The 114597-nt window shown below is 68.2% G+C and carries 102 protein-coding genes (1 of these 102 cut by a window edge); 59 read left to right on the top strand and 43 right to left on the bottom strand.

Annotation, left to right across the window (positions count from 1 at the left end; genetic code table 11):
• Positions 1–579, bottom strand: partial view of a TetR/AcrR family transcriptional regulator gene (locus tag ABD210_RS22170; RefSeq protein WP_344113832.1) — the 5' portion only. It extends 69 nt beyond the left edge of the window; only the first 579 of its 648 coding nucleotides appear in the window; the start codon lies at positions 577–579; its stop codon lies beyond the left edge, outside the window.
• Positions 580–652: 73 nt separating this feature from the next.
• Between ABD210_RS22170 and ABD210_RS22175 the strand changes: the two genes are divergently transcribed.
• Genes ABD210_RS22175 through ABD210_RS22195 form a run of 5 tightly spaced genes read left to right on the top strand, consistent with a single transcriptional unit; the run spans position 653 to position 4715 of the window.
• Positions 653–1537: an SDR family oxidoreductase gene (locus tag ABD210_RS22175; RefSeq protein ID WP_344113833.1), complete on the top strand. Its 885-nt coding sequence runs from the start codon at positions 653–655 to the stop codon at positions 1535–1537.
• Positions 1534–2730, top strand: coding sequence for a saccharopine dehydrogenase family protein (locus ABD210_RS22180; protein WP_344113834.1), 1197 nt, complete (start codon positions 1534–1536; stop codon positions 2728–2730). The genes ABD210_RS22175 and ABD210_RS22180 overlap by 4 nt, the downstream gene beginning before the upstream one ends.
• A 13-nt stretch (positions 2731–2743) precedes the next feature.
• Positions 2744–3598 (top strand): alpha/beta fold hydrolase, encoded by an 855-nt coding sequence (locus ABD210_RS22185; protein WP_344113835.1) that lies wholly within the window; start codon positions 2744–2746, stop codon positions 3596–3598.
• Positions 3595–3987, top strand: a complete 393-nt coding sequence (locus ABD210_RS22190) for a YccF domain-containing protein (RefSeq protein ID WP_344113836.1) — start codon at positions 3595–3597, stop codon at positions 3985–3987. The genes ABD210_RS22185 and ABD210_RS22190 overlap by 4 nt, the downstream gene beginning before the upstream one ends.
• Positions 3984–4715 (top strand): MBL fold metallo-hydrolase, encoded by a 732-nt coding sequence (locus ABD210_RS22195; protein WP_344113837.1) that lies wholly within the window; start codon positions 3984–3986, stop codon positions 4713–4715. The genes ABD210_RS22190 and ABD210_RS22195 overlap by 4 nt, the downstream gene beginning before the upstream one ends.
• A gap of 72 nt (positions 4716–4787) precedes the next feature.
• On the opposite strand, the gene ABD210_RS22200 is transcribed toward ABD210_RS22195, so the two are convergent.
• Positions 4788–6053 (bottom strand): MFS transporter, encoded by a 1266-nt coding sequence (locus ABD210_RS22200; protein WP_344113838.1) that lies wholly within the window; start codon positions 6051–6053, stop codon positions 4788–4790.
• Positions 6054–6248: 195 nt separating this feature from the next.
• Entirely contained in the window at positions 6249–6767 is a 519-nt protein-coding gene (locus ABD210_RS22205; RefSeq protein ID WP_344113839.1) for a hemerythrin domain-containing protein, read from the bottom strand.
• A gap of 1121 nt (positions 6768–7888) precedes the next feature.
• Here ABD210_RS22205 and ddaH point away from each other — a divergent pair.
• Positions 7889–8692, top strand: coding sequence for a dimethylargininase (gene ddaH / locus ABD210_RS22210; protein WP_344113840.1), 804 nt, complete (start codon positions 7889–7891; stop codon positions 8690–8692).
• 1 nt (position 8693) lies between these two features.
• Here the strand turns inward: ddaH and ABD210_RS22215 are convergent, their stop codons facing one another.
• Entirely contained in the window at positions 8694–10121 is a 1428-nt protein-coding gene (locus ABD210_RS22215) for a DNA polymerase IV (RefSeq protein WP_344113841.1), read from the bottom strand.
• Between the two features lie 95 nt (positions 10122–10216).
• Here ABD210_RS22215 and ABD210_RS22220 point away from each other — a divergent pair, with 95 nt between their 5' ends.
• The 8 genes from ABD210_RS22220 (at position 10217) to ABD210_RS22255 (ending at position 18308) form a co-directional block, all read left to right on the top strand.
• Positions 10217–10987, top strand: a complete 771-nt coding sequence (locus ABD210_RS22220; protein WP_344113843.1) for an MBL fold metallo-hydrolase — start codon at positions 10217–10219, stop codon at positions 10985–10987.
• Between the two features lie 191 nt (positions 10988–11178).
• Entirely contained in the window at positions 11179–12657 is a 1479-nt protein-coding gene (locus tag ABD210_RS22225) for a glutamate-cysteine ligase family protein (protein WP_344113844.1), read from the top strand.
• Positions 12658–13177: 520 nt separating this feature from the next.
• Positions 13178–13591 (top strand): universal stress protein, encoded by a 414-nt coding sequence (locus ABD210_RS22230; protein ID WP_344113846.1) that lies wholly within the window; start codon positions 13178–13180, stop codon positions 13589–13591.
• A 1-nt stretch (position 13592) separates the two neighbouring features.
• Entirely contained in the window at positions 13593–14210 is a 618-nt protein-coding gene (locus ABD210_RS22235; RefSeq protein WP_344113847.1) for an HhH-GPD-type base excision DNA repair protein, read from the top strand.
• Between the two features lie 282 nt (positions 14211–14492).
• On the top strand, positions 14493–15821 hold the full coding sequence (locus ABD210_RS22240; protein ID WP_344113848.1) for an RNA polymerase sigma factor: 1329 nt from the start codon (positions 14493–14495) through the stop codon (positions 15819–15821).
• Positions 15822–15850: 29 nt separating this feature from the next.
• On the top strand, positions 15851–16117 hold the full coding sequence (locus ABD210_RS22245; RefSeq protein ID WP_344113850.1) for a DUF6412 domain-containing protein: 267 nt from the start codon (positions 15851–15853) through the stop codon (positions 16115–16117).
• 61 nt (positions 16118–16178) lie between these two features.
• Entirely contained in the window at positions 16179–16853 is a 675-nt protein-coding gene (locus ABD210_RS22250) for a YidC/Oxa1 family membrane protein insertase (protein WP_344113852.1), read from the top strand.
• A 117-nt stretch (positions 16854–16970) separates the two neighbouring features.
• Positions 16971–18308: an MFS transporter gene (locus tag ABD210_RS22255; protein ID WP_344113853.1), complete on the top strand. Its 1338-nt coding sequence runs from the start codon at positions 16971–16973 to the stop codon at positions 18306–18308.
• 50 nt (positions 18309–18358) lie between these two features.
• Here ABD210_RS22255 and ABD210_RS22260 read toward each other — a convergent pair whose 3' ends face one another.
• The 4 genes from ABD210_RS22260 to ABD210_RS22275 form a co-directional block, all read right to left on the bottom strand.
• A complete protein-coding gene (locus ABD210_RS22260) occupies positions 18359–19888 on the bottom strand; it encodes a sensor histidine kinase (protein WP_344113854.1) in 1530 nt (509 codons plus the stop codon).
• Positions 19888–20589: a response regulator transcription factor gene (locus ABD210_RS22265; protein WP_344113855.1), complete on the bottom strand. Its 702-nt coding sequence runs from the start codon at positions 20587–20589 to the stop codon at positions 19888–19890. The genes ABD210_RS22260 and ABD210_RS22265 overlap by 1 nt, the downstream gene beginning before the upstream one ends.
• Positions 20590–20664: 75 nt before the next feature.
• The gene (locus ABD210_RS22270) at positions 20665–21240 is read right to left on the bottom strand and encodes a hypothetical protein (protein WP_344113856.1); all 576 of its coding nucleotides are present in this window, start codon (positions 21238–21240) and stop codon (positions 20665–20667) included.
• 153 nt (positions 21241–21393) lie between these two features.
• Positions 21394–21879, bottom strand: coding sequence for a DUF456 domain-containing protein (locus ABD210_RS22275; protein ID WP_344113857.1), 486 nt, complete (start codon positions 21877–21879; stop codon positions 21394–21396).
• A 41-nt stretch (positions 21880–21920) separates the two neighbouring features.
• Between ABD210_RS22275 and ABD210_RS22280 the strand changes: the two genes are divergently transcribed.
• Entirely contained in the window at positions 21921–24062 is a 2142-nt protein-coding gene (locus tag ABD210_RS22280; protein ID WP_344113858.1) for an amylo-alpha-1,6-glucosidase, read from the top strand.
• A gap of 159 nt (positions 24063–24221) precedes the next feature.
• On the opposite strand, the gene ABD210_RS22285 is transcribed toward ABD210_RS22280, so the two are convergent.
• On the bottom strand, positions 24222–24467 hold the full coding sequence (locus ABD210_RS22285) for a DUF7455 domain-containing protein (RefSeq protein ID WP_344113859.1): 246 nt from the start codon (positions 24465–24467) through the stop codon (positions 24222–24224).
• A gap of 440 nt (positions 24468–24907) precedes the next feature.
• On the opposite strand from ABD210_RS22285, the gene ABD210_RS22290 reads away from it, so the two are divergent.
• The 3 genes from ABD210_RS22290 (at position 24908) to ABD210_RS22300 (ending at position 28366) form a co-directional block, all read left to right on the top strand.
• Positions 24908–26992 carry a DNA gyrase/topoisomerase IV subunit B gene (locus tag ABD210_RS22290; RefSeq protein ID WP_344113860.1) on the top strand — a complete coding sequence of 695 codons (2085 nt, stop codon included), beginning with the start codon at positions 24908–24910 and terminating at the stop codon, positions 26990–26992.
• A complete protein-coding gene (locus tag ABD210_RS22295; RefSeq protein ID WP_344113861.1) occupies positions 26989–27432 on the top strand; it encodes an HAD family hydrolase in 444 nt (147 codons plus the stop codon). The genes ABD210_RS22290 and ABD210_RS22295 overlap by 4 nt, the downstream gene beginning before the upstream one ends.
• 142 nt (positions 27433–27574) lie before the next feature.
• Positions 27575–28366, top strand: a complete 792-nt coding sequence (locus ABD210_RS22300) for a carbonic anhydrase (protein ID WP_344113862.1) — start codon at positions 27575–27577, stop codon at positions 28364–28366.
• A gap of 182 nt (positions 28367–28548) precedes the next feature.
• Here the strand turns inward: ABD210_RS22300 and ABD210_RS22305 are convergent, their stop codons facing one another.
• Genes ABD210_RS22305 through ABD210_RS22325 form a run of 5 tightly spaced genes read right to left on the bottom strand, consistent with a single transcriptional unit; the run spans position 28549 to position 34903 of the window.
• Positions 28549–29067: a beta-class carbonic anhydrase gene (locus ABD210_RS22305; protein WP_344113863.1), complete on the bottom strand. Its 519-nt coding sequence runs from the start codon at positions 29065–29067 to the stop codon at positions 28549–28551.
• A complete protein-coding gene (locus ABD210_RS22310; protein ID WP_344113864.1) occupies positions 29064–30011 on the bottom strand; it encodes a ferredoxin family protein in 948 nt (315 codons plus the stop codon). The genes ABD210_RS22305 and ABD210_RS22310 overlap by 4 nt, the downstream gene beginning before the upstream one ends.
• 39 nt (positions 30012–30050) lie before the next feature.
• Complete coding sequence (locus ABD210_RS22315) at positions 30051–31730, bottom strand: MFS transporter (protein WP_344113865.1); 1680 nt, start codon at positions 31728–31730, stop codon at positions 30051–30053.
• A gap of 13 nt (positions 31731–31743) precedes the next feature.
• Positions 31744–32448 (bottom strand): LppX_LprAFG lipoprotein, encoded by a 705-nt coding sequence (locus ABD210_RS22320; RefSeq protein ID WP_344113866.1) that lies wholly within the window; start codon positions 32446–32448, stop codon positions 31744–31746.
• Positions 32449–32452: 4 nt separating this feature from the next.
• Positions 32453–34903 (bottom strand): DNA gyrase/topoisomerase IV subunit A, encoded by a 2451-nt coding sequence (locus tag ABD210_RS22325; RefSeq protein WP_344113867.1) that lies wholly within the window; start codon positions 34901–34903, stop codon positions 32453–32455.
• A 482-nt stretch (positions 34904–35385) separates the two neighbouring features.
• Here ABD210_RS22325 and ABD210_RS22330 point away from each other — a divergent pair, with 482 nt between their 5' ends.
• The 4 genes from ABD210_RS22330 (at position 35386) to ABD210_RS22345 (ending at position 37504) form a co-directional block, all read left to right on the top strand.
• Positions 35386–35799 carry a CoA-binding protein gene (locus ABD210_RS22330; protein WP_344113868.1) on the top strand — a complete coding sequence of 138 codons (414 nt, stop codon included), beginning with the start codon at positions 35386–35388 and terminating at the stop codon, positions 35797–35799.
• Positions 35800–35921: 122 nt separating this feature from the next.
• Positions 35922–36344: a TIGR03667 family PPOX class F420-dependent oxidoreductase gene (locus tag ABD210_RS22335; RefSeq protein ID WP_344113870.1), complete on the top strand. Its 423-nt coding sequence runs from the start codon at positions 35922–35924 to the stop codon at positions 36342–36344.
• A 76-nt stretch (positions 36345–36420) separates the two neighbouring features.
• The gene (locus ABD210_RS22340; RefSeq protein WP_344113871.1) at positions 36421–37137 is read left to right on the top strand and encodes a hypothetical protein; all 717 of its coding nucleotides are present in this window, start codon (positions 36421–36423) and stop codon (positions 37135–37137) included.
• Positions 37138–37231: 94 nt separating this feature from the next.
• Positions 37232–37504 carry a hypothetical protein gene (locus tag ABD210_RS22345; RefSeq protein ID WP_344113873.1) on the top strand — a complete coding sequence of 91 codons (273 nt, stop codon included), beginning with the start codon at positions 37232–37234 and terminating at the stop codon, positions 37502–37504.
• A gap of 60 nt (positions 37505–37564) precedes the next feature.
• Here the strand turns inward: ABD210_RS22345 and ABD210_RS22350 are convergent, their stop codons facing one another.
• The 4 genes from ABD210_RS22350 to ABD210_RS22365 form a co-directional block, all read right to left on the bottom strand.
• Complete coding sequence (locus ABD210_RS22350) at positions 37565–37813, bottom strand: DUF2630 family protein (RefSeq protein ID WP_344113874.1); 249 nt, start codon at positions 37811–37813, stop codon at positions 37565–37567.
• Positions 37810–38577 carry an ABC transporter permease gene (locus ABD210_RS22355; RefSeq protein WP_344113875.1) on the bottom strand — a complete coding sequence of 256 codons (768 nt, stop codon included), beginning with the start codon at positions 38575–38577 and terminating at the stop codon, positions 37810–37812. Before ABD210_RS22355 ends, ABD210_RS22350 begins: the two co-directional genes overlap by 4 nt.
• A gap of 69 nt (positions 38578–38646) precedes the next feature.
• Positions 38647–40356, bottom strand: a complete 1710-nt coding sequence (locus ABD210_RS22360; protein ID WP_344113876.1) for an AMP-binding protein — start codon at positions 40354–40356, stop codon at positions 38647–38649.
• Between the two features lie 67 nt (positions 40357–40423).
• The gene (locus ABD210_RS22365) at positions 40424–41572 is read right to left on the bottom strand and encodes an ArsB/NhaD family transporter (protein WP_344113877.1); all 1149 of its coding nucleotides are present in this window, start codon (positions 41570–41572) and stop codon (positions 40424–40426) included.
• A gap of 43 nt (positions 41573–41615) precedes the next feature.
• Here ABD210_RS22365 and ABD210_RS22370 point away from each other — a divergent pair, with 43 nt between their 5' ends.
• Positions 41616–44339 (top strand): bifunctional acetate--CoA ligase family protein/GNAT family N-acetyltransferase, encoded by a 2724-nt coding sequence (locus tag ABD210_RS22370; protein WP_344113878.1) that lies wholly within the window; start codon positions 41616–41618, stop codon positions 44337–44339.
• 120 nt (positions 44340–44459) lie between these two features.
• Here the strand turns inward: ABD210_RS22370 and ABD210_RS22375 are convergent, their stop codons facing one another.
• Positions 44460–44972, bottom strand: coding sequence for a DUF2087 domain-containing protein (locus tag ABD210_RS22375; protein WP_344113879.1), 513 nt, complete (start codon positions 44970–44972; stop codon positions 44460–44462).
• Positions 44973–45031: 59 nt separating this feature from the next.
• Between ABD210_RS22375 and ABD210_RS22380 the strand changes: the two genes are divergently transcribed.
• The 5 genes from ABD210_RS22380 (at position 45032) to ABD210_RS22400 (ending at position 50661) form a co-directional block, all read left to right on the top strand.
• Positions 45032–46075, top strand: a complete 1044-nt coding sequence (locus tag ABD210_RS22380) for a P1 family peptidase (protein WP_344113880.1) — start codon at positions 45032–45034, stop codon at positions 46073–46075.
• 113 nt (positions 46076–46188) lie between these two features.
• A complete protein-coding gene (locus ABD210_RS22385; protein ID WP_344113881.1) occupies positions 46189–46941 on the top strand; it encodes an ABC transporter ATP-binding protein in 753 nt (250 codons plus the stop codon).
• Complete coding sequence (locus tag ABD210_RS22390) at positions 46938–48848, top strand: FtsX-like permease family protein (RefSeq protein WP_344113882.1); 1911 nt, start codon at positions 46938–46940, stop codon at positions 48846–48848. The genes ABD210_RS22385 and ABD210_RS22390 overlap by 4 nt, the downstream gene beginning before the upstream one ends.
• A 75-nt stretch (positions 48849–48923) precedes the next feature.
• On the top strand, positions 48924–49535 hold the full coding sequence (locus ABD210_RS22395) for a DUF5998 family protein (RefSeq protein WP_344113884.1): 612 nt from the start codon (positions 48924–48926) through the stop codon (positions 49533–49535).
• A 4-nt stretch (positions 49536–49539) separates the two neighbouring features.
• Complete coding sequence (locus tag ABD210_RS22400) at positions 49540–50661, top strand: alkaline phosphatase family protein (RefSeq protein ID WP_344113886.1); 1122 nt, start codon at positions 49540–49542, stop codon at positions 50659–50661.
• Here the strand turns inward: ABD210_RS22400 and ABD210_RS22405 are convergent.
• The gene (locus ABD210_RS22405; protein ID WP_344113888.1) at positions 50658–52319 is read right to left on the bottom strand and encodes a S8 family serine peptidase; all 1662 of its coding nucleotides are present in this window, start codon (positions 52317–52319) and stop codon (positions 50658–50660) included. The two genes, ABD210_RS22400 and ABD210_RS22405, sit on opposite strands and share 4 nt — an antisense overlap.
• An 89-nt stretch (positions 52320–52408) precedes the next feature.
• Between ABD210_RS22405 and ABD210_RS22410 the strand changes: the two genes are divergently transcribed.
• The 3 genes from ABD210_RS22410 to ABD210_RS22420 all read left to right on the top strand — a co-directional run bounded on the left by ABD210_RS22410 (position 52409) and on the right by ABD210_RS22420 (position 55111).
• Positions 52409–53059 carry a thymidine kinase gene (locus ABD210_RS22410; RefSeq protein WP_344113889.1) on the top strand — a complete coding sequence of 217 codons (651 nt, stop codon included), beginning with the start codon at positions 52409–52411 and terminating at the stop codon, positions 53057–53059.
• Positions 53056–53877 carry a sulfurtransferase gene (locus ABD210_RS22415; RefSeq protein ID WP_344113890.1) on the top strand — a complete coding sequence of 274 codons (822 nt, stop codon included), beginning with the start codon at positions 53056–53058 and terminating at the stop codon, positions 53875–53877. The genes ABD210_RS22410 and ABD210_RS22415 overlap by 4 nt, the downstream gene beginning before the upstream one ends.
• Positions 53878–54007: 130 nt before the next feature.
• Positions 54008–55111 (top strand): glycoside hydrolase family 183 protein, encoded by a 1104-nt coding sequence (locus ABD210_RS22420; RefSeq protein ID WP_344113891.1) that lies wholly within the window; start codon positions 54008–54010, stop codon positions 55109–55111.
• On the opposite strand, the gene ABD210_RS22425 is transcribed toward ABD210_RS22420, so the two are convergent.
• The gene (locus ABD210_RS22425) at positions 55108–55479 is read right to left on the bottom strand and encodes a VOC family protein (RefSeq protein WP_344113892.1); all 372 of its coding nucleotides are present in this window, start codon (positions 55477–55479) and stop codon (positions 55108–55110) included. The two genes, ABD210_RS22420 and ABD210_RS22425, sit on opposite strands and share 4 nt — an antisense overlap.
• A 65-nt stretch (positions 55480–55544) precedes the next feature.
• Entirely contained in the window at positions 55545–56375 is an 831-nt protein-coding gene (locus tag ABD210_RS22430; protein ID WP_344113893.1) for a phytanoyl-CoA dioxygenase family protein, read from the bottom strand.
• A 408-nt stretch (positions 56376–56783) separates the two neighbouring features.
• Here ABD210_RS22430 and ABD210_RS22435 point away from each other — a divergent pair, with 408 nt between their 5' ends.
• The 8 genes from ABD210_RS22435 to ABD210_RS22470 are packed head-to-tail and all read left to right on the top strand — an operon-like array spanning position 56784 to position 64944.
• Positions 56784–58163, top strand: coding sequence for an ABC transporter substrate-binding protein (locus ABD210_RS22435; protein ID WP_344113894.1), 1380 nt, complete (start codon positions 56784–56786; stop codon positions 58161–58163).
• 6 nt (positions 58164–58169) lie between these two features.
• Positions 58170–59090: a carbohydrate ABC transporter permease gene (locus tag ABD210_RS22440; protein ID WP_344113895.1), complete on the top strand. Its 921-nt coding sequence runs from the start codon at positions 58170–58172 to the stop codon at positions 59088–59090.
• Positions 59087–60052, top strand: coding sequence for a carbohydrate ABC transporter permease (locus tag ABD210_RS22445; RefSeq protein WP_344113896.1), 966 nt, complete (start codon positions 59087–59089; stop codon positions 60050–60052). The genes ABD210_RS22440 and ABD210_RS22445 overlap by 4 nt, the downstream gene beginning before the upstream one ends.
• 23 nt (positions 60053–60075) lie before the next feature.
• Positions 60076–60927: an NAD-dependent epimerase/dehydratase family protein gene (locus tag ABD210_RS22450; protein WP_344113897.1), complete on the top strand. Its 852-nt coding sequence runs from the start codon at positions 60076–60078 to the stop codon at positions 60925–60927.
• The gene (locus ABD210_RS22455; RefSeq protein WP_344113899.1) at positions 60927–62192 is read left to right on the top strand and encodes an enolase C-terminal domain-like protein; all 1266 of its coding nucleotides are present in this window, start codon (positions 60927–60929) and stop codon (positions 62190–62192) included. Before ABD210_RS22450 ends, ABD210_RS22455 begins: the two co-directional genes overlap by 1 nt.
• Positions 62189–63055 (top strand): sugar phosphate isomerase/epimerase family protein, encoded by an 867-nt coding sequence (locus ABD210_RS22460; RefSeq protein WP_344113900.1) that lies wholly within the window; start codon positions 62189–62191, stop codon positions 63053–63055. Before ABD210_RS22455 ends, ABD210_RS22460 begins: the two co-directional genes overlap by 4 nt.
• A 60-nt stretch (positions 63056–63115) precedes the next feature.
• Positions 63116–64390 carry an ROK family transcriptional regulator gene (locus ABD210_RS22465; RefSeq protein ID WP_344113901.1) on the top strand — a complete coding sequence of 425 codons (1275 nt, stop codon included), beginning with the start codon at positions 63116–63118 and terminating at the stop codon, positions 64388–64390.
• Positions 64387–64944 (top strand): GNAT family N-acetyltransferase, encoded by a 558-nt coding sequence (locus ABD210_RS22470; RefSeq protein WP_344113903.1) that lies wholly within the window; start codon positions 64387–64389, stop codon positions 64942–64944. Before ABD210_RS22465 ends, ABD210_RS22470 begins: the two co-directional genes overlap by 4 nt.
• Positions 64945–65335: 391 nt before the next feature.
• Here the strand turns inward: ABD210_RS22470 and ABD210_RS22475 are convergent, their stop codons facing one another.
• The 5 genes from ABD210_RS22475 to pepN form a co-directional block, all read right to left on the bottom strand.
• Positions 65336–66430, bottom strand: coding sequence for a Gfo/Idh/MocA family protein (locus ABD210_RS22475; protein WP_344113904.1), 1095 nt, complete (start codon positions 66428–66430; stop codon positions 65336–65338).
• A gap of 57 nt (positions 66431–66487) precedes the next feature.
• Complete coding sequence (locus ABD210_RS22480) at positions 66488–70375, bottom strand: glycosyl hydrolase family 28-related protein (protein ID WP_344113906.1); 3888 nt, start codon at positions 70373–70375, stop codon at positions 66488–66490.
• A gap of 405 nt (positions 70376–70780) precedes the next feature.
• The gene (locus ABD210_RS22485) at positions 70781–71200 is read right to left on the bottom strand and encodes a hypothetical protein (RefSeq protein ID WP_344113907.1); all 420 of its coding nucleotides are present in this window, start codon (positions 71198–71200) and stop codon (positions 70781–70783) included.
• 757 nt (positions 71201–71957) lie between these two features.
• Complete coding sequence (gene sepH, locus ABD210_RS22490; protein WP_344113908.1) at positions 71958–73499, bottom strand: septation protein SepH; 1542 nt, start codon at positions 73497–73499, stop codon at positions 71958–71960.
• A 270-nt stretch (positions 73500–73769) separates the two neighbouring features.
• Positions 73770–76229 (bottom strand): aminopeptidase N, encoded by a 2460-nt coding sequence (pepN, locus tag ABD210_RS22495; RefSeq protein ID WP_344113910.1) that lies wholly within the window; start codon positions 76227–76229, stop codon positions 73770–73772.
• Between the two features lie 81 nt (positions 76230–76310).
• Between pepN and ABD210_RS22500 the strand changes: the two genes are divergently transcribed.
• From ABD210_RS22500 to ABD210_RS22520, 5 genes are all read left to right on the top strand, one after another.
• Positions 76311–77255 (top strand): aldo/keto reductase, encoded by a 945-nt coding sequence (locus tag ABD210_RS22500; RefSeq protein WP_344113911.1) that lies wholly within the window; start codon positions 76311–76313, stop codon positions 77253–77255.
• Complete coding sequence (locus ABD210_RS22505) at positions 77252–78019, top strand: YaaA family protein (RefSeq protein ID WP_344113913.1); 768 nt, start codon at positions 77252–77254, stop codon at positions 78017–78019. The genes ABD210_RS22500 and ABD210_RS22505 overlap by 4 nt, the downstream gene beginning before the upstream one ends.
• Before the next feature lie 68 nt (positions 78020–78087).
• Positions 78088–78378, top strand: coding sequence for a hypothetical protein (locus tag ABD210_RS22510; RefSeq protein WP_344113914.1), 291 nt, complete (start codon positions 78088–78090; stop codon positions 78376–78378).
• A 25-nt stretch (positions 78379–78403) separates the two neighbouring features.
• Positions 78404–80563: a DUF6571 family protein gene (locus ABD210_RS22515; RefSeq protein ID WP_344113915.1), complete on the top strand. Its 2160-nt coding sequence runs from the start codon at positions 78404–78406 to the stop codon at positions 80561–80563.
• Between the two features lie 5 nt (positions 80564–80568).
• Positions 80569–81174, top strand: coding sequence for a hypothetical protein (locus ABD210_RS22520; RefSeq protein ID WP_344113916.1), 606 nt, complete (start codon positions 80569–80571; stop codon positions 81172–81174).
• A gap of 10 nt (positions 81175–81184) precedes the next feature.
• On the opposite strand, the gene ABD210_RS22525 is transcribed toward ABD210_RS22520, so the two are convergent.
• Complete coding sequence (locus tag ABD210_RS22525) at positions 81185–82555, bottom strand: acetamidase/formamidase family protein (protein ID WP_344113917.1); 1371 nt, start codon at positions 82553–82555, stop codon at positions 81185–81187.
• Between the two features lie 223 nt (positions 82556–82778).
• Between ABD210_RS22525 and ABD210_RS22530 the strand changes: the two genes are divergently transcribed.
• Positions 82779–83408, top strand: a complete 630-nt coding sequence (locus tag ABD210_RS22530) for an HNH endonuclease family protein (RefSeq protein WP_344113919.1) — start codon at positions 82779–82781, stop codon at positions 83406–83408.
• A 95-nt stretch (positions 83409–83503) separates the two neighbouring features.
• On the opposite strand, the gene ABD210_RS22535 is transcribed toward ABD210_RS22530, so the two are convergent.
• Positions 83504–84451 carry a LuxR C-terminal-related transcriptional regulator gene (locus ABD210_RS22535; protein WP_344113921.1) on the bottom strand — a complete coding sequence of 316 codons (948 nt, stop codon included), beginning with the start codon at positions 84449–84451 and terminating at the stop codon, positions 83504–83506.
• A gap of 412 nt (positions 84452–84863) precedes the next feature.
• Between ABD210_RS22535 and ABD210_RS22540 the strand changes: the two genes are divergently transcribed.
• Positions 84864–86273, top strand: a complete 1410-nt coding sequence (locus tag ABD210_RS22540) for an APC family permease (protein ID WP_344113922.1) — start codon at positions 84864–84866, stop codon at positions 86271–86273.
• A gap of 10 nt (positions 86274–86283) precedes the next feature.
• Here ABD210_RS22540 and ABD210_RS22545 read toward each other — a convergent pair whose 3' ends face one another.
• The gene (locus tag ABD210_RS22545; RefSeq protein WP_344113924.1) at positions 86284–87486 is read right to left on the bottom strand and encodes a Cmx/CmrA family chloramphenicol efflux MFS transporter; all 1203 of its coding nucleotides are present in this window, start codon (positions 87484–87486) and stop codon (positions 86284–86286) included.
• A gap of 236 nt (positions 87487–87722) precedes the next feature.
• Here ABD210_RS22545 and ABD210_RS22550 point away from each other — a divergent pair, with 236 nt between their 5' ends.
• On the top strand, positions 87723–88337 hold the full coding sequence (locus ABD210_RS22550; RefSeq protein ID WP_344113926.1) for a rhomboid family intramembrane serine protease: 615 nt from the start codon (positions 87723–87725) through the stop codon (positions 88335–88337).
• Between the two features lie 261 nt (positions 88338–88598).
• On the opposite strand, the gene ABD210_RS22555 is transcribed toward ABD210_RS22550, so the two are convergent.
• From ABD210_RS22555 to ABD210_RS22570, 4 genes are all read right to left on the bottom strand, one after another.
• A complete protein-coding gene (locus tag ABD210_RS22555) occupies positions 88599–89171 on the bottom strand; it encodes a COG1361 family protein (RefSeq protein WP_344113927.1) in 573 nt (190 codons plus the stop codon).
• A 20-nt stretch (positions 89172–89191) separates the two neighbouring features.
• A complete protein-coding gene (locus ABD210_RS22560; RefSeq protein WP_344113928.1) occupies positions 89192–89569 on the bottom strand; it encodes a hypothetical protein in 378 nt (125 codons plus the stop codon).
• Positions 89570–89646: 77 nt separating this feature from the next.
• Entirely contained in the window at positions 89647–89997 is a 351-nt protein-coding gene (locus ABD210_RS22565; RefSeq protein ID WP_344113930.1) for an ABC transporter permease subunit, read from the bottom strand.
• Complete coding sequence (locus ABD210_RS22570; RefSeq protein ID WP_344113932.1) at positions 89997–90950, bottom strand: ABC transporter ATP-binding protein; 954 nt, start codon at positions 90948–90950, stop codon at positions 89997–89999. The genes ABD210_RS22565 and ABD210_RS22570 overlap by 1 nt, the downstream gene beginning before the upstream one ends.
• A 341-nt stretch (positions 90951–91291) precedes the next feature.
• Between ABD210_RS22570 and ABD210_RS22575 the strand changes: the two genes are divergently transcribed.
• From ABD210_RS22575 to ABD210_RS22590, 4 genes are all read left to right on the top strand, one after another.
• Complete coding sequence (locus tag ABD210_RS22575; protein ID WP_344113933.1) at positions 91292–92248, top strand: hypothetical protein; 957 nt, start codon at positions 91292–91294, stop codon at positions 92246–92248.
• A 195-nt stretch (positions 92249–92443) separates the two neighbouring features.
• On the top strand, positions 92444–95560 hold the full coding sequence (locus tag ABD210_RS22580) for an efflux RND transporter permease subunit (RefSeq protein ID WP_344113934.1): 3117 nt from the start codon (positions 92444–92446) through the stop codon (positions 95558–95560).
• 2 nt (positions 95561–95562) lie between these two features.
• Complete coding sequence (locus ABD210_RS22585) at positions 95563–96000, top strand: hypothetical protein (protein WP_344113935.1); 438 nt, start codon at positions 95563–95565, stop codon at positions 95998–96000.
• Between the two features lie 19 nt (positions 96001–96019).
• Positions 96020–99160, top strand: a complete 3141-nt coding sequence (locus ABD210_RS22590; protein ID WP_344113936.1) for an efflux RND transporter permease subunit — start codon at positions 96020–96022, stop codon at positions 99158–99160.
• Here ABD210_RS22590 and ABD210_RS22595 read toward each other — a convergent pair.
• On the bottom strand, positions 99153–100073 hold the full coding sequence (locus ABD210_RS22595; protein ID WP_344113938.1) for a threonine/serine dehydratase: 921 nt from the start codon (positions 100071–100073) through the stop codon (positions 99153–99155). The two genes, ABD210_RS22590 and ABD210_RS22595, sit on opposite strands and share 8 nt — an antisense overlap.
• Positions 100074–100235: 162 nt before the next feature.
• Between ABD210_RS22595 and ABD210_RS22600 the strand changes: the two genes are divergently transcribed.
• Complete coding sequence (locus ABD210_RS22600) at positions 100236–102116, top strand: propionyl-CoA synthetase (RefSeq protein WP_344113939.1); 1881 nt, start codon at positions 100236–100238, stop codon at positions 102114–102116.
• 137 nt (positions 102117–102253) lie between these two features.
• Here ABD210_RS22600 and ABD210_RS22605 read toward each other — a convergent pair whose 3' ends face one another.
• The gene (locus tag ABD210_RS22605; RefSeq protein ID WP_344113941.1) at positions 102254–103030 is read right to left on the bottom strand and encodes an alpha/beta fold hydrolase; all 777 of its coding nucleotides are present in this window, start codon (positions 103028–103030) and stop codon (positions 102254–102256) included.
• Positions 103031–103343: 313 nt separating this feature from the next.
• Entirely contained in the window at positions 103344–103478 is a 135-nt protein-coding gene (locus ABD210_RS22610) for a hypothetical protein (protein ID WP_344113942.1), read from the bottom strand.
• A gap of 262 nt (positions 103479–103740) precedes the next feature.
• Here ABD210_RS22610 and ABD210_RS22615 point away from each other — a divergent pair, with 262 nt between their 5' ends.
• Positions 103741–105972: a winged helix-turn-helix domain-containing protein gene (locus ABD210_RS22615; RefSeq protein WP_344113944.1), complete on the top strand. Its 2232-nt coding sequence runs from the start codon at positions 103741–103743 to the stop codon at positions 105970–105972.
• A gap of 132 nt (positions 105973–106104) precedes the next feature.
• Here ABD210_RS22615 and ABD210_RS22620 read toward each other — a convergent pair whose 3' ends face one another.
• From ABD210_RS22620 to ABD210_RS22635, 4 genes are read right to left on the bottom strand one after another with little or no spacing between them, the layout of a single operon-like run.
• The gene (locus ABD210_RS22620; protein ID WP_344113946.1) at positions 106105–106770 is read right to left on the bottom strand and encodes a hypothetical protein; all 666 of its coding nucleotides are present in this window, start codon (positions 106768–106770) and stop codon (positions 106105–106107) included.
• A complete protein-coding gene (locus ABD210_RS22625; protein ID WP_344113948.1) occupies positions 106767–107501 on the bottom strand; it encodes a CPBP family intramembrane glutamic endopeptidase in 735 nt (244 codons plus the stop codon). Before ABD210_RS22625 ends, ABD210_RS22620 begins: the two co-directional genes overlap by 4 nt.
• Positions 107498–108166 (bottom strand): hypothetical protein, encoded by a 669-nt coding sequence (locus ABD210_RS22630; RefSeq protein ID WP_344113949.1) that lies wholly within the window; start codon positions 108164–108166, stop codon positions 107498–107500. The genes ABD210_RS22625 and ABD210_RS22630 overlap by 4 nt, the downstream gene beginning before the upstream one ends.
• Positions 108163–109386 carry an Acg family FMN-binding oxidoreductase gene (locus tag ABD210_RS22635; protein ID WP_344113952.1) on the bottom strand — a complete coding sequence of 408 codons (1224 nt, stop codon included), beginning with the start codon at positions 109384–109386 and terminating at the stop codon, positions 108163–108165. Before ABD210_RS22635 ends, ABD210_RS22630 begins: the two co-directional genes overlap by 4 nt.
• 338 nt (positions 109387–109724) lie before the next feature.
• Here ABD210_RS22635 and ABD210_RS22640 point away from each other — a divergent pair, with 338 nt between their 5' ends.
• Positions 109725–109964 carry a hypothetical protein gene (locus ABD210_RS22640; protein ID WP_344113953.1) on the top strand — a complete coding sequence of 80 codons (240 nt, stop codon included), beginning with the start codon at positions 109725–109727 and terminating at the stop codon, positions 109962–109964.
• Between the two features lie 306 nt (positions 109965–110270).
• Here the strand turns inward: ABD210_RS22640 and ABD210_RS22645 are convergent, their stop codons facing one another.
• Positions 110271–111206 (bottom strand): helix-turn-helix transcriptional regulator, encoded by a 936-nt coding sequence (locus tag ABD210_RS22645; RefSeq protein ID WP_344113955.1) that lies wholly within the window; start codon positions 111204–111206, stop codon positions 110271–110273.
• Positions 111207–111360: 154 nt separating this feature from the next.
• On the opposite strand from ABD210_RS22645, the gene ABD210_RS22650 reads away from it, so the two are divergent.
• From ABD210_RS22650 to ABD210_RS22665, 5 genes are all read left to right on the top strand, one after another.
• Positions 111361–112206, top strand: a complete 846-nt coding sequence (locus ABD210_RS22650) for an SDR family NAD(P)-dependent oxidoreductase (protein ID WP_344113956.1) — start codon at positions 111361–111363, stop codon at positions 112204–112206.
• A 90-nt stretch (positions 112207–112296) separates the two neighbouring features.
• Positions 112297–112746 carry a cyclophilin-like fold protein gene (locus tag ABD210_RS32525; protein ID WP_425552718.1) on the top strand — a complete coding sequence of 150 codons (450 nt, stop codon included), beginning with the start codon at positions 112297–112299 and terminating at the stop codon, positions 112744–112746.
• 47 nt (positions 112747–112793) lie between these two features.
• A complete protein-coding gene (locus ABD210_RS22655) occupies positions 112794–113444 on the top strand; it encodes an SDR family oxidoreductase (protein WP_344113957.1) in 651 nt (216 codons plus the stop codon).
• 30 nt (positions 113445–113474) lie between these two features.
• Positions 113475–113915: an OsmC family protein gene (locus ABD210_RS22660; protein WP_344113958.1), complete on the top strand. Its 441-nt coding sequence runs from the start codon at positions 113475–113477 to the stop codon at positions 113913–113915.
• Positions 113912–114277, top strand: a complete 366-nt coding sequence (locus tag ABD210_RS22665) for a YciI family protein (RefSeq protein WP_344113959.1) — start codon at positions 113912–113914, stop codon at positions 114275–114277. The genes ABD210_RS22660 and ABD210_RS22665 overlap by 4 nt, the downstream gene beginning before the upstream one ends.
• A gap of 2 nt (positions 114278–114279) precedes the next feature.
• Here the strand turns inward: ABD210_RS22665 and ABD210_RS22670 are convergent, their stop codons facing one another.
• Positions 114280–114597 (bottom strand): nucleoside triphosphate pyrophosphohydrolase family protein, encoded by a 318-nt coding sequence (locus ABD210_RS22670; protein ID WP_344113960.1) that lies wholly within the window; start codon positions 114595–114597, stop codon positions 114280–114282.

A 114597-nucleotide genomic window follows, 5' to 3' on the forward strand; every position in this document is an offset into this window, starting at 1 on the left:
CGGCGAGATCGTGGGGTTGTCGATCCAGGCGAGCAGCGTCTGCTCGACGTATCCCTGCCAGCCGTGGCAGGCGAGTTCCACTGTCGGTGTCGTGGCAATTCCCTGCTGGGCGACCGCCTGGATCACCCAGCGGCTGAAGACCTGCCGCAGCTCGGAGTGGAGAGCCCGTACTGCGGGGTCACCGGCCGCCGACATCAACAGCGTGGCGCGGTAGAGCTGCGGGGCTTCCAGCACGGCCCGGACGAACGCCCTGATCCCGCTGCGGAGTTGCTCGGCCGGAGGCAGCGACAGATCCGGCGCGGTCCGCTGCATCACCTCGGCTGCCGCTTCCTCGATCACGGCGTACTGGAACTTTTTCTTCGAGCCGAAGTAGTGGAACAGGAGTGCGGGGGACACGCCGGCCTCCGCGGCGACCTGCTCCACTGTCAGCTCGCGGTGTGGATCCGCCTCGAGTACTCGCCGGGCCGCCAGCAGGATCTGCGAGCGCCGTTCCTCCGGCCGCAACCGTGGAGAGCGCTCCCCGGATCGCCGCGCGGTTCCGTCGTCCGGGCGGAGCGACGGTGACGAGGTGTGGGTCATAGCGACAGTCTATTGAGTAAATGCTCAATAGACACTTACTGTTGAGTACCCACTCAACAAGTCGGAGGTCAGGATGGCCGGCAAGGTCGTACTCATCACAGGCGCGTCCCGGGGGATCGGCGCGGCCGTCGCCCGCCGCCTGGCAAGCGAGGGCGCGACGCTGGCGTTGGTCGGCCTCGAACCGGCTGAACTGAAGAAGGTGGCCGAGGACTGCGGTCCCGATGCCGGCTGGTGGGAGGCGGACGTCACCGACCTCGAGTCGTTGCGCACCGCTGTCGAAGCGGTGGCCGAGCGCTACGGCCGGATCGACGTGGTCGTGGCGAACGCCGGCATCGCGGCGCCCGGCTTCACCCGGAGCATGGACCCGGCCGTGTGGGAGCGCGTTCTCGACGTCGACCTGTACGGCGTCTGGCGGACGGTGCGCCTGACTCTGCCGTATCTACTGGAGACCAAGGGATACCTGCTGCTGGTCTCCTCGTTGGCCGCGATCGTCCACATCCCGGGCCTGGCGGCGTACAACGTGGCCAAGGCCGGAGTAGAGGCCATGGGCAACAGCCTCCGCTCGGAGTTGAAGCACCTCGGCGTGGATGTCGGGGTCGCACACCTGACGTTCGTCGACACCGACATGGTGCGCGGGGTGGATGAGCACCCGGTGTTCGGCCGGGTCCGGACCGGGATCCCGCTGGCCGGCCGGGTGTACCCACTCGAGCTAGCGGTCGAGAAATTCACCCAGGGCATCAGGAAGCGCTCTCGTGTGATCCACGTGCCCGGCTGGATCGGCCCGCTGAAGATGTTCCGCGCGCTGATCCCGCACGTGGTCGAACTGGGCGCGCGCCTCAGCGTCCCGAAGGCGGACCGCGCCGCCCTGGCCGACATCCAAGCCCGCGGCGTCGCCGAGTCCTCCCGCGCGTCAGGCGCCGGCGGCCGCGCCGACTCCGAGAAGGCCCCCCGGCTATGACCATCAGCGACACTCCTCCTACCGGCCACGAGCGCGAGCGGGATCGGCCGTACGACGTTGTCCTGCTCGGCGCGACCGGTTTCACCGGCGCACTCACGGCCGAGTATCTGGCCAAGCACGCGCCGCCTGAGCTGAAGTGGGCTCTGGCCGGCCGCAATCGCGCGAAGCTGGAGGCAGTCCGCTCCGACCTCGGCGTCGACGTCGAACTCGTGCTGGCGGACGTGGAAGACCCGGAAACGCTGAGAGCGCTCGCCGAGTCCACCCGCATCGTAGTCACCACGGTGGGGCCATACATCCGGTACGGCGAACCGCTCGTCGCCGCCTGCGCGGAAGCCGGCACGGACTATCTGGACCTGACCGGTGAGCCAGAGTTCGTGGATCGCATGTACGTCGCGTATCACGAGCAGGCGGTGGAGACCGGCGCCCGGATCATCCACTGCTGCGGCTTCGACTCCATCCCCTACGACCTCGGTGTCCAGTACACCGTCGAGCAACTGCCCGATCGAGTCCCGATCCAGGTGGAGGGTCTGGTCCGTGCAGGCGGCAAACCGTCGGGCGGAACCTTCCACACCGCGATCACCGCCTTCTCCCGCGGCAAGCAGAACCTCGATGCCCACCGGGCCAGGCGACGGGCGCAGCCGCGTCCCGAGGGCCGGTCGGCCAAGGCCGTGACAGGCAGGATTCACCGCTCCCAGGGCTTCTGGGCTGTTCCGCTGCCGACGGTCGACCCGCAGATCGTCGCGCACTCGGCCTCGCTCCTCGAGAACTATGGTCCGGACTTCCGCTACTCGCACTACGCGGCAGTCAAGCAGTTGCCGATGGTTGCCGGAGGCATCGCAGGTGTTGGCCTGCTCGTGCTCGCCGCACAGATCCCGCCCGCCCGGACCGCCTTGCTGAGCAGGATCAAGCTCGGCGACGGTCCGACTCCGGAGCGCCGGGCCAAGTCGTGGTTCAAGGTCCGCTTCGTCGGTACGGGCGGCGGCAAGCGCGTCGTCACCGAGGTCGCCGGTGGGGATCCGGGGTACGACGAGACCGCGAAGATGCTGGGCGAGAGCGCGCTCTGTCTGGCTCTCGACGATCTCCCGAAGACCGCCGGCCAGACCACCACCGCAGCGGCGATGGGCCCAGCTCTGCGCCAGCGCCTGATCGAGGCAGGCATGACCTTCCGCGTCATCGCCACCGAGGACTACTGACACCGTGCGCCGGGTGAGATCGCCGGATGGAACCCGGATAGCGCTCTACGAGTACGGCTCGGCGGAGGCGCCCGTCCTCGTCTGCGTGCACGGCTACCCGGACAACGCCACCTTGTGGGAGCCCGTGGCGGCGAAGCTGGCAAACCACTTTCGCGTGATTACGTACGACGTACGCGGGGCTGGGAACTCGGACCACCCGCGCGGCCGAGCGGCGTACAAGCTGGAAAGGCTCGAAGAGGACTTCCTTGCAGTGCTGGACGAGGTGGCCCCGGATCAGCCCGTGCAGTTGCTGGCGCACGACTGGGGGTCGATCCAGTCCTGGCATTTCGTGACGAGTGAGCAATTGCAGGGGCGGATCGCGTCGTTCGTTTCGATCTCGGGACCTTCGCTGGATCACGCGGGCTACTTTCTCCGCAGTAGGCGTCGGCCGGGGGAGTTGGCGAAGCAGTTGCTGCACTCCTGGTACGTCTTCTACTTCCAGCTGCCGTGGCTCCCCGAACGAGGTTGGCGGAAAGGGTGGGCGCACGGCGTCTTCGGAAGGCTCGAGCGGAGTGCCGGTGGCAGCGTGCCAGATCCGGGGGAGCGCTCTCTGGCGGACTTCGTGAACGGCCTCAACCTGTACCGCGCGAACGTGGTCCCGAGGTTGTTGCGACCCGAGCCCCGGCGGACCGGCGTACCAGTGCTGGCGGTGTCGCCGGACGCCGACGCGTTCGTGACGACGCCGCTGCAGACCGACGTCGCGCGTTGGGCCCCGAACCTCAGCGTGCAAGTGATCAGGGGAGGCCACTGGTTGCCCCGGAATGATCCCGGACTGGTCGCCGGATTGACCCTCGAGCACACCCGCCGAGTGGCAGGCTGGCAGGCATGAGAACGATTCTGAACCTGATCTGGCTGGTGCTCGCCGGCTTCTGGCTCGCGCTGGGCTACATCGCCGCGGGGATCATCTGCTGCATCCTGATCATCACCATCCCGTTCGGCATCGCTGCGTTCCGGATCGCGGGATACGCTCTCTGGCCGTTCGGTCGGACCATAGTCGACCGACGCGGGGCGGGTGCCGGCTCGGTGATCGGCAATGTGGTCTGGCTGATCTTCGCGGGCTGGTGGCTGGCGCTCGGGCACCTGGTCACTGGGATCGCTCTGTGTGTGACCATCATCGGGATCCCACTCGGCCTGGCGAACTTCAAGCTGATCCCGGTCTCGCTGCTGCCGCTGGGCAAGGAGATCGTCTCCACCGACGAGGCCTTCGGCACCCGGTGAGGTCGCTGACGGTTCTCGGCTCGTGCGGTGCGTGGCCCGAGCCCGGCCGCGCGTGCGTCGGTTTCCTGCTCGAGTACGACGGGTTCAAGGTCGTGCTGGACCTCGGCTACGCAGCTCTTCCGCAACTGCTGAAGCACTGCCCGGAAGGTGCGGTCGACGCGGTTGTCGTCACGCACCAACACCCGGACCACTGCGTCGATGTGAGCGCCCTCGCGCGAGTGCGCTACTTCCTCGCGCGGGAGGCGCCACCGATCCCATTGTTGTGCCCGCCAGGCGTTGTCGACGTACTACGGGCCCTCGAGCCGCGGCCTGATCCCGCGACCGTGTTCGAGGTCCGGGATCTCGCCGCTGCCGAGGAGATCGGGCCGTTCCGGCTGGAGACCGCGCTCTTGCCGCACTACGTCACCAACCTGGGCGTGCGGCTGAGTGCCCCTGGCGTCACGATCGCCTACACCGGCGACAGCGGCCCGTCGCCCGACTTGCAGGCCTTGGCCCAGGACGCTGACCTGTACATCTCGGACGCCACTCTGCAGGGCGCGTCGCCGGCGACGACTCCGCGCTACGTGATGACCGCGACCGAGGCCGCCGTCGGCGCCGCCGGAGCGAAGCGGTTGTTGCTGACCCATTTCTGGCCCGGCTCAGATCGCGCTCTCTCGGTTTCCGAGGCTCAGCGGTTCTTCACCGGCGAGGTCATCGCAGCCGAAGAAGGCCTCGTCCTCAGCCTCTGACCTGGCCTCATCCCTTCGGCCGGCTCTCCCCAGCCTCGGCCCTAACCTCGGCTCCAGCCTCAACCCTCAACCTCAGCCCTCGACCTCGGCCGTGTTGCCAGTTGCCGGCGCCAGCCGCGCGTGCCGGAACTGCGAGCGATGCAGCAGGATCGCCTGAACCACCATCCCGGCGACACCGATCCACAACGCCCACCGATGCCCGAGATGGTCCGCGAGGAGGCCACCGATCGGCGCGCCGATTACGATCGCGGCCCGGTTCAGCGAGCGCATGGTCGCGTTCATCCGCCCGAGCAGGCGGGCCGGGGTGATCGACTGCCGGTAGCCCATCTCGATCGGGCTGTCGAGGCCGATCGAAAGACCGAACATCAGTTGCCCGATGCACAGCAACACCACACCGGCCGTACCGCTGCCGGCGAGCGGCATCAGGAGATAGCCGATCGGCGTGAGCCAGCGGCACGCGATGATCGCCGGCCCGACCCCGAGACGCCGCCCGAACCACCCGGACCCGGTTGCCCCGAACACCGAGCCAACCCCGCTGCAGGCGTAGGTGATGCCGAGCAGGAACGCGCTGAAGTGCAAGGTGTCGAGCACATAGAGCACGTAGACCGTGGTGATCATGCCCTGGAAGACGAACCACAGGTGCGAGGTTGCGGCGAGCGGTCCGAGCGTGCTGCTGCGATATACCCAGGTCAGCCCCTCGCGGATCTCCCGGCGCAGGTGCCGCGGCTGATCGTTGCTCCGGGCAACCTCGGGCGTCAGCGGCCGGACCGTCGCCAGCAGGATCCCGGAGATCAGATAGGACACAGCGTCGACGAGGATCGCGACCGGTGCACCGAGCAGCTTGATCAACGCACCCGCCAACACCGGACCGCCGGTCTGCGCGACCGCGCTGCTCTGCTCGAGCCTCGCGTACGCCGGCGTCAGCTGGTGACTCGGCACCAGTGAAGGCGGGAACGACTGGTGTGCCGCGTCATAGGCCAGCGACAAGATCCCGAAGACCAGTACGACCCCTATCAGCAGCGGTAGCGAGAGAACATCGAGAGCGGCAGAGAGCGGTATCAGGCCGAGAACGACAGCCCGGGCAAGATCCGCTCCGACCAGGAGCGGCTGCCGCCGATGCCGATCGACGTACACGCCGGCAAGCAGTCCGAACAGTAGGTAAGGCAACCATCGAGCCGCATTGAGGATCCCCACCTCCGTCCCGCTGGCGCCCAAGGTGACAACGGCAACAATCTGCAACGCCAGGCCCGTGACCGATGAACCCACCATCGAAACGGCGTCCGCAATCCAGAACCGAACATACGCGGGATACCTCAGCAACCGCGGCTGCTCGCTCATCCGCCGACCCTACCGAACCCGCCGCCTCCGCGGCTCCGTGACGGTAGTCGCTCGCGGGCGAGATGACCCCGCGGCTTTGGGCACGGACCAATCGCACTGACGCCGATACTGGCGACTGGCCCGTGCGCAAAGGCCGCGGGGGCGGTCCTGTGCGACTCACAAGCCGACGGCCTATGAGTTGGCTCTTCGGAAGGGTCAGCTCTTCGTTGCTTCGGCGACGACCTTACGGACGTAGTCGATGTTGCCGCAGTCCGCCTCGATCAACCGCTCGCGCTCGGCACCGAAGTCGGCCCCTAGTCGGGCGCGCTCCTCGTCGCTGAAGTTCGTACGGGCCGGATTGAGCACGTCCCGTTCTTCCTCGTCCAGGTGATGGGAGAGCGCCTCGGAGAGTTCGTGCTCCTTCTCGTCGAAATCCTCGGACCGGGTGTCCTCGACTTCCATCAGCGCGAGCAGCGCCGCGTTGCCCTCGTCGTGCTCATGCTCGGAGTGCTCGACCTCTTCGTCGTCGATCGCGTTCTTGTTCCGCAGCGTCGGGTAGACCTTCGACTCCTCGGCCTCCGCATGCGCGATCAGCACGGTCGCCAGATCTGCCAGCACCGCAGGGCGATCACTTCGCACATCGCGAAGCTCATGCAACGCCTCTTCGAACCACCGGTGGTCGGCAAGGATGATCTCGACGACATCGCCATCGGTGTGCTGCAGGATCTTCGGCATCCGTTTCCTCCAATATCGAGCTCCGACCTGCCAGTACCCGACCCACCCCCTCCCATGCGCCCCCTCGCCGACGGTGACCGAGCCCCGCAGCCCGCCCCGACGCCGCCGTGACCAGCATGGTGCCGCCCCTTCGTGATGGAGCCAGTCGGGATTCCCGCGGGGGACGGTGCGCAGTCGCGCGGCAGGTTCGCCTCAGCCGCAGGCGGATGCCCCATCCTTGTGAACTGCTCACCTTCGCCACGGCCCAGCTGCCTTGCACTGCTCACCCTGGCCACGGCCCAGCTGCCTTGTGGACTGCTCACCTTGGCCACGGCCCAGCTGCCTTGTGGACTGCTCACCTTGGCCACGGCCCAACAGTCTCCCGGACCGCGGACAAGGTGAACCGCGCAATTAGGCCGGGCACAAGCTGCGGGATGCGCATTTGGGCCGGCACAAGCTAAACCGCGTAATTGGGCCGGGCACAAGCTGGGCGGCGCAATTGGGCCGCGTACAAGGTGGGCCGCGTACAGGTTCGCATCCCGGGCCGATTCCGGGGTCCGGCGTGGGGATCCGGGTGTACCGACCGACAGGAAGTGGTCGCGGGGTCGGGCCACCGCCATGGCCGCGCACCGCTGGCAGCACCGGTACGCCGATCCGGCCCAGCGACCACTTCCTGTTCGTCGGTACGCCGAACGCGCGACCACGCCACCAATCGCCCGACGCGGCTGAGTCCGCCAGGTCCGATGCCGGGTTCTTCGACCGATAGCGGCTTCGAAAGGCGCCAGCCGACCAAAAGGCCGCCAGCCGACCAAGGACCCGCCAGCCGACCAGAGATCAGAGATCCGTCAGCCGACCGAAGGGCCGCCAGCCGACCAGAGATCCGCCAGCCGACCAAAAGGCCGCCAGCCGACCAAGGACCCGCCAGCCGACCAGAGATCAGAGATCCGTCAGCCGACCGAAGGGCCGCCAGCCGACCAGAGATCCGTCAGCCGACCGAAGGGCCGCCAGCCGACCAGAGATTCGCCAGGCGACCAAAGGGCCGCCAGCCAACCAAGGGCCCCCAGCCGACCAGAGATCCGTCAGCCGAAGAGATCCGCCAGCCGGTCGCTTCGAAGGGGGAGTTGGCGGGATAGCCTGCGGCGGTGGGGAATGACCGTGCGCTTGTTCGACGTCCTAGTCCGCTTCTCGCCGACGGGCTGATCACGCATATCGAGCGGGTTCCGGTGGATGTGAGGCTCGCCGAGCGGCAGTGGCAGCAGTACGTCGACGCGTTGCGGGCGGCCGGCTGGTCTGTGGTGGAGGTACCGGAGATCGACGAGTGTCCTGACGGGGTTTTCATCGAGGACACGATGGTGGTGTATCGCGATCAGCGGTCCGATTCCATCGGCGCGAACCCAGCTCCGGTTGCCGTCATCGCCCGCTCCGGCGCCGACGAACGCCGCCCGGAGGCAGCCGAGGCGGAACGAGCCGTCGCCGCGCAGGGATACCGCATCGAGCGGATCAACGAGCCGGGCACGCTCGACGGCGGCGACGTGCTGAAGATCGGATCCACGGTGTACGTCGGGCTCGGCGGCCGCACGAACCAGGCGGGGATCGACCAGTTGCGCGGACACCTGGAACCACTCGGGGCCAACGTCATCGCAGTACCGGTGAGCAAGGTCCTTCATCTGAAGTCGGCGGTGACGGCGCTGCCGGACGGGACGGTGATCGGGTACGAGCCGCTCGTCGACGACCCGGCCGCGTTCAAGTCCTATCTCGCAGTGCCGGAGGAAGCCGGTTCGCATGTCGTGTTGCTGGGGGAGGACCGCCTGCTGATGGCAGCGTCCGCGCCCAAGTCGGCCGAACTCTTCTGCGAGCTCGGCTATACACCGGTAGTCGTCGACATCAGCGAATTCGAGAAGCTCGAAGGCTGCGTCACCTGCCTGTCAGTCCGCCTCCGCACCTGACTCACCCCCGCGCGACCCCGATGCTCTCCGCGGCCCCGCTCGGGTGAGCCGCCTCTGTACTCCGGGCCGCCTGGGCGTCTTCCGCATCCTCAGTCGTTTCGGCATCCTCGGCCGGCTCGGCTTGGTGGAGGAGCTTGGTGAGGTCGGGGTCGTCGACAGCGAAGGTGCGGACTGGGCCGGGACTGGTTGAGGCGGCGGTTTCGAAGCGGACGGTGACGCGGCCACGGCCGGAGCCCCAGACCCAGCCATCGCCGTACTGCGGGTGGGTGACGTCCTGGCCCGGGTAGTACCCGACCTGGCGGTCGCGTGGGCGTTCGGGGAGCTCGACCAGGTCGATCGGGGTGTCCTCGGTCTCGCTCTCGGTGAAGAGGTCGTCCTGGATCCAGTCGGCCAGCGAGGAAACACCGACGCCGAGCAGCCGGATACCGCCGGAGATGTCGCTGTCGTCGAGCAAGCGCCGCGCGACCCGGGCGATCACTCGCGGGTCGTCGGTCGGACCGGCAAGTGTCGACGACCGGGTGTGGGTGGTGAAGTCGTGCATCCGGGTCTTGACCGTCACGGTCCGGCCGGACAGTTGCGCCTTCTGCAACCGCTCGGAGACCCGGTGAGCCATCCGGTCACCGATTGCCGAAAGCAAGGATCGGTCGATGATGTCGGTCTCGAACGTGTCCTCGACACTGACCGACTTCGTCTCGCGGTCACTGACCACCGGCCGATCGTCCGAGGCGGTCGCCAGCCTGAACAAGCTGGTGCCGTGCGCCGAGCCGACCTGCCGGACCAGCTCCTCCTCGTCGAGTTGCTGCAGGTCGGCGACCGTCCGGACACCGGCCATGCTGAGGCGCTGCGCGGTCGCGGGACCGACGCCTGGGATGACGGTGACTTGCATGGGCGCGAGGAACTCCGCCTCGGTCCCCGCCGGGACCACGACGACGCCGTTGGGCTTGTCGAGGTCGCTCGCGATCTTCGCGATCAGCTTGGACGTGCCCGCGCCCACCGAGGCGGTCAGCCCGCCGCTGGCCTCCTCGATCGCCGCTTTCAGGTCCTCCGCGATGGCGGTGACGTCCTCGACCGTCAGACCGCTCAACCCGGCGGCCGACAGATCCACGAACGCCTCGTCAAGCGAGAGTGGCTCGACCAACGGCGACAAGGCCCGCATCTGTGCCATCACCGCCTGGCTCGTCAGCCGGTAGATCTCGAACCGAGGACCCAGGTATGCCGCGTGCGGACACCGCGAGCGCGCCTCAGCCGTGGACATAGCCGAGCGCACTCCATACTTCCGGGCTTCGTACGACGCGGTGGACACGACGCCGCGCAAGCCGATCCCACCCACGACGACAGGCTTACCGCGGAGGGAGGGCTTGTCCCGCTGCTCGACCGCCGCGAAGAACGCGTCCAGGTCGACATGCAGAATCGATGGATCAGTGCGCACTGCCCCAGTCTCCCTGCTAGCACCGACAATTCCAGCACCGGCAACGGAGCCGTGACAGGCGTGACAGGCGTGACAGGCGTGACAGGATCGACGGCATGGCGAGCTTCCCGACGCGGTGGGACGACGGCACCACCCAGGACGGACCCGAGCACCAGCTCCACTGGTACGACGAGCGCACGGCGATCATCCGGCAGGCGCTCCGGACGAACTTCGAAGGACCGTTCAGCTATCTGCTGCTCGGCTCAGAACGCGCTCTCCTGCTCGACACCGGCACCGGCGACGCGGACCTCCGCAAGGTCGTCGATGAGCTGCTGGCGGGCCGCGACCTCGCCTTGATCGTCGCCCACACGCACGGCCACGGCGACCACATCGGCGGCGACTCCCAGTTCGAGCAGGTGGTCGGCACGTCGGCCGCGGAGGTTGCCGAGTACTTCGGTATCACCGCCTGGCCGGACGAGATCGTCGAGCTGGACCTCGGAGAGCGCGTTCTCGACCTGATCCCGATCCCCGGCCACGAGGGCTCCGATCTCGCGTTCTACGACCGTACGACGCGGCTGCTGCTGACGGGTGACTCGTTGTACCCAGGCCGGCTGTACGTCCCCGACTGGACCGCCTTCCGCGCCAGCATCCGGCGGCTCGCGGACTTCGTTGCCGCGGGCAATCCCGTCTCCTGGCTGCTCGGCGCGCACATCGAACTGACGAACGAGCCCGGCGTGGATTTCGCGATGGGCGCCGACGTCCACCCCGACGAACACCCTCTGCAGCTCGAGCCGGCCGTACTCGGAGAACTCCAGGAAGCGCTCTCGGAGGCCGGACCCTCGCCCCACCGGATCGTCCGGGACAAGTTCATCGTCTCCCCCCGTTGAACACCCGCACTGCGCCATCCCGCGTGTGGCCGCCTGAGCGAGGACCCGCCCGGGAGCGGTTCGGAGTACCAGTTCGTGACCTTCGGGGCGACACAGGTCACACGCGGGGCAGGGTTCAGGCAGACTGAGGCCAGGTACCGGCAGGGAGAGCGCACCACAGGACAAAACCACTGTTCGACAGGGAGGCGCAGATGGGCGAGGAAGTCGACCGGGTCGAGTTCACCCGGGCGGATCGGACCGCGTTCCGCAATCAGGTCCATCGCAACCTGGACGCGTTCGCCCGGATGCTGCGAGAGTCGCGCTTCGAGGCCGAGCGGCCGATGACCGGGATCGAGATCGAGCTGAACCTGGTCGACGAGAAGTGTGATCCGGCGTTCAAGAACGCCGAGGTGCTGAGTGCGATCGAGGACGACGCGTTCCAGACCGAGCTCGGCCGGTTCAACATCGAGATCAACGTGCCACCCGGCCAGATCGACGGCACCGGCCTGGAGAAGATGGAGCAGTCGATCCGGGCCAGCCTGAACGCGGCGGACGCGAAGGCGTCGCGAACCGGCTCGTCGATGGTGACGATCGGCATCCTGCCCACCTTGATGACAGAGCACATCTCTCGCGAGGCGATCAGCGCCAACCCGCGGTACACGCTGTTGAACGACCAGGTGTTCCAGGCTCGCGGCGAGGACGTGCAGATCGCCATCGACGGCATCGAGCGGCTGCAGGTCACCGCGGACAGCATCGTGCCGGAGGCCGCCTGTACGTCGACGCAGTTCCACCTGCAGGTGACCCCGGAGGCGTTCCCGCGGTACTGGAACGCGGCGCAGGCGATCTCCGGCGTGCAACTCGCGATCGGTGCGAACTCGCCGTTCCTGTTCGGCAAGGAGCTGATGCGGGAGACCCGGATCGCGTTGTTCGAGCAGGCCGCCGACACCCGCACCCATGAGCTGAAGACCCAGGGCGTCCGGCCCCGCGTGTGGTTCGGCGAACGCTGGATCACCTCGATCTTCGACCTGTTCGAGGAGAACTCGCGCTACTACCCGGCCTTGTTGCCGGTCACTTCCGACGAGGACCCGATCGTCGTTCTCGACCGAGGCGATACCCCAGCACTTTCGGAGCTTCGCCTGCACAACGGGACGATCTATCGCTGGAACCGCCCCGTCTACGACGTCGTCCGGGACAAGCCGCACCTGCGGGTGGAGAACCGGGTGCTGCCGGCCGGCCCGACCGTGGTCGACACGATGGCGAACGGCGCCTTCTACTTCGGCCTGGTGCGCACGCTCGCCGACGACGAGCGGCCGATCTGGTCGCAGATGTCGTTCAGCGCGGCCGAGGAGAACTTCCACGAAGCGGCCCGGCAGGGAATCGATGCCGAGGTTTTCTGGCCGGGAGTCGGGACGGCCCGCGCGACCGAGCTCGTACTCCGCCGGCTGTTGCCGATGGCATCGCGTGGTCTGGACTCGTGGGGAGTCGACGCCGAGGTGCGCGATCGGCTGCTGGGCATCATCGAACAGCGCTGCCTGACGAACCGCAACGGCGCTTCCTGGCAGGCGGATGAGTTCCACCGGCTGTATACCAAGGGATCCCACGGTCGCCGCGACGCGCTGCGCGGCATGCTGAGCCGCTACCGCGACCACATGCACGCGAACACCCCGGTGCACGAGTGGCCGGTCGATTAACCGAGTAAGCCGCCCACGTCGCAGCGCGAGACAACGTAGGACAACCCCTGAAGACGGGTCCGCCCCGGCAGAACCGGCAGCCCCTTGCCCTCGGCAACAGGACGGCAACCCCTGCGCCTGTTGGATCCACGCGTACGCCGCGCGCGCCCTCCCGTAGTACAGGTGACTCCGGCCCAGCCGGCGCAGTACTGGGGTCCGAGGCGGCCTGGTACTGGCGGTTCGGGCGGCCGGGGCAGGCGTAGTACAGGCGGTTCGAGCAGCCGAGCGTGAGACGGCGGCAGGTGAGCCTGGCGCGTCGGCCGCGAACCCTGCAAAGGTGTGACCCCAAAACGGTTAGACAGTGTTCGCCGGGGTATGGAGTCGTGAACGCGGAGCGCGTGCTCGCCCTCGTGTTTCGGACACAACTGCCTCACGGTCGCGGTCGCGACACAGGTGGTGCTTTTCCACAGATGCCGAGGCGGGTTCAGGGCAGTATCGTTCGGAACGGGTCGACAGTGACACCCGGAGGTGAGGCAAGTCGATGACGACCATCGTCGTGGGTTATGTGCCGAAGCCCGAAGGGCGCGCAGCGCTCAGGCGGGCGGCAGAGGAGGCGAAGCTTCGCGACGCCAAACTGGTGGTGGTGAACTCACACCGGGGCGGACGCAGCTTCGACAGCGACGAGGCCGCGGTGAGTGATGCCGCGTTGACGGAGGTACGGGAGCAGCTCGACTCGACCGGCGTGCCCTACGAGGTGCGGCAGCTGGTGCGTGGACTCGATCCGGCGGAGGACCTGGTGGCCGTCGCCGAGCAGGTGCATGCGGAGTTCATCGTGATCGGCCTGCGGCGCAGGTCCCCGGTCGGCAAGCTCATCCTCGGCAGCAACGCCCAACGGGTGCTGCTCGACGCTCCGTGTCCGGTGTTGGCCGTGAAGGCCGAGGAAGGGGAGGACTGAGGTGACTTCGACACGCAGCAAGAAGCTGTGCCTCGCACAGCAGCCCGACGCGGACGAGATGTTGAGCAGAGACCCTTTTGCGCTCCTGGTCGGGATGCTGCTGGATCAGCAGATCCCGATGGAGCGGGCCTTCGCCGGCCCGGTGGCGATCGCGCAACGGATGGACGGACCGTTCGATCCGTCGACGGTGGCCGCCTACGACCCGGACGGTTTCGTCGAGGTGGTCGCCGGCCCGCCGGCCGTCCACCGGTTCCCGACCGCGATGGCGGCCCGGATCCAGACGCTGGCCAAACACCTCGACGAGGAGTACGGCGGTAACGCCTCGGCGGTCTGGTCCGATGTGAAGTCTGGGGACGACCTGCTGGCCAGGCTGTCCGCGCTGCCGGGGTTCGGTGCGCAGAAGGCGAAGATCTTCGTCGCGCTGCTCGGCAAGCAACTGAAGGTACGGCCGCGTGGCTGGCGGGAGGCATCCGAACCCTACGGTGAGGACGGCGCCTACAAGTCCGTCGCGGACGTGATCGACGTGGCGTCACTGGTGAAGGTGAGGCAGTTCAAGCAGGAGCAGAAGGTCGAGAAGCGCGTGGTGGCACGACCGATGCGGCAGACCAGGAATAGTTGAGCGCTGAAGGTGGCGGGGGTGCGGGGCCGGCGTCGGATACGTCGGCCCGGGCGCCGGGTACCGTTGCCGGACAGTGGTTCGACCAGATGCTGGCACGCCGTTCCGGGGGTCGCGCGGCGATCGGCCTTGGGCCGCAGATTACAATGTAGTGTTGCCGCCGCCTGACCAGCGAGCAGCGCACAGACATCGCACCGCAATCATGGCACCACCCGCACCATCCGCAACGCAGTACAGCTGTATCAGTAACCCTGCAGACTGCAATCGTCAGACGAGAGGTAATTCGTGTCGTCCAGCTCGTCCGAGAACCTTCCCGCCGAGTCCGTCCGGGCCGTGGCCGCGACCGCCCGGAGCACGGCTCCGAGGACCAGCGCCAGAGTGTCCGAGCCTGCCGCCAAGAAGGCGGCAGTGAAGAAGGCCGCCCCGGCGGCCCAGAAGGCTGTTGCGTCCACCAAGGAGGACGGTATTCCCGCGAAGAAGGCCGCCGTGAAGAAGGCGCCGGCGAAGAAGGCCGTGTCCGAGGCGGGGATCGCCATCGACCCCAAGACCGGCAAGCCGCGCGCTCTGGACGAGGTCGACGAGTCGGACTTCTCCGCCGAGGCGGTGAAGCCGCTGGAGAAGGAGCTCACCGAGGACCAGGGCTTCATCGTCTCCGAGGCCGACGAGACCGACGAGCCCGAGCAGCAGGTGATGGTCGCCGGTGCTACCGCCGACCCGGTCAAGGACTACCTGAAGCAGATCGGCAAGGTCCCGCTGCTGAACGCCGAGCAGGAGGTCGAGCTCGCCAAGCGGATCGAGGCCGGCCTGTTCGCCGAGGAGCAGATCGGCGACGAGGCGACCAAGCTGAAGGACAAGGTCAAGGACGAGTACGAGTGGATCTCGGAGGACGGCCGCCGGGCGAAGAACCACCTGCTCGAGGCCAACCTGCGACTGGTCGTCTCGCTCGCCAAGCGCTACACCGGCCGCGGCATGCTCTTCCTGGACCTGATCCAGGAGGGCAACCTCGGTCTGATCCGTGCGGTCGAGAAGTTCGACTACACCAAGGGCTACAAGTTCTCCACCTACGCGACCTGGTGGATCCGGCAGGCGATCACCCGCGCGATGGCCGACCAGGCCCGCACCATCCGGATTCCGGTGCACATGGTCGAGGTCATCAACAAGCTCGCCCGGGTGCAGCGCCAGATGCTGCAGGACCTCGGCCGTGAACCCACTCCGGAAGAGCTCGCCAAGGAGCTCGACATGACCCCGGAGAAGGTCATCGAGGTGCAGAAGTACGGCCGTGAGCCGATCTCCCTGCACACCCCGCTCGGCGAGGACGGCGACTCGGAGTTCGGCGACCTGATCGAGGACTCCGAGGCGATCGTGCCGGCCGAGGCCGTCTCGTTCACCCTGCTGCAGGAGCAACTCCACGCCGTACTGGACACATTGTCCGAGCGTGAGGCGGGTGTCGTCTCGATGCGCTTCGGCCTGACCGACGGTCAGCCGAAGACGCTGGACGAGATCGGCAAGGTCTACGGCGTGACCCGCGAGCGGATCCGCCAGATCGAGTCGAAGACGATGTCGAAGCTGCGACACCCGTCGCGGTCCCAGGTGCTGCGGGACTACCTCGACTGATGAGCTGTTGATGGGCCGATGATGGGCCGATGATGAGCAGGGCACTCGCCGGCGTCTGGACGCTGGCGATGCCTGCCGTCAGGCCGGACTCCGGCCTGCTGGCCGTCGCCGTACTCACGGCGGCGGCCGTTGTTTTTGCCCTGCTCCTGGTCTCGCAGCTAGCGACCACCCGACCGTCCTCGCCGCTGCTCGCCCGCGCCACCGCCCTGCGTGAACTCACCCGCAAGGCCGCGTATCTCCCGCTCCGCGATCCTGACGCCGCCGGCCGGCCGCGTCCACGAGCTCCCGGAATGTAGCCGGGCTGCCCTTCTTCGGCAGCGCGCGACTCATTCCTTCTCACCTCCGTGGAGCTCTGCCATGCCTTCTTTCCTCGACGTGCCCGTCAGCGGCGCGTATCACCTGGTCAACTGGATCGCCCTGACGATCCAGCCCCTCACCGGCCCGTACGCCGCGGCTGCGGCGATCGTGCTCTGTACGGTGGCCGTCCGCCTCGTCCTCCTGCCGCTCAGCGTTGCCGCCGCCCGCGGCGAGAAATCCCGTACTGCGCTGCTGCCACAGCTGAAGGAGATCACCGAGCGGCATCGCGACGACCCCGAACGGGTACGCCGTGAGGCTGCCGCGCTGCAGGCGGAGTCCGGCTCGGTGTTTGCCGGGTGTCTGCCCATGCTTGCCCAGCTGCCGTTCTTCTGGGTGATGTACCGGTTGTTCTCCACGGCTGTGGTGGCGGGTCAGTCGAACCAGCTCCTGGCCGGCACGTTGTTCGGCGCACCGCTCGGCCTGCACTGGCCGCTTCTCACCGCGACCCCGGCGTACCTCGGCCTCGCAGTACTGCTGGCGGTGGTCGCGTACTTCTCCGCGCGTCGGCAAGCCCGCCTGGTTGAGCAACCCAGCACCGCGCTGTCGGCACGGCTCATCCGGTTGATGCCCTACGGCACGCTCATCACCGCTGCCTTCATTCCGCTCGCGGCGGGGCTCTACCTCCTCACCACGACGGCGTGGACTTTGGTGGAGCGGACGGTTCTGCTCCGCTAAGGCTCCAAGCGACCAGAGCTGGGGCAGCGAGTTTCAGCGGGTGGACGGTTTGTAGTGACAAATCTGCGGAGCTGGGTAGGGTGTCTCGACTTTCCGCCCATCGAATGGAGGCACGCAGTGACCACCGCACCAGTGGTGAAGGCACCACCAGGAGCCAGCCGGACCCGCTATCTCATCCTCGCCATCGCCTTTGTCGGACTCTCACTGAACTACCTGGACCGTGCCAATCTCAGCGTTGCGCTGCCTTTCATCCAGGACGACCTGCACCTCGACCTCAGCAATGCCGAGAAGGGCCTGATCCTCGGTGCCTTCTTCTGGGCGTACGACGGCGCGATGCTCGCGGCCGGCTGGTTCGCGGACAAGGTGGGCTCCCGCAAGGCGTTCACGTTCGCGGCGCTGTGGTGGTCCGTGATCACCGCGCTCACGCCGCTGGCCCGGGGATTCTGGTCGCTGTTCGCGTTCAGGTTCGCGCTCGGCGCGGGGGAGGCGCCGGCGTACCCGAGTGCCACCAAGGCCGCCTCGCGGTGGTTCCCGAGACACGAGAGAGCGTTCTCCACCGCCGTGATCGACTCCGGCTCGCGCGTCGGCACGGTGCTGGCGCTGCCGGTGGTGACGAGCTTGATCGCCTTGGTCAGCTGGCACTTCTCGTTCGTCGTGCTCGGTGTGGTCGGCCTGATGTGGGCAGCAGTCTGGTACTGGTACTACCGCGACCCGATGGAGCACAAGCACGCCAACGAGGCCGAGCGCGAGTACATCGCGGCGCACGGCGCGCGGCTCGAGCAGAACGACGACCAGGACGCGGTGGACGTTCGCTGGCGGGACCTGTTCCGCTACCGGACCGTCCGCGGCATGATGCTCGGCTTCTTCTGCCTGAACTTCGTCATCTACTTCTTCCTGACCTGGTTCCCGTCATATCTGAAGGACGCCCGCGGTCTCGACCTGGCCCAGCTCGGCACCCTCGGCACGTTGCCGGGCATCACCGCGATCATCGGTGGCTGGCTGGCCGGCATCATCGCAGACCGGAAGATCCGGGCCGGCGCTGACGTCACCCGGGTTCGCAAGACCGTGATGGTCGGCGGTCTGCTGGGCGGAGCGGCGATCGTCTTCGCCGCCTCGGCGGGCTCGGTCTATCTCGCTTTGTTCTTCCTGGCGATCTCGTACGCGAGCCTGGCGATCGCGGCCACCGCCATCTGGTCCCTCCCCGGCGATGTCGCGCCGAGCTCACGCCACGTGGCCTCGATCGGCGGCATCCAGAACTTCGCGTCGAACATCGCGGGTATCATCAGCCCGTTCCTCTTCGGCCTCCTGCTAGACCTGTACGGCGGCTCGTACGGGCCGTCCTTCGCGGTCGCGGCAGGCGTCGCAGTACTGGGTGCGTTCACCTACGCCTTCATCGTCGGCAAGGCCGAACCGCTCCCGCCACTGGACCGGCAGCCGGCCCGGGTCCACGACTGAGTGTTCACCTCCGGGTGGCCCGTGGTTGACCACGAGCCACCCGGCGGGGCTCAGGCGTCCGCGGGTGGGAGGGGGAGGTGGACGGTGAAGGTGGCGCCACCGCCCGGAGTGTCGGTGACGGTGACGCGGCCGCTGTGGGCGGCGACCAGGGCGGCCACGATCGAGAGGCCGAGACCTGAGCCGCCGGTGGAGCGAGTGCGGGCCGAGTCGGCGCGGTAGAACCGCTCGAAGACGCGCGCCTTCTGCTCGTCGGACAGACCGGGTCCGCTGTCCGCGACTTCCAGGATCGCTTCGCTGCCGCGGGTGCCGACCGAGAGCGCGATCGGTGCCTGCGGGGGAGTGTGGTGCAGCGCATTGCTGACGAGGTTGCCGAGCACCTGGCGCAGCCGCGCCTCATCGCCTTCGACCACCGGGGCCCCGGAGCCCGGCAGGATCCTCAGCGTGACCGCTCGACCCGGCTGGACGGCCCGCACATCGTGAACAGAGTCACCCGCCAGCGTCAGCAGATCTACCGGCCGACGCTGCAGCGGTCGCTGCTGGTCGAGTCGCGCCAGCAACAGCAGATCGTCGACAAGCAGACCCATCCGCTTCGCCTCGTCCTCGATCCGCTTCATCGTCACCGGATCCGCGGCGCTGCCCTTCTGCCTGGTGAGCTCGGCGAACCCGCGGATCGACGTCAGCGGAGTACGCAACTCGTGACTGGCGTCCGCCACGAACCGCCGCATCCGTTCCTCGGACTGCCGCGCGTTCTCCTCGGACCGCTGCGCCACCTCGGCGGATCGCCTGGCTGCGTCCTCGGACTTGCGCGCCGCGAACTCCGAGGCGGTCCGCTGGGCGAACGCCGTCTCGATCTGCCCGAGCATCTGGTTCAACGCCAGCGAGAGCCGCCCGATCTCCGTCCGCGGATCCCGCTGCGGAACACGCCGGCTGAGATCCCCGCCGGCGATCGCGACCGCGGTGTGCTCGACGTCCTCCAGCCCGCGCAGACTCCGCCGTACGACGTAGGTGCCCACGCCGGCCAGGAGCACGAGCAGGATCATGCCGACCGCGACCTGCACCGCGACCAACTGCTGGATCGTCGTGTTGATGTCGCCCAGGCTCTGCGCGATCATCACCGAGCCGTTGCCGTTGTTCAGCGGTACGGCGAGAACCCGCCAGGTGGCGTTGCCCGAGACCGCCTTGGCGTTGAAGGGCTTGCCGTCGAGATTGCGGACCTGATTCAGGTTGAGAGTCGGCAACTTGGGCAGCGGCTCGGCGTTGGCGTCGTTGAGAGGTGCCCGTCGCGGCACCTCGTTGACGCCCGACGAGTTGGCGAAGCGCACGATAAACGCGCTCGGCAGCAGCGGGCGGTCGGGGTTGGCCGGCCCGGGTCCGGGGCGGCTCGGCGGGTTCCGGTCGGAGTTCTGAAGCGGTACGGACGCCTGTCGCAACTGGTTGTCCACCCGGTCGATCAGGTAGCCGCGCAGGATCGTGGTGGCCGTGAAGCCGGAGGCGACGAGAGCCAGCGCCACCAGCATCAGGAGGACCAGGACGATGGTGATCCGAAGCGGGTAGCGATCGGCCAGCCGCCGGTGGGGCATCAGCTCGGGCCCCGCGGCGTTCTGAGCACGTAGCCGACGCCGCGGACGGTGTGCAGCAGCTTCTGGTCGCCCGTGTCGACCTTGCGACGCAGGTACGACATGTACGACTCGACCACGCCGGCGTCGCCGGCGAAGTCGTAGTTCCACACTGCGGACAGGATCTGGCCTTTCGACATCACCCGCTCGGCGTTCTCGAGCAGGCAGCGCAGCAGCTTGAACTCGGTCAGGGACAGTTGCACGGCTTCACCCGCTTTGAACACCTCGTAGCTGTCCTCGTTCAGCTCGAGATCGGCGTAGCGCAGGACCGCCGCCTCGGTCGGGGACTGCTCGCGGTGACCAGAGCGACGCAGCAGCGCGCGCACCCGGGCGACCAGTTCGTCCAGACTGAACGGCTTGGTGACATAGTCGTCGGCGCCCGTGTGCAGGCCCAGCACCTTGTCCTCGACAGCGTCGCGGGGGGTGAGGAACAGCACGGGCACGTGCCGGTCCTCACCGCGCAACCGGCGGACCACCTCGAAGCCGTCCAGGCCGGGCATCATCACGTCCAGCACGACCAGATCCGGCTCTACCTCCCGGGCCTTGCGGAGCGCCTCGGCACCATGCGTCGCCGTCGTCACGTCGTACCCGGCGAAGCGCAGGCTCGCGGACAGCAGTTCGACGATATTCGGCTCGTCGTCGACCACCAACAGATGCGGGCTCATGACCCCAGTCTCAACCCCGCACCCGTGCGAAGCCTGGAAGGTTCCTGGCAATCCCCTGTGAGTGTCGGCCCAGGCTCAGCGTGGCCCCCGCTTGAGCCCCCATTTCTGGCCGGCCGCATCGCGGGCCGTGCCGTCGCTGATGCTGGTCGCGGTGGCGGTGCTGTTGGCGACGACCGCCGTCACGGTCACGGTGTTGCCGGTCTTGATGCTGCCGATCCCGTCCCGCGCGGAGTTCACCAGGGTCTCCGCGGCGACCGTGTAGGTGCGGCTGTAGCCGTCGGCACTCTTCACTGTGATCGAGTCCTTGCTGACCGCCGTGACGTCGCCTCGCTGAGTGGCGACCGTCTCGTAGCCGCCGCCGTTCTTCTCGACCACGAACTCGCCGTGCAGCGCGCCGCCGATCCCGAACTCGCCGTGCCGACCGCCCGGTCCCTGCGGCTTGGCAGGGTCGGTCGAGTTCGGCGCCGACGGCGAGGCCGACGGGCTGGGGGACGGGCTGTCGGCGTTGGTCGCGGCCCAGGCCACTCCTCCGGCGGCAGTGGTGGCCGCTACCGCAGCCACAGTGCCGGCCACCCGCCAGCGTCTGTCGGTGAGCTTCTGGTTCGACGCCATGGTGCTTTGCCTCCCGGTACTGCGTACCAGGCCGTTCACCTGGTACTCCTCCTCCCACACTTCACCGCCGACCTGAGACGACCCTGCCGCGGGCCTGGCAAAACCCTGGCAACGCAGCCGAGCCTGTGGCGATCCGAACACAGCCCGTGGCGAGTCAGACCAGGCTCGGCGAGTCAGACCAGGCTCGGAGAGTCAGACCAGGAAGAGGACGGCGGCCAGCCAGACCGCGGCCGCCAGGGAGGTGCCGACGAACTCGATCAGGATCGACAGCCCGGTCGCACGCAGCGCGTGTTTCGTCGAGGTCCACGCCTGGTCGTGGGTGCCGAGGCGCTGCCGCTCGGACAGATAGACCCCGATCGGGAAACCGACGAACATGCCGACCACCGGGATCACGAAGAATCCGACGATGCCGAGCAGGATCCCGATCAGCATCGATCTTCGCGGTACCCCGGACTCGCGCAGCCGACGCTCCGGCACGATGTACTTCACGACCTGGCTGGCCCCGATCAGCACCACCGCCGCGGAGAGCACGATCCAGCCGGTGGCACTCTGTTCCTCCAGCGCCCAGACCAGGATGGCCGCGAGGCTCAGCATCGCGCCGGGAAGCACCGGGATCACGATGCCGATGATGCCGACGAAGATCGCCACTCCGACCAGGAACGTCGCCACGCTGTTCACGCCGCCACTCTGCCGCAAATCTGCCCGCTTAGGGTGGAGGTATGCCCTATCTGCATGATCTGGTCACCGCAGTCGCCGCACCCTGGGTGGTCCTCTCACCCCGATCGGGCCAACTGGCAGCAGCCGGCGCGGAGGGTGTCTACGCCCGCGACCGGCGGATCCTGTCGCGCATCGAGGTGACCGTCGACGGTCGGCGCCCGGTGCCGGTCCAGGTCGACGAGCCCGCCGCCTGGACCACTCGCTACGTCGCTGTGCTGGAAGGCCTGGGCGATCCCGGTCATGACCCGACGGTGACGCTGCACCGGACCCGAGACATAGACGGGGAGGGCATGACCGAGCGGATCACGCTCGCCAACAGATCGCACGACACCGTCGAGTGCGCGCTGGAAGTTGCCCTGGGCACCGACCTTGCCGGGACCGCCGCCGTCCGAAGCGAGGCAGCCGCCGACCTCTCCGACCTGACCCCGACCCACGACCACGAAGGCACCCACTGGGAGAACGAGTCGGGAACCCGAGTAAGCGCTCTCTTCGATCCGAGCCCTGATGGCGAGCCCCGGCCGGCCGAGCCTGCCGCGGACGACAGGCGCGCGGGAGCGGTGCATACCTGGCAGTTGGTGGTGGAGCCGGGTGCAGAGAGCACGGTCGTGCTCCGCGTGACTGCCGACTTCCCGAAGACGGACGGGTTCAGGATCGACCCGCCGCTCCAGCGGCAGTCCTACAGCGAACTCAGCCTGGAGTGCGACGACTCGAGACTGGCTCGCTGGGTGCGACGGTCTCTGGATGACCTCGCCGGCCTGGAACTGTCCGCTGATCACCGAGAGCGCTATCTCGGGGCCGGACCGCCCTGGTACCTGACTCTGTTCGGCCGGGACTCGCTGATCTCCTCGGGAATGCTGATCCCGGTCGACCCGGGCCTTGCCACCGGCACCCTGCGCGCGCTCGCCGCCCACCAGGGGACGAAGCTCGACCCGGACTCGGCAGAACAGCCCGGCAAGATCCCGCACGAGCTCCGCGCGGAGGTGACCGACCACGGCGCTGGTCTCGTCCTCCCTGCGGCGTACTACGGGACGCACGACGCGACACCGCTGTGGATCACCACGCTGCACAAGGCCTGGCGCTGGGGCATGCCCTCCGACGAGGTCCAGGAGTTGATGCCGGCTCTTCAGGGAGCGCTCTCCTGGATCCGGGACTACGCCGATCCGGACGGCGACGGGTTCCTGGAGTACATCGACGAGTCCGGCCACGGCCTCGCCAACCAGGGCTGGAAGGACTCCCGCGACGCGGTCCAGTGGCCAGACGGCACCCTTTCCACTGCACCGATTGCCCTCTGCGAAGTCCAGGGTTACGCCTATGCCGCAGCAGTCGCCGGAGCCGAACTCCTGACCGCCTTCGGCCTCGGAGGAGCCGACTTCTGGCTCGATTGGGCCGCCGCACTGAAGGACCGCTTCCGCGCCGCCTTCTGGGTGACCGACGCCTCCGACCAACCGGCCGGCAACCTGGCGACCGACCTGAGCCACGGGCCAGGTGCCTATCCGGCGATCGCGTTGGACAGCTCGAAGAGGCCCGTCGCCGGACCGGCGTCAAACATCGGCCACCTGCTCGGCACCGGGCTCCTCGACGAAGCCGAGGAAGCAGCGGTGGCCGCGGTCCTCGCGAGCCCCGAGCTGGACAGCGGCTTCGGACTGAGAACGTTGTCCAAGGCAATGACCGGCTTCAACCCGCTCGGCTATCACACCGGGAGCGTCTGGCCGCACGACACCGCAATGGCCGTTCAGGGACTGTACGCAGCCGGCCAGGCCGCGACTGCGACGAAGTACGTGCGAGGGCTGGTTGATGCAGCGGAGGCTTTCGACTACCGACTGCCGGAACTCTACGGCGGCAGGGGAGCGGCCGAGGAAACGCGACCGACGCCGTACCCGCTGTCCTGCCGGCCGCAGGCGTGGGCCGCAGCCTCGGCTGTCGCTGTCCTGGTCGCGGCGCTGGGTATCGAGCCGCATGTGCCGAACGGCGTCCTGACCGTCGCTCCGGCGGAGCCGTTCCTCTGGCGGCGACTGGCAATCCGCGGTCTGAAGGTCGGCAGCGACGTTCTGTCGCTCGAGGTCTCCGAAGGTCAGGTAACGGTGCTGGACGTAGAGCGCGGAACCGATCAACGGCCGGAGAACACTGAGGACGGCGAGGCCTAGGTGCTCGCGCAGGTTGCGCTGCGGCACGGTGTCGAGGTGGTGGCCGGTGATCTAGTGCACTGGTCGGCTGGGCAATGACGGATGGCGGCCACCCTGTCCGGGCGACCGCCATCGGTGAAAGCTATCGGGAAGCGCCGTCGTTGGCGCTGCGAGGCCGGGTTACCGCTCGTCCTCCGCGGCGACGGCAGTCGGAGCGTCTTCGAGCCGACCCGTCTCGTCGTGGATGGTGATCGCGATGTCGCGCAGCTTCTCCGAGTGTTCCCGGCCGTGGTGGGCGCAGAAGAGTAGCTCCCCACCGCTGGTCAGGGTCACACGGACGTAGGCCTGCGCGCCGCAGCGGTCACAACGGTCCGCAGCCGACAGGGTCGAACTCGGGGCGAGTGCTGTAGTCACTTGAGGCCTCATCTCATCTAGTTCCGTACTCACCAGATAGCAACATCCTGACATGCGGATCGCTTCCCGGTAGGTGCAGCGTGTCCGATGTGAGACGAACCACCTGTTCCCTTATGACGCATATTGACGGCCAATCGTTTCCGATTGGGGCGATTTGTTGTTTCCGGCGAGTGTCGGGCGTGTCTTCTCTCACTGTGCGCGATTAAGCCATCACTGCGTGCGCACCATCGGAGTGTCGTACACCACTTCCAATCGAGTCCGGATCGATATCTGCGAGAACACCTATCGGCGCGGAGTTGTTCGTGCCGGAGCGGTACCCAACGCGGATTGGGGATACACCAGCGCCACCAGCCGGGCCTGCCGGAATTTGGGGGTGCGGCTACGTAGGCTGTGAGAGTGCGGTGGCTCCGGCCGGCGCACGTTGTCTGCTTGTGAACCAGTGAAGGAGCCCAGTGGCCGCCCCGACGCCTCGCAGTGCCGAGCTCGACCCGACGTACAACGCCCGCAACCTGCTCGTCCTCGAGGGCCTGGAGGCGGTGCGTAAACGGCCGGGCATGTATATCGGCTCGACCGACAGCCGCGGGCTGATGCACTGCCTGTGGGAGATCATCGACAACGCCGTCGACGAGGCACTCGCCGGTCATGGCGAGCGGATCGACGTCGTGCTCCACAAGGACGGCTCGGTCGAGGTCCGCGACCGTGCCCGCGGCATCCCGGTCGACATCGAGCCGAAGACCAAGCTCAGCGGTGTCGAGGTGGTCTTCACCAAACTGCACGCCGGCGGCAAGTTCGGCGGCGGGTCGTACAACGCTTCAGGTGGTCTGCACGGTGTCGGCGCCTCCGTCGTGAACGCGCTGTCGGCGCGGCTCGACGTCGAGGTGGACCGCGGCGGCGTGGTCTGGACGACGTCCTTCCGTCGCGGCGTCGCCGGTGAGTTCGACAGCGAGGGTGCGAATGCGGGCTTCACCGCCGCGCAGGGTCTGCGGAAGGCGGGACGTGCCAAGAAGGGCATGACCGGCACGCGGATCCGCTACTGGGCGGACCGGCAGATCTTCACCCGCGACGCCGCCTTCAACTACGACGAGCTGGTCACCCGGGCACGGCAGACCTCGTTCCTGGTGCCCGGCCTCGAGCTGGTGGTGCGGGACGAGCGCGGCGACGAGGCCACCGAGGAGTCGTTCAAGCACGACGGCGGGATCAGCGAGTTCTGCGAGTTCCTGGCCACCGACCAGAAGGTCACCGATGTGGTCCGGCTGACCGGAACCGGCCACTTCACCGAGACCGTGCCGATGCTGGACGACGCCGGTCACATGACGCCGACCGACGTCGAGCGCGACCTGGACGTCGACATCGCCGTCCGCTGGGGCGACGGCTACGAGACCGAGCTGCGATCGTTCGTGAACATCGTGGCGACGCCGAAGGGCGGCACCCACGTGGCCGGCTTCGAGCGCGCACTGTCGAAGGCGTTCACCGGCGTGCTCACCGGCACCCGGCTGCTGAAGAGCGGCGAGGAGATCATCAAGGACGACGTGCTCGAGGGCATGACGTCGGTCGTCACCGTCCGGCTGGCCGAGCCGCAGTTCGATGGTCAGACCAAGGAAGTGCTTGGTACGCCGGCCGCTTCGCGGATCGTGGCGAAGGTGGTCCAGACCGAACTGGAGTCGTTCCTCACCTCGACCAAGGGCGCGCAGAAGGCACAGGCCCGCGCAGTACTGGAGAAGGTGGTCGCGGCATCGCGGACGCGGGTGGCCGCCCGGCAGCACCGCGAACTGCAGCGTCGCAAGACCGCCCTCGAGTCGTCCGCGTTGCCGGCGAAGCTGGCGGACTGCCGCAGCAACGACGTCGACCGGTCGGAGCTGTTCATCGTCGAGGGTGATTCGGCGCTCGGCACGGCGAAGCTGGCCCGGAGCTCCGAGTTCCAGGCACTGCTGCCGATCCGGGGCAAGATCCTCAACGTGCAGAAGGCGTCGGTCGGCGACATGCTGAAGAACGCCGAGTGCGCCTCGATCATCCAGGTGGTCGGCGCCGGGTCCGGGCGGACCTTCGATCTCGAGCAGGCCCGCTACGGCAAGATCATCTTCATGGCCGACGCCGACTCCGACGGCGCGCACATCCGCTGCCTGTTGGCGACGCTCTTCTTCCGGTACATGCGTCCGCTGGTCGACGCCGGCCGGGTCTACACCGCCGTGCCGCCGCTGCACCGCTTCGAGCTGACCAACCCGAAGAAGGGTCAGGAGAAGTACATCTACACCTACAGCGACGCGGAGTACCAGCGGAAGTCGGCCGAGCTAATGAAGAAGGGCGTCCGCTGGAAGGAGCCCCCGCAGCGCTACAAGGGTCTCGGTGAGATGGACGCCGACCAGCTCGCGGAAACCACGATGGACCCCCGGCACCGCACCCTGCGCCGGATCACCGTCGATGACGGCGAGGCCGCGGCAGGCGTCTTCGACCTCCTGATGGGCAACGACGTAGCCCCCCGCAAGGAATTCATCGTCCAAGGCGCCTACGAACTGGACGAAACCCGCATCGACACGTGATCGCCGCGGTGCCCCGGCTGGCTTGCTTCGACCTGGACAACACCCTGATCGACCGCGACGCGTCGTTTCTGGCGTGGGTTCGGTGGTGGGTTGAACGTGAAGGGCTCGGCGAGGACGCGGTCGAGTGGTTGCTGGCCAACGATGAGGGCGGGTTTCGGGCGCGGGCGGAGTTGTTCGCGGGGGCCAGGGAGCGGTTCGAGCTGTCGGGCTCCGTGGATCAGTTGGTCGAGGCGTATGACCGTGAGCACCCGCTCTTCACCAGGGTCGAAGAGGCGGTGCTCGACGGCCTGGCTTCGTTGCGTACTGCGGGGTGGCGGGTGGCCGTGGTCACGAATGGTGGCACGGTCCAGCAGAACATCAAGCTCGAGCACAGCGGCATACGCCTCCCCCCTCATCCTCGCCAGCTGAACCCGGCTTTCGGGCTCAATCCACGGGGGTAAGGCGGCCTCATAACGGGTGCCTATCAGCATCGGCCAGGTCGGCACAGAGATCCGAACAGCCGTGGCTATGGCAGACAGTATGCAAGGGATTACCTTCTGAGAACGGCGCCGCCCAACGCCGAGTCTCGTGAGGAGCCCCTTCGTGATCATCCCGTCCGACACATCACGCCGCCGATTCCTGGCCACCGCGCTGAGCAGCACACTCGGCGTCGGCCTCGGTGCGGCAGCCCTGACCGCCTGCGGATCCGACGACCAGCCGACCGGTGAGGCCGCCACAGGTGGGACCAAGCCGCCTGACACCCCTGCTCAGCCGGCCGGCGGCCACGGACCGGAGGTCGAGCCACCCGTTGCCAATGGCAATGACGCCCTGAAGCGGTTGATGGACGGCAACCAGCGGTTCGTCGCGAACCAGGCCGTGCATGACGACGAGGGAGCCGAGCGCAGGGTCGCCGTGAGCAAGGCGCAGCACCCCTTCGCGACGGTGCTCGGTTGCGTCGACTCGCGCGTTCCGGTGGAGCTCGTCTTCGACCGCGGGCTGGGTGATCTCGTCGTCGTCCGGAGCGCCGGCGAGGTGCTGGATCACTCGATCATCGGCAGCCTGGAATTCGGTGTCGCCGAACTCCAGACGCCGCTGCTGATGGTGCTCGGGCATCAACGCTGCGGCGCGATCGACGCCACCATCAAGGCGCTCGACTCGAAAGAGGCCGAGGAGGAGGGTGAGATCGGCTACCTGGTCGGTGCGCTCGCGCCGGCTGTTCGGCAGGTCGCAGGCAAGCCAGGCGATCGGCTGGCGAACGCCGTGCACGCGAACGTCGACCTCGTGCTCGCTCAGTTGCGAAAGTCGACCGTGCTCGGCCCGCTGGAGAAGGCCGGCAAGGTCAGACTGGTCGGTGCGTACTACGAGCTGGACACCGGCAAGGTGATCGTCAACTGACCCGGGGGAACTCCGTCACTCGCAAAGTCGTGCAGCCGTAGGGAATCAGCACGAGGTTCTCCGGCGGCTCCGACCATTCGACCGGGCTAGCTGGCGGCGCGGCGGCTGCTCGTGCTCGAGCTCCCACGCGACACGGCGACCTTTCACGTATGGCCGGAGGGAGGGGTCGGTGACCCCCGGCATCAGCTGATCTGGGTGAGGCGGCCGGTGTCCACGTCGTACATGAAGCCGCCGACGAGGACGTCCTCGCCGATCAGCGGGTGTTCGCGGACCGCGGCGACATCGCGGCGGAGGGCCTCCAATTGGTCCGGGACCACATTGAGCGGCAGATAGCCGGCGGGTTTACCGGCTGCGAGCTCCACCTTCTCGCGGAGTTCGTCCTCGGTCATCGCTGCCATCGCGCACCGGGTGTGCGGGATCACCATGATCCGGCGGACCCCGAGCAGCTGGACGCCGAGGACGAGCCCGGTCATCGTCAGCTCGGTGACCCGCCCGCCCGCGCTCCGCAGTACCTTCGCGTCGCCGGGCTTGAGGCCGAGCAACTCCAGCGGCGGGATGCGGGAGTCCATACAGGTGACGACACCGACGCCGGCGTGGGCGATGCCGTCGAAGCCGCTGTAGGCGAAGTGGTCGGCGTAGTCAGCGTTGGCCGCCAGCAGGTCCTCGAACCCCGGGATGGGCGCATTGACCTCGGCGCTCACCGTGGGCTCCCCGGGATCACGGTTGCGGCACGCAGGATCGACATGTCGAACGGGTCCTTTCCACAGGATTCCGGGCGGGGTGGGTTCGCGGGTTCGCTGGTCACCGGGACGGTCCAGGTCCGGCCGTCGACGTGTCCGACCGTGACGGTCTCCAGGTGTTCCGCGATGACGCTGAGGGAGTCCAGCATGACCTCTCCAGTGAGGTTTCGGACAGCGATCTCAGCGACTTGACCGCGCTTGGTCCAGGTGGACCGGCCGCGCAGCTTGGAGACCACTGTCTCGCCACGGTCCGCGGCGGCGAGGAGGGCGACGGTCGAGTCGAGAGCGAGGTGACCGTGCATGGTGCCGGCCGGCAGCAGGGTGGCGGTCGGCGCGAACCGGTGGCCGCCGAGGTGGTTCGACTCCCACACCCGGCCCGGGGCGAGGGCGGCCATCGCCGCCACGATGGGTCGGCCGAGGAGCGCGCAGCATTCGTCGCGCTTGCCGTTGGTGCAGACCAGCAGGACCGGCTCGGTGAGTGGACGGAGCTCCGGGAGCGACGACCTGACGGCGTCCCGATCACCCCGGGTGACGGCCCCCAGGTCGAGCGAGGCCAGCATGGCGGGGTCGGCCACGGAACCGCCGAGGAGCCAGGTGCGGCGGGGAAAAGTGCTCGCGACGTACACCTGATGAGCTCGCGGAGTCACGTCGGCGTGCGGACCGGGGGAGCGGATCAGACCGAACCGGAGATCTGCCTTCTTGCAGTCCGCATCGAGCTTGCGGCCGAGCTCGGGGTCCAGGTGACTCTGGGTCGGCGCCTTGGCTCCCCACGGGCCGGGTTGTTCGACGACGAGCCAGCCGGAGGCGACGATCGCCGTGCCTGGCAAAGGCTCGTTCAGCTCCCGACAGAAGGTCGAGCAGAGGCCTGGCCTGCCAGTGGCGTCGGTTGGTGCACTCACAGGCATCACGGTACGCGAACCACGCGGCTCAACCCATGACCGCCGTCACCTGTGGACAACCTGCGTCTCGTGCACGACTCGCTGCCGCCCGAGCAGCAGGACAGCCAGTACTGCGGCCGCGAACGCGCAGGCGGCTGCGCCGGCGAAGATCGTGTGAACTTGTGAAATCGCCGCCTCGCGGAGCGCGTCGATGAACGGCCGGCAGGAGCCCGGAGCGGAGGGGCAGAGCTCGTTCGGTGACGGCACGTCGTCGACCAGCGTGTAGTACCGGCGCAGGCCGATCGCGGTGAGCGCGGAGACCCCGACAAGCATCCCGACCATCCGGGCGACGACCACCAATGCGCTTACCAGGCCGTGGCTGTCGGCGCGGGTGGCTGCCAGCATGGCCGTGTTCACCGGCGACAGGGCGAGACCGAAGCCGAAGCCGCACAGCAGCAGGACGATCGATGCCGGAGCATGCTTCAGAGCGTCGCGCTCCCAGAACGCCATCACGGCGAACATCACCCCGGCCAACCCGAGCCCGGCCCCGGTGATCAAGCCGAGCCCGTACTTCCGGGTCAGCCAGCCGCCGACGACCGCTCCGACTGGCAGCGCGATGAGGAATCGCAGCAAGACCAGTGCGGCAGCCAACTGGCCCCCGCCCTGCGTAGTACGGGCGAAGGTGGGGACATCCACGAGCGCGGCGATCAAGGCTGCGCCGACGAGGAAGCTGACGACTAGAGCGCCCCAGGCTGGTCTGGCACGGAGCAACCCGGGCGGGACGATCGCTTGCGCAGTACGGCGTTGCCAGAAGGCGAAGGCGATTGCGAAGACTGCTGCGGCGACCAGCAGCCAAGGCCCAGCGGGTGCCATCACCTCACGCTCGGGATTCGCCGTTGCAAAGGCCAGCACGACTCCGGCTAGGGCTAGTGCGAGGAGCAGCGCGCCGACTGCATCCACCTGCTTGGTCAGAACTGCGAGACGCGTGCGGCTCTTAACGAGGACCACCGCAAGCCAGAGCAGGGCAAGAGCCAGCGTGACAACGCCGATCGGCGTTAGCAGGCGGGATTCGCCGGTGAACGGTACGAAAGGCAGACCGAGCGTCACGCCGCTGGCTAGTCGTTCTGGTGCAGTGAGGGTCAAGCCGAGCGCTATGCAGGCCAGCAGACCGACTGCGGCAGACAGGGGCGGTCGCTGGCTGCCGCGCAGCAAAAGGGCAAGCACCACGGCAACAGTGAGGTTCAGCCAGAAGATGTAGCGCCAGTCGGCGACCGCTAGGACTACAGCGCCTAGTAGCGGGCCTAGCACGGACCCGAGTTCCTGGACTGCCCCGACGATGCCTAGCGGGAGTCCCCGCTTGTCTGGCGGCCAGAGGTCAGCCACCAGGGCCAACGTGGCCGGGACGAGACCGCCTCCGCCCACGCCTTGCAGGAATCGCCCGGTGACTACCAGGGACAGGTCATAGGCGGACGCTGTGATCAGCGAGCCCACTGCGAAGAGCAGAAGCGCGCCGACCAGTACCGGCGTACGGCCGACGACATCGGCGATGCGGCCGATCAGCGGCAGGACAGCGATGTAGCCCAGCAGGAAGCCGGAGATGATCGGCGCCGCCCGCTGCAACTGGTCCGCGGACAGGCCGACGCCGGCCATCATGTCCGGCAGTGCCAGTACTACGACGTAGGTGTCCGCGGCGGCGAACGCGACAGCGATCGAGGCCAGCGTCAACCGCGCCCGGGGACTGCTCACGGCTTGTTAATGCTCACGGCTTGGTGATGGCGACCTGTTCGCCGTACTTGTCGAAGGTCACGTCGTAGCTGCTGGTCGCGCCGTCGTAGAACGGCCCGGTGATGGTTGCCGAGACCAACTGCTTGGTGTCCTTGTCGATCTTGAAGCTGCTCGGGAAGTCCTTGTCGGCGGGCACCTTCGGGAAGATGCCCTGCAGGGACCTGCCCTGGACCGCGCCGGTGACCTCGGTGAGCACCTTCGAACCGTCGCGCGTGTCGCCCTTGATCGCGGGGTCCTTCAGGGTCGGCAGTACGGCGGTGAGGCCCTTCGTCGGATTCAGCAGGATCGCCGGGTCGGGCGCGCCGAGTGCCGCCAGCTGCGACGGCGGCAGCTCGATGAACTTCGGGGTGAACGGCAGCTTGGCGTAGACCTTGCTGCCGACCGCGACCACCTGGGCGTCGATCGGCGCACCGGCCGCGCGCACGGTCAGCTTGCCCTTGAAGGCAGGGGCGTGGGTTGCCACACCGTCGCCGGCGGCCAATGCCTGTGCGCTGTCCGGCAGATCCCGCCCGGTCAGTACGAGGTGCACGCTGGCCGCCTCGTCGATCGCCTTTTTGGCGGCGGTCAGCAGCGCGACAGGATCCTCACCGGTCTTCTTGCCGTCGGCATCATCCTTGTTGCCGCTGCAACCGGTGAGGGCCAGAACCAACACCGCGCCGAGCGCGACCAGTCTCTTCATGCCCTCAGCCTGCCAGGTCGGGGGCAAAAGCAGCGATCGGCTGAGCCACCGGTACGCCGGAGCCGTCGCGGCGTGGGTCCACCGGGGGCAGGTCGACCGGGGCACCACTACTCGCGCTGGCACGGACCGGAGCGGTTCCGACGAAGGCCAGCAGCAGCCCGTCCTCACCCTTCAGCAGACGATGGCAGCGGACACCACCAGTGCCGCGGCCCTTGCCCGGGTACTCGCTGAACGGCGTCACCTTGACCGCGCCGACCTCTGTCCCCGGCAGTGCGGAGGACGAGCCGGAGACGGTGACGACCTGCGCCTCCGTGGCCGGGTCGACCGCGCCGAAGAAGGTCACCTTCGCACCCTTGACCAGCCTGACACCCGCCATACCACCGGCTGTACGACCCTGCGGCCGAACCACAGAGGCGTTGAAGTGCAGGAGTTGCGCGTCACTGGTGATAAAGCAGAGCTCCTCCTCACCGGTGGTCAGCTCGACCGCACCGACCACCTCGTCGCCGTCGTTCAGCCGGACGATCTCCCACGAGTCGCGGTTGCTCAGGTGATCCGGCACGACTCGCTTGACCACGCCGGTCGCAGTACCGAGGGCGATACCGATCGAGTCGGGATCCATCGTGGTCAGGGCCAGCGCCTTCTCACCTGGTTCGAGCGAGACGAACTCGGCGACCGGCGCTCCACCCTGCAGGTTCGGCGCGTTCGCGGTGGTCGGCACCGCGGGCAGATCGAGTGACTCGAGCCGGATCAACCGGCCGCTGCTGGTGATCAGCCCGTACTGACCGCGGGCGGTGCTCTTGATCGCGGAGACGATCGCGTCATGCTTGGCCCGGCTTTCGCCGGTGCCGAACGGCTCGACGCCGTTGGTCCGCGCCAGCAGGCCGGTGGAGCTCATCAATACCCAGCACGGGTCGTCGGTGACCTCCAGCGGAACTGCTGCCGTCTTGGTTGCCCCGGACGACTCCAACAGCACGGTCCTGCGGGGAGTGCCGTAGGTCTTGGCGACCTCGGCGAGCTCCTCGGAGACGATCTTCCTCAGCAGGGCTTCGTCATCGAGGATCGCGGTGAGCTTCTCGATCTCGCGCTCGAGCTCGGCCTTCTCCGTCTCCAGTTCCAGCTTGGAGAACTTGGTCAGCCGGCGCAGCGGCATGTCGAGGATGTAGTTCGCCTGCACCTCGGACAGGTCGTAGATGTCGATCAACCGGGCCCGGGCGGCGGCAGCGTCGTCGCTGCTGCGGATGATCTGGATCACCTCGTCGATGTCCAGGATCGCGATCAGCAGGCCGTCGACGATGTGCAGCCGGTCCTGCGCCTTCTTCCGGCGGAACTCGCTGCGCCGCCGCGTCACGTCGTAGCGGTGTTCGAGGTAGACGTCGAGCAGCTCGCGCAGACCGAGGGTGCGGGGCTGGCCGTCGACCAGGCAGACCGCGTTGATGTGGAACGAGTCCTCCAGCGGGGTCAGCTTGTACAGCTGCTCCAGGAGGGCCTCGGGCACGAAGCCGTTCTTGACCTCGATCACCAGCTGGGTGCCGTGGGTGCGGTCGGTCAGGTCCTTGACGTCGGAGATGCCCTGCAGCTTCTTGGCCTGCACCAGCGTCTTGATCTTCTCGATCACCTTCTCCGGGCCCACCGTGTACGGCAGTTCGGTGACCACGATGCCCTTACGGCGCGGGGTGACATTCTCGATCCGGGCGGTGGCGCGCATCTTGAAGCTGCCGCGGCCGGTCAGGTAGGCGTCCTTGATGCCCTCCAGACCGACGATCTTGCCACCGGTCGGCAGGTCCGGGCCCGGGATGAACCGCATCAGGTCGTCGAGGTCGGCCTTCGGCGTCTTGATCAGATGCCGCAGCGCCTGGATCACCTCGATGAGGTTGTGAGGTGCCATGTTGGTCGCCATGCCGACCGCGATGCCGGCGGCGCCGTTGACCAGCAGGTTCGGGAAGGCGGCCGGCAGCACCGACGGCTCTTCCTCCTGGCCGTCGTAGTTCGGCTTGAACTCGACGACGTTCTCGTCCAGGCCGTTCGTCATCGCCATCGCCGGCGGCGCCATCCGGCATTCCGTGTACCGCATGGCAGCCGGACCATCGTCCAGAGACCCGAAGTTCCCGTGGCCGTCGATCAGCGGGACCCGCATCGACCAGGGCTGCGCCGTCCGCACCAGCGCGTCGTAGATCGCGCCGTCGCCGTGCGGGTGGTACTTACCCATCACTTCACCGACGACGCGGGCGCTCTTCACGTGTCCGCGGTCCGGCCGGATGTTGTTCTCCGCCATCGAGAACAGGATCCGGCGCTGAACCGGCTTCAGCCCGTCGCGGGCGTCCGGCAGCGCCCGGGAGTAGATCACCGAGTAGGCGTACTCCAGGTAGCTGGTGCGCATCTCGTCGGAGACATCGATGTCGAGGATGCGCTCCTCGAAGTCCTCCGGTTCGGCGGTGGTGTTGGTACGGCGTGCCATACGGGTCTACGTGCTCCTCGGTGCCAGCAACTCTTGCGAGACGCGCCGCGGCGGTCCGGCGGCAGCGCCATTGTCCCCGCTCCCACCGACAAACCCCACCACCGACCCGCCCGGCAGCCCGATTCCCCGCCATCCGCAAGGCTGGAGTGCGTGGTGGGCGGGGTTCCGGGTGCTCGGGTGGTTGCGTCCGAAGTACTGCGGGTCGTGCCCCGCGGGTGTTCGGACGCAAGGCGGGAGTCGGGGGTGGGCGGGGCGTGCGGGGTGGTTGCGTCAGAGGTACTGCGGGTCGTGCCCGGCGGGTGTTCGGACGCAGGGCGGGAGTCGGGGGTGGGCGGGGCGTGCGGGGTGGTTGCGTCCGAAGGACTGCGGGTCTTGCCCCGCGGTTGTTCGGACGCAAGCGCATTCGGACGAGCGGTAGGGCGGGACCCCTCGCCCGTTCGGACGCGAGCGCATTAGTTGGCTGGGCGAGAGAGGATGCAGGTATGGCGTGGGCTGATGAGAGTGACATTCGCAAGGTGCTCGCGGACTGCCAGACCTGGGCGGTCGTCGGGCTGTCGAACAACGCGAGCCGTGCGGCGTACGGCGTGGCGCGGTTCCTGCAGAGCCACGGGAAACGGATCGTGCCGGTGCATCCGTCGGCCGAGACCGTGCACGGCGAGCAGGGATACGCGACGCTGGCGGACATCCCGTTCGAGGTGGACTGCGTGGACGTGTTCGTGCGGTCCGAGTTGGCCGGTGCGATCGCGGACGAGGCGGTGGGAATCAACGCGCGGGCGGTCTGGTTCCAGCTCGATGTGGTGGATCCGGACGCGTACGCGCGAACGACCGCGGCGGGACTGACCATGGTGATGAACCGCTGCCCGGCGATCGAGTGGAACCGGCTGGGTCCGAACTGACCTGCAGGCCGTACAGACGAACTGACCCGCAGGCCGTACAGGCCAGAGCCGTAGAGCCGTACAGACCAGAGGGTTCAGACCAGAGGGTTCAGACCAGAGGGGTTCAGACCAGAGGGGTTCAGATGTTCACGATCGACGAGTCCACCGCGTTCGGCGCCCGCATCGCGCGGCAGTTGCGCGACGAGGTGGTGATCTGGCTGACCACCGTCGCGAAGTCCGGTACCCCGGCCCCGGTGCCGGTGTGGTTCCTCTGGACCGGCGAGCAGGTGCTGATCTGCAGCCGGCCGGACACGGCCAAGCTAGCCAACATCGGAGCGCGTCCGCGGGTGTCGGTGAACTTCAACGCGACCCACAGCGGCGGAGACGTCGGTGTCATCACCGGCGATGCCGCGATCGACGAGAAGAGCCTCACCGACGAGGAGCGCACGGCGTACAACGAGAAGTACGCCGAGCCGATCGCGCGTCTGAACATGACGCCGGAGCAGTTCCACGACGACTACTCCGTCCTCGTCCGCATCACCCCCGACAGACTCCGGGGCTTCTGAACGGCAACTAGCTGACACCGCGAGTCGCCCCCGGGCGTGCGCCATACCGTTGGCGTCGTCGAAAGGGGTTGGCGGGATGACGCAGGTGACGCCTGGGATGTCGAAGTACGAGGTGGTCGACGTACTCGGACCGCCGCTGGACTTCCTCACCACTGAGGACTTCCTCGGCAACACGCCGCACAGCGGGTCGTTTCGTGATTCGGTCTCGTGGCTGTACCTGGACGTGCCGCCGGGCATGGAGACACAGGTAACTTTGGAGGGCGGCGTAGTCACGTCGGCCCGGGACCTGCCGTACGACGCCTCCGACGTCGGGCGCCCCGGGCACGAGTGGGCTCGGCCGCTGATGGTCGACCACCTCGCCAGGACGGAGTCCGACCCGGTCTTCGCCGGGCTCGTGCGGCTGCCGGGCTGGCGGCGGTTGGGCAGCCCCGAGGTGCTGGACTTCGTCGAGATCACCCACGCCGCTCCACCTGGGCCGTACCAGATCGGGCGGGCGGCCCGCCGGTTCGGGGAGCTGGATGTGCTGCTGAGCTTCTGTGAGCTGACCTCGGCCGATCAGCTGCGCACGACCTACCTCAACCACGGCTATGTGCCCGTGCTCAGCGACCTGGTCGCTTCGTTCGGGATCCGGCCGCGGCAGTACGACCTCGCCCATTGGATCTTCGGACGTACCTCGGACAGCGACACCGTCGCCCACCTCGCCTACGTTCCCGCGGCGGCCGGCGTGATGATCATGATGCCGTGGGATCTCCTGTCGGCTGCTGAGCAGTCGGGCCGCAGCGCCAGCTCGTGAGGTGGCAGCAACCGGACAGTCAGCACTGTCGGTGATCAGGTGGGCACATTCTGAAATGGTCAGCTACAACGTTGCAAGAGAAAGGTGTCTGACCATGCGGAAGATCATCGCTGGAGGGATCACGGCGCTCGTCGCCAGCGGCGTGCTGCTGGCCGGTGCCGGCCCGGCCTCAGCTGCACCCGCCCCGCGGCTGAGCACGACGTCGGTGGCCAAGACGGCCACGAACTACGAGTACTACACGTGGTACTGGACGCAGCCGAACTGCGAGAGCGCCGGCGCGGCCCTTCAGGTGCGTGGCGTGATCTCGAACTACTACTGCCAGCAGAGCGGCTACACGACCTGGTACCTGTACGTCGCCTACCGGTGACCAAGCAGCGCTGAAGCGGCCGAGGTTCGCCCGCGCGCAAGGCGGGCGAACCTTGATCCGTCAGTTGAGGTAGCCCTCGACCACGTCGGCGGGCCGGGCTGCGGCGGCCTCGGGGTCCTCGCCGAACTCGCGCTTGGCGCGACGTTGGCGGAGCAGATCCCAGCACTGGTCGAGCTCGACCTCCAGCTGCTGCAGCCGGGTCCGCTCGTCGCCGTCGCCGATCTCGCCGGCGGCGTGCTTGGTCCGGAGCCCATGCTCCTCGGCCACGAGCTCGTCGATACGGGTGAAGAGGCTCTTGTCTTCGCTCATGGGGAAACGGTACGCCCGTCCGGAAGTGGCGCACGGGCCAGCAACTCCGTCATCGCCAGGATCGCGATCGATCCGGCGGCCAACAGCCCGATCAGTACTACGAGCTGCAGGGCGGCCGCCGCGGTCGGAGAGGCGCCGCCGAGCACCATTCCGACGAAGGCGCCGGGTAGTGTCACGAGGCCGACCGTGCGGGTCTGGTCGAGGGCCGGCAGCAGCGCGTCACCGGCGACAGGCCCGGCCACCAGCTTGAAGGCATCCGGTGGCATGAGTCCGATGGACAGCGCGGCCTCGTATTCGCCATACCGGCCCTTGTACTCCGAGAGCAGCCGCCGCCCGGCCAGGGTGGTCGCGTTCATCGCGTTGCCGACGATGATCCCGCCCATCGGCAGGATCGAGCCCGGATTGCGCGGGACGACTCCGGGAAGCACGAGCAGCAGGAGCACTACGGCCGAACCGCCGCCGATGGCGATTGCGCAGTACGCGAGCAGGCCGGGGACTTTGAGGGTGGAGCGGATCCGCCGGGTGCTGGTGATGGTCGCGACCGTGAGCATCACCAGGATGAAGGCGAGCGTGCCCCAGATCGACTGCAGCGCGAAGCCGACCACCACACCGACCAACGCGAGCTGGAGAACCGCCCGCACGGCCGCGGTGACAATTCCCTTGTCGTGCTGGAGGGAGGCGAGCCGCGAGGCGAGGACGGCGATGGCGACGAGCAGAGGGAGTACCACCACCGCCGAGATGCCGAGGCCGGTGTCGAGAGACATCCGCCCATTCCAGCACGCCATCCCCGGGCCGCTTCGGCGGCACGACGGAGCCGCCTCGCCTCGGCTGGATCAGCCTTCGCGGAAGTCGGACTCGTCGTACGCGTGCTCGGTCCGCTCGCCGGTGTCGACCTTCGCGGCCTCGTCGGCGCGCAGTTCCACCCGGCGGATCTTGCCGGAGATCGTCTTCGGCAGTTCGGCGAACTCGATCCGCCGGATCCGCTTGTACGGCGCCAGGTGGTCGCGGCAGAACTGCAGGATCTCCTCGGCGAGCTCCCGCGACGGTTCCCGCCCGGCCGTCAGGACGACGTACGCCTTGGGCACGGCGAGTCGGACCGGATCGGGCGAGGGGACCACCGCGGCCTCAGCGACGGCCGGGTGCTCGATCAGCACCGACTCCAGCTCGAACGGCGAGATGCGGTAGTCGCTCGCCTTGAACACGTCGTCGGAGCGGCCGACATAGGTGATGTAGCCGTCCTCGTCGCGGCTGGCGACGTCGCCGGTGTGGTAATACCCGCCGCGCATGGCCTCTTCGGTGAGGTCCTTCGCGTCGCGGTAACCGCGCATCAGCGGCACCGGCGGGGGAGCGAGCTCGATGCAGATCTCCCCGTCGTCGCCGACCTCGTTCGTGGTGGGATCCACCAGGACGATCGAGTAGCCGGGCAGCGGGCGGCCCATCGAGCCGAGCTTGACCGGCTGGCCCGGCGGGTTGCCGATCTGCGCGGTGGTCTCGGTCTGGCCGTAGCCGTCGCGGATGGTGATACCCCAGGCGTTGCGGACCTGCTCGATCACCTCCGGATTGAGCGGTTCGCCGGCCGAGATGCACTCGCGGATGGCGACGTCGACCGCCGCAAGGTCGGCCTGGATCAGCATCCGCCAGACCGTCGGCGGTGCACAGAACGTGGTCACGCCATGTGTCTGCAGAACTTGGAGCATCTTCTCGGCGTCGAAGCGCGAGTAGTTGTAGAGGAAGACGGTGGCGCCCGCGTTCCAAGGCGCGAACACGTTGCTCCAGGAGTGCTTGGCCCAGCCTGGTGAGGACACGTTGAGGTGGACATCGCCCGGCTGCAGGCCGATCCAGTACATCGTCGACAGATGCCCGACCGGGTAGCTCACCTGGGTGTGCTCGACCAGCTTCGGCTGACTCGTAGTACCGGAGGTGAAGTAGAGCAGCAGCGAGTCGTCGGCCGCGGTGTCCACCTCGGGAACGTCACCGTCGTACCGGCGGGAGTCGTCGTAGTCGAGCCAGTTGTCCACAGGTTCACCGATGCCGATCCGCAGACAGTGATCGGCGATACCTTGATACCTGGCTGCATCGGCGCTGCTGGTGACGACAGCCCGTACGCCGCCACGGCTGATCCGGTCTGCCAGGTCCGCGTCCGTGAGCAGCGTGGTCGCCGGGATCATCACCGCGCCGGCCCGGATGCAGGCGAGCATGACCTCCCAGAGCGGAACCGTGTTGCCGAGCACGATCAGGACGCGATCGCCCGGCTGGAGTCCGGCCTGGGTGAGCCAGCCCGCGACCTGGCGCGAGCGTTCGGCCATCTCGGCGTAGGTCAGCGAGTTCACCTCGCCGTCTTCCTCGACGATGGTGAGCGCGAGAACGTCCGGCTGCTCGACCGCCAGCGCGTCGAACCAGTCGCGAGCCCAGTTGAACCGGTCGAAACCCGGCCAACTGAAGTCACGATAGGCGGTGTCGTAGTCCTCGCGATGGGCGATCAGGAAGTCCCGGGCGTCCCGGAACGCACGGGTGATCTCCGAGGTGCTCTGTTCCTCGCTCATGCCCGCACTATTGCCGAGGTCAGTGCCGACGGCAATCGGGGCGCGCGTCCTCAGGACCGCCTTTCCCTCAGCCGAGGTTGAGGGCCAGCACGGTCCCGGCCAGGACGAGCGGCGTGAGGATCAGGCCACGCCACAGGAAGGACCACCAGGAGATGTGAATCCCGGCGGCGACACAGCGATCCCGCCAGAGCAAGGTGGCGAGCGATCCCCAGAGGGTGAGCAGGCAGCCGCAGTTCACCCCGATCAGCAGCGCCATCATCCGGCTGCCGTCCGACGCGGCCACCGGTTCCGCCGCGAGATACGCGGGCAGGTTGTCCACCGCGTTCGCCCCGATCGCGGCGGTGGCCGTCAACCGCAGATCCGCCAGCAGGCCGTTGCCGGAAGTGCCCGCCACCTGACGGAGTAGCGCCTCGAGGCCGTGCGCGGTCAGCGCGCTGACGACCAGGAACAGCCCGACCACCGTGATCACCAGCCGCCAGGGGATGAGCGACCACCTCAGCTCAGGACGACGTCGTACGGCGAAGAGGACGACCAGGATGAGCGCGCCCACGGTCGCGGGGTAGGCGACCTCGACCCCGCTGACGAAGGCCGGACCGAGGGCGACGCAGACCCCTGCGGCTCCCCAGAAGAGCAGCTTGTCCTCGACACCGGGAGTCTCCGGTACGACGTACGTCCGGCGCAGGTCGCGGTGGAAGAGCAAGGCCAGCACGGCGACGGTGATCACCACCGCGGTGATGGCGGGTCGCCAGCTCAAGCCGACGTAATCGCGCAGCCCTAGGCCCAACTGGCCGAACCGATGCAGAGCGAGCAGGTTCGTGAGATTCGACACTGGAAGGAGCAACGACGCCGTGCCGGCCAGCCACACCGTGGTGAACGCGAACAGCTTCGGTGGGATGTCGAGCTGCCTTGCCATCGCCAGCACCACCGGCGTGAGCAGGACTGCGCAGGTGTCGAGAGACAGAACCACGGTCAGGGCGGTGGCAAGGGTCACGACGAGCAGCCAGAGGCGCCACGCCTTGCCGCGGCCCAGATGCGCCGCTTCGCGGGCAGCGACCTCGAAGACCTTGGCGGCGTCGGCCAGCCCGGCGATCACGGTGACCGCAGCCAGGAAAACCAGCACCGGGGCGATGCGATCGATCACCGCCCCGGCCTCCTGCGGACTCAGCAGGCCGGTGGCGAGTACGACCACGCCGCCGAGCGCGCTCAGCCACCACATGGAATTCCTGACCTCCGGATCCGGGTTTGAGTACGCTGGCCGCGTGACACCGCCGGAGCAGCAGCCTCAGCGACCGGCCCAGTATGGCCCGGACCAGCCCGCCGGCTATCCGCGGGAGTACGAGGCGGATGTGGTTCTCCGCGACGGCTCGACCGCGCACCTGCGGCCGATCACCCCGGCGGACGCGGACCTGCTGGTGTCCTTCTACGCGCGCGTCTCGGAGCAGTCGAAGTACTACCGGTTCTTCGCGCCGTACCCGCAGTTGTCCGACCGGGACGTGGCCCGGTTCACCCAGGTGGACTACCGCGACCGGCTCGCCCTGATCGTCACGGTCGGCGACGAGATGATCGGCGTCGGGCGGTACGAGCGGACCGGCGAGAGCACGGCCGAGGTCGCGTTCCTGATCGAGGACGCCCACCAGGGTCGCGGCCTGGGACAACTGCTGCTGGAACACCTCGCCCAGGCGGCCCGTGAGCAGGGCATCACCCGGTTCGTCGCCGAGGTGCTGCCGGACAACCGGAAGATGATCACGGTCTTCACCGAGGCCGGCTACAAGGTCGCCCGGGAGTTCGAGGACGGCGTGATCATGGTCGAGTTCGACATCGCCCCGACCGACACCTCCTTCGGCGTGATGCAGGCCCGCGAACAGCGCTCGGAGGCGCTGTCGATCGCGCGGCTGCTGACCCCGTCCAGCGTCGCGGTGATCGGGGCGAGTCGCCGCGAGGGCACGATCGGCAACGCGCTGCTCCGTAACCTGCGCGACGGCGGCTTCCCCGGTCGCCTGTACGCGGTGAACACCGACACCGACGCGGACGAGATCGAGGGCGTCCCGGCGTACTCGACGATCCGGGACGTGAACGACACGGTCGATCTCGCGGTGGTCGCGGTCCCGGCGGAAACGGTCGCGGACGTAGTACTGGACTGCGCGGCGAAGGGCGTGCGCGGACTCGTCGTCGTGTCCAGCGGGTTCGCCGAGATCGGGGACGAGGGCCGCAAGCGGCAGCGGCGGCTGGTCGGGCTGGCCAGGTCCTACGGCATGCGGGTGATCGGGCCGAACGCGCTCGGCGTGATCAACACGGCGCCCGGCGTCAGGCTCAACGCGTCCCTCTCGCCGCTGATGCCGAGCCCGGGCAGGGTTGCGTTCTTCTGCCAGTCGGGTGCGCTCGGCGTGGCGATCCTCGAGGACATGGTCGGCCGTGGTCTCGGGTTGTCGACGTTCGTGTCGGCCGGCAACCGCGCGGACGTCTCCGGTAACGACCTGATGCAGTACTGGTACTCCGACGAGGCGACCGAGGTCGTCCTGCTCTACCTGGAGTCGCTGGGCAATCCGCGCAAGTTCAGCCGGGTCGCCCGCCGGCTGGCCGGACGTAAACCCGTCATCGCGCTGAAGTCCGGTCGCGCCACCCAGGGCGTCCCGCTCGGCCACACCGTCCGGCGCAGCCAGTTGCCCTCGGCAACGGTGGACTCGATGTTCCGCCAGAGCGGGCTGATCGGCGTGGACACCATCGGTGAGCTCTTCGATGTCGCCCAGCTGATCGCGCACCAGCCGCTGCCGAAGGGCCGACGGGTCGCGGTCGTGAGCAACTCGGACGCGCTCACCCTGCTCGCGCTCGACACGATGGCAGGGTGCGGCCTGGAGGTGGCGGGGGAGCCGCGCACCCTCAGCGCGGATGCGACCGCTGCCGACTTCGGTGCGGCGCTGAGCGAGGTGTTCGCCGACGACCGGGTCCACTCGGTCGTGGTGATCTTCACCCCACCCGTCCAGTCGAACGGTGCCGAGGTCGCGCAGGTGCTCGCCGCCGCGGCGGCCGGAAGCGACAAGCCGGTGGTCTCCACCTTCCTCGCCTCCCGCAGCGTCCCCGAGCAACTCCGCGTCCCCGACGAGCACGGGGGCGCCGCCCGCGGCTCGATCCCGTCGTTCTCCTCACCCCAGTACGCCGTCGGCGCGCTCGCCAAGGTCACCCAGTACGCGGAGTGGCGGCGCCGGGCGGACAGCCGGATCCCGGACCTGCCGGATATCGACACGGCCGGCGCGGAGATATTTGTCGCGGAGTTCCTGCAGCGCCATCCGCAAGGAGCCGACCTGGACGACGCGAATCGGCAACGGCTGCTCAGCTTCTACGACATCACTGTGCTGCCGGCGTTCCCGGTGCTGTCGGCGGACGAGGCGGTCGCACGGGCCGAAGAGCTCGGCTACGAGGTGATCCTGAAGGCGACCGCCGAGCAATGGCGGATGCGCCCGGACCTCGCGGACATCTGGCGCCACATCCACGACGAGGACGACATGCGCCAGGCGTGGGAGGAGATGACCCGCACCTTCGGGGTGGCCTCGGACCCGGCCCGCGCCCAGTTCGTGGTCCAGAAGATGGCGCCGCCCGGAGTACCGGTGGTGATCTCGGCGCAGGAGGACGTGTCGTACGGGCCGGTCGTGTCGTTCGGCCTGTCCGGGGTGGCCACGGACCTGCTCGGCGACCGGTCGTACCGGATGCCGCCGCTGACCACGGCCGACGCCGCCGAGATGGTCCGTGAGGTCCGCGCGGCGCCGCTGCTCTACGGCTACCGCGGCTCCGATCCGGTGGACATCGCCGCGATCGAGAACCTCCTGCACCGCGTCTCCCGCCTCACCATGGAACTCGAGGAGGTCGTCAGGCTGGACCTGCGCTCGGTCCTCGTCTCCGTGGACTCCGCCACCGTCCTCGACACCGCGATCCGCATCGCCCCGAACGAGGAACCCCGACAGGACGCCCCCGCCCGCCGCCTCACCTGAGCCGGCGCCGCCCCGGACGCCCAGCACTCACCAACGCCCGGCTTGCTGCGCGGCGCACGCTCAAAGGAACCGCAGCTCGACCGGTTGGAGCGACTTGGTGAGTGCTGGCCGTCTGCCCGGTCAGGCGACCCGGCGGTAGATGTTGTCGGTGCGGGTCAGCAGGCGGGCGTCGACGAGGAGGCGGCGGAGGGCGGCGTGGTCGGGATGCCAGGTGTTGAGGACGGCGTTGACCTCGGACTCGGGATATTCGCGACCCGCCTCGAAGGATCCCACTAGGTACTCGAGCAGGATCAGCGTCTTGGCATAGACGGTCGGTAGTTCGGTGACGCGGCCGTCGCGGATGAATGCCCTGAGCACGTTGTCGCGGGCGGGGTCCGGGTCGAGCGGTTCACGTTCCGGACGACCGGCGCGAACCGCCTCCTTGAAGACGTTCTCGTCGGCGCGCAGGCCGTCTGCACCGGAGCTGATCAGTCCGCTCTTGCCCAGCCGCTGCACGGCCTTGAGCACCTCCGGCATTGACAGTCCGGTGGCTCCCGCGATCTCCTCCGGGCTGCGCGCGCCGAGGACGACCGCGGAGTACGTGCGGAGTCTCGACGGTTCGGCCAGTGATCCACACAGCAGGTCGGCGTTCATGCATTCCAACGTAAGGACGCCTGCAACCGGATTTCCTCGGCGGATGCTAAACAGAGCGCATGACGACTGACCAGCCGGTCCCGGGCCCCCACAACGCGATCACCGATGTTCCCGGAGTCCTCGTGGGACAGGTCCAGCGAACCGACCAGCCGTACCTGACCGGCACGACGGTCCTGCATTTCCCCGGTACCGCGGTGGCGGGCGTCGACGTGCGCGGCGGAGCCCCTGGCACCAGGGAGACCGACCTGCTCGACCCGGTGAACTCCAACCCGGGCGTGAACGCGATCGTCCTGACCGGTGGCAGCGCCTACGGCCTCGACGCTGCCGCGGGCACTATGCGGTGGCTCGAAGAACAGGGCCAGGGTGTGCGAGTCGGCCCGGGCGATCACGACGTCGTCCCGATCGTTGCGGCGGCGGTGGTCTTCGACCTCGGTCGTGGTGGTGGTTTCCAGGCCAGGCCCGAGCAGGCCTGGGGTCGCGCGGCGATCGAGGCCGCCGGCAACGGTCCGGTTGCCGAGGGCAATCATGGCGCGGGTGCCGGTGCCAGGGCGGGGCGGCTCAAGGGCGGTGTCGGCTCGGCCAGCGTCCGCCTGCCCGACGGTACGACGGTCGGCGCGCTGGTGATCGTGAACGCCGTCGGCTCCACCGTCGATGCCCAGGGCCGGCTGTACGGCGAACGCTACGGCCTGCCGGGGGAGTTCCCCGAGCTGCGGACTCCGGTCGAACCAGCCCCCGAGGTCCAGGGGTCGATCCCGGGCATGAACACGGTGATCGCAGTGGTCGCCACGGACGTCCCGCTGGACAAGGCGGCGGCGAAACGGATGGCGATGGTCGCGCACGACGGACTCGCGCGGTCCGTCGATCCGATCCACACGCTCGTCGACGGCGACTCGGTGTTCGCCGCGTCAACCGGGGGACCACCCCGGTTGAGCGTCACCGATCCGGCCGCGCTCGTGCAGTTGGAGACGGTGTTCGCCGCGGGAGCCCGGACGTTGTCCCGCGCCATCGTCCGCGCGGTACTGGCGGCTGAATCCGTCGAAACCCCGGCCGGCAAGCTCATCAGCTACCGCGACGCGTATCCGTCGGCCTTCCCCGACAGCTAGCCCGGACGTACGACCTGGGGACTACAAGCACCAGCCGGAAGACGACCAAAGACGCAATCAAGACCGGCCCCCGGACCGACGTCCCACCGCCTGGTTCGCGAAAGCCTTCCGGTATGAGCCACCCCACCCAACAGTCCCCCTCCCCGCAGCAGCCCCTCGGCATCCGACCTGTGCCGCCGCAGCAGGCCTTTCCTCAGCAACAGGCGGCAGTTCTCGCCGGTAGAGGATTGGTCAAGTACTACGGGGAGGTGGTCGGCCTCGCCGGGGTCGATGTTGCCGTCCGCGCGGGTGAAGCGCTCGCCGTGATGGGCCCGTCCGGCAACGGCAAGACGACGCTTCTCCACGTGCTGGCAGGGATTCTGAGCCCCGATCAGGGCGAGGTCTGGCTGGGCGGTGAGCGGGTCGACCAGCTGGGTGATGCGGCCCGGACCGTACTGCGGCGGCGCCGGCTCGGGTTCGTCTTCCAGGACAACCAGCTTCTGGCCGAACTCCCCGCCGACGAGAACGTGGCGCTGCCGCTCATGGTCGACGGAGTCTCCAGAAGGGACGCGATCGGCCGAGCCCGCGCGACTCTCGCCCAGGTCGGCCTGTCCGCCGAGGTAGGCCGACGCTCCGGCGAGCTCTCCGGCGGTCAGGCGCAGCGGGTCGCCATCGCCCGCGCGCTGGTCGGCGAGCCGCAGGCTGTCTTCGCGGACGAACCCACCGGCGCGCTCGACGCCGCGACGGGCGCCCAGGTGATCGACCTGCTCGTCGGCGCGGCCACCCACCGCGGCGCTGCGGTCGTGGTCGTCACCCACGACGACGCCGTCGCCGCCCGCTGTCACCGGGTGGTCCGGATCGTCGACGGCCGGGTGAGCGACCGATGAATCCGATGACCGACCTCGGGCTGCGGTTCGTCCGCCGCCCGGGCCCCGGCGGCCGTGCGGCCAACCTGGCCGCGCTCGGCGCGACCGCGGTGGTGGCACTGCTGGTCACCTTCCTGATCGCCGGCACGTTCGGCCTGACCCACCGCTCCGACCGGATCGGCTGGCGGAGCACCGACTCCCGCACTGCTCAGTCGGCCGTCGGCGTGGTCCACGAGGTCGAGGACATGGCCGCCGGCAAGCCGCTGACGCGCATCGACCTGGCCATCATCGACAACCAGCGGAACGCCGAGCTCCCGCCGCCGCCCGGCTTGCCGCACGCCCCGAAACCGGGGGAGGTCTTCGTTTCCCCCGAGGTCGCGAAGCTCTGGGCGGCCGGTGATCTCGCCAAGCGGTTCAACCTGCCGCAGCCCACTGGCCAGCTCTCGGCGGCCGGCCTCTCGTCCCCGGACGAGCTGATCGTGATCCGGGGCGTCACCCCAAACACCCAAGGCCTGCGGGCGAGCGACCATCCGAACTACCTCGAGACCTGGCGCGGCAACGCCATGGACCAGCGGATGTCGATGCTGCTGATCCTGGTGGCCTTCGGCGTCGCCCTCGTGTTGTTCCCGCTGCTCAGCCTCGTCGGTCAGGCAGCAGGTGTCGCGGCCAAGCGACGCGAACACCGACTGGCCGCCCTCAGACTGGCCGGCGCAACCAGAAGCCAGGTCCTGCTGCTCAGTGCCGTCGAACAAGCCGTGCTGGGATTCCTCGGCGCGATCGTCGGCCTGATCGGCTACACCCTGATCAGCCCGCTGATCGCCCGGATCCCCCTTGGCGGCGGTCGCTGGTACGTCCATGACCTGACCGTCAGTTGGTGGCTGGTCCTCGTCGTCCTCGTCGCCGTTCCCGCCCTGTCGGTGACCAGCGCGCTGATCGGACTCGGCCGCGTCAGCATCACCCCGCTGGGCGTCGTCCGCGGTCAGACCCGCAAGGCCACCAGCGCCCTGAGACTCGTCCTGCTCGTGATCGGCCCGGTCATGCTCGCCATCATCGGTACCCGCGGCGCAGTACTCCCGCTGGTGATCGGTATCGGCATGGCAGCCCTCGCGGTCCGCATCGTCGGTCCCTGGGCCGTCCAGCTGATCGGCAAGCTCCTCGCCCGTACTGCGAACGGCCCGGTGGTCCTGCTCGCCGGCAGGCGACTCGCCGATGATCCGAAGGCCGCGTTCCGGCCTGTGGCGGCGCTGGTCCTGAGCGGCTTCGTGACTGGCTTCCTTGCGCTCTTCATGCCGTACGGGCTCTCGCAGGACAGCAAGGACGTCGAATTCCAGCTGTACACGGCCCAGGGCCAAACGGTCGCCGTAGCTCAAGACGTCAGGAAGCGGCTCTCGGTGGCAGGCCTCAAGGGCGAGGTGACTTCGGCAGACCAGTCGGTGAACATTTCCGTCTCGACCACCGACCGCGAGAAGGTCAGAACGGTCCTGTACGACGTGGTCCCGGATCAGGTACCTCTGACAGACGCGGAGAAGGACCAGCACCAGGCCGGCATCTTCCTCGACCTGCGCCTCGGCGTCGCACTCCTGCTCGGCCTGGTCTTCGTCACCGGTGCGGCCTCCACGGCGGCAGGTGCTGTCGGAACCGCCCTGGATCAGGCAGCGCCCGCGAAGGCCCTGCGCCGATCCGGCGTTCCGCTGAAGGTGATCGAGCGATCCGCCCGGCTGACGGCCGTAGTACCGGTGGTCGGTGTCGGACTGCCGGTGGTCGGCTTCGGCGCGCTGTGCGGTTTTGCGCTGAGTCGCGGGCAGATCCTCACCCAGGGCAGTTCGGGGGTGGTCCTCCTGCTCGGCCAGGTGGTCGTCGGGCTCGCGCTGGTCGCCGTCGCCGGAGCCGCCGGTGCTCCCGTACTCCGAAGGGCCAGCGTGGGCTGAGCGTCCAGCGCATCCACCGGTGGCTGTCCACAACCACGGCTCGGGCTCGGGCCCGGCGCATGCAAGGATGAGGTCATGCGTGACCTGAATGCGCCGGTCCCGGAGCTCACGGACGCCTCGTCCGAACTGCGCGACGCGATCGACCGGTGTGGCTACTATCCAGATGTCGTGACGGACTCGCTCGCGGTGGCGATCGCCGGAGAGCCCATCCGGGCCTTCGTGCTGCAGCACGAGCCGACGTTCGACCGCGACGAGGTCCGGCGGCACATCACCATCCTGGCGCTGACCCCGAGCCGGTTGATTGTCGGACACACCGACGAGCACGCCGCGGACGACCTGATCCGCGCGCCGTACGCGTCCACCTCGACCGAGGCGATCCCGCTCAACCGGGTGAACGCGGTGGTGGTCAACCGGGTCGTCCCGAACCCGGCCGGGTATGCCTCCGGCAAGTCGGACCCGGCCGACGGTGGCGAGGTCGTGCTGACGATCGGCTGGGGCATGGTGAACCGGATCGACCTCGAGCCGGCCGTCTGCGCGGACCCGAACTGCGAGGCGGACCACGGCTATACCGGTTCGGTCGCGGCCGATGACATCTCCTTGCGGATCAGCGCGGCGGCCGACGGCCCGGCAGGGATCCAGCAGGTGCTCGACTTCGCGGCGGCGCTGTCCTTCGCGACCAGCAGGTAGGGCCGTGCCCGGCTCGACGCCGATCCTCCCTGCCTACGGCGGCGGGTCACTCGCGGACGTGCTCCCTTCCGTGGCCGCCGCCCTGTCGGTCCCGAACGAGAAGAACCTCCTAGGCCTGCCACCAGCACCCCGGTACGCCGTACTGCTGCTCGACGGCCTCGGGTGGAATCTCCTTCGGCGGAACGCCGATGTGGCTCCGTACCTGTCGTCACTGGCAGGCCGGAGTCTGACAGCCGGCGTGCCGTCGACCACCGCCGCGAGCCTCACCAGCCTCGGCACGGGTCTACCGCCAGGCGCCCACGGCATCGTCGGCTACACGTCGATCGTCCCGGAGACGGGCGCTCTCCTGAACGCCCTCCAATGGGATGCTCCGGTCGACCCGCGCAAGTGGCAACCACACGAGACCGTCTTCGAGCGGGTCGCAGCCGCCGGGATCGCCACGCGCAACGTGAGCAAGGCCCGGTTCGACAGATCCGGCCTGACCGCGGCCGCGTTCCGGGGGAGCGCGCACCGTGGCGCCGACACGGTAGAGGACCGGCTCGACGCGACCAGGTTCGCGAGCCGCGAGGGCAAGTCCTCACTGGTCTACGTCTACGACTCGCAGCTGGACTACACGGGCCACGGGCAGGGCAGCGAGTCCTGGCAATGGCGCAAGGAGCTCGCCGCCGCGGACACGTTCGCCTCGCGGGTCCGATCCGCCTTGCCCCGTGACGCAGTACTGGTCGTCGTCGCGGACCACGGCATGATCGACATCGCCCCCGGGAACAGGGTCGACCTCGACGCGGAACCGGACCTGTCCAAGGGCCTCCGCCTGATCGGCGGGGAATCCCGCTTCCGTCACCTGTACTGCGTGGACGGCGCGGTCCCCGACGTACTGGCGACGTACCGCGAGCGGCTAGGCGAGGACGCCTTCGTGCTCAGCCGGGACGAGGCCATCGCCTGCGGTTGGTTCGGTGCGGTCGAGGAGCGGGTGGTGCCGCGGCTGGGTGATGTCGTGGTGGCATCCTTCGGACCGGTCGCGCTGGTAGCCGGCCGTCGCTATCCACAAGAAGCCGGCCTGATCGGCCTACACGGCTCGCTCACCGAGGACGAGATGGTGATCCCGCTTCTGATCGACGAGGGCTAGAAGCTCCAGACGTTCCAGAAGAAGCTCGCCTGCGCGGTCTTGGCCTCGGCGTCCCGAGCCGTCACGGTCACCTTGTACCGCCCCGCGCCCGGTGCCAGTACGCCGGTGATCCAGCCGCGCTCGTGGTCGATGGTCAGCCCCGGCGGAAGTCCGGTCGCGGTGTAGCTGATCTCCCCCTTGCTGCTCATCCCCTTCAGCAGCAGCGGTACCGCCGGTATGCCGCCGAACCCGATCTGCTCGTCGGGCTTGGTGATCGTCACCCCGGATGCCGGTGTCTGAGCGGCGACCCCGACCGCTTCGGCGGCGTCCACCACACCCTCGCCGTAGAACGAGTTGTTCGCGTCGGAGCCGGTGCACTCGCCACTCGAGCCGATCGGGCAAGGCAGGTCGTTGGCCTGCTCGGCCAGCCTGGCGCGGACCTGCGCGGGTGTGAGCTTGGGGTTCGTACTGCGGATGAGCGCGGCGACACCCGCCACGTGCGGTGACGCCATCGACGTTCCGTCAAGGCTCTTGTAGCCGCCGCCCGGGACGGTCGAGAAGACGTTCACGCCTGGCGCGGCCACGCTGATCTTGTTGGTGCCGTAGTTCGAGAAGCCGGCCTTGACGTCCCCCGGGTCGAGCGCCGCCACCGACACCACGCCGGGGAGCTCGGTCGGGACGTTGAGGCAGTCGGTGGTGACGGCCCGCGGGCTGGGGGTGGAGTCGTTCGGGCTGCTCTCATCGACGGACTTCGCGGCGAGGTCGTAGTTCTCGTTGCCGGCGGCCGCGACGTTCACCACCCCCTTGGAATCGGCGTACCCGACCGCGCGGCGAACGGCCTCGGCGATCGCGGCCTGGTCGGGATCGTTCGGGCAGAGGAACAGCCACGGGTCGACGTAGTAGCTGTTGTTGGTGACCGAGACGCCCTTGTCGGCGGCGAAGACGAAGGCGCACACCGTGTTCTCGGGGAAGAACAGCTGGGTGGGTGCCTCCGAGATGCGGATCGACGACACTTTGACGCCCGGGGCGACCCCGACCACGCCCTTGCCGTCCTTGGCCGCCGCGATCGTGCCGGCGACGTGGGTGCCGTGGTCAGCGATGGGTCGCCACGCGCCGGCCCTCGTGTCGAGCTTGCCGTAGGCGCAGGAGGCGGACTTGCCGACGTCGAAGTGCGCCTTGAGATCCGGGTGCTGGTCGTCGACGCCGGTATCGAGAACGCCGACCGTGACGGACCTGGAGCCCTGGTTGACCGCCCAGGCCTTGTCCGCGCCGATCTGGGTCATGTCATCGCGATCGGTCTCGGGCATATCGACCGGGCGCTCCACCGGCGCCGGAGGGATCGCCGGGTTCGCCGCCGCTGCCGGCACATCCGAGGTCCGCGTCGCTCCGACCTTCTGAACCCCCGGCACAGTGCGCATCCGGCCGGCGAAGTCCGGGTTCGTCGAGTGGACCACCAGCACGCCGATCCCGTCGTACGGGGCATAGACGATGCCGCCATTGGCCGTCACCGCGCTGGTCACCGTGGCGGTCTGCTTCGGCGCGGTGATCACGAAGTACGAGCGCAGCCCCGCCTCGGCCCGGACCGGCGCCGCGGCCGACGGGACCGAGAGGCCGGTGAGGGTGAGACACACCGTCAGGGCCAGGCCGACCGTCAGAGTCAGGAGCGGAGCTTTGCGCACGACCAAGTAGAACCCGCCGGAGCCCCGGAACGAAAGCCGACGCACCCCGGAGTCGCTGACGCCGGAGCGACTTGGCAGGATGGGCGCCCGTGGCTGACCTGCTCTACTTCACCGGGACGATGGACTGCGGCAAGTCCACGCTGGCACTGCAGATGGATCACAACCACAAGGCGCGCGGCCGGAAGGGCACGATCTTCACCAGCCACGACCGGGCCGGCGAGTCGACGCTGTCGTCCCGGCTCGGGCTCGAGGCGGCCGCGATCGAAGTGCGGCCGGACTTCGACTTCTGGCAGTACGTGGTGGACGAACTGACCCACGGCGGCCGGATCGACTACATGGTCTGTGACGAGGCGCAGTTCTATCAGCCGGAGCAGGTCGAGCAGTTGGCCCGGCTGGTCGACGAGCTCCAGATCGACGTCTTCTGCTTCGGCATCCTGACCGACTTCCGCGCGACGCTGTTCCCCGGATCGGCGCGGCTGGTCGAGCTGGCCGACCGGATGGAGTTGCTCCAGGTCGAGGCGCTCTGCTGGTGCGGCGAACGCGCCACCCACAATGCCCGGACCGTCGGCGGCGAGATGGTCACCGAAGGCGAACAGCTCGTGGTGGGTGACATGGTGGTCAACAACGGGGACACCGCCTACGAGGTGCTCTGCCGCCGGCACCACCGCCGCCGCCTCACCGCCGCACGCGCACGTGCCACGCTCTCACCCGAGGTTCTCCCTTTCGGAGGTGCCGTATGAACCCCCTGATCTCCGCCGAGTCGTTGCTCTCGGCCACTGACCGGCCGGTCGTCTTCGACGTCACGTGGAACCTGGCGGGACCGCCCGGCCGGGAGGCGTACGACGCCGGCCACGTGCCGGGCGCCTACTTCGTCGACCTGGATTCCGAGCTGGCCGGACCACCCGGCGCGGGCGGACGCCACCCGTTGCCCTCAGCAACCACCGTCGAGGCGACGTTGCGTCGCGCCGGCGTCGGCCCGGACACGGCTGTCGTCGTGTACGACGCCGCGAACTCCACTGCGGCGGCGCGAGCGTGGTGGATCTTCCGGTACTTCGGGGTCCGCGACGTCCGGGTCCTCGACGGAGGCTTCGCCGCATGGCAGGCCGCCGGGGGAGAGGTCAGTACTGCGGTACCGCCCGACGCCGCGGGTGCTTTCGTCGCTCAGCCCGGGCAGGTCCCGATGCTCGACGCAGATGGTGCTGCTGCGCTGGCCGCGAGTGGTGTGCTGCTCGACGCACGCGCGCCGGAACGGTACGCCGGCGAGGTGGAGCCGATGGATGGGGTCGCCGGCCACATTCCCGGGGCAGTGAACGCGCCGACGACCGCGAACGTCTCGGCCGACGGCCGCTTCCTGTCCGCCGACGACCTCCGCAAGCGCTTCGCCGCTCTGGGCGCCGATGGTTCAGGCGAGGTCGGGGCGTACTGCGGGTCCGGCGTGACGGCCGCTCACGAGGCGCTCGCACTCGAGATCGCGGGGATCGAGGCACCCGTCTACGTGGGTTCCTGGTCGGACTGGATCACCGACCCGTCGCGACCTGTTGCCACCGGCAAGGACTGACCCTTTCGATCCAGGTCGAATACTGCACCGCCGAGGCCGGAAAGCACCGCGAGGCTGACTTCTTGACTTCGATCGGTGGCTGCGGGATGGTCATGGGCAATCGATTTCCCAGGTCTGCTGAGGAGTCACGATGCCGCCCGAACCGACACTCAAGCGATCCACCTTCCTGAAAGCCGCGGCCGGCGCCGGAGCCCTGCTCGCGGCGCCCGGCGTCGCCGCCGCCTCGATGGCGGGAGCTACCGGCGCTGGGGCCCGAGGAGTACAGGCGGTCTCGACCAACAAGGTCGCCGATCTGACCGGACCGGGGTTGACCGACCGGTTCCGGATGCAGGCGACCGACCTGGGCATTCCGGCTCGAACACCGGACGGCAGGTTGCTCTTCATGTTCGGCGATACGTTCGAGAACCCGGTCGTCGGTGGCGGCTGGTGGCGATCGCCGGTCGCCCTGTGGTCGACCACGACGAACCTGGCCGGCGGGGTCACCTGGTCCGGCGCGGTCGGGGGAGCGGCTGCTCAGCAGTTATGGGACTACCCGCACGACAATCCGACATTCTCGACCGTGCTGCCTTCGGACGTGATCACCATCGGCGGGTCGATGTACCTGCACGCGATGGTGAACAAGGGCCTGGGCAACGTGGTTTGGACGGAGATCTGGCGATCGGACAACTCCGGTGCCAGCTGGTATCACACCGGTGCGAAGTTCCCGGGCGACCTCGACGGCGGGTTGTTCCAGTTGCTCACCTGGGGCGAGGGGAACGACGGGTACGTGTACGTCTACTCGACCGGGTTCCAGCGGGACAAGCCGATCATCCTCAAGCGGGTGCGGAGCAACCAGCTCGCGAACCCGGCGGCATACGAGCCGTGGGGTTATCGCGACGGCGTCTGGCGCTGGGGCAACCCGGCGACACCGATCCTGTCCGGCAGCTTCGGCGAGCTGAGCCTGCGGCCGCTCGGCGGGAAATGGGTGCTGACCTGGTTCAACGCCGGGGACTACCGGATCGACGGGATGATCATGGACACCCCGACGTCGAACCTCTACACGGCCTACCGGCAGACCCTCGTCTACGGCGGCGCCTGGGGTGCCGAGAACGACAACCACGTGGCGCAGCTGTACGGCGGCTACATCATCCCGGGCTCCACGTTGAGCGACCTGCACCTGTCGGTGAGCCAGTGGAAAACCGACGCCGGCTGGCCCTACCGAGTCATGCAGTTTCGCGTCCGCGGCTTCGGTTAGGCAGTGCCGGCCAGGCCGATCAGGTTGCCTTCGGGGTCGGTGAATCGGCCGACCACGAGGGTGCCTGCGGTTCCCTCGGGGCCCATGACGCGGGTGCCGCCGAGGGCTTCGGCCTTCCGCAGGGCTACCTCGACGTCGGGGACGCCGATGTAGAAGAGGACCTTGTTCGGGTAGCCGTCGCCGCCTCCGATGCCGCCGTTCAGTCCCGCGGTCCCGGCGCCGACAAAGCCGTAGTTGCCGGGCTCGGAGACGGCCTCCGTCGCGGCGTCGGAGGTCTGGAACTCCCAGCCGAACAACGCCCCGTAGTACTGCCTGAGTCCGGCCGGATCGCCGCCGATGATCTCGAAGTGCACGACCTGGTCTGCCATGTCTTCCTCCTTGGGTTCGAGCTTGTCAGAGGAGACGTCGGACGTGGCGGACCAGGCTCGACACTTCAGTACGGCAGCGCCACATAGTCGGCGTTCTGGCCGACCATCGGGTCGTTCGCGATCTCGGTCGGCACGTCGCGCACGAGCAGGCCGGCTTGTTCTGCGGCCGACAGCGCGGCCAGGTCGTAGCGGGTCTTGCGCCAGATGTCGCAGATGTACTTGCGGGTCTTGAGGTACTCGACATACCGGCTCATGTGCGCGTCGTCCAGGCCGAGCGCGGCGAACAGGGCGATCCGGTCGCCGTCCTTGCGCGCGATCCGCCAGTTCGGGAACTTGTCGTGCTCGTGCGGCAGCGGCGCCTTCGACTTGGGGAACTTCAGCAGCGTGCCGTTGCCGCTGTGGGTGGTCCGCAGGCTCCACACCGCGACGTCGCCGACGCGGGTGCGCACATAGACGTTGCTGCCGACGTTGAGGTCCGGCGTGTTGTGCGACTGGTGCCGCAGGTTCAAGCCGCCGGTATGCCGGTAGTGGTCCTGCAGGTAGATGCCGAACCGGAGGATCGTGTAGCGGCCGTTCCAGTCGGGCGCGTTCGGGTCGACCCGGTCGGCGTTGTCCTTGTGGAATCCGCGCTGGACACCGTTGACGGTGAACGCGCTGTCGCCGCTGTAGACGATCTTGTCCTCGCCGAGGATCTGCCGGGCGATCTTCACGAAGTTGCCGTCGGTCAGCACCTCGCGCATCCTCGGGTTCGCGAGCAGGTCGCCGCCGAAGTTCTTCCGCGACCAGTGCGCCGCCTCGCGCAGCCGCTTCACATCGTCGGGGGAGTAGACCCCTCGCACGATCGTCCAGCCGTTCTCCCAGAATCCCGTGACGTCGACGTTGTTGACCGCGGTCATTGCTCACAACCTCCGCTCACCCGGACCTGACGCCCGGTCTTACCTCCTCGATGCACGCGCACCCGCCTTTGTTGCGCTCGCGGGGCCGCCGGGCAGGTGGGTGCGTGCTCGGTCGTGGATCTCGTTCAACGGCAACCGGCTGCCGACAGCAGGAATCCGCGACCCGAACGCCGGCGCGGCACGTGGGGTGCGGCACGCGCCGCGAACAGGCGGGCGTCCGTCAAGGCGCCCGGTGGTGTCACCGCGCCGAGAACAGCGGGTTTCCGGGGTGTTTCGAATCGTGACCAAACGAGCCGTTGATAAAGTAACACGCATGGTTTAACTTACTCGGAAATCGGGCCCGAGTGGCCCGCATCACACCCCAGACCGCCCGGTGGCGGGGTGCTCCCGGAAACATGAGGAGTTCCGATGACGAGAACGGCTAGGTGTGTCGCAGCCCTGACTTCAGCGGTCGCCCTGCTGACGGCGGTAGCCTGCGCAGACGGCAGTACTCCGGCGGCCAGCAGCGCCGGAGCGATCGACGAGAACGCGCCGGTGACGATCACGGTCGGGAACAAGCCGAAGCCGGACAAGCCGGCCGACGTCGCCACTTTCAACAAGAAGGTGAAGGAGTTCACCGACGCGCACCCCAACATCACGGTCAAGACGACCGAGACCGCGTGGGACGCGCAGACCTTCCAGGCCCAGGTGGCCGGTGGTTCGCTGCCGACGGTGATGAGCATCAGCTTCACCGAGCCCCTGAACATGATCCCCAACAAGCAGCTGCCGGACATCACCGACGAGCTGAAGCTGGTCGACCTGACCAAGAACCTGAACCCGGACACGCTGAAGATGGTCCAGGACGACAAGGGCCGGATCTACGGCGTGCCGTTCGAGGCCTTCTCCGTCGGGCTCGCCTACAACCGGGCTCTGTTCAAGCAGGCCGGCCTGGACCCGGACAAGCCGCCCACGACCTGGGACGAAGTCCGGCAGTACGCCAAGCAGATCACCCAGAAGACCGGCAAGGCCGGCTACGCCCAGCTGACCAAGGACAACACCGGTGGCTGGATGCTCACCACGATGACCTACAGCATGGGCGGCAGTGTCCAGAGTGCTGACGGCAAGAAGAGCACGTTCAACGACGCGCCGACCAAGAAGGCGCTGCAGTTGCTCAAGGACATGCGCTGGACCGACAACACCATGGGCACGAACTTCCTCTACAACCAGGAGGAGGTCCGGCAGGACTTCGCCGCCGGCAAGATCGGCATGGTGCTGCAGGCGCCGGACGCCTACGACATGGCGGTGAAGAACTTCGGTATGAAGCCGGCCGACTTCGGCGAGGGCGCGCTGCCCCAGGACGGCGGCCCGTACGGCACGCTGACCGGTGGCTCGATCAAGATGATCAACCCGAAGTCGACCAAGAACGAGATCGTCGCTGCGCTGAAGTGGATCAAGTTCTACGAGTTCGACAAGTACACGAACCAGGCCGTGGCGATCCAGAACGCCAAGGACTCGATCGCCGACAAGAGCTTCGTCGGTCGGCCGGGTGTCACGCCGCTGAGCCAGGCGACCTACGACCAGTACAACGAGTGGCGCAAGCCCTACAACAACGTGCCGATCCAGCAGTTCCAGGGCTACATCGACTCGACGAAGTCCCTCAAGCTGCTGCCCGAGCCGGTGAACAAGGGCCAGGAGGTCTACGCCCTGCTCGACCCGGTCGTCCAGCAGGTGCTGACCAAGAAGGACGCGGACATCGACAAGTTACTCACCGACGCCGCCTCGAAGATCGACGCCCGCCTGGCCCGGTAATCCACCATGGCCCTCCTCAGTCGACAAGCTGACCAGTCCCGCCGGGGTGTCACCACCTGGTACCGCTCCGGCGGACTGAGCGCCATCGTCTTCGCACTGCCCCTGGTGCTGACCTTCCTGTACTTCTCCTGGGGCCCGATCGTGCGCGGGCTGGTGCTCAGTTTCCAGAAGAACAACCTCGTCACCGCGCCGGAGTGGGTCGGTTGGTCGAACTTCAGCTACGTGCTGACCGACCCGCAACTCCCGCAGGCGACGCTGAACACCCTGTACTTCGCTCTGCTCGCGCTCATCTTCGGCTTCCCGGTGCCGCTGTTCCTGGCGGTGTTCATCAGCGAGCTCCGCAGTACCGGCTGGCTCTACAACGTGCTGTCGTACCTGCCGGCCGTGGTACCTCCGGTGGTCGCGATCCTGCTCTGGAAGATCTTCTACGACCCCGGAGGTGCCGGGCTCTTCAACACCTTCCTGGGCTGGTTCGGCCTCGGTCCCTACGCCTGGCTGAACTCGCCGCACCTGGCGATGCCGGCGATCGTGCTCGAGGCGACCTGGGCGGGTGCCGGTGCCACCGCGATCATCTACCTCGCCGCGCTCACCGGCGTACGGACGGAACTGTACGAATCCGCGGAGCTGGACGGAGCCGGGATCTGGCGGCGGGTCTGGCATGTCACGATCCCTCAGATCCGCGGAATCATCCTGATCATGATGTTGCTGCAGCTGATCGGCACCTTCCAGGTGTTCACGGAGCCGTTCCTCTTCACCGGTGGCGGTCCGGACAACGCGACGACCACGATCCTGCTGCTGATCTACAGGTACGCGTTCATCAACGGCGACTTCGGCGCCGCGACGGCCCTGAGCGTGCTGCTCGCACTCGTGCTGTGCGTGCTCTCGGTCGTGTATCACTTCCTCACCCGGCGTTGGAGCACCACATGACGAGTCTCCCGATCACCGAACAAGTCGCCGGCGCCGGCGAGGAGGCGAGCCCGGCACCGCGCAAGCGTCGCCGTACTGCCGAGGCGCAGGAGCGCGGCGTGATCTCGATGGCGGACCGCCAGCGGCCGCTGGTCCGGTACGGGCTGCCCGCGATTCAGGTGCTGGTCTTGATCGGCATCGTGGTCGCCGGGGTCGGGCCGCTGCTGTGGCTGCTGAAGTCGGGGTTGTCTACCAGCCAGGACATCCTGCGGGGGCCGCTGTCGCTGTGGCCGAGCGGCATCCAGTGGCACAACATCCCGAACGCGTGGACCCAGGTGCAGATCGGTTCGTACCTGGGCAACACCGCGATCATCGCGATCGGGTCGCTGGTGTCCACGCTGTTCGTCTGTACGACGGGCGCGTTCGTGCTGAGCGTGCTCCGCCCGAAGTGGGGACCCGTCATCACCGGGCTGGTGCTGGCCACCCTGTTCCTGCCCGGCGTGATCTCGCTGGTCCCGCTGTACCTGACCATCCTCAAGATGCCCGTCCTCGGCTGGAACCTGCAGAACACCTTCTGGGCGGTCTGGCTGCCGCAGGCCGCGGGCGCGTTCAACATCCTGGTGATGAAGCGGTACTTCGACGCGATCCCGCGGGAACTGATCGAGGCGGCGCGCATCGACGGCGCGAGCAACCTGAGGCTCTTCACGGCGTTGATCCTGCCGTTGTCGAAGCCGATCCTCGGAGTGGTCGCGCTACTGACGGTGATCGGCTCGTGGAAGGACTACCTGTGGCCGCTGCTGGTGCTGCCAGATCCCAAGCTGCAGCCGATCTCGGTGGCTCTGCCGCGGGTGGCTGACACCACTGAGATCTCCCTGCAGATGAGCGCGATGTTCCTGGCGGTCCTGGTCCCTGTGGTGCTGTTCTTGATCTTTCAGAAGCAGTTCCTCAGGGGGGTCGGGATGTCGGGAGGTATCAAGGAGTGAATTCATCACTGTCAGGGCGCCGAGTGCTAGTCACGGGCGCGGCCGGGCGTATCGGCTCGGTCACCACCCGTCACCTGTCCGAGCTCGGCGCCCTGGTGACCGCGTTGACACTCGTCGAGGATCCGTCGCTGAAGGCGGACCGGGTCCTCGTCGGAGACACCAGGTCGGAGGACGACGTCAGGACCGCGCTCGACGGCGCGGAACTCGTCGTGCACCTTGCCGCGCTGGCGCACCCGACCTCGGGTACGCCGTACGACGTCTACACCACGAACGTGGTGTCGACCTTCAACGTGCTCGCCCAGGCCGGCGCGCTGGGCATCGATCGCGCGGTAGTGGCCAGCAGCATCAACGCCTACGGCGTGCCGTTCAACCCGAACGACGTGCTGCCGGCGTACTACCCGCTGGACGAGAAGATCCCCTCGGACGTGGCCGACTGGTACTCGTTGTCGAAGCAGAACGACGAGAACACCGCGAGGATGTGCTGGCGGCGCTGGGGGACCGACGTGGTGTCGTTCCGGTTCCCGCACGTGAACTCGGCCGAGGCAGTGCGCCGCCAGGCTGACGGCTTCATCGAGAACCCTGCGCGTGGGGTTCGCGAGGGGTGGGCCTACCTGGACACCCGCGACGCGGCGTACGCGATCGAGCTGGGGCTGACGGCACCGTTGTCGGGCGCCCATACGTTCTTCGTTGCCGCCGGCACCACCAATGCGCCGTACGAGACAGAGGCTCTGCTGGACGCCTTCGCGCCGGGAGTGCCGCGGCTGCGGCGGTTCGTCGGGCGCGAGGTGCCGATCGACCTGACCGCCGCGCGGACGGTGCTCGGCTTCCAGGCGCAGCACGAGCTGGACCTACCAATCCATCGACTGGAGATTTGATGCCGCACGAGACGCCCGCCACCTTCGCCCAGCCCTGGCCGGTCCGCGACGACGTCCGGATCCGGGCGGTGAAGGCAATCGTCACCGCACCGGAGGGCATTCCGCTGGTGGTGGTGAAGATCGACACCACCGAGCCGGGGCTGTACGGCCTGGGTTGCGCCACCTTCACACAACGGTGGAAGGCGGTGCAGACGTTCATCGACGAGCACCTGGCCCGGCTGCTGATCGGCCGGTACCCCGGTGACATCGGGGACCTCGTCCGGCTGGCCGGGTTCTCCGGCTACTGGCGCGGCGGCCCGGTCACGAACAACGCGATCTCGGGAATCGACGAGGCGCTGTGGGACATCGCCGGCAAGCGCGCCGGCATGCCCGTCCACGAACTGCTCGGAGGCAAGGTCCGCGCTGCCGCGGACACCTACATCCACGCGGGTGGCATCAACATCGAGGAGACCCTGGAGCAGGCGAAGGAGTTCGTCGCCCAGGGCTGGCGGCACGTCCGGCTGCAGGTCTCCACGCCCGGCGGCGGCGGATACGGCGCGCCGCGGCTGGCCACCCTCTACCCCGACGCGCCGTACCGGAACGGGTGGAGCGCCCGCGACTACCTCCGTACTACGCCCGACCTGTTCGCCGCGGCCCGGCAGTCCCTGCCGGACAACGTCGAGTTGCTCCACGATGTGCACTCGCGGCTGACCCCGAAGGAAGCAGTGCTGCTGGCCCGCTCGCTCGAGCCGTACCGCTTGTTCTTCCTCGAGGACGTGTTGCCGCCCGAGCACTGGGACCGGCTGCCCGAGGTCCGGGCGGCTTCGCCGGTTCCGCTGGCCGTCGGCGAGCTCACCACGTCCATGGGTGACGCCGTGCGGCTGGTCCGCGATGGTGGCGTCGACTTCATCCGGTCCCACATCTCCGACATCGGCGGCCTCACCGCGGCCCGCAAGGTCGCGGATCTGGCCGAGCTCTGCGGCGTCCGTACCGCGTGGCACGGGCCGGGCGACACCTCGCCGATCGGTGCCGCCGCCAACGTCGCGCTCGACGTGAGTTCCGTTGCCTTCGGCATCCAGGAAGGGCACATCTACAACGAGGCCACCCACGAGGTGTTCCCCGGCACGCTGCGGATCGAGGACGGCTGGCTGCGGCCGAACGAAGCACCCGGCTGGGGGATCGACCTCGACCTGGAGGCAGCCGCCCGCTATCCCGCGCAACTGTCCGGCCACGACGAGTGGGCGGCCGGCGTACGGCGGATCGACGGGGCCCTGGAGGCGCCGTGAAGTTCTCCGTGTTCACCGCCTCGACGCCTGAATGGACTCCTTCGGAAGCCGCGAAGATCCTGGCCGAGCAGGGCTGGGACGGGATCGAGTGGCGGATCACCGACCAGTCGGCACCGGAGGGCGCCACCGGCTTCTGGGTGGGGAACAAGGCGACCTGGCCGCTAACGGGGCTGGAGGAAAGCCTCGAGGAGATCAAGGCGATCACCGCCGACGCAGGTCTGGAGTTCTCCTCGATCGGTGGCTATGTGCCACCGACCCGGCGGGACGACGCCGACAGGATGCTGGCTGCGACGGCGGCGCTCGGTGCCGGCAGGGTCCGGATCGCCGGACTCGAGGTGGCGGACGACCAGACGTACCGCGAGGCGTTCGCTGCCTGTCGCGAGCACTGGGAATGGGTGGAGGACCGCGCCCGCCATCACGGCGTACGGGCGTTGATCGAACTGCATCACGACACCCTGACGCCGAGTGCGTCGGCTGCGCGGCGGTTGCTCGAAGGGCTGGATCCCGCGCACGTCGGCGTGATCCACGACATCGGCAACCTGGTGATCGAGGGCTGGGAGAAACCGGTGCACGGTCTCGACCTGCTCGGCGAATACCTGGCGCACGTGCACGTGAAGAACGCCGCTTTCCAGCTGGCCGGGGTGGAAAGCGACGGCACGTTGCGCTGGGAACCGAATTGGGTGCCGCTGCGGGAAGGGCGCGCGCACCTGCCGGAATTCTTCCGGGCGCTGGCCGCGGTCGGATATGACGGCTGGGTCGCGGTGGAGGATTTCTCGGAGGCGGCGCCTTTGGCCGAAAGGACGGCGGCGAATCTCGAATACCTCCGCTCGATCGCGGTGGCCGCGGGGTACGATCTCGGCTAGCCGTGGGGGCTGCGGGGGCTGTTATTTCAGCGGGGAAAGTTAGCGAGGAGGAGGTGGGCGATGGTCACGCCTGACAGTGACTCGGCGGTGCTCGACGAGCAGACCCGATCCGGGGCGAACCAGTACGACCTGGGCTCCTTCAACGAGGCCGTGATCATCGAGACGATCCGGCTCGCAGGCATCATCAGCCGGACCGAGATCTCCCGGCGGACCGGGCTGACCCAGCAGTCGGTCTCCCGCATCCTGCGCGTCCTGCTGCAGCAGGGCCTGCTGGTCGAGGAGGCCCAGGAACGTGCCGAACGGCTCGGCAAGCCGCGCACCCCGGTGCGGCTCCGGTCGAACGCGGCGCACGCGGTCGGGATCCATATCGACCCCGAGTTGCTGACCGTCGCGGTGGTCGACCTGGACGGTGCGATCGTGCGGCGCGAGACCGTCGACCTGCCCGAGGACCTGGACGCCGTCAGGCTCGTCGATCTGGCCGCTGCCACGGTGAGCGCGGCGCTGAGCATCAGTCAGGTGGACCCGGCCTCGATGCTCGGTGTCGGGGTCGCTGTGCCAGGGCCGATCAACGCCGACGGCGCGCTGCTGGACCTGCCACTGCAGTCGGCCTGGCGCGGTCTGGAGATCCGCCAACTGCTGCAGCAGAAGCTCAACCACCCGGTCCTGGTGGAGAAGGACGGGACAGCGGCCGCGATCGGCGAACGCTGGATCGGCCGGTCCGCCCGCGCCCGCGACTTCGCCTATCTGTACCTCGGCACAGGGGTTGGCAGCGGTCTCATCCTGAACGGTTCGATCTACCGCGGCGGAACCGCCAACGCCGGCGAGTTCGGGCAGTTGTGCGCCTTGCGGATGGGGGAGTGGGACGAGCAGGGCGGTCCCCGGATGATGGCCGAGTGCAATCCCACCGCCGGGCTGCCGATCATTGCCGAGGGATTCGGTTATGTCGAGACGGATCCCAGCGCGACCGATGAAGCAAAACGCTACAAAGCCGTCTGCAAAGCGGCAGCCGAAGGCAATGAAGCGGCCCAGAAGGCGGTGAACCAGGTCGCATCGGTGATTGCACAGGGTGCGGTCGGGCTGGTCGATCTACTGGATATCGACTTGATCGTGCTCGGCGGTCCGGCGTTCGAAAAAGAAATCGCCGGCGTGCTCCTTTCCGAAATCGATCGCGCGGTGAATTCCTACCCGATCGCGAAAGGCACCCGCACGGTGCTGGTCGAGGAGTCGATGCTGCAGGCCGATGCCGCCGCGGTCGGTGCCGCCTCGACGATCTTCCATGACGCGTTCACCCCTCGGGTCGGCGGATCGATTCAGGCTCGTAGGCTGCCGAAGTGAAGTTGACCCGTGACCTGACATCCGAAGTACAGCTGCGTCTGGTCCGACCGTCGGATGCGGCATCGTTGTGTGAGGCGCAGCTCCGCAGCCGTGAGCAGTTGGCTCCGTGGGAACCGAGGCGTACCGACGAATGGTACGAGCCGGCCTTCCAGGAGGCCCGGCTCACCGAGCTCCTCGGCAACGACCGGATAGTTCCGTGGGTGCTCAGCGAGGACGACCGGGTGATCGGCACCGTGACTCTGTCGAATATCGTCCCTGGGCCCTGGCAGAACGGGGATCTGGGTTACTGGATCGATGTCGCCCAGGTCGGTCGCGGGCTGGCGTCGGCGGCCGTCGCGGCGGTCTGCGAGCTCGCCGACACCGAACTGCTCCTGCACCGGATCTCGGCCAGCACCCGCGTCGACAACGCCCCATCCCAGCGCGTGCTGGCCAAGAACGGCTTCGTGCAGTACGGCTTCGCGCCCGAATACCTCCACATCGACGGGGCCTGGCGCGACCACAACCTCTACCAGCGGATCCTCAACACCCGCCCGCCAGGCCAACCAGCCCCCTAACCTCAGTCCGCCCCCGCCTTCCTTGCGTCCGAGGGGGCGCGGGTCCTGCCCCGCGCGCGTTCGGACGCAACGAGTCGCCGGGCCGTCCGCCTTCCTTGCGTCCGAGGAGGCGCGGGTCCTGCCCCGCGCGCGTTCGGACGCAACGAGTCACCGGGCCGTCCGCCTTCCTTGCGTCCGAGGAGGCGCGGGTCCTGCCCCGCGCGGGTTCGGACGCAACGAGTCGCCGGGCCGTCCGCCTTTCTTGCGTCCGAAGAGGCGCGGGTCCCGCCCCGCGCGGGTTCGGACGCAAAGAGTCGCCGGGCTGTCCGGCGCGCTGCGCGCGAGAACTCACGGCCTGCTTGCGTCCGAAGAAGCGTAGGGCTCGCCCCGCGCCTCTTCGGACGTAACGGGGTTAGTTGGGGGGCAGGCCGATGCCTCGGCTGACCTCGACGTCGTCGTAGCGGCCCTCGAGCACGTCGATGAACTTGACCGGGCGCTGCAGGGTCGAGGCGATGTAGACCGCTCGCACGGTCGCCAGCGCGTCGATCGCGTCCTGCACGGTGATGCCGGGCTGCTGGCCGTTGCCGATGGCCCCGAAAATGTCCTCGTACTGCGCGACGTGGCCGCCCGGTCGTTCCGCCTCGACCGGCACGTCCTCGGTGGAGTTGTCGGCGTTGAAGCGGCGGAGCAGGTCGTCCTCGACCTCGGCACCACCCTCGGTCCCGTGCACGGAGACCCGCGTCCGCCCGCCCGGGAAGGCGGCGGTGGTCGCGTGCAGCGTGCCGACCGCGCCGGACTCGAAGGTCAGGGTGGCGACCACGGTGTCCTCGACCTCGATCGCGTGATGGGCCGCGCGGATCGCCTGCGCCTGGATGCTCACCGGCCGGCCCATGAACCAGAGCATCAGGTCGACGGTGTGGACGCCCTGGTTCATCAGCGCGCCACCTCCGTCCTGGGCCCAGGTGCCACGCCAGCCCGCGGACGCGTAGTACTCGTCGCTTCGCCACCAGGCGACGGTGGCGACCGCGGAGGTCAGTTGCCCGAAGCGGCCCGCGCGGATGGCCTGGGCGACGAGAGCGCTCCCCGGGTCGAACCTGTGCTGGCTGATCACCGAGGAGATGACGCCGTGGCCGGCGGCCCGGCTGGCAGCTGCGCCGAGGCGGCGGGCCCGGGTCAGGTCGACATCGAGCGGCTTCTCGATGACGACGTGCTTCTTCTCGTTGAGCGCCTGCTCGGCCAGGGCGGCGTGCGTGCCGCTCGGCGTGCAGATCGCCACGAGCGAGATGTCTGCTCCGGACAGAGCCGCGGTCAGGTCGTCGTACTGCTTCGGCTCCGGGTGGCCGGCCTCGGTGAGCCTGGTGGCCAACGCCTGCCGGGCGGCCGCGTCGCCGTCGATCAGCGCGGTCACGGTCGCGTCGGGTCGTGCCGAGATGGTGTCCGCGTGGGTGCGGCCGATGACGCCGCAACCTACGATCGCGACCTGGTGGTTCTCCGTCGTGTCAGCCATCTTGCCCTTTCGTCTGGGCCGGCCGGCAGCCTCGCACGGCTGCCGGCCGACTGGTCGTCACCGAGCGGTGAAGTTCGCGCTCAGCACCTGGTCCGTCGCGATGGTGAACGTGTATGCCGGGTCGGTGGACACGATCTGGCCGTTCACGGTCCAGTTCTGGAAAACGCTATCCGATCCTGCCGTCGCCGTCACTGTCACCTGCGCGCCGACTTCGTACTTGCCCGGCTCGGACTCGTTGCCGTCGATCTTCACCGTGCCGGCGGTCGCGGGCGAGGCGACCACGGAGACGCCGCGCTGCACCACGTTGATCACCATCACGTTGTGCAGCGTGACCGGCCCGGTGCTAGTTGCGCCGTTGTAGCGGGCCAGGTTGGTCGCCTCGACGTCACCCTTGACGACCTTCACGGTGTGGCCGTCCGCGCCGAGGTTGTCGGTGCCCAGGTTGAAGGCATCGACCTGCCCGTCGTTGACCACCAACCCGTCGTGGAACCCATAGGCGAACACGTTGAACAGCGTCAGCGCGGTGGCTCCGTCGACGGTGACGATCTTGGCCGTCTTGCGCATGTACTTGTCGATCACGAGCTGGAAGATGTCGCCCTCGTTCATCCAGTACGGCTGCTGGTACCCGACCCGGGTGACCGCGTTGCCGTTGGACAGCACGCCCTCGATCCGTCCGTTCGCGCTGCGGCCGACCGAGATCGCGTGGTCGAAGAAGGCACCCGCGATCTTGCGGACCACGAACCCGTCATTGCGGTTGGTGGTGAAGTCCACGCCGTTCCACGCGTTCGGGAAGCCCGCGTTGATGACATAGGTCTGGGCGCCGTTGCCGCGAACCGCGTACGGATAGGGGACGACTCCGTCGGCGGATCCGGGGTTGTTCTCCGGATAGAACACCCTCAGTCCTCTCAGGCCTGCCTTCTTGCCGTCGAGGGTGACCAGCGCGGTGGCCGTGTCGGGTGCGGTGGTCGCGCGGCCTTCGAAGGCCTGGAGCACGGTGCCTCCGCTGGCCCCACCCTGGTCTCGGTTCGGAACTGCGGACGAGCCGCGCAACTCGACGTTCGCGGGGACCTTGAGGTGGCTGCCGATCCGATACCAACCAGCAGGCAGATACACGATCCCGCCGCCTTCACGGCCGGCCTTGTCGAGCGTCCTCTGTACTGCGGCTGTCGCATCGGCGTTGGGGAGATACCCGACGCCGTGCGGGGCGTCCGCGACGTACAGGGTCTTTCGAGCCGGGGCTGGGAGCGCTCGCTCGGTGTAGGTGGGGGCGGCTCCGGACATCCGGTGGACGATGCCGGAGAGCGCTCCCTGTGTTTCTGTGCCGGTGATCTTGACGTAGCCGCGCGAGTCGTTCTGAACGGCCTGGACGCTGCCCTCGATGTGACCGCCGGCGAGGGTGAGACCCCAGCGGTCGTCCATCACGTCGACCTTGAGAGCAACGTCGGTGCGCCGGATGTCCGGCTGCAGGAAGCTGCCCGTGAACTGGGCGCGCTGCCCGGCCACGACGTGGATGCCGACCTTGTAGTCGGACAGCATGATCCGGTGGAACTGATCCCACTCCAGGTCGCCGAGCGCCAGGCCGGTTCCGTTGGCCCGGGTCCAGCTGTCTAGCGCAGCGCGGGCCGGCGGGTGGTATGCGGCAGGGGCCGACGCCCAGTAGGAGTTGCTGAAGGCAATGTTCTCCCAGGTCCCGACGTCCGCGCCGTTGTAGGCCCGGGCGCCCTCGAAGAGGACGGTTCCCCGGATGTTCCGGACGGTGGTGGACTCGTGCACCTGGCTCGAGCCCGGCGCGCCGCCGCGCTCGTTCGCGAACGTGCTGATGCCGATCCCGCGGTAGGAGTTGAGCATGGTGACGTCCGAGACCGTCGACATCATGTAGTTCTCGTTGCCGATCCAGGCATTGCCGGGGATCTCGAAGGTGTAGTTGTACGGCACCGGCTGGGCCGCGTTCTGCCGCGGGTAGTAGGTGGTCACGCCCATCACGCCGGCGCTGCCGCCGATGCGGAACAGGCTGGGTCCGTCGTCACCGGAGGCGAGATCCGCGATCACCACCGTGCCGAAGTCCTTGGCCTTGTCCCCGCTGGTGGTCTTGTCCGGGTCACGGCGGTCGCCGCGCAGAGTGCAGAACGCCCGCACCTCGATCGTGTCCTTGACGAGGTACTGGCCGGCCGGGAGCCAGACGGTGCCGCCGCCCGCGTCCACACAGGCGTAGATGGCGTGCTGGATCGCCTTGGTGGAATCCGTGCGGCCGGTGCGATCAGCGCCGTACTTCGTGGCGTCGAAGTCGGCGACGACGCCGTCCTCGGTCGGGTTGACCGTGTTCACGAGAACCGGCTTCGGGACGACCACCGGCGACTGGCGGAGCTGGATCTCCTTGACGATGAAGTTCTGGGCGCCCGTCATGTTCACCCGCACATAGCGGGCGTTGGCAGTCGCGAAGCGCGTCTTGCTGAACTGGTTGGCGCCCGGTGAACCCGTGCGGCCGACTGTGGTGAACCGCTGACCGTCGTTCGAGACCTGCACGGTGTAATCGGGGGAGGACGTCTGCCCCCACTCCACCCGCACGTCGTTCACCGCGAGGGGTTTCCCGAGGTCGATCTGCAGCCAGGAGTCGCCGTTCCCGCTGGTCCAGCTGGTCTGGTGATCACCGTCGTTCACGTTGGCAACTCCGGTGCCGCCACTGGCGCTCGCAGTGCCGGTCGTTGCGAAGCTCGTGTCGACGACGGACGCGGTGAACGCGTCGAGCTTCGACTGCAGGGTCGTGAGGGCGGTCTTCACCTGGACGTCGGTGACTCCCGGCGTGGCCGCGACAGCGCGGGCATCGTCGATCGCTTGGAGCAGCGTCGCACGGCTACCTGCCGGGTATTGCCCGTCGCGTGTTCCTTCGCGGGCAGCCTTCTGTACGCGCGCGGCTTCGTCGATCAGGTCGAGCAGACCCTCGGTCACGTCGAGCGTGCCGGCCACCTTCGCCACCCGGACGGCTGCGACCTTCAGGTCGACGGCGCCGTTGCCGAGGTTGATCCGGAAGTCCGAGCCGTTCGACCGGTTCGTCATCACCGCGTCGCTGAGCGCGAAGGTGTAAGTCTTCCAGGTCTTGGTGTTGCCGTAGGTGACGACCTCGGAGTTCTTGAACATCTCCGGGATCGTCGCGCCCGGGGAGTCGTAGTGCAGCCCGAACTGGCCGTTGCCCTCGTCGAAGTAGTCGATGCTGATCAGCACCAGGTTCCGGTTGTCGTAGAGGTAGTTGTCGGACACGTTCATGTACATGAAGTTCGTGCCCGGCGCGGGTGCCGTGTGATCGGTCTGCCAGTACGACCGCCCGTCCAGTACGCCGGTGACGAGGTTCTCCGCGCGGTCACCAGCCCGCGGAGTGATCCCGTTCTGCACCGGCGAGGCGCCGAGCCCGACCGAAGCGCCGGCCGTGCTGATCCGCAGGCCGGCGACGGTGATGTCGGCGCTGCCGGACAACCGCAGGTCCGCGCCGCCGAGCCTGTCGTTGAACCCGATGTCAGGCAGGGCGAACGTGCCGGTCTGCCACTGGCCGGTGTTCTTCAGCTGTACGTCGTCGGCATGTGCCGCAGGATCGGCAGCAGCGTCGTACTGGAGTTGCAGCGTGCCGGTACCGCTGTCGAGATACGTGACGGTGACGAGCACGTCGTTGGTGCTGATCTCGTTCACGTAGTCACGATCGACGTCGAAGGAGAGGAACCCGGTGTTCGCGGCCTGGTTGGTTCGCCAGTAGCCGCGGCCCTGTTCGGTGCCGGTTTGCAGCCCGGCCGGATCCTGCCCGGCGGCGGGCTTCACGCCGAGCGTGGTGGGTGTCGGTCCGAGGTCGGCGCCGACGCCGCTCGGATACATGGTCGCCGCGTGGGCTGCCGGCGGGGCTAGTAAGCCGGTCAGCAGGAGCGCGGGTATCAGCGCCGCAAACAGGCGTCGTGCGGTCATCGGGGAACCTCCAGGTGGCGGGCCGGAAGCAAACTGGGAGCAGACGAGGGACCGCCGTCAGCAGCAGCCGTACGTGATCTGCCGCACACACAGCGGTAACGTGCGTGTAAGTTAAACCATGCGTGTTACTTATTCAAGAGCCTGTGACGGCTAGTGCTCAACCAAGCCGTCGGGACGCTGCGCCAGACTTCTGAGCGTGGAAAATGTCGTGCCGAGGCCGAGTGCTCGAGTGTTGCCGGTGGATCCGGCCGACCGACTGCTGTTGTTGAGCGCGGACGATCCGCGTCGCGGGTCGTTGCGATCAATGGCCCGGAGGTCCGGCCGAGCGAGTCAGGCGGGACGACCGACGTACCGTCGGGCGGCGCGGGATCCGGCAGCCGGGCGGCGGCGACGACCACGAGGGGGTTAGGCGACGCCTACCAGAGTGCGGGTGGGAATGGCGGGGGCGAGGTCGGTGAGGAGGGTGAAGAAGTGGGTGGAGGCGTCTGCCAGGCGGAGGAGGCCGGCCTCGTGGTTTTGCCAGCCGAAGACGAGTTCGCCGTCGATGACCCGCTCGGCCAGCGGTACGGCGTACGTGCTGAGGGTGACGCGGTTCGGGCCGGTCCGGGGGTGGTGGTCGCCGCAGCCGCACTCGGCCGCGATCAGGATCGAGGTGAGCGCGTCGGGGGCATAACTGCGCATCCGGAGAGTCGTGCCGCGGGCGGTGAAGCGGGCGATCGTTGCGTCAGGCAACTGGACAAGCAGGTCGACCGGGACGGCGTGCGATCCGGGCAGCAGGCGCAGTCCGCGGGACGCGAGCAGGTCAGCGAAAGCAGAGAGGTTCATTGCGGAGAATCCGGAATCCTGTGATGGCTGGTGTCGGCGGGCGGGCCTCGGGAACGGAGCGGGCCTCGTGCGCCTCAGACGGCGCGCGTCAGCGACAACAACAGCTACAACACAGCGAGATTCGCATGCCGAAGATCATGGCAGACAGGGCTCGGCGGCGCCAAAAACACCGCCCGCTATCTGAGACAACAGTCCGTAATCAGGACAGCCGCCACCCGACATCGCGCGCGACGAAATCCAGCGACCCGTCGACAGCAGCTCACAAGTGCCCCGTCCGGGGCGTACTCGCGGCGCCAGCGCTCAGCGGACTAGCCAGGAAGCGGGACCGCGGTCACCACGCCGGGACCGCGGTCACCACGCCGGGACCTCGTACATGAAATTGCGTGTAACCGGTCCCGACAAGGTGTCCGAGGTCCCCAGAACTGGCGCCAGCGCTCAGCGGAACGAGCCAGGAAGCGGGACCGCGGTCACCACGCCGGGACCTCGTACATGAAATTGCGTGTAACCGGTCCCGACAAGGTGTCCGAGGTCCCCAGAACTGGCGCCAGCGCTCAGCGGAACCAGCCACGAAGCGGGACCGCGGTCACCACGCCGGGACCTCGTACATGAAATTGCGTGTAACCGGTCCCGACAAGGTGTCCGAGGTCGCCAGAACTGGCGGCCTCGGGAGATCCGCTAGGCAGCGGAAGAGCTCAGCTACCCCGACCTCCCGGCGCTGTCACTCAGCACCTACCGGATGTGGTGCTCAGGTCAGGGGTCAGTCAGCTTTCTTGCCGAACATGATCTCGTCCCAGCTCGGCACGCTGGCGCGCTTCGATCCGCGCCGGGCCGGCTTCTTCTTGGGCTCGGTCGCCTCGGTGGTCTCGGTGCTCTCCTGCGCCGAAGCAGCAACCCCCGCAGCAGCCTGGGCGGCCGGTTCGCTCACGGGCTCAGCGGGCCGGTCGGTGGGCTCAGGAGCAGGCCGACCTGCCCGCCGCGGGTCTGCGGGCTTCGGGGCGAACTGTCGCGGATCCGCGGGCTTCGGCGCATCGCGCCGCGACTCCGCCGACCGCGGTTCCGCCGACCGCGACTCCGCAGTACTCGGTTCCACAGTGCGCGACTCCGCAGTGCGCGGTTCCGCTGAGCGGGCGACGTGCGAGGGCGCAGGCTGCTCAGGTGTGGGCGTGCGGCGCTCCGTGAAGCGGCTGTCCGGTGCGGCAGCGCGCTCCTCCGGTGGTGCCATCGGAGGAGCCTCGACCGGCAACTGGGCCGGACGCTCGACAGCCCGTACTGCGGGGCGCAATGTCGGGGGCTGCTCGATCGGTACGTCGATCAGCGTCGGCTCATCGTCCGGGCTCGGCACCGAGTGCACTCGGCGCGGTCCACGCTCGGCATCCCGCGAAACCTCGCGACCGGCCGAACCACCCTCACGCCCGAACTCCCGACCCGCGGAACCGCCATCCCGGCCGTACTCCCGACCGCCGGAACCGTCCCGGCCGTACTCATGGCCGTACTCACGACCGGAGGTGGTCCCGAGTTGTTCCTGGTCCCGGCCGAAACCCCGGCCGGTGTCCCGGTTGGCATCGCGGTCCGACTGGTGCGCCCGCCCACGGGGGAGGCTGATCGTGTCTTCGAAGCCGGCCTCGTAGCTGTCCGCCCCATGGTCGGGGGCCAGGCTCAGGTCGAAGTCGGCCACGGCGGTCAACCGGCGCTCAGCGGCCTGGGGCGCGATCACCTGCGCCTGCTCGCCGACGAGCCAGCGGGCCTCGTCGTCGTCAGGCACCGCGTAGCGCCCCGGGGCGTCGTACGCGAACATCGCGATCTTCTCGTCGTCTTCGTCGACGAAGTACGAGACGCGGACCGCCCAGCGGCCGTCGTCGCGGCGCCAGGCGTCCCACTCGGCCGCGGCCGGGTCGACGTGACGGGTGCGAAGGCGCTCGGTGACCCAGGCGCCGAGGTTGCGGGTCGGGGCATCGCCGCCGCCGCGGCGGCGGACGGAAGCGCGCTGGGCGAGGCTCGCGACGTGATCGCGCTCGGCCAGCACCGGACCCGCGAACGCCATGACGCGTTCCATCGGCATCTGGGCGACGGCGGCGACCGCCTCGGGACTTTCGCCGGCGCGGATCCGAGCCTGGATGTCTCGTGGGCGCAGCGCGCTCTCCATTTGAATCTCCAGCTGGCCGAGTCGGGCACGGTCGCCGCGCAGGGCCGCACGCAACCGGTCGTCGACCGGGATGGCGAACTCCTCACCCGTCTCTGCCACAGCCAGGATGAGCTTCTTGCCATCCTGGCTCAGGCCAACGAGCCTCGCCTCGCGCATTGCCTTTGTTCTCCTGTGCGGTTGTCGCCAGTCTCTCCCGATACCTGCGCCTCGACCAAGACCGGCGCGCCGTGCCCGCCGGTCATTGTGGAGGTTATGTCACGAAATCACATCTTGCCTGCTCAGCAGGGTCCTTGTCGTCACACCAGTCACATTAGTCACAACCCGCTGTGACCGGGACGGCGAGGTCCTGCCAAAGCTCCTCCCGCGCTGCTGCGCAGGCAACCCCCGACGTCCGTACGCCGGGGGTCGCGAGCACCGGAAAACCGATCAGTTGCCCGGGTAGGCGGCGCGGATCGCGAGGGCCCGTTTCAGGTCGTCCGCCCGGTCGCCGACCGATCGACGGATCCCGGCCGAGACCGACTCGTCGGCGGTCAGGTCGGCAGCCAGCCCGACGACCCGCTCGTCCACGTCGTAGACAGGGAAGGCCAGTGCTGCGCTCTGGGCGACCACCCAGCCGGTGCGCATCTTCTCGGTGCCGGCGATCTCGGCGAAGAACCGCTCCACGTATGGCGCGGTCAGCTCGAGCTGCTCGGGATACCAGAAGCCCTCGCAGGCGGCGTACAACTCGTAGTTCGCCAGCCCCGCGTCGGTCATGATCTGGTTCCAGGCGCGTTCCTTGGCCTCGGCCGTCGGCAGCGCCGCCCGGCAGCGGGTCGCGTGCACGACGCCCTCCGACGAGTGGTCCCGCTCCAGTTCGGCGTCGATCTCGGCGTCGCCGACGGCGCCGAGGCGGGCCAGTTGCAAGGTGATCAACCACCGAAGGTCCGCATCCACGGTCACGCCTTCGGGAACGCCTTCGCCCGCAAGCCAGCCGCGCAGGAGGTCGGCGTCGTCGGTGAGCCGGATGAAGGCACGCAGCACCATCAACTGGAGGCTGCTGCCGGCCGGTGCCGTGGCGAGGCGCTCACGCAGTACTGCGGCAAGCTGCCCGCGGTAGGGCTCATAGGGAAGGTAGCCGCCGAGCAGCCGGGTCTGGGCCCAGCCGACCAAGGCGCTCACGGCGAGATCACTCGTCTCGGCGGGCAGGGCTGCCAGGAGGACCTCGAACCCGAGCTTCGGGTCGAGTTCGCCGTCGGCCGTGGCATCACGGATGCTGTTCAGGATGACGGCCCGGGTCACCCCGTCCTCGATCTTCGGGAGCACCTCGGTCAGCCGGCCCAGGCTCTCGGCGTCGAGCCGGATCTTGGCCCAGGTGTCGTCGGCCGCGTCCGGGATCACGACTGCCACCGACGGATCCAGCGAGACCTCGACCTCGTCGGCGTTCAGCAGAACCGGTACGGACACGCCGCGGCCGTTCTCGTCGTACCCGCCGACCGTGAGCTGGTGCGGGCGGTCAGCCGGGTGATCGGCCGGCGTGGTCCTGCGCAGCTTGATCCCGGTGGGGGTGCGCTCGGCGCTGATCGTGTCGAGGCCCGGCGTGCGGAGCCAGTTCCGCGCCCAGTCGTCCAGCCCGACAGCGCCCGCCTCGGTCCACTTCGCGACCAGGTCGGCGAAGGTGGCGTTGCCGAACTCGTTCGAGGTGATGTGGGCTCGCACCCCGGCGAGGAACACGTCGTCGCCGAGGTAGCTGGCGAGTTGCTTGAGCACTGCCGCGCCCTTGGCGTAGGAGATCCCGTCGAAGTCGTCCAGCGAGGCGAGCGCGTCCTTGACGGCGTCTGCCGCGATCGGGTGGGTCGAGGACCGTTGGTCGGCCTGCAGACCCCACCACTTGCGGATGAAGGCGAAGTCGATCCAGTTGTCCGTGTAGCGCGTCGCGGCGGTCGAGACGCGGTGGGCCATGTACTCCGCGAACGACTCGTTCAGCCAGAGGTCGTTCCACCACTGCATGGTCACGGTGTCGCCGAACCACTGGTGCGCCATCTCGTGCACCACGGTCCGGGCCCGGCTGCTGCGCTCGCCGTCGGTCACGGCCGAGCGGAACACCATCGAGTCGCGGAACGTCACGCAGCCCGGGTTCTCCATCGCGCCGGCGTTGAACTCCGGCACGAACGCCTGGTGGTACTCGCCGAACGGGTAGCGGTAGCCGAACAACCGGTGGAACTCGTCGAACGCCTGCCCGGTGACCGTGAAGATGTCCTCGGCCTCCCGGTCGAGCGCCTCGGCCAGGGACTGGCGCGACACCAGGCCCAGCGGGATGCCGTCGTGCTCGGCCAGCAACTGGTGGTACGGACCCGCGACCAGCGTCACGAAGTACGTCGAGAGCGGCTGCGTCTCGGCCAGTTCCCAACGGCCGGGGAAGACCTGGGTGGCGGCACCGTTGCCGAGCACGATCCACTCCGGCGGGGCCGTCACCTTCACCTTGTACGGCGCCTTGAGGTCCGGCTGGTCGAAGCAGGCGAAGATCCGCGGCGCGGCGTCGAGGAAGGACATCGCGTAGAGGTAGGTCAGGCCGTCCGCTGCATCGACGCTGCGGTGCAGGCCTTCGCCGTCGTTGGAGTACGCCATCGACGCGACCACCACGAGCTCGTTCTCGGCGGTCAGGCCGGTGAGCGCGAGCCGTCCGTCACTCAGTCCGGCGACGTCGGCGGGCTTGCCGTTCAGCGTCACCGACGTCAGCTCGTCAGGCTTCACGTCCAGAAAGCTGGACTGGCTGGTCGCGGAGAAGACGATCCTGGTGGTGGAGCCGAAGGTGCGGTCCCCACGGGTCAGGTCGAGATCGACGTCGTACGAATGGACGGTGAGCGCGGCGGCCCGGGTGCGGGCGCCGTCGACGGTGAGACTCGGCATGTCCTGAACTCTATGTCGTCGGGGGTGACCAGAGCATGGGCAGTGGACGATCACCAATCATCCGACCTTTAGGGTTGTGTCATGACAGAGATGGAGTACCGCCAGCTCGGCGATTCCGGGCTCACCGTCAGTGTGGTCGGGCTCGGCTGCAACAACTTCGGTGGGCGCATCGACGCCGACCAGACTGCTGCAGTGGTCACCGCCGCAGTGGATGCGGGCATCACCCTCTTCGACACTGCCGACGTGTACGGCGGGCAGCCCGGCCTGAGCGAGACCTTGCTCGGCCAGGCGCTCGGGAAGCGCCGCGACGACGTGGTGATCGCGACCAAGTTCGGTGGCGACATGAGAGGCGACAACGGTCCCGACTGGGGTGTGCGCGGCTCCCGCCGGTACATCCGCAAGGCGGTCGAGGCGAGCCTGCGCAGACTCGGCACGGAGTGGATCGACCTCTACCAGCTGCACGTGCCGGACCCGGTCACGCCGATCGAGGAGACCCTCGCGGCACTGTCGGAACTCGTTGCCGAGGGCAAGGTTCGCTACATCGGCAGCTCGCAGTTCGCCGGCTGGCAGGTCGTCGACGCGGACTGGACCGCCAAGACCGCCGGACTGGAGCACTTCATCAGCGCGCAGAACCGGTACTCGCTGCTCGAGCGGGACGTCGAGGACGACCTGATCCCGGCCTGCGAGCACCTCGGGATCGGCGTGCTGCCGTTCTTCCCGCTCGCGTCCGGCCTGCTGACCGGCAAGTACAAGCGTGACCAGGGCGCACCGGACGGCACCCGGCTGGCGAACATGCCCGACCGGCTGGCCGCGGCTGACTTCGACAAGATCGAGGCGCTGGAGACGTTCGCGGCCGAGCGTGATCTCACGCTGCTGGACGTCGCGATCGGTGGTCTGGCAGCCCAGCCGGCCGTCGGCTCCGTGATCGCGGGGGCGACCAGGCCCGAGCAGATCGAGCAGAACGTCGCGGCCGGGTTGTGGGAGCCGACCCCCGAGGATCTGGCGGCGCTGGACGACCTGACGTGACCCTGATCCTTCTGCCGCCTTCCGAGGGGAAGACCGGTCGCTCGCGCGGCCGTGCGGTGGAACTGGCGACGCTGTCGTTTCCCGGGCTCAACAGAGTTCGGGAAACGGTGCTGGACTCGCTCGCGAAGGTCAGTGCCTCAGCAGACGCGTACGACGTACTGAGCGTCGGCGCGTCGCTGAAGGACGAGGTTGAGCGGAACACGCGCTGGCGAACTGAGCCGGCTGTTCCTGTGTCGGAGCTGTACTCGGGCGTGCTGTACGACGCGCTCGGGTACAGCACGCTGTCCGCGGGGACGAAGCGCCGGGCCGGAGCTCGCCTCCTGGTGGTGTCAGCCGCCTGGGGTGCACTGCGAATAGCCGACCGCGTCCCGCCGTACCGGCTCTCGATGGGTACTACGCTGCCGGGGCTCGGGCCGCTCGCCTCGGTCTGGCGCGATCCGTTGGCCACCTCCCTCGACGATGCGGCCGGTAACTCCGTGATCGTCGACTGCCGGTCCTCGACCTACGCGGCGGCGTGGCGTCCCACGGGCGCTCAGGCGGCGAAGTGGGTGGCGGTCTCCGTGGTCCGCGAGCGCGGCGGTGTCCGGTCGGTGGTCTCGCACAATGCGAAGCACACGCGGGGTCTGGTCGCACGGCATCTGCTCGAGTCGGGCAAGGATCCGGGCACGCCGCGAGCGCTCCACAAGCTGATCGCGGAGCGATGGAACGCGGAACTGGTAGGCACCGGCGCAGGTTGGACCCTCACGGTGGTGGAACACGACTGATCTCGCCGCGGGTGGACCCGGCACCCACTACGATCCGTTCGTCGGTTAGTCGGTGATAGGGGTCAGAAGTGGCAGGCGAGGTACCGAATCCCTACAAGGCCGCAATAGGCCGGGCGCTCGGAACGGTCCGCGGTCAGGCGACCAGCGCGGAGACGGCGCTGGACAGCGCCAAGAAGGCCTTCGCGGCGGGCGCGTGGACGGGTGGCACGTCGGACGCCTTCTCGGCAGACCTGAACGGTCGCGACACGGCGGCCAAGAACGGCGCCCACGGCTGCGTGACCGAACTCGAGGGCATGTACAAGAAGGAGCCGGACAAGGTCGAGCCAGACGCCTGGCAGATCCACTGGCACAACCTGTGACGGCGAGCGAACGGGGGAGCGCCAGATGGTGATCTCGAGCATCGGTCTGTCGGCGATGGCCGACCTGATCCAGAAGATGACCGCCGCGTCGAAGACGCTGACCGACTCGGCCGGCAGTATCAAGACGACCAGCTCACACGTCTGGGGTACCGCGGCGGACGCGGACAAGATCACCCAGGCGGCCGGCTGGGTCAACGACCAGGTCCCGGGCCTGCGACGGAGGCTCGCGCTCGCCCAGCAGATCGAGGCGCAGACCAAAGGCCCGCAGTCCAAGGTCGACATCGATGAATCGCTGCTGTCCACGATCCCACCGGAGCAGGCACAGGCCGATGGAGCGGCGGCCGCCCGCAAGCTCAAGGAGTCGAACGGCAAGCTCGATCCTGCCCTGGTCGCCCAGATCACCAAGTACCAGAACGACCCGTACTTCGCGGCCGGGTTCGCCAAGAACATGACGCCGACGGAGCTGGCGGACGCGCTGCTCAAGGCTTCCCGAGAACGCGAGAACATCGGCCGCACCTCGACGACCACCCTGGCCAAGGACATCGAGGCCTGGAAGGTCAACTACAGCGGACTCGTGTCCGCCATGGGCACCACCATGGCCACGGCGACCCGCAACACCGGCGACCTCGCGCTGCCCGCCGACTTCGCGAAGAAGTACGCCGCCGCCATGACCGAAGGCGGCACCAAGTCGGGCGACGGCGATCCGGTCAAGTACGGGCAGGCCTCGGCGCTGTCTTTGTTGTTGCGCCACGGCCAGTACTCCACGCCGTTCCTCGACACCGTCAGCTCCACGGTCTACGACTACGAGCGCGAGCACGGCAAGGACGGTCCCGTCTGGGAGCCGCGCAGCTACTACGAGCCGAACCACACCTTCGCCGGCGTCTACATGCCCGACGGCGGGATCATGCCCGATCCGATGGCCAACATCATGGAAGGGCTGTCGCACAACCCGCAGGCCGCGCAGAACTTCTTCGATGTCAACAACCCGAACGCGAAGACGTCCGAGGTCGAGATCAACGGCAAGAAGTTCCAGGTCAACGACCGGATGAAGTACCTGCTGCAGGACCGCACCTGGAAGTACGACAATGCCGACGGCCTCGGCAACGCCCTGCAGGCCGCGACCACCAACTGGCGCGACCGGTCGGACAACGGCAAGACCTCCGCCGTCATCGCCAGTCAGACCTTCGCCCTGCTGGGCCAGAAGGCCGGCGGTGGGAAAAAGGGCGGCGACTGGTGGGCCCTGGGCCTCAACTCCCACCAGGGCTGGAAGCCCGGCTCCGGCATGCGGGACAGCCTCGCCAACATCATCGCCAGCTACAGCCCGGACCTGATTCGCGTGGCCGGCCCGCAGAGTCCGAAGAGCGACCCGCTGGGCGGCGACTGGACGGCAGAAGCCGGTGATTCCTTCCCACCCGGTGGTCCTTACGGTGCCGTGATGGACGCTGCCTTGATGCGCAAGCTGCTCGGCGTCGTAGGCGAGGACCAGAAGAACCTGACGATCGTCTCGACCGGCGTCACGGCGGCAGGCCAGCTGATGTTCAGCCACTCGCTCGCGGAGGCTCTGAAGAAGGACCCGAACGCCGCGATCAACATGATTCAAGGCGGTGACAGGTCGCCGCTCATCGTCGGGGCCGCGAGCCAGTTGAGCAACACGCTCGGATTCGTGATGACAAACTCCTACGAAGGCGACAAACAGGACCAGGAGTTCAAGAAGGCGCAGGCCGAGGCGATCTCCAAGGCGCTGGGCGTCGCTTTGAAACTGCCGGGCATCCCCGCACCGACCGGCGCGTGGACTGGTCTCATGCTTGACCAGGCCAAGGACGCGGCGCTGGCGGCAGTCGCCAAGGGCCCGACACAAGACGCCAAAGACCTCTACAACTCGGCCGCGGGCAATGGCCAGGACAGTCTCACCAAGCTGATGCTGAACAATCTGCTGGCAGCCGGGTACTTCGATCCCAAGCAGTACAAGGGTGCGAACACTCCGGGCTCGGACAAGTACGTCCCACCGCCGGCCGACGCCTTCAAGAAGGGCCCCGATGGCAAGCCTGTGCACCCGCCGGAGTTCGACTTCGACAGCGAGGCATACATCGACTGGGGCGATCGCGGTGGTCAGATACCCAATGAGTGGTTGCAGAACAATGTTGTGGGACCGTATCGCGATAATTTCCCGCTGTTCGGAGGCTGATTCATTTGAGGAGAGGCAGCGGCTTCCTGCCAGTGCTGGTCGTCGCCCTGGCGGTCGCCCTGGCGGGCTGCACCCCGGACAAGGCGCCGCAGAACACGGAGCCGTTGCCGACCCAGGCGATCGGGGATGCCTGTGGTTTCGTGTCACAGGACAGCGCCGAGATCGCTTTGGGCGAGACCGGCCTCTCGCCGGCCGGGTTGAAGCAGGACCTGGCCGGCACCGCCAGGAACGCCGACGGATCCAAGCTGAATCTCGCAGGCTGCAAGTTCTACGCCGCCGGCGACAAGGAACTTGACGTCTCGGTGAAGCAGATCGGGATCCCGCCCTACGAGGAGCGGGCAATCCCGACCGCGTTGAAGGACGGGGGCGCGGACTTCGTCTTTCCTGCTTCTGAAGGCCAGGGGTTCGCCAAGAAGGGTGAGCAGGGTCAGCCGGCCGCTACCGCACAACTGATCCGCGGGGATTGGTACTACCTCGTCTTCCTGACGAAGCAGACCGACGGCCGCAACGCTGTGGACGACGTTGTCGCCGTCCTCCGTCAGGTTGTCGACCAGTTGGGCCTTCCCCGCAGCGAGAACCTCCCACGGCCGTCCGCGTCCCCGACCTCGTGAGCCGCGCGGGTCAGTCCGCGAAGTGCGACTTGGGGATCACGCCGTGGGCGCCGACGGTTCGGTCCACCACCTGGGAGACCTCGAAGTCGGCGGCGGCTGACAGGTAGGCGTAGGCGACGGCGCGGTCCATGCCCAGGTCGTCCTGCAGGAAGTCGAGGGCATTGACCACGGCGCGGCGCATGGCGATGTTCAGGTCGCTGACCTGACCGCCCTGGCTGCCGTCCGGATCCGACAGACCGATCGGGACCCACGAGTCCGGCGTCTCCGCGAAGGGGTAGTGGAACGCGACGGACGGCGCATCGCCCGATCCCGGCTTGCAGACCGTCAGCCGGAAGGTCGCCCGCAGCGAGCCCTCCATCGCGGTGAGCGCGACCTCGCCGCCACCCATCGCCAGGTGCGGATCGCCGACGTGGAACAACGCGCCGTCGGCGAAGACCGGCAGGTAGAAGGTGGACTTGACGCCCAGCAGGTTGATGTCGATGTTCCCGCCGCCGAGCGTCGGTGGGATCGAGTTCAGGGTGGGCGCGGTGAGGTCGGAGGTCTCGGCGAAGGCGACCCCCATCAATCCCATGAACGGGTTGAGCGGGAACGTCACCTCGCCTTTCCGCCCGCGCGGCATCACGCCATTGACCGAGCCGCGCGGCCCACGGCGGACCGGCGTGAACACGGAGACGTTGCCGTACTTGGTCGGATCGCCAGTGGCCCGGCCGTCGGTCGCTACCGGCGGCATCACCTCGGCCAGCGTGATTCCGGCCGGCGCCGTACCACCCGCGAGCTGGGGGAGAGCGCCCTTGCCGTGGCGGCTGGACACCACGCCGTACGGGACGCGCGGCAGCATCGAGAGCATCTCGACCTTGAGGACATCACCCGGCTTGGCGCCGTTGACGAAGATCGGCCCGGTCACCACGTGCGGTCCGTCGACGTCGAAGTTCCGCGCGGTCCGGTCATAGTCGCGCGCGATCTCGATGGCGTCCGTCAGTACGTCGGTACGCCGTACGCCATGGCGGGCGAACCAGCTGACGGGGTCGCGGCCCTGGTCCTCGAGGATGCCCTCGTGCGACACGGTGTCCACCGTGACGGTCTCGCCGGAACCCATCTGCAGAACGGGCTTGCTGCTGAGCGACGGCACGTAACCCCAGCGGACCTGGTCCGTGGCGGAAGGCAGGTAGTGCTTGCCTTGGATCGGACCACGTCCTGGTTGCAGTACCTCACCAGGGAGTGCCGCCGTCGGGGTGCTTGCCGGAGCGGCGGCTTGAGCGGTGGTGGCGGTGGCCGCGGTGATGCCTACAGCGCTCGCAGCGGCGGTCGCGCGGAGGAAGTCCCGCCGCCCGAGCCCCTGTCTCAACGCATCTCGAACCTGGATCAACCGGTCGTTCGTCATCGTCGTGCTCCTCACTGGTCGTCCAGCAAGGTCTACAGATCGGATGTTTCCTGAATTGGAAACAAAGTATCGCTGCGGTTACGCGAGGGACCGCGGGGTCTGCCCGAGGTCGTTCATCGCGCCTTCATGAGGAAGTGGTTTCCCGGCTCTATGGTTGCGGAAAGGTCATGACAGCTGACCGTAAGTAATCAGGGGACCCGCCCAACCCTCGGAGGCCTGACAGATGCGTCGCCTGTTCACGAGTTCCGTCACCGTTCTCGCCGTCCTGACTGCCTGGATCATCGGCGCCACTCCCGCGCTGGCCTATCCGCCCACGCCGCCGTCCGCCAGTACTGCGGCGTCGCAGCTGGCGAGTCTGACTGTGAAGGCCGAAGGTTCCACCACCGGCTACAGCCGGGACCTCTTCCCGCACTGGCACACCGTGTCGGGCACCTGCGACACTCGCGACGAAGTACTGAAGCGCGACGGCACGGGTGTGACCGTCGACAGCAACTGCGAGCCGACCGCCGGCAAGTGGTACAGCGTGTACGACGCCACCTACATCACCGACGACTCCGCGGTCGACATCGACCACATCGTCCCGTTGGCCGAGGCCTGGAAGTCCGGTGCGAACACCTGGACGACCGCCAAGCGCGAGGAGCTCGCGAACAACCTGACCATCGCGCAACTGATCGCGGTATCTGCCTCGAGCAACCGCTCCAAGGGTGACAGGGACCCTGCCTCGTGGAAGCCGACGAACACGTCGGTGCACTGCAGCTACGCCCGCGAGTGGATCTGGGTGAAGTACACCTACAAGCTCTCCCTCCAGTCCACCGAGAAGACGGCCCTCCAGACGATGCTCGCCGACTGCTGACCCCGCTGCTCCCTGTCTTGCGTCCGAAGAAGCGGGGGTCCTGCCCTCCACCTCTTCGGACGCAAGCTCCTGGCGAGGCCGGGGTGGGAGGTTGATCAGGTGTCTTCGAGGAGGCGGCGGCGTTGGGCATGAACGCCGGCCTGGAAGCGGGTGCGGGCGCCGAGGGTGTCCATCAACTCGGCGACGCGGCGACCGACCGTGCGACTGCTCAGTGCGAGCTGGCGGGCGATGGCGTCGTCCTTGAACCCAGCCGCGAGCAACGTCATCAGCCGTGCTTCCAGCGGATCCGTGCTCGCGGTCACCACCGGCACGGCCTGATCCCAGAGCAACCAGAACATCTCCACCAATGCGTCCAGCAAGGCGCAGGGATGCACGACCAGGGCACTGTCGACGAGTTGGTCGACCGACAGCGGCAGCAGGGCCGCCTTCCGGTCGAACACCGCCAGCTTCATCGGCACCTGCGGATGCACCCGCGAGCTCTCCCCGGCATCGGCCGCGCTGTAGGCCTCGTCAATACCGCCGGGCACGTCGAGCGAGTCGGGAGAGTAGATGCCGCGGACCACGACTCCCTCGCGGAGCAGGCCACGAACCGTGGTGTCGGACTGCTCGATCTCCGCGGCGTACGGCGGCCGGTCCAGGACCAGGAGTTGCTCCTGCGTCCCGTTGAGCAGCTGGGCGAACCGGGCGGCGATCGCGTCCTGGCCGACGATCACCTCGACCAGGTTCTCCGGTCGATGCTGCTCCTGCGCCCGCAACTCGGACACGAGCACCCGCGCCTCGGCACGAACCCGGTCCAGCTCAGCCCGCCGTACTGCGACCAGCGCGTCGACCGCCACGTCCGGCCGGGTCGGCAGCAACCGCACCGGCTCGTCCGAGGTGGTGGTGAGCAGGCCGAGCTCCTCGAGCCGCCCGACCGTCGCTCGCACGTCGTCCTCGTCACGGCCGAGTCGCTTGGCGAGGTCGCTCACGCAGCAGCCGGGCGCCGCCAGCAACGCCCGATAGGCCTCTTCATCGGGCGGTTCAACGCCGACCGACTCCAGCATCCGTCCTCCCGGGTCTCGTCCGGATCCCGACACGCTATCCCGTTGTGCGGACCATCCTGGATTCGTTTCCACAGGACGTCGCACGAATGGCGACTTGTGGCCATGTCCGGCATACGTCAGCACAGTTCATGGTGTGGACACCACCCAATTCGATACCACTGGAGGGCCGGGCGCGCGCGGACCGGACAGGGGACGCCCGGTCAAGCCTCAACGCGCGCGCCCGCTCCAGCGACAAGCGCGTCCGGGACGCGGCTGCCGCGATCCGGTGGGACGATGAGACGAAGGTGCATCACAGGCCAATCGCAGGCGCCTTCGGTAACTGCTCTGGTTCAGGCCTCCGCGCGCACTCGCAGTGGCGGGTGGACCCCGGTCTGTGATCGACTTGCTGATCCCTACGCACATGGGAGGCAGGATGAGCGAGAGCGCGGCGACAATCACCGCCCAGGACCGGCCTGAGCTCAAGCGGGTGATGGGCCCAGGACTATTGCTGTTGTTCGTGATCGGCGACATCCTCGGCACCGGTGTCTACGCCCTGACCGGCAAGGTGGCCGGCGAGGTCGGCGGCGCCGTCTGGTTGCCGTTCCTGTGTGCCTTCATCGTGGCGATGCTGACCGCGACGAGCTACCTCGAACTGGTGACGAAGTACCCGAAGGCCGGTGGTGCCGCGGTCTACACGCACAAGGCGTTCGGCATCCACTTCCTCACCTTCCTGCTCACCTTCGCGGTGATGTGCTCGGGGCTCACCTCCGCCTCCAGCGCGTCGAAGGCGTTCTCGGAGAACTTCTTCAAGGCGGTCGAGATCGACTCCTCGCACGGGTCGATCCTGATGATCACCGCGCTGTCGTTCATGGCGTTGATTGCCCTGGTCAACCTTCGCGGCGTCGGCGAGAGCGTGAAGGCGAACGTGGTGCTGACGCTGATCGAGTTGTCCGGACTGCTGATCGTGATCGGGATCGGCGCGTGGGCGCTGGCCAACGGCGACGGCGACACCTCGCGGCTGACGGACTTCAGTACGCCGAACGGGGAGTCGCCGTTCAGCGCGGTCACCGCGGCGACGGCGCTCGCGTTCTTCGCCATGGTCGGCTTCGAGGACTCGGTGAACATGGCCGAGGAGACCAAGGACCCGGTGCGGATCTTCCCCAAGGTGATGCTGCTCGGGCTGACCATCACCGGCGTCATCTACGTGCTGGTGGCGATCTCGGCCGTCGCGCTGGTCTCGCCGGAGGAGCTCAACAAGGGCGCCACCCCGCTGCTGAAGGTCGTCTCGGCCGGGGCGCCGGACTTCCCGCTCCAGCTCTTCGCCTGGATCACCATGTTCGCGGTCGCCAACTCGGCCCTGATCAATATGTTGATGGCAAGCCGCCTGCTCTACGGCATGTCGCACGAGAAGGTGCTGCCGGGCCCGCTCGGCCGGGTCCTGCCCGGTCGCCGCACGCCGTGGGTGGCGATCCTGTTCACCACCCTTCTTGCCTTCTTCCTGATCGGGTACGCCGACCTCGCCGCGCTCGGCGGCACGACGGCGTTCCTGCTGCTCTGCGTGTTCGCGATCGTCAACGTAGCGGTCCTCGTCCTGCGCCGGGACCGGGTGGAGCACAAGCACTTCCACGCGCCGACCGCGCTACCCGTGCTGGGTATCGTGCTGTGCCTCTACCTGGCGAGTCCGCTGTCCGGCCGGGCCTCGGCCGACTACAAGATCGCCGGCTGGTTGATGCTCGTCGGGGTCGGCTTGTGGGCTGTCACCTGGCTGCTGAACAAGTACGTCTTCAAGCGCAAGACCGACTTCGACCCCACCCACCTCGACCCGAGCGGCCCGGTCAACTAGCCGCCTGTTGTCAGCTCTCTGTACTGCGGGCTGTGGGGACCCGGCTGGTCCCCACAGCCCCGGTCCGGCGGATCGGCAGGTTGGCCGCGAGGACGACTGTGCCGAGGGCAACGAGTCCGAGAGCGACCGCGATCCAGCCGAGCGCCGGATAGCCGCTGCCCGCGTCGATCGCGAGACCGCCGAGCCAGGGACCGACGGTGATGCCGACGTTGAACGAGGAGAAGTTGATCGCGGTCGCGAAGGTCGGTGCTCGGTCGGCCAGGCTGAACACCCGGGCGTTGAGTGCCGGGTTGGTCGCGAACCCGAAGCCGCCGAGCAGGAAGATCGCCCCGATCGCGACCACCGGGACTGTCGCCCAGAGCGCGAGAACAGCCGAGAGAGCGGTGACGCCGGTGATCCCGACGAACAGTGTGCGGAACGGGGTGGCGTCCGCGGTCCGGCCGCCGAGGGTGATCCCGATCAGCGAGCCGACGCCGTACAGCGCGAGCACGCCGGGAACCGCACCGGACGGGAGGCCGGTCGCCTCGGTGAGCAGGGGCGCGAGGTAGCTGAAGATCACCAGGATCGCGCCGGTGACGAGCGCGGTCGTGCAGTAGGACAGCCACAGTCGCGGGTTGGCCATGGCACGCACCTCGGCGCCCAGCTGGGGCTTGTTCGCCGGATCCGGCCGGCCGCCGGGAATCGTGGCCAGCACCCCCACCATCGCGAGCGTCGACAACGCCGCGACGGTCCAGAAGGCCGCTCGCCAGCCCAGATGCTGGCCGATCACCGTGCCGGCCGGGAGTCCGACGATGGTGGCGATGGTGAGGCCGCCCGCGACGACGCTCATCGCCTTGGCCCGGCTCGTCACCGGCACCAATCCGACTGCCGTGACGGCCGCGACCGCCCAGAACCCGGCGTACACGAAGGCACCGACGACGCGGGTCGCGAGGAGGAGCTGGTAGTTCGGGGTGAGGGCCCCGCCGACATGGGCGAGCGCGAAGATCGCAAGGAACACCAGCAGTGCGGTCCGTCGCGGCCAGCGCAAGGTGACCACGGCCAGCACCGGAGCGCCGATCAGCATGCCGACCGCGAAGGCCGAGACCAGCAGGCCCGCAGCCGGGATCGACACCTCCAGATCCGTGGCCAGCTCAGGCAGCAGCCCGGCCAGCATCAGCTCGGACGTGCCCTGGGCGAAGATGGCCAGCCCCAGGACGTAGACAGCGATCGGCATCGCGAATTCCCCCTCCGGAATTCTGGGTCGTGCGGGCGGAACGGCTCAGAGCGGCCAAGGCGGTGTTCGCGACCACTGACCACTGACCACTGACCACTGTCGGCGCGGCTACGCGCCGCCACGCGGAAACCACTCATTGTGACGTAATCACCGACCGCAGCGACAGGCGGACTCCGAATGGCGGACGAAACGCGGTCCGGGCCCCCGGGTTTGGAAGGATCCGGCATCGTTGGGACATGAGTTCCTCGACTCCTGCCCGGCGGACCCGCAGCGTCGTGGACGTCGCCCGCATCAGCAGCGGGATCAAGCTGCTGGTCCTGCTGGTCGGGTTGATGTGGCTCAGCGAGATCGTCGACACCGCCTTGCATGGCCGGCTCGACCAGTACGGGATCGTCGCGCGCGAGCCGGACGGGCTGTTCGGCATCCTGACCGCGCCATTCCTGCACCTGGGCTTCGGCCACCTGATCTCGAACACATTGCCGCTGGTCACCTTGGGCGCGCTGATCGCGATCAGCGGCGCGATGCGGCTGTTCTCGGTGACGGCGATCGTCACCACGATCGGCGGCCTCGGCACCTGGCTCGTCTCACCGCCGCACACCATCACGATAGGTGCCAGCGGCCTGGTCTTCGGCTATGCCGCCTACCTGATCGCCCGGGGGATCTTCAACCGCCGGATCGGCCAGGTCCTGATCGGCGTGGTCGTCGTGCTGGTCTGGGGGAGTGCTCTCCTGGGCGGTCTGCTGCCGCAGGACGGCATCTCGTGGCAAGGCCACCTGTTCGGCGGCATCGCCGGCCTCCTGGCGGCCTGGTTCCTCTCCGACGACCGCCCCACCAAGCAACGCGTCGCCTAGTACGACAGCCGTAGTTCGTGGTGATGCCTTTTCGGCAGGGGGCCGCGGAGGGCTGGGTGGGTGCGGCCCTGGCCAAGAGTGGGGACCTGGGACAGGTAGTCGGGGCCTTGAACACGTTATTTCGTGTCCGCGGTCCCTGTTTGGTGTTCAAGGTCGCCGCTTCGGGAGTGCTGCGCAGTCCGGGCCTGTCCCCGCAACATCACAAACTCCGGCTGTAAGCTCCCTAGGTCGCCCATTCTCGACCCCGATCCACCGCCCCGGTCAAGTTGCGCTGGGCATCGGTCGGTGCCGGCGGCGCCTGACCATTACGAGCACCATCAGCAACACGATCACTCCGGGCACACCCGCGGCGATCGGAATCAGCCCACTGGCGTCGAGTGTGCGCTCGGGCGCGACCTCCAGCCGCATCGCCTTGCTCGAGACCACCTCACTGGCCGCCTGGCCGGAGGTGATGACGACGTAGACCATGAACCGCCCGCTGTTCACCGCCTGCAGCTCCCACTCGAGTGGCTCGGTCTCCCCGCCGCCGAGCGGGTCGAGGTACTGCGTGCGCTCGCCGGACCAGTCCTCCGGATCGACGTACACGCCCGGGTCGACGGCCAGGATGTTGAGGTGAGCGATCGCGCCGGACAGCTCCTGCTCGCCCGGGTTGCGAACGTTCGAGGTGAACTTCAAGGTCTGGCCCAGCCCGATGCCGGCTTGGGTCTTGTCCAGCTCGACGCTCACCGGACCCAGTTCGGCGACCGTCGGCGACGCCGCTCCTGCAGCAAGCGGTGTCAGGCCGATGGCCGCGACGACAGCGGCCGCTACCGGGATGGCAAAGAATCTCCTCACCGCGGTCCTGCGGGAGCTGCTCATCCTCGCCCCCTGAAGCCGAGCTTCACGCGACCCGAGACTGCCAGCGCCAGTCCGAGCGCGACCACCGCGGCGATAGCCGGGCCGACGAGCCAGTGACCTTCCTGGCTGAAGCTTCGAGAGTTGATGATCGTCCGGCTGAGGTAGCGCAGGCCGGCGGTGAACGGGTCCGCGCGCAGCAACAGATCCCCGAACCAGCCGCGCTGGGCCGACGTGGGCATCTGGGTCGGTGCAAACAGCGCCAGCAGGATGAACACACTGGCCGACAGGCTGACCCGGTTCGAGTCCGCGAAGGTGCTGATCAGCAGGCCGAGCCCCACCATCCCCAACGACAGCAGGGATCCCACCAGGAACCCATTCAGCAACGCGGTACGCACGACTCCGACACCTCGGCCGAGGTACCAGACGTAGGGCACGGCCACGACGAAGGCGACCAGCCACAACGTGTACGCGGCTACCCCTTGCCGATGACGATGGAGCGTCGCGAGATCGGTGCGAGCAGCAGGCTCTCGAGGGTGCCGCGCTCACGCTCGCCGCTGATGGCATCCGCCGCGGCCAGCAGTGCGAGAAGGGCACCGATCGCCACGGCGACCTGCAGCGTCAAGCTGACGGACTCGCGTTGCTCCAGAAAATTGAGTGCCTCATTGGTGGCCGTCAGATAGGTCGTCACGCTGAGGACGACCGCGTAGGCGAGAAGCAGGGCCAGGCCGCGACCACCCAGCCACAGGTCACGGACCTCCCGCTCGGCAACGACGAGCCACGGCGTACGCCCCGCTCGGGCTGGTGACTTCGTGACAGTAGCCATCAGACGTCCTCCGTGACGGCCAGGAAGGCATCGCTGAGCCGGCCGCCTTCGAGCGCGAACCCCAGCACGGGGACCCCTGCCTCGAGCAGGGCACCGATCGCCTGCGTAACAGCCACTTCCAGTTGGAGGTCGGAAGGGATGCTCAACTCGAGCTCGCCCCGCCGGCCACCGCCGTTCGCCTTGGCGAGGACGTCGGTTGAAGCCAGTGCCGCCAGCGCCCGGTCCAGCAACTCCGGCGGGATCTTCAGCTGGCCGTGGCGTGGCGCGGCAGCCTGCCGGACCACCTCGGCGACGGTGCCTTGAGCAACGATCTTGCCGCGGTTCAGGATCACCACGCGGTCGCAGATCTGCTCGACGTCCGCGAGCACGTGGGTGCTCAGGAGGACCGTGGCACCGCGCTGGCGCGCGACCCGGCTGATCTGGTCGAGCACCTGGACCTGGCCACTCGGGTCCAGGCCGAGCGTCGGCTCGTCGAGGAACACGACGTCCGGGTCGTTGACCAACGCGCGCGCGATCCCGAGTCGTTGCCGCATGCCCCTGCTGTAGCTGGAGATCAGGGCGTGGCCGCGGTCGGCCAGCCCGACGTCCGCGAGCAGGCGGCGCGCCGTCGACCGGGCGTCGGCGCGGGTCCGGCCGAACAGTTCGGCGTGGTAGCAAAGCCATTCCTCGCCAGTCTGGCCGCCGGGATAGCCGGCACTTTCCGGCAGCACCCCGACCCGTCGACGAATGTCAGCAGGTCTGGTGTGCGGGATGCCGGCGACGGTGAAGGCGCCGCTGTCGGGTGCCAGGATCGTTGTGAGCATTCGGATCGCCGTCGTCTTCCCGGCGCCGTTCGGCCCGAGGAAACCCAGCACTGTCCCGGCCGCGACCTCGAGATCGAGCGACTCCACCGCGACGACCCGGCCGTAGGACTTGCGCAGTTCGCGTGCCTCGAGTGCCGCTTCACCGGCCACGATCAGCCGCCCCGCTCGGGCCCGGAAACTCGTAGAACCTCCATGACGCCCCCTCACCCGCGCGCGGTCGGGTGCTGCATCCGCCACCGTCATCGCGGCGTCCAGCGCCGCGTGGACGCCCCGAGAACCGCGTGGCTAGCGCCATAATCCCCGATGCGCCTTGGCGTCATCGTGAAGGCATGACGGCGGATCAGCAAGGGGTCAAGGGCGAATTGGTGACCGAAGCGATACCTTCGATCACTTTCCAGGACCGGGGCCGCATTGCACACTGGCGGCACGAGACACCGGTCGGGGGACATGCCGTCGGCGTGCGGCCAGGTGCCCTGGGGGAGGGGAACGAGATGCGACGTTCTCGCATCGGTTACGCACTAGTACTGACCGCCGGCCTGACCGGGCCGATCATGCTTGCCGGTTGTGGTGCTGACGAAGTGGCTGGTCCGCAGGCGACCACCGCACCGGAAACGACCGCCACACAAGGGGTTCCGACGACCGCGCGGACGGCCAGTCCGCCGACGACCCCGCGACCGGTGCCGGAGACCGGCCCCGAGCCGGGCTTCGACCGTACTGCGTTCGGGCCATCGGCGACGGTCAACAACAAGTTCTTCCCGCTCCGGCCAGGGATGCGGCTTTCCTATCGTGGGCAGACGATCGAGGACGGCGAGCGCCTCACGCGCAGCGTCATCTTCATCGTTACGGACCTGACCAAAGTGATCGACGGCGTCCGCACCCGCGTGGTCTGGGAAAGGGACTACAAGGCCGGGGTGCTGGATGAGGCCGAGCTGGCGTTCTTCGCCCAGGCAGATGACGGCACCGTCTGGCACTTCGGGGAGTACCCAGAGGTGTTCGAGGAGGGCAAGGTGGTCGAGACGCCGACCTGGATCCACGGACTGAAGGGTGCGCGGGCCGGTATCGCCATGAAGGCCCAGCCGAAGCTCAAGGAACGCAGCTATGCGCAGGGCTGGGGTCCTGCGGTGAACTGGGCGGACCGCGCACGGATTCACCAGGTCGGGCAGCGCACCTGCGTTGCGACCGGCTGCTTCTCCGGCGTGATCGTCACCGACGAGTACAACCTCGCCGAGCCCGGCGCCCATCAACTCAAGTACTTCGCGGCCGGCGTCGGAAACGTACGGGTCGGGTACTTCGGCAACGATCCGAACAAGGAAACGCTTGAACTGACAAGCGCGGCGCCACTGTCACGGGCCGGCCTCGCGGCGGCGCGGGCAGAGGCACTGAAGATGGAGAAGAGCGCCTACCAGCGCAGCAAGGATGTCTACGCCAAGACAGCGCCGATGAACTGAACCCCAGCTGAATTGTGACCCGGTAAGGCATTGACGGTCCGTAGTGATCGTGGTCACACTTCCGATCAAGAGGAACGGGACTACAGGTTTGGCCGTGGGGGCACGTCGCCAGACTTTCAGTCAGGCGTGATCGCTGCCGACGACGAGGTCCGCCTTCACGTGCCGTGTTCCTTCGGGGGAAGGAGAGGCGCACCAATGCGCTCGATCACTGCCGCATGCCTGCGATTTCGCTTCATCGTCGTGCCGCTGGCCGGCGTGTTGCTGATCCTCGGGGTCAACCAGATCAGATCCACGCCGGTCGACGTGCTGCCGGAGTACCTGCCGCCGACCGTCCAGATCCAGACCGAGGCACTCGGGCTGTCCGCGTCCGAGGTGGAGCAACTCGTCACGGTCCCGCTCGAGGCGGATCTGCTGAACGGCGTGGCCTTCCTCGACGAGATCCGCTCCGAGTCCGTCAACGGCCTCTCGTCGATCGACCTGGTGTTCGAGCCCGGGACCGACATCATGGCTGCCCGCCAGCTCGTCCAGGAGCGGATGACGCAGGCGCACGCGCTGCCGAACGTCTCGCGACCGCCCTTGATGCTGCAGCCCCTGTCGTCCACCGGCCGGGTGATGGTGATCGGCTTGTCAGCCGGCGACCTGTCCCTGACCGAGTTGTCTGTGCTAGCCCGCTGGAAGATCAAGCCGGCGCTGCTCGGCGTACCGGGTGTGGCCAACGTGGCCATCTGGGGTCAGCGCGAACGGCAGCTGCAGGTGCAGGTCGACCCGGACAAGATGCGTGCCCACGGAGTGTCGCTGGTCCAGGTCATGAAGACCACCGGGAACGCGCTATGGGTCTCGCCGCTGAGCTTCGTCGAGGCCTCGACACCCGGTACGGGCGGTTTCATCGACACCCCCAACCAACGGCTCAGCATCCAGCATATCCTGCCGATCACGACCGCCCAGGACCTTTCGCGGGTCAGCCTGGAACCCAAGGACGGCGCGCCGGAAACGCAGAACACGAACCTCAAGCTGAGCGATGTCGCCACCGTGGTGGAGGACCACCAGCCGCTGATCGGTGACGCGGTCGTGAACGACGACCGCAACCTGATGCTCGTGGTCGAGAAGTTCCCCGGCGAGAGCACGCTGGGCGTGACGCAGCGCGTCGAGGCCGAGCTGCAGAAGCTTCAGCCGGGCCTCACCGGCATCACGCTGGACACCTCGGTCTACCGCCCGGCGACCTTCATCGAGTCGGGTCTGAACGGGCTTGCCATCGCCGGCCTGATCGGCCTCCTGCTGGTACTGCTCATCGTCATCGCCCTGCTCGCCTCCTGGCGCGCCGCGGTCGTTGCCCTGATCACCATTCCGCTGTCGTTGGCCGTCGCGCTGTTCGTGCTGAACCTGCGCGGGGCGACCTTCAACGCGATGGTGCTGGTCGGGCTGTTGATGGCGGTCGGTGTGGTGGTCGGAGATGCGGTCACGGATGCGGACGCGATCGGCCGCCGCCTGCGAGACCGCCGGTTACCGGAGGACAAGGCCGAGGCCCGGGTTGCCCGGGCATCACTGGAAGCCCGGACCCCGCTGATCGTGGGGACCCTGATCATCATCGTGATCACCGCGCCGATGGTGCTGTTGGAAGGCGTCACCGACGCGTTCGCGGATCCGCTCGTGCTGTCCTACCTGCTAGCGGTGGTGATCTCGACGATCGTCGCCCTCACGGTGACTCCTGCGCTCTTGCTGCTCCTGTCCGTCGGACACCGCACGCCTGGCAGAGTACGGCGGTCGAGCCGGCTGTACCGCTGGTATGTCCGCACGGTCCGGCGCCTGATCGCCCGCCCGGTTCAGGTGATGGTTGCCGCCGGCCTCGCGCTGCTCCTGGCCCTGGCGATCGTGCCGACACTCGCTCAGTCGGCGTTGCCGACCACCAGGGAGACCGACGTACAGGTCAGCTGGGACGGTTACCCCGGTACGTCGTACCCCGAGATGGCGCGGATCACCGCGGCAGTCAGCCGTGAACTGCGGGCCGTTCCCGGGGTTCGCAACGTCGGCGGGCATCTCGGCCGGGCCATCACCTCCGACAAGGCCGTCAGCGTCAACTCCGGCGAGCTGTGGGTCAGCATCGACCCCGACGCCGACTACGACCGGACCACGACCGCGATCCGCTCGGTCATCAACGGCTACCCGGGGCTGAACCACAACCTGCGCACCCATCCGGACCGGCAACTCGAGGCCGCGCGGACCGGCATCACCGGGGACCTGGCGGTTCGGGTCTACGGTCAGGATGCCACCGTCCTGCGTCAGAAGGCCGACGAGATCCGCGCCGCGATGGCGGAGGTCGACGGGGTCCGCGAGGCCCGCGTCGAGGCCCAGATCGACGAGCCGACGATCGAGGTACAGGTCGACCTCGGTGCAGCGCAACGTCACGGCATCAAGCCCGGTGATGTCCGCCGGGCGGCGGCGCTGATGCTCGCCGGCGTCGAGGTCGGGAGTCTGTTCGAGGAACAGAAGGTCTTCGAGGTCGTCGTTTGGAGCTCGGAGAAGTCCCGCAGCAGCCTGACCAGTGTGGAGAACCTCAACGTCGACAAACCCGATGGCGGTCAGGTCCGGCTCGGCGACGTCGCCAGTGTCAAGATCGTGCCGGCGCCGACCATGATCAAGCGCAACGCGGTGTCGCGGTACGTCGACGTGGTCGCCGATGTCAGCGGCCGCAGCCTCGGAGAGGTGGCCGACGAGGTCGGTACACGGATCAAGACCGTCGAGTTCCCGATCGAGCACCACGCCGAGGTGCTCGGCGAGGCTGAGCAACGGCCCGGCGACGATCTCCGGGTCCTGGGTGCCGTACTCGCCGCGATCATCCTCACCTTCCTGTTGCTGCAGGCAACTCTCGGCTCGTGGCGCCTTGCCACCCTCGCCGTGCTGACCCTCCCGGCCGCAGCCTCGGGGGCGTTGATAGCGATGCTCCTCGGCAACCGGGAGCTGTCGCTGGTCACCATCGGCGCGTTGCTGGCGGTCGTCGGAATGGCGGCCAGGCAGGCTCTGATGCTCCTCAAGCGCTACCAGACGCTGGGGGAGCAGGGCCGGCCGGCCGGGACGAGTCTGGCTGTGCGCGGAGCCGGTGAACGACTCGCGTCGACGCTGGTCGTGCCGCTCGCAGCCGCTGCCGCGTTGATCCCACTGCTGTTCGTCGACTTCCCCGGCGGTGACACGGTCCGGCCAGTGGTCCAGGTGCTGCTCGGCGGACTCGCGACCTCCGCACTGTTCTATCTGTTCTGCCTGCCGTCCTTGTATGTCCACTTCTCGGCTCCGGCCCGGGTCGACCAGAAAGGGGAATGACGATGCGCGTCACGAGTCGATGGGCGGCCGCAGGCCTCCTGGTTGGCGGCCTGGTCCTGTCCGGCTGCTCGGACACCGCGGAGGCGGAGTCCGAGCTGCCTTCACCCGCCAAGGTCGAGGCCATCGCGGGCTCGCAGCTGAGCCGGCTGACGCTCGAGGCGAGAGCCATCGAGCGCGTCGGGATCAAGACCGAACCCGCCAAGGATTCCGGTGCACAGGGCCGCAAGGTGGTCCCCTATGCAGCGGTGATCTACGACGCGACCGGCGGGACCTGGGTCTACACCAACCCCGAACCGCGGGTATACCTGCGGCAGGCCATCAAGGTCGAGACCATCGCCGCCGGACAGGCGATCCTGTCGGCTGGTCCGGCCGCCGGCACAGCCGTGGTCACGGTCGGCGCGGCGGAACTGTACGGAACCGAGCTCGGCGTCGACCACTGATGCGGTAGGGGCAGCCAGCATGATGCGATGGATCGTCCGATCGAGCCTGCGGTACCGGTACCTCGTCGTAGCCCTCGGTGCGGTGCTGATGGCATTCGGGGCCGGTCAGGTGCGCGACATGCCGGTTGACGTCTTCCCGGAGTTCGCGCCACCCCAGGTGGAGGTCCAGACACCATCGCTCGGGCTGTCCGCCGCAGAGGTCGAAGGACTGGTCACCGTACCCATGGAGGACGCTCTCAACGGCGTCGACGGCCTCTCCGAGATGCGGTCGAAGTCCGTTCCGCAGCTCTCTTCGATCAAGCTGATCTTCAAGCCGGGCACGGATCTGCTCCGGGCCCGGCAGCTCGTGTCCGAACGGGTCCAGGCCATCACGCCCTCGTTGCCGACGTGGTCCAGCCCGCCGGTGATGCTGCAGCCGCTGTCGGCGACCAGCCGGGTGATGAAGATCGGGCTCTCGTCTGAGACTCATTCGCTGATCGAGATGTCGATGACGTCGTACTGGACCATCCGCGAGCGGCTCCTCCGGGTGCCCGGGGTCGCGAACGTCACGATCTGGGGCGAGCGGCTACAGATGATGCAGGTGCAGGCCGACCCCGTCCGGCTGGCACAGCACGACGTGTCCCTCGACACCGTCATGAACGTCACCGCCGACGCACTGGACTCCGGGCTGTTGCAGTTCTCCAACGGCGCGCTGATCGGCACCGGGGGATTCATCGACACGCCCAACCAGCGCCTCGCCGTGAACAACAAGCAGGCCATCGTCACGCCCGCGGACCTGGGCCAGATCCCGGTCGCGACCAAGAACGGCAAGGTGCTGCGGCTGTCCGACGTGGCCACGGTCAAGGAGGACCACCAGGCACTGATCGGCGACGCCGTGATCAACGACGGTCCCGGACTCATGCTGGTGGTGGAGAAGCTGCCCTGGGGCAACACGCTCGACGTCACCCGCGGTGTCGAGGAAGCGATCGACCAGATGCGCCCGGGCCTGACCGGCTACCAGATCGACACGACCATCTTCCGGCCGGCCACCTTCGTCGAGCACTCCATCGACAACCTCACCAGAGCCCTCCTGCTCGGCTTCGGGCTGGTCATCCTGATCGTGTTCCTGTTCCTGTTCGAGTGGCGCGCGGCGCTGATCAGCATCATCTCGATCCCGCTCTCGCTGATGGCGGCCGGCCTCATCCTCCAGGTGCGCGGCGAGACGATCAACACGATGATCCTCGCGGGGCTGGTGATCGCGCTCGGCGCGTTGGTCGACGACGCCATCATCGACGTCGAGAACATCATGCGCCGATTGCGCCAGCATCGAGCCTCGGGCAGTGACCGATCGACGGCGTCGGTCATCCTCGAGGCTTCGCTCGAGGTGCGCGGCCCGATCGTCTCGGCGACGCTGATCATTGTGGTGGCGACGGCCCCGGTGTTCCTGCTCGAGGGGCTGACCGGCTCGTTCTTCCGCCCACTGGCCCTGTCCTACACCCTGGCCACGCTCGCGTCGCTGGTCGTGGCCCTCACCGTCACGCCGGCGCTGGCTCTGATGCTTCTGCGAGGTACGACCAAGGAGCACCACGACTCACCGCTGGCGCGGCTACTGCGACGCGGCTATCTTCCGTTGCTGCGCCGGATCATCAAACGGCCACGCCGGGCGTACGCCGCTGCGCTGGTCACCCTGCTCGCGGGAGTCCTCGTACTGCCGCTGGTCGGGCAGTCGTTGCTGCCCTCGTTCAAGGAACGCGACTTCCTGATGCACTGGGTCACGGAGCCATCCACCTCGCATCCGGAGATGGTCCGCATCACCACCGAGGCCAGCAAGGAGTTGCGCCAGATCGACGGGGTCCGCAACTTCGGCGCCCATATCGGCCAGGCCCTGATCGCCGATGAGGTCGTCGGGGTGAACTTCGGCGAGAACTGGATCAGCGTCGACGAGGAGGTCGACTACGACGAGACGCTGGCCTCGGTCCAGGGCGTGGTGAACGGCTATCCCGGCCTGTTCCGCGACGTACAGACCTATCTGAAGGAGCGGATCAGGGAGGTTCTGACCGGTTCGAAGGCCGCCATCGTGGTCAGGATCTACGGCGACGACCTCGCCACGCTGCACACGAAGGCCGAGGAGATCGGCGCCATGATGGGCAAGGTCGACGGGGTCATCGAGGAACATGTCGAACTGCATGTCGACGTGCCTCAGGTCGAGGTCAAGGTGAACCTCGCCGCGGCCCAGAAGTACAAGATCAAGCCCGGTGACGTACGCCGCGCCGCGGCCGCCTGGATCGCCGGAGAGGAAGTGGGTGACCTCTTCCGGGCCGGCAAGGCCTACGACGTCCAGGTCTGGAGCACGCCCGAGACACGGAACAGCGTGTCGAGCGTGCAAAGCCTGTTGATCGACAAGCCTGGGGGCGGGCACGTCCGGCTGGGCGAGGTCGCTGACGTGGCAGTCAGGCCGACCCCGAACGTGATCGAGCGGACCAACTCGTCGCGACGCATCGACGTGATCGCCAACATCGAGGGTCAGGACCTCGGCGCGGTAGTCGCTGACATCGAGGACGAACTGGAGGAGGTCACCTTCGCGCAGGGCTACCACGCCGAGCTGAAGGGAGAGTTCTCCGAACGGGAGGCGGCCCAGAACCGGCTGCTCCTCTTCGCCGCAGCCGCTGCCCTCGGCATCTTCCTGCTGCTGCAGACGTCGTTCGGCAGTTGGCGGCTGGCCACCTTGACCTTAGTGACCCTGCCGATGGCCCTCGTCGGTGGTCTGCTCGCGGTTTGGGCCGGCGACGGGATCATCTCGCTGGGAGCGCTGGTCGGCTTCTTCACCGTGTTCGGGATCGCCGCCCGGAACGGGATCCTGATGATCAACCACTTCCAGCACCTGGAACGCGAAGAGGGCATGCCCTTCGGCTTGGAGCTGGTGCTGCGAGGGGCGATGGAGCGACTGAACCCGATCCTGATGACCTCGCTGGCGACAGGGCTCGCCCTGGTTCCACTCGTCGTCGCTGGTCAGATACCTGGCCACGAGATCGAGTACCCGCTGGCGATCGTCATCCTCGGTGGTCTGTTCACCTCGACGCTGCTCAACCTGTTCGTCGTACCGGCGCTCTATCTTCGGTTCGGCAAGCCCAAGCAGTCCCGGCGAGAAGAGCCGGCCGAGGTCGAGCCGTCGGTCAGCTGAGGGTCGAGGGGTCCGTGTTGGCGCCGCAGACGACCACGACGACACGCTCGCCGTCGGACAGTTGGTAGGCACCGGTCCGGAGAGCCGCGTAGGTGACTGCGGCGCCATGCTCCACCGCCAGGTGGTACTCGTGCCACAGCTCGTTGCGGGCAGCAACAATCGCCTCCTCGGGAACCAGCACCGACCGGAGGTCGTAGGACTTCGCCGCCTCGAAGGCCAGCGTGCCGAGACGCCGCGCGCCGAGCGAGTCCGCTGCCAGACCGCCGACCTGCACGTCCACGAGTTCGCCGGCCGCCAAGGTGCGATGGAGCGTCGGCGCCAGCTCGGGCTCGACCCCGACCACCCGGGCGCTGTCGCCGAGGGCGGTCGCGATGCCGGCGATCAGACCACCTCCGCCGACGGCGACCAGGACCGTGTCGAACCCGTCGACCTGGTCGAGTAGTTCGAGGCCGATCGTGCCCTGGCCGGCGACGATCTCCGGCTGGTCGAAGGCATGCACGAGCAAGGCGCCCGACTCCTCCGCCGCCATGACCGCCGCTTCGTAGGCCTCGGCGTACTCGTTGCCGACCTGGACCACGTCCGCGTCGAGCGTGCGCAGACGGGCGACCTTGGGGGCCGGCGCGTTCACCGGGACGAAGATGCGCGCCGGCACACCGAGTTCGCGCGAGGCGTACGCGGCGGCCAGGCCCGCATTGCCACCGGATGCGGCGATCACACCTTGGCCCGTGAGGAGGCCCTGTTCCTTTGCGCCGAGCAGCCGATTGAACGCGCCGCGCGGCTTGAACGAGCCGACGTGCTGCAGCAGTTCCAGCTTGAACGTCACCGTGGGCGACACCTGCAGCGCCGGCGTCCGGCGTACGCGGCCCTGGATCCGGCGGGCGGCCTGCAGCACATCGTCGCGAGTCACTGTCATGCCCCAACCCTAGGCGGCCTGGCCTGCCAGTCCGGAACGGCGCGGGGCCCGCCGTTGTCGGGGGGTCTGTCGTGGCTGGTGGTGATAGGCAAGACTGCAGAAGCTACAGCGCAAGCTGGTTGCGGCTGTGAGTTCGTTGCTTGGCGACACGGAGGCGAGCAGATGGGTGCGTACGACGAGAGCTACCGCCGCAGCCTGGCGGATCCGGACGGGTTCTGGCTGGATGCGGCCTCCGCGATCAGCTGGACGCGACCACCGACCAAGGTGCTGGACGACTCGGCCGCACCGCTCTACGGGTGGTTCCCGGACGGCGAGCTGAACACGTCGTACAACGCTCTGGATCGACACGTGGAAGCCGGCAACGGCGACCGTACTGCGCTGATCCACGACTCGCCTGTGACGGGGACCTCGCGGAGCTACACCTATGCCGAGTTGCGCGACGAGGTGGCCGTGTTCGCCGGCGCGCTCAGGTCGTTGGGTGTGGGCAAGGGCGACCGCGTGATCGTGTACCTGCCGATGGTGCCGGAGGCGGTGATCACAATGCTCGCCTGCGCGCGGCTCGGCGCGATCCACTCTGTCGTGTTCGGCGGGTTCGCCCCCAAGGAGCTCGCCGCACGGATCGACGACGCGACACCGAAGGTGATCGTCGCTGCCTCCTGCGGGATCGAGCCGACCCGGGTGGTCGAGTACAAACCGATCATCGACGCCGCGCTCGACCTGGCCACGCAGCGGCCGGAGAAGACGATCGTGCTGCAGCGCGAGATCGCCCCGGCGAAACTCGGAGAGCGCGATCTCGACTGGGAAACGGCGATCTCAGGCGCCGCGCCGGCCGACCCGGTACCGGTGGCGGCGACAGATCCGCTCTACGTGCTCTACACCTCGGGGACGACCGGCAAACCGAAGGGCGTCGTCCGGGACAACGGCGGTCACGCGGTCGCGCTCGCCTGGTCGATGAAGGCCGTCTACGACATCGGCCCGGGCGATGTCTGGTGGACCGCCTCGGACGTCGGCTGGGTGGTCGGGCACTCCTACATCGTGTACGCGCCGCTGCTGGTCGGCGCGACCACCGTTCTCTACGAAGGAAAGCCGGTCGGTACGCCTGACGCGGGCGCCTTCTGGCGGATGATCTCCGCGCATCACGTGAGAGCGCTCTTCACCGCTCCGACCGCGCTCCGGGCGATCAAGAAGGTCGATCCCGACGCCGAGGAGCTGGCGAAGTACGACCTGACCGGGTTCAGCACGCTGTTCCTCGCGGGCGAACGGCTCGACCCGGAGACCTATCACTGGGCCCACGACAAACTCGGCGTACCGGTGGTCGACCACTGGTGGCAGACCGAGACCGGCTGGCCGATCGCGGCGAACCCCCGCGGGCTGGAGCCGCTGCCGGTGAAGCCCGGATCGGCGACCGTGCCGCTACCCGGGTGGGACGTCCACATCCTCGACGGCGACGGAACCCGGCAACCCGCTGGGGACGAGGGGTCGATCGCGATCAAGCTGCCGCTCCCGCCAGGCGCGCTGCCGACGCTGTGGGGCGACGACCAGCGCTACATCGACAACTACCTGAGCCGGTACGACGGCTACTACCTGACGGGTGATTCCGGCTACATCGACGCCGACGGCTACATCTTCGTGATGGGCCGCACGGATGACGTCATCAATGTCGCCGGGCATCGCCTGTCCACCGGGAGCATGGAAGCGGTCCTGGCGGCACATCCTGCGGTCGCCGAGTGCGCGGTGATCGGAGTCCACGACGCGCTGAAGGGCCAGTTGCCACGCGGACTGGTCGTCCTCAAGGCCGGCGCCGACATCTCCCCGGAGGTGCTCCAGGAAGAACTGGTGGCCGCAGTACGCCGCGACATCGGCCCGGTCGCCGCGTTCCGCGAGGTCTCGGTGGTCGACGCCCTGCCGAAGACACGATCCGGCAAGATCCTCCGCAAGACCATGCGCGGTATCGCCGACGGCCGCGATGAACCGGTGCCCTCCACGATCGAGGACCCCGCCGTCCTCGAGAGCCTCCGCGCCATCCTCCGCCACTCGGACTGATCGCCCCTTCAGCTCGCCCCCGGCCCCTCAGCTCGCCCTCGACCCTTCAGCTCGCCCGCGGCCCCTCAGCTCGCCCTCGACCCTCCAGCTCGCCCGCGGCCCCTCGGCTCACCCCACCCATCAGTGCGCCCGGCCCCTCAGCGGTCCAGGAAGGCGAGAACCAGGGGAGTGGCGGTGGTGCTGAATTCGTGGAAGTAGGCGTGGCGGGCGTGGGGGATCAGGTGGTGGTCGGCGTTCGAGATGCGGGCGGCGAGCAGTTCTGCGTTGGCGGCCGGGCTGAAGACGTCGTCCGAGCCGTGGACGACGAGGGTGCGGGCCTTGATGAGCGGAAGCTGGTCCCAGGCGTCGTGCTTGTTGCTCGCAACCAGGTGCCGGCCCTTCGCGTAGGCCGGCATCTCGGCGTCTCCGAGAACCGGATACGGACCTGGGTTCGCCGCGAGCCAGCCCGGCGTGTACATCAGGTCGAGGAGGACCCGGTCGCGCCCCACCTTGTCCGCGTCAGCGAGCGCTCTCCGGATTTCTCGGCTTCTCTCGAGGCCGTGGGACCCACCGGGCGAAGTACAGCCGAGCACCAGCGCGTCGACGCGCTCCGGGTGACGAATCGCCAGCCACTGCGCCACCCGCCCGCCCATGGATGTCCCGTAGACGTCGGCCGACTCCACCCCGAGCTGGTCGAGCACCGCGATCACGTCGTCGGCGAACCCGGTCGTGCTGTACGGCTCGTCCGGCTTGTCGCTGTCGCCGGTGCCGCGGTAGTCGAAGGTGATGGTCCGGTGAGAGCGCTCGAAGCCGGACCGGACCGGATCCCACCAGTGATGGTTGTTCGACTGCCCGGCGAGGAGCAGGAGTGGCGGACCTTCGCCGCGCACGTGGTACGCGATCCGGGTGCCGTCCGGAGCCGTTGCGTGAGGCATGACCGTCAGTCTGCCCACCCTCGGCTAGTTGACTGAACTCTTCAGGCGACGATTCGCGCGAGCCTGCGTTGCTGGAGAGGGTGTGACGGTGCGAGGTACTGCGCTGGGTCGAGTGGTGGCGTTCGAGCAGGGGCTGCAAGACCGACGCCGAGCGGCTGTACCGATGCCCTACTCGAAGCCCTCGAAGACAGCGACGGCACCACCTGGCTAGAGCCCGTCTCAGACCAGGACTACCAGGCCGCCAACGACAACTGACACGCCCCCGACCCAACGAAAGGCGCGCTCACAGGATCAGAAGCCGCCGTTGACTTGTTCAGTGAATGAACCCGTCCCACTTCAACTCGAAGGTTGATCCGCCGGGCATGCCGTGCGCGCCCGGCAGGTGTTCGACCGTCTTGGCGAGCTCCAGCGCGACAGGTCCGGCCAGATCGGGCGAAAGGTTGCCCATCGCCCCAGTCTCATCCAGCACCCACCCCAAATGACACAGATGACAGAGCGCAGTTTTCCGGCGGGATCGGCTCGGTTACGTCACGTGCAAAGGGACTTACCCCCTCATACGCCGGGTTCGGTGCTCGTGGATTCGTCCGCCCGTCGCGATCAGGCGTTGTACTCGGGTGTGGCCTGCTGTGGTGGTGGTGTCCTGGATGCGGAGCACGGCTGGATGCGGAGTGGGACACTCGGCGGAGATCACCACGCCGCAGGAGCGTTTCATGTCCCTCGATCGCCCCGCCGGACCATTGCTGGCGGTCAAGCACACGGCCCCGCCGCCGCGACCGGGTGCTATCGAACGCTCCCGGCTGGAGCAGGTGCTTCGCGACGCCTCCAGCCGCCTGACGCTGGTCGTCGCACCGGCGGGCTGGGGAAAGACCAGCCTGCTCGCGCGCTGGGCCGCCGCCCCGGGCGCGGACGTCGCCGTCGCCTGGGTGTCACTGGACGAAGGCGACGACGATCCGGTGCGGTTCTGGCGCTATGTGCTGACCGCGCTTCACGAGGCCGGCGCTGTCGGACCGGCCGCGCTGGAGGCTGTCATCGCGCCGGGCCTGGAGCCGATCGACCTTGCCCTGCCGATGCTGCTCAACGAACTCGCCGCCTCCGCCACGAGGCATGTGCTGGCGCTCGACGACTACCACGTGCTCACCGACGCTCGGATCCACGAGAGCCTCGAGTACGTCATCGGATACCTTCCCCCGACGCTGCGGATCGTCCTCGCCGGGCGGACCGATCCAGCCCTCCCGTTGGCCCGGCTGCGGGCCCGCGGTGAGCTGACCGAGCTGCGCGCCGACGACTTGCGCTTCACTCCCGCCGAGGCGGCCGGCCTCGTCGGCGCGGTCTCCGGTCGCGGACCGGAGGACGGCGACGCGATGGCGGCCTGGCGGCGAACCGAGGGCTGGGCCGCCGGGCTGCAACTGGTGGGGCTGGCGTTGCGCGGCGGCGCCGGCGGCGGGGCGGGCGACCGGAATCTGCTGGACTACCTTGCCTCCGAAGTGCTGCCCTCACTCGACCCGCCCAGCCGGGACCTGCTCGTCGCGACCGCACCGCTCGAACGACTTTCCGGCGCCTTGTGTGACGCGGCCCTGGAAACCACCGGCTCTGCCCGGATCCTCGAAGCCCTCGACCATGCCGACCTCTTCGTCACCTCGATAGACGGCGGCCGAGAGTGGTACCGCTGCCATCCCCTGCTGCGGGACAGCCTGCTGCGCGAGTCACCCGATCGGCCTGCCGCCGGCGACGTCTTGGCTCGGGCGGCCGCCTGGTACGCCGGCCTGGGACGCCTGGACGACGCCGTGCACCATCACCTGCTTGCGGGCGACGCGGCCGCCGCGGCCGAGCTGCTGCAGGAGGGATCCGGCTGGTTCCTCGAGCGCGGGCTCGCCACCACTTTCCTGCGGCTCGGCGAACGCCTGCCGGAGGCCGTCGTGTCGCCGCAGCTGGCGTTCGCACTCGCCTACGCCGCCCGGCCCGGCTCCGGTGACGGGCGCATTGCGCACTGGCTGGATCTGGCCGAGGTCGGGGCGGGACCGGGTCACGCCGTGCTCGGCTGGCACGACCCCCGCGCGGCGATCCTCACCATGCGCGCGCTGAGCATCGCCGAGGCCGAACCGGATGTCGCCGTACGGTTGGCGGAGCGGGCGGTGGCGCTCGAGGACGTCGCCGGTGCCGGGCCTTCTCCTGCGTCGCGGGCAGCCCTGGCCAGCGCGTACGCCCGCAGCGGCCGGTTCGCGGCGGCTGCGCCGATGCTGCTGGACTCCTGGCGGCAACGAGAGTCCGCCGGCTGGAGCGTCGGTCTCACGCTGCAGATCGGCGGCCTGCTCGGCCTCACGCTCCTGGCGCTCGAGCGCGGCGACGACCTCGAGCGATTGATGCGGCAGGCGCTGCCACTGGCGGACGCGGTCGAGCGTGACTGGGGCGCCGCCGCAATTCCCCTGCTCGCCGCGCTGCGCGTCGTCGAGGGAAGACATGCCTACGTGCGCGGCGAGGTCCGGCAGGCCCGCGACATCCTCGAGCCGGCGATAGTGAACGCCGAGGCCGACGGCCGTCACCTGACTGTCGTCGCCGCCCTTGTCTTCCTCGCCGACGCGGAGCTCGGCTGCGGCCACGCCGCAGCCGCCCGCGCCGCCCTCGCCCGAGCGCGCGAGTTCGTCGAGGACAACGCACCCCTGACTCCGGTCGCGGCCCAGTGGCTGGAGGAGGCCGAGCAGCGAATCGGGCGAGCCTCGGTCCGGACGGCCACCCGGACCGGCCGGCTCATCGAGCCACTGACCGACCGCGAGCTGTCGATTCTGCGGGTAATGCCCGGATCCGCGTCGCAGCGCGAGATCGCGGCCGCGCTGTACCTTTCGATCAACACTGTCAAGGCCTACACCAAGAGCCTGTACCGCAAGCTCGAAGTCGGCTCCCGCGCCGACGCGGTTTCCGCCGCCCGCGGCCTCGGCCTGATCTGAACCTACCCGGGTAGACCTCAAGGCTAGTTGGCTGAACTCGTTTGAGCGCCCAGCTGGTGCCTGCAGCAGGCTGCGAGCACCAGTTGGCACGGTCATCGACGACTAGGAGACTGGGTTAAGGGTGCCGGGTGCCTACAGGTCGGCGGGGCTCGGCGTGGCGTGGCTTTCTGATTCCTGGCGGAGACGCTTGGACTCCTTGATCAGCAAGGAGATCAGCAGTGCGCTCATGATCAGGTGGCCGCCGGCGGTGTAGACACCGGGGAAGTACCCGCCTTTGAGGATCGGGAAGACGAAGTGGGAGATCGCGTTCATCGCGCCGGCGCCCAGGGCGTAGAACCACAGCATGAAGTTGGCGACGCGAATCTGGTAGAGCGCTCCGGCCGCGGCCAGCACCCACGCCGCCCCGAATCCGAAGACGAAGGTGAGCAGGAAGGCCCGCTCGGTCCATTCGCGCGGTGAGTTGAACAGTTCGACGATCTCGTGTGGGAAGCCGCCGGTGTACTCCTCGGACATGTGGATGAACTGGAAGGCGATCGCGCAGAGATAGACGGCGATCACCTTGCGGGTCCGGACCGGGTAGGCGTAGGTGGTTCTGATCCAGGCGATCCAGGCGACCGCGGAGGCCACGGTCAAAATGAGGGCGGCCTGGATCGGCAGCGTGAGCAGGACCCAGGTGGAGAAGCCGATCGCCGCTACGGCGACGACCACGGCCGAGATCCGTTCGGGTCCCTGCCGGGCAGGGCCGGGCAGCGCTTCATGGTCCGTTTTGGCGCTGTCGGGTTTGCGGACGTCGGTCATGATTCCTCCTGAGTGATGCGGGCTGACGGTGTTGCCGGACGTGCGCCGAGGGCGAGCAAGGGGACGGTCAGGCTGACCGCCGTGAAAGTGAGCGAGAAGATCAGCGACGCATCGGTCGGGACGTTCACGAGCTTGAAGCTGTCGATCGCGGTGTGGACGATCGCGGGCGCCCAGATGGTCTGGCGGCCTGTCTCGAACAGGTAGGCGAGCGGCAACGAGGTCACCGCGGCGACCAGCACCGCGGCCACACCCACGACAAGGCCGGATCGGAACAGCACGGGGACGTGGGTCGCCGCGACCAGGGGCATGGTCGCGAGCACGGCGACGCCGAACGAGTGCCTGCTGCGTAGCCGGCGGAAGGCGTAGCCGCGCCACACCAGCTCTTCGGCGAGCCCGTGGAAGGCGAAGATCCCCACCAGCAGCCACGGCCACCCCGGCTTGAGGGTGATGACTGCGCCGGTCAGCTGGGTCACCAGCGGGTAGACCCCGAGGATGAGTGCGCTCACGACCGCGGCGACGATGACGGCCTGCGGGTCGGGTCGCCCGAGCCCGAGTTTCCGCAACGCGACCTCAGGCCGGAGGTGACCGAGGAACCGTTCGACCGCGATCGCGGCCGGCAGTACGGCGGCCAGGATGACGATGCCGATCCGGCCGGTGGCGTCGAGCTCGGCGAGTCCGGCCAGGACTCCGTAGAGGATCACGAAGCCGAGCAGGAACCGTGACGTGGTCATGTCGTCCTCCGGCGCGGGATGGTCGCGGCGACGGCGATCGCCTCGACGGTGATGAGCAGGGGGACGATGGCGGTCCACGCGAGGACGGCGAACGGGACCGTGCCGAGGAACACGAGCCCCCACGTCATCGCGCGACTCGGTGTGCGGAGCCAGGCCGCGACGATGAGCGCCAAGCCACCGATCGCACCGGCCAGCATCGGCGCGGGCGCGGCGCCGGCCGCCATCAGCAGTTGGCAGGCGCCAAGTGCGCAGAGCAGGACACGCGGCCAGTCGGCCGCCACTACGGCAACGGTCAGCCGCCAACTCTCGACCGTCAGGACTCCGGCGGTGACCAGGGCCACGGCCGGCAGATACCAGAGCCGACCGACTGTCGTGAGGCACAGGAGGCCAGGGCCGATCAGGCCGAGTGCGCAGGCCGCACGGGTGCCGACCGTCAGGGCGTTGTTGCCGTCTGGCCGGGCGGTGCGCCGTTGCAGAATGGCCGAGAAGCCGGCGATGAGTGACAGCGCGACCGTCAGGAGACCGAGCTCGGTCGGTGCCTGCTTCGCGCCGGACCACTCCGGGATCCGCGCACCGAAGGTGACCTGGCCCAGCCCGGCTGCAACCCCGAGCAAGCTGCCAACAACTCCGAGCCGAGCTGCCAACCGCGTCCGCCGGGTGCTCATCGGGTCACCTGCTCAGCGGTACGGCGCGGGCTCGGCGCGACCGTGCGGACGGCGTATCCGACCCGGAAGGTCAGCAGCGGCTGGCCTCCGTCCGGCAACAGCTCGGCGAACCTCGGCGCGAAGATCGGCGCGACCCCGGTACTTCGTTCGCGGTCGATGCGTTCGGTGATCTGGTTCATGTGGTGCAGCGCGATGCCTTGGCTGGTCGCGGTGAGGTGGATGTGCTGAAGCAACCGCCCCGCCTCCAACTGGGTCCGGCGGTCGTCAGGCGTCGCCGTGGTGATGACGCCGTACGCCGCGGCAGTGGCCGTGTGGACTGTCTTGGTCTGCTTCAGCCAGAACCGGTCACCGGCTTCGCGGGAGGACGCCGGCAGCAGCTTGGACATCGCCAGGACGAGCGGGCTGAAGCCCTGACCGCCCAGTGTGAGCCCGTCGCGATACCGCTGGATCTCGTCGTTGGTGCCGCGGAACCAGGCGAAGTTGTCGCGCGACTGCTGTTCGTCCTCAACCAGTGCGGTGGCGGCGTCCACCAGCAGGCGACCCAGCGCTGCACGGGGTTCCGCGTCCGCGATCCAGTGCACGGCCAGTCCGGACCGTCCGTCGACCTCGGCCAGGGCGGCCAGCTTCTCGGCCGGGATCGTCTGGCTCTGGTATGGACCGCGGTTGGTATGCCGGTCCCCGACCGCGTCGTACTGCGCGCTGCCGGACGGCGGGCCTGCTGTCACCGCGACCTCGGCCATCGGCCGCCCAGACGGACCATCGGGCAGCAGAGTCACCTGCGGCCGGAATCCGCGGGCCCGGCAGGCCAGTACGAGGTTCTCGATCGCGCAGCCGATGCCCATGTGCTGCTCGCGGGCGAGCGGGTCGACAGTACCGGTGCCGCGGCTGGCGTCGAGGTACACGTCGACCGCGTCGGGACGGATGCCGAAGATCCATGGCTGGGTGTTGTGCGGGCTAGCTGCGAGCACTGCGGCGGCGACCGCCCCAAGCAGCCCTGGGGTGTCCCGCCATTGTGTCCACGGGTCGTAGGCGTCGCCGCGACCTGGGCTGAGGGCGGCGGTGTCGTAGACGCGGTAGCTCAGTGCGCCTGTGCCGGCAACGACGATCGTCGCGCCGCCGATCCCGAGCAGTCGCAAGACCTGACGCCGGGTTCGGGTGGGCTCCTGGTCGGCGGGGTCCGGCTCGGTGGCTGTCCCGGTCTCCATCGGGGTAGTGGTCATGGTTGGCTCCGTTCGCGCTTCGGCCGGCGGCGCCGGACCGATGACCAGAGCGTCCAGCCGGGCTGGGTAGTCACACATCACCCGTTGGCCAAAAGCACCCGGGGTACTAGTTCTGGAACCGGCCACCGCACTGTTCGTGTCCAACACCACGGTTAAGGCGTACAACCAGAGCCTCTATCGAAACCTCGACGGCGGCCGGCAAGACGCGGTCCACGTGACCCGACGGCTCGGCCTGATCTGAACCACCCCGGGTAGTCCTCGCCGGCGGGTGATGCGCAGACCTCTCGTCGCGGGAGAACCTTCCACAAAGAACGCCTACGTCGTGAAGGGAGCACCCGATGTCACACTGTGAGCTAACCGTGCGCGGACACCTCGCCACGTCGGTGATCGAGCTGATCAGAACCCGATTCGACGGCGTAACCACTCGCCCCGGCACCGCCCGCACCACCGGACCCAGCACCATCCTGGTCGTCGCCGGGATCGATCCGGCCGCGGAACGAGCCCTGCTCACCCTGCTCTGGGACTCCGGCCACGACGTCATCTCCATGCACTCGACCCGCTGGCGTTCTATGTCCTGACCCCCGCCGCAGTCATCTGGTTGGTCATCGTGGCTGTCCGCCACCGTCAGGCCCGTCACGACGCAAAGCTTCGTTGAACCACCCCGCCCGAAGCGCACTTCTACAAGCAGTCCCTGGAGCTGCGTAAGTCGTTCTGCTCCGCCGGCCCATCCTGTTCTGCAGGCCGGGCGACGTATCCGTCCGGCCGGGGAGTTGTTCTTCGGCCCGGGCCAGTTCCAGCGCTACTGGCCCGAGGAGATCGGGGCCCAGTTCGGCCACAATCTCAGTGTTGCTCTAGGCAAGCTTTCGGTCCATCGCGCGAGCGTGTCAGTCCGGTCGCGGCGCTGAACTGCTGCCCGATTGAACAGGTTCTGTTTCGGTTGCGGCCCAGCTGGCCATCAGACCGAGGGCCTCGTGGGAGGGTGAGTCGGGCTCGGGGGTGTATCCGACCAGGTTGGTGCTTGATCCGGCGGCTAGGGGCAGGGACTCGTAGGGCAGGTCCAGGTCACCGACGATCGGGTGGTGGAAGAGCTTGATGCCGGTGGAGTGGATGCGGACGTTGTGTGCGGCCCAGCGCAGGCGGAAGTCTTCGCTGCGGGTGGCCAGTTGCCCGACGAGGTCGGACAGGTCCCGGTCGTGGGGGTCGCGGCCGGCTTCAGCGCGGAGGATGGCGACTGTGTCGTTCGCGACGGTTTCCCAGTCGCGGAAGAACGTCTTGGCCTGAGGATCGAGGAACACGAAGCGGGCGTTGCTGGGGGCGCCTTCGGGGTTGGCGTAGACGGGTGAGAACAGCGCTCTGCCCAGCGCGTTGGCGGCGACGATCTCAAGACGTCCGTTGAGTACGACGGCGGGGATGTCGCGCATCGCGTCCAGCAGACGCTGCACGCTCGGCCGGATTCGTTGCGTGGCGGCCGGGGTTGCGCGGCGCCGGACTCGCCGTGGAGCTGCAGCGGACCGGAGCAGGTGGAGCAGGTGGGCGCGTTCAGCGTCGTCGAACTGTAGGGCGTGAGCGACACCGTCGATGATGCTGTCCGAGACACCGGTCGCGTCGCCGCGCTCGAGGCGAACGTAGTACTGCGGTGAGACTCCGGCCAGCAGGGCAACTTCTTCGCGGCGCAGGCCGGTGACGCGACGTCGTTCGTGGTCGTAGGAAGGCAGACCCGCTTGCTCCGGCGTAATCCGGGCACGCCGGGTGGAAAGGAACTCGAGGATCTCCGCGCGGACCTCCTCGCGACGAGTTCGGGGTTCGTCACTGGCTGCCATGTCATCCACTGTACGAGCGTCGCGCGCCTTGTGGGGGTGCCTCTCGGTGACCCTTACGGCAGGGACTGCCACGTTCTCCTTCTCGCTGGTTATCTCGGTATCAGCACCACCGACCGGAGGTGCTTCACCCGATCAGCAGAAGGAACAGCGACTCATGACAGACAAGCAGGTCTGGCTCGTAACCGGCGCAGGCCGGGGCCTGGGCATCGACATCGCGAAGGCGGCTCTCGCGGCCGGCCACGCCGTGGTCGCGACCGCTCGCAAGGCTAAAAGCATCACTGCCGCGCTGGGAGAGCACGACGACCTTCTCGCAGCCGCACTCGATGTCACCGACCCGGCAGCCGCCGAGGCCGCGGTCCAGGCGGCCGTCGAGCGGTTCGGGCACCTAGATGTGCTGGTGAACAACGCCGGCAGCTTCCAGGCCGGGTTCTTCGAAGAGATGACGCCTGACGCGTTCCGTTCTCAGATCGAGTCGACGCTTTTCGGTCCGGTCAACGTCACCCGCGCGGTGCTCCCGCAGATGCGGGCCCAACGTTCGGGGCTCGTCGTCACTGTCTCCTCGACCGCCGGCATCGCTGCCGACGGGGACTTCCTCACCGCCTACGCTGCGTCAAAGTTCGGCGTCGAGGGGTTCATGGAGGCCCTCGCCACCGAGGTCGCTCCGTTCGGCATCCGCACCATGAGCGTGGAGCCCGGGTTCTTCCGCACCCAGCTCCTCACCCCGGAGTCGACCAACTTCGCCGAGCCCTCGATCGACGACTACGCCGACCGCACGAAGGCAACCATCGAGGGCTGGCAGAGCATGAACGGCAAGCAGGGCGGCGATCCCGCCAAACTCGCCCGCGCACTCGTGCAGCTCGCCGCGCTCGCCTCGCCGCCGGTCCGCTTCGCCGCAGGCGCCGATGCCGTCGGCGTAGTCGAGAACAAGGCCAAGGTCCTACTCGATCAAGCTGAGGCCTACCGCGAGCTGTCCTCCAGCCTCGCCCACGACGACGCCTGAACACCCACCCGCTCACCACCGAAACATCCACAGGAGCGATTCAGGACGCGTTTACGGCTGCCCTCCCAACACCGCGACACCCCGATCACGATCACGGCCGGTACACAAGTCTCCGAGGCGACCCTGAACAACACCCAGGTCGCGCAAGACTTCAAGAAGATGCTCCCGGTCACGTTGCCCTGGTTCCGCAACTCGGGCATCGAGTACATCACCGAACTCGACGCGCCACTGACCGAGAGCGGACCGTTCTACACCGACGTCCAGCCCGGCGACCTCGTCTACTACAACCCCGCGCGACAGCATCACCATCAGCTACGAAGAGACCAGCTCAGTCCCCAACCTCACCAAAATGGGCGAGATCACCTCCGACCTGAGCGCGTTCAAAGACCTCCCCGACAACACCCCAATGCGCATCCAAGCCAACTAGCGCAGCCTGATCACCATCACCGCCAACGAGCCACGACTGCATGCCGGACCACCGAGCCTTCGACGGCTGCCGCTAACAGCTCGACCCAGATTCGTCAGCAGAGACGAACTTGACAGGTTCAGTGAAGGTAACGGTCCCGCGGGCGGCTACGCTCGGAACCATGCGAGTCGTGATAGCGGGTGGACATGGACAGATCGCGCTACGCCTCACCAAGATCCTGGCCGGCGACGGGCACGAAGTAGTCGGCCTGGTGCGCAATCCCGCGCACGAGGCCGACGTGAACGCGGTCGGCGGCCACGTCGCAGTACTGGATCTGGAGAAAGCCGATGTCGCGGCGGTCGCCGACGTCCTCGCGAACGCGGACGTCGCCGTCTTCTCGGCCGGCGCGGGACCGGGCAGCGGAGCCGAGCGCAAGAAGACGGTCGACCGCGGCGCAGCGGTGTTGTTCGCCGACGCGGCCGAGCGCGCGGGGGTCCGGCGCCACCTGCAGGTGAGCTCGATGGGCACGGACCGCGTGGACGAGCTCGACCCGAAGGACACGTTCACGATCTATCTCCGGGCGAAGAAGGAAGCCGAGGACGACCTGCGCGGCCGCGATCTCGACTGGACGATCCTGCGCCCCGGCTCGCTCACCAACGATCCAGGCACGGGGAAGGTGCGCCTCGCCGACAAGGTCGACCGCGGCAGCATTCCCCGTGACGATGTGGCGCTGGTCCTCGCCGGACTCTGTGACACCCCGGCCTCGATCGGCCGGACGCTCGAACTGATCTCCGGCGACACCCCGGTCTCCGAGGCGCTGAAGAATCTCTGACGTTGCCGCCGGCAACAGATTGTGACGGACATGGGCGACGACACCCTCCGGACCGTGCACTTCGAGCGCACGTCCAACAGCAAGTACCTGGTCCACAACGTGCGGGGCGGCACGCTGTCCGTCGGCTCCGGTGGTGATACCGACGCCGACTTCACCCCGGTCGAACTGCTGCTGGTCGCGCTGGGCACCTGTTCGGCCATCGACGTGGACATCGTCACCAGCCGGCGGGCCGAACCGACCGACTTCCGCGGGGTGGTCCGCGGGGACAAGATCCGCGATCCCGAGCAGGGCAACCGGATGGAGAACCTCGTGGTCGAGTTCACCATCCGCTTCCCCGAGGGTGAGGACGGCGACAAGGCCCGCGAGGCGTTGCCACGGGCGGTGAAGATGTCGCACGACCGGCTCTGCACGGTCAGCCGCACAGTGGAACTAGGCGCGCCGGTCACCACCACGATGGAGGACTCGCCGTGAAGTTCGCGCTGCTGATCTGCGCCGACCCGACGCTGGTGCCGGATGACGCCTTCGCCAAGGGCTGCGAGGGCTGGACCGAGGAGATGCGGGAGCGCGGAGTGCTGCTGGACGGCGGTATGGGTCTGCGCTCACCCGCCGAGGCCCGCACGGTCCGGGTCCGCGAGGGCGACGAGGTGTCGATCACCGACGGCCCGTTCGCCGAGACGAAAGAACTCATCGGCGGCCTCACCGTGATCGAGTGCGCCGATCTGGAGGAGGCCGTCAAGATCGCCGGCGCCCACCCCTCCGCCCGCTACGGCGCGATAGAGGTCCGCCCCATCTGGGACCCCACAGACCCCAACCCACCCTGGGAACAGCCCTGAGATCAATCCCGGGCCAGGTGTTCGCGCAGCTCACTCATCGTTCGTACGAAGGCAGCTTCGAGGTCGACCTCATAGGCGTCGGCCAGCACCATCACGGACCACAGGCAGTCGGCAAGCTCATGCGCGAACGCCTCATCGAGATCCGCCCGCGGCCTGACTCCTTCCTTGCCCTGCACAAGCTTCGCCAGATCCCCGACATCGCCGAGGAACCCGAGCATCAGCTCCTCCCGGCTCCAACTCCGCCCATACCGCCGCTCCTCAACGGCCGCGTACTCCCGCCGAACCCCCCGCGCCGCCGCCCGCATCTCCGCAAATTCCAT

The sequence above is a fragment of the Kribbella alba genome, from assembly GCF_039529635.1.
GTDB classification, from domain to species: domain Bacteria; phylum Actinomycetota; class Actinomycetes; order Propionibacteriales; family Kribbellaceae; genus Kribbella; species Kribbella alba.

Excerpts from the sequence above, each read along its gene's own strand:
- ABD210_RS22550 (WP_344113926.1), top strand. The coding sequence starts at position 87,723 with ATGAGTTCCTCGACTCCTGCCCGGCGGACCCGCAGCGTCGTGGACGTC.
- ABD210_RS22465 (WP_344113901.1), top strand. The coding sequence starts at position 63,116 with ATGGTCACGCCTGACAGTGACTCGGCGGTGCTCGACGAGCAGACCCGA.
- ABD210_RS22445 (WP_344113896.1), top strand. The coding sequence starts at position 59,087 with ATGACGAGTCTCCCGATCACCGAACAAGTCGCCGGCGCCGGCGAGGAG.
- ABD210_RS22645 (WP_344113955.1), bottom strand. The coding sequence starts at position 111,206 with ATGGCAGCCAGTGACGAACCCCGAACTCGTCGCGAGGAGGTCCGCGCG.
- ABD210_RS22350 (WP_344113874.1), bottom strand. The coding sequence starts at position 37,813 with ATGAGCGAAGACAAGAGCCTCTTCACCCGTATCGACGAGCTCGTGGCC.
- ABD210_RS22345 (WP_344113873.1), top strand. The coding sequence starts at position 37,232 with ATGCGGAAGATCATCGCTGGAGGGATCACGGCGCTCGTCGCCAGCGGC.
- ABD210_RS22630 (WP_344113949.1), bottom strand. The coding sequence starts at position 108,166 with ATGAGCACCCGGCGGACGCGGTTGGCAGCTCGGCTCGGAGTTGTTGGC.
- ABD210_RS22615 (WP_344113944.1), top strand. The coding sequence starts at position 103,741 with ATGTCCCTCGATCGCCCCGCCGGACCATTGCTGGCGGTCAAGCACACG.
- ABD210_RS22525 (WP_344113917.1), bottom strand. The coding sequence starts at position 82,555 with ATGACGAACGACCGGTTGATCCAGGTTCGAGATGCGTTGAGACAGGGG.
- ABD210_RS22280 (WP_344113858.1), top strand. The coding sequence starts at position 21,921 with ATGCCCTATCTGCATGATCTGGTCACCGCAGTCGCCGCACCCTGGGTG.
- ABD210_RS22320 (WP_344113866.1), bottom strand. The coding sequence starts at position 32,448 with ATGAAGAGACTGGTCGCGCTCGGCGCGGTGTTGGTTCTGGCCCTCACC.
- ABD210_RS22640 (WP_344113953.1), top strand. The coding sequence starts at position 109,725 with ATGTCACACTGTGAGCTAACCGTGCGCGGACACCTCGCCACGTCGGTG.
- ABD210_RS22515 (WP_344113915.1), top strand. The coding sequence starts at position 78,404 with ATGGTGATCTCGAGCATCGGTCTGTCGGCGATGGCCGACCTGATCCAG.
- ABD210_RS22390 (WP_344113882.1), top strand. The coding sequence starts at position 46,938 with ATGAATCCGATGACCGACCTCGGGCTGCGGTTCGTCCGCCGCCCGGGC.
- sepH (WP_344113908.1), bottom strand. The coding sequence starts at position 73,499 with ATGCGCGAGGCGAGGCTCGTTGGCCTGAGCCAGGATGGCAAGAAGCTC.
- ABD210_RS22590 (WP_344113936.1), top strand. The coding sequence starts at position 96,020 with ATGATGCGATGGATCGTCCGATCGAGCCTGCGGTACCGGTACCTCGTC.
- ABD210_RS22545 (WP_344113924.1), bottom strand. The coding sequence starts at position 87,486 with ATGCCGATCGCTGTCTACGTCCTGGGGCTGGCCATCTTCGCCCAGGGC.
- ABD210_RS22440 (WP_344113895.1), top strand. The coding sequence starts at position 58,170 with ATGGCCCTCCTCAGTCGACAAGCTGACCAGTCCCGCCGGGGTGTCACC.
- ABD210_RS22310 (WP_344113864.1), bottom strand. The coding sequence starts at position 30,011 with ATGCCTGTGAGTGCACCAACCGACGCCACTGGCAGGCCAGGCCTCTGC.
- ABD210_RS22425 (WP_344113892.1), bottom strand. The coding sequence starts at position 55,479 with ATGGCAGACCAGGTCGTGCACTTCGAGATCATCGGCGGCGATCCGGCC.
- ABD210_RS22430 (WP_344113893.1), bottom strand. The coding sequence starts at position 56,375 with ATGACCGCGGTCAACAACGTCGACGTCACGGGATTCTGGGAGAACGGC.
- ABD210_RS22325 (WP_344113867.1), bottom strand. The coding sequence starts at position 34,903 with ATGGCACGCCGTACCAACACCACCGCCGAACCGGAGGACTTCGAGGAG.
- ABD210_RS22375 (WP_344113879.1), bottom strand. The coding sequence starts at position 44,972 with ATGAACGCCGACCTGCTGTGTGGATCACTGGCCGAACCGTCGAGACTC.
- ABD210_RS22200 (WP_344113838.1), bottom strand. The coding sequence starts at position 6,053 with ATGAGCGAGCAGCCGCGGTTGCTGAGGTATCCCGCGTATGTTCGGTTC.
- ABD210_RS22585 (WP_344113935.1), top strand. The coding sequence starts at position 95,563 with ATGCGCGTCACGAGTCGATGGGCGGCCGCAGGCCTCCTGGTTGGCGGC.
- ABD210_RS22625 (WP_344113948.1), bottom strand. The coding sequence starts at position 107,501 with ATGACCACGTCACGGTTCCTGCTCGGCTTCGTGATCCTCTACGGAGTC.
- ABD210_RS22635 (WP_344113952.1), bottom strand. The coding sequence starts at position 109,386 with ATGACCACTACCCCGATGGAGACCGGGACAGCCACCGAGCCGGACCCC.
- ABD210_RS22355 (WP_344113875.1), bottom strand. The coding sequence starts at position 38,577 with ATGTCTCTCGACACCGGCCTCGGCATCTCGGCGGTGGTGGTACTCCCT.
- ABD210_RS22600 (WP_344113939.1), top strand. The coding sequence starts at position 100,236 with ATGGGTGCGTACGACGAGAGCTACCGCCGCAGCCTGGCGGATCCGGAC.
- ABD210_RS22180 (WP_344113834.1), top strand. The coding sequence starts at position 1,534 with ATGACCATCAGCGACACTCCTCCTACCGGCCACGAGCGCGAGCGGGAT.
- ABD210_RS22285 (WP_344113859.1), bottom strand. The coding sequence starts at position 24,467 with ATGAGGCCTCAAGTGACTACAGCACTCGCCCCGAGTTCGACCCTGTCG.
- ABD210_RS22535 (WP_344113921.1), bottom strand. The coding sequence starts at position 84,451 with ATGCTGGAGTCGGTCGGCGTTGAACCGCCCGATGAAGAGGCCTATCGG.
- ABD210_RS22335 (WP_344113870.1), top strand. The coding sequence starts at position 35,922 with ATGTTCACGATCGACGAGTCCACCGCGTTCGGCGCCCGCATCGCGCGG.
- ABD210_RS22500 (WP_344113911.1), top strand. The coding sequence starts at position 76,311 with ATGACAGAGATGGAGTACCGCCAGCTCGGCGATTCCGGGCTCACCGTC.
- ABD210_RS22670 (WP_344113960.1), bottom strand. The coding sequence starts at position 114,597 with ATGGAATTTGCGGAGATGCGGGCGGCGGCGCGGGGGGTTCGGCGGGAG.
- ABD210_RS22230 (WP_344113846.1), top strand. The coding sequence starts at position 13,178 with ATGACGACCATCGTCGTGGGTTATGTGCCGAAGCCCGAAGGGCGCGCA.
- ABD210_RS22250 (WP_344113852.1), top strand. The coding sequence starts at position 16,179 with ATGCCTTCTTTCCTCGACGTGCCCGTCAGCGGCGCGTATCACCTGGTC.
- ABD210_RS22650 (WP_344113956.1), top strand. The coding sequence starts at position 111,361 with ATGACAGACAAGCAGGTCTGGCTCGTAACCGGCGCAGGCCGGGGCCTG.
- ABD210_RS22385 (WP_344113881.1), top strand. The coding sequence starts at position 46,189 with ATGAGCCACCCCACCCAACAGTCCCCCTCCCCGCAGCAGCCCCTCGGC.
- ABD210_RS22475 (WP_344113904.1), bottom strand. The coding sequence starts at position 66,430 with ATGGCTGACACGACGGAGAACCACCAGGTCGCGATCGTAGGTTGCGGC.
- ABD210_RS22245 (WP_344113850.1), top strand. The coding sequence starts at position 15,851 with ATGATGAGCAGGGCACTCGCCGGCGTCTGGACGCTGGCGATGCCTGCC.
- pepN (WP_344113910.1), bottom strand. The coding sequence starts at position 76,229 with ATGCCGAGTCTCACCGTCGACGGCGCCCGCACCCGGGCCGCCGCGCTC.
- ABD210_RS22365 (WP_344113877.1), bottom strand. The coding sequence starts at position 41,572 with ATGTGGTGGCTGAGCGCGCTCGGCGGCGTGGTCGTACTCGCCACCGGC.
- ABD210_RS22540 (WP_344113922.1), top strand. The coding sequence starts at position 84,864 with ATGAGCGAGAGCGCGGCGACAATCACCGCCCAGGACCGGCCTGAGCTC.
- ABD210_RS22175 (WP_344113833.1), top strand. The coding sequence starts at position 653 with ATGGCCGGCAAGGTCGTACTCATCACAGGCGCGTCCCGGGGGATCGGC.
- ABD210_RS22480 (WP_344113906.1), bottom strand. The coding sequence starts at position 70,375 with ATGACCGCACGACGCCTGTTTGCGGCGCTGATACCCGCGCTCCTGCTG.
- ABD210_RS22580 (WP_344113934.1), top strand. The coding sequence starts at position 92,444 with ATGCGCTCGATCACTGCCGCATGCCTGCGATTTCGCTTCATCGTCGTG.
- ABD210_RS22260 (WP_344113854.1), bottom strand. The coding sequence starts at position 19,888 with ATGCCCCACCGGCGGCTGGCCGATCGCTACCCGCTTCGGATCACCATC.
- ABD210_RS22395 (WP_344113884.1), top strand. The coding sequence starts at position 48,924 with ATGCGTGACCTGAATGCGCCGGTCCCGGAGCTCACGGACGCCTCGTCC.
- ABD210_RS22660 (WP_344113958.1), top strand. The coding sequence starts at position 113,475 with ATGGGCGACGACACCCTCCGGACCGTGCACTTCGAGCGCACGTCCAAC.
- ABD210_RS22420 (WP_344113891.1), top strand. The coding sequence starts at position 54,008 with ATGCCGCCCGAACCGACACTCAAGCGATCCACCTTCCTGAAAGCCGCG.
- ABD210_RS22565 (WP_344113930.1), bottom strand. The coding sequence starts at position 89,997 with ATGGCTACTGTCACGAAGTCACCAGCCCGAGCGGGGCGTACGCCGTGG.
- ABD210_RS22265 (WP_344113855.1), bottom strand. The coding sequence starts at position 20,589 with ATGAGCCCGCATCTGTTGGTGGTCGACGACGAGCCGAATATCGTCGAA.
- ABD210_RS22530 (WP_344113919.1), top strand. The coding sequence starts at position 82,779 with ATGCGTCGCCTGTTCACGAGTTCCGTCACCGTTCTCGCCGTCCTGACT.
- ABD210_RS22190 (WP_344113836.1), top strand. The coding sequence starts at position 3,595 with ATGAGAACGATTCTGAACCTGATCTGGCTGGTGCTCGCCGGCTTCTGG.
- ABD210_RS22205 (WP_344113839.1), bottom strand. The coding sequence starts at position 6,767 with ATGCCGAAGATCCTGCAGCACACCGATGGCGATGTCGTCGAGATCATC.
- ABD210_RS22455 (WP_344113899.1), top strand. The coding sequence starts at position 60,927 with ATGCCGCACGAGACGCCCGCCACCTTCGCCCAGCCCTGGCCGGTCCGC.
- ABD210_RS22605 (WP_344113941.1), bottom strand. The coding sequence starts at position 103,030 with ATGCCTCACGCAACGGCTCCGGACGGCACCCGGATCGCGTACCACGTG.
- ABD210_RS22330 (WP_344113868.1), top strand. The coding sequence starts at position 35,386 with ATGGCGTGGGCTGATGAGAGTGACATTCGCAAGGTGCTCGCGGACTGC.
- ABD210_RS22360 (WP_344113876.1), bottom strand. The coding sequence starts at position 40,356 with ATGAGCGAGGAACAGAGCACCTCGGAGATCACCCGTGCGTTCCGGGAC.
- ABD210_RS22655 (WP_344113957.1), top strand. The coding sequence starts at position 112,794 with ATGCGAGTCGTGATAGCGGGTGGACATGGACAGATCGCGCTACGCCTC.
- ABD210_RS22225 (WP_344113844.1), top strand. The coding sequence starts at position 11,179 with ATGGGCGAGGAAGTCGACCGGGTCGAGTTCACCCGGGCGGATCGGACC.
- ABD210_RS22575 (WP_344113933.1), top strand. The coding sequence starts at position 91,292 with ATGCGACGTTCTCGCATCGGTTACGCACTAGTACTGACCGCCGGCCTG.
- ABD210_RS22610 (WP_344113942.1), bottom strand. The coding sequence starts at position 103,478 with ATGGGCAACCTTTCGCCCGATCTGGCCGGACCTGTCGCGCTGGAGCTC.
- ABD210_RS22620 (WP_344113946.1), bottom strand. The coding sequence starts at position 106,770 with ATGACCGACGTCCGCAAACCCGACAGCGCCAAAACGGACCATGAAGCG.
- ABD210_RS22220 (WP_344113843.1), top strand. The coding sequence starts at position 10,217 with ATGGCGAGCTTCCCGACGCGGTGGGACGACGGCACCACCCAGGACGGA.
- ABD210_RS22435 (WP_344113894.1), top strand. The coding sequence starts at position 56,784 with ATGACGAGAACGGCTAGGTGTGTCGCAGCCCTGACTTCAGCGGTCGCC.
- ABD210_RS22485 (WP_344113907.1), bottom strand. The coding sequence starts at position 71,200 with ATGAACCTCTCTGCTTTCGCTGACCTGCTCGCGTCCCGCGGACTGCGC.
- ABD210_RS22340 (WP_344113871.1), top strand. The coding sequence starts at position 36,421 with ATGACGCAGGTGACGCCTGGGATGTCGAAGTACGAGGTGGTCGACGTA.
- ABD210_RS22380 (WP_344113880.1), top strand. The coding sequence starts at position 45,032 with ATGACGACTGACCAGCCGGTCCCGGGCCCCCACAACGCGATCACCGAT.
- ABD210_RS22595 (WP_344113938.1), bottom strand. The coding sequence starts at position 100,073 with ATGACAGTGACTCGCGACGATGTGCTGCAGGCCGCCCGCCGGATCCAG.
- ABD210_RS22415 (WP_344113890.1), top strand. The coding sequence starts at position 53,056 with ATGAACCCCCTGATCTCCGCCGAGTCGTTGCTCTCGGCCACTGACCGG.